At 71.4% G+C, this 115,343-nt stretch carries 85 protein-coding genes and 3 pseudogenes (1 of these 88 cut by a window edge); 43 read left to right on the top strand and 45 right to left on the bottom strand.

The window, feature by feature from the left end:
* Positions 1–159 carry the 3' portion of a GH32 C-terminal domain-containing protein gene (locus ACIQHQ_RS10775; protein WP_402611503.1) on the top strand. The gene continues 2,403 nt to the left of window position 1, outside the view, so only the last 159 of its 2,562 coding nucleotides appear in the window; its start codon lies beyond the left edge, outside the window; the stop codon is at positions 157–159.
* A 15-nt stretch (positions 160–174) separates the two neighbouring features.
* On the top strand, positions 175–468 hold the full coding sequence (locus ACIQHQ_RS10770) for a putative quinol monooxygenase (RefSeq protein WP_402611501.1): 294 nt from the start codon (positions 175–177) through the stop codon (positions 466–468).
* Between the two features lie 32 nt (positions 469–500).
* On the opposite strand, the gene ACIQHQ_RS10765 is transcribed toward ACIQHQ_RS10770, so the two are convergent.
* Positions 501–3,758 (bottom strand): BTAD domain-containing putative transcriptional regulator, encoded by a 3,258-nt coding sequence (locus ACIQHQ_RS10765; protein ID WP_402611500.1) that lies wholly within the window; start codon positions 3,756–3,758, stop codon positions 501–503.
* A 265-nt stretch (positions 3,759–4,023) separates the two neighbouring features.
* Positions 4,024–4,173 carry a hypothetical protein gene (locus tag ACIQHQ_RS10760; protein WP_402611499.1) on the bottom strand — a complete coding sequence of 50 codons (150 nt, stop codon included), beginning with the start codon at positions 4,171–4,173 and terminating at the stop codon, positions 4,024–4,026.
* A 212-nt stretch (positions 4,174–4,385) separates the two neighbouring features.
* Between ACIQHQ_RS10760 and ACIQHQ_RS10755 the strand changes: the two genes are divergently transcribed.
* The 5 genes from ACIQHQ_RS10755 to ACIQHQ_RS10735 all read left to right on the top strand — a co-directional run bounded on the left by ACIQHQ_RS10755 (position 4,386) and on the right by ACIQHQ_RS10735 (position 8,117).
* Entirely contained in the window at positions 4,386–5,273 is an 888-nt protein-coding gene (locus tag ACIQHQ_RS10755) for an NAD(P)-dependent oxidoreductase (RefSeq protein ID WP_402611498.1), read from the top strand.
* Positions 5,274–5,351: 78 nt separating this feature from the next.
* Positions 5,352–5,522, top strand: coding sequence for a hypothetical protein (locus ACIQHQ_RS10750; protein WP_402611497.1), 171 nt, complete (start codon positions 5,352–5,354; stop codon positions 5,520–5,522).
* A gap of 356 nt (positions 5,523–5,878) precedes the next feature.
* Positions 5,879–6,940: an N-acetylmuramoyl-L-alanine amidase gene (locus tag ACIQHQ_RS10745; RefSeq protein WP_402611496.1), complete on the top strand. Its 1,062-nt coding sequence runs from the start codon at positions 5,879–5,881 to the stop codon at positions 6,938–6,940.
* 601 nt (positions 6,941–7,541) lie between these two features.
* Positions 7,542–7,775, top strand: coding sequence for a DUF2945 domain-containing protein (locus ACIQHQ_RS10740; protein ID WP_402611495.1), 234 nt, complete (start codon positions 7,542–7,544; stop codon positions 7,773–7,775).
* A 6-nt stretch (positions 7,776–7,781) separates the two neighbouring features.
* Positions 7,782–8,117 carry a DUF3140 domain-containing protein gene (locus ACIQHQ_RS10735; RefSeq protein ID WP_402611494.1) on the top strand — a complete coding sequence of 112 codons (336 nt, stop codon included), beginning with the start codon at positions 7,782–7,784 and terminating at the stop codon, positions 8,115–8,117.
* Positions 8,118–8,174: 57 nt separating this feature from the next.
* Here the strand turns inward: ACIQHQ_RS10735 and ACIQHQ_RS10730 are convergent, their stop codons facing one another.
* The 6 genes and pseudogenes from ACIQHQ_RS10730 to ACIQHQ_RS10705 all read right to left on the bottom strand — a co-directional run bounded on the left by ACIQHQ_RS10730 (position 8,175) and on the right by ACIQHQ_RS10705 (position 16,152).
* Positions 8,175–8,342 carry a hypothetical protein gene (locus ACIQHQ_RS10730; RefSeq protein WP_402611493.1) on the bottom strand — a complete coding sequence of 56 codons (168 nt, stop codon included), beginning with the start codon at positions 8,340–8,342 and terminating at the stop codon, positions 8,175–8,177.
* 212 nt (positions 8,343–8,554) lie between these two features.
* The gene (locus ACIQHQ_RS10725; protein ID WP_402611491.1) at positions 8,555–8,785 is read right to left on the bottom strand and encodes a hypothetical protein; all 231 of its coding nucleotides are present in this window, start codon (positions 8,783–8,785) and stop codon (positions 8,555–8,557) included.
* Between the two features lie 388 nt (positions 8,786–9,173).
* Positions 9,174–10,202, bottom strand: a complete 1,029-nt coding sequence (locus ACIQHQ_RS10720; RefSeq protein WP_402611489.1) for a CNNM domain-containing protein — start codon at positions 10,200–10,202, stop codon at positions 9,174–9,176.
* Positions 10,199–11,542, bottom strand: a complete 1,344-nt coding sequence (locus ACIQHQ_RS10715; protein WP_402611487.1) for a hemolysin family protein — start codon at positions 11,540–11,542, stop codon at positions 10,199–10,201. Before ACIQHQ_RS10715 ends, ACIQHQ_RS10720 begins: the two co-directional genes overlap by 4 nt.
* Before the next feature lie 229 nt (positions 11,543–11,771).
* Positions 11,772–12,016: pseudogene (locus ACIQHQ_RS10710) on the bottom strand (hypothetical protein); the annotation flags it as partial.
* A 113-nt stretch (positions 12,017–12,129) separates the two neighbouring features.
* Positions 12,130–16,152, bottom strand: a complete 4,023-nt coding sequence (locus tag ACIQHQ_RS10705; protein WP_402611485.1) for a molybdopterin-dependent oxidoreductase — start codon at positions 16,150–16,152, stop codon at positions 12,130–12,132.
* 193 nt (positions 16,153–16,345) lie between these two features.
* On the opposite strand from ACIQHQ_RS10705, the gene ACIQHQ_RS10700 reads away from it, so the two are divergent.
* The 10 genes from ACIQHQ_RS10700 to ACIQHQ_RS10655 all read left to right on the top strand — a co-directional run bounded on the left by ACIQHQ_RS10700 (position 16,346) and on the right by ACIQHQ_RS10655 (position 28,418).
* Positions 16,346–16,741, top strand: coding sequence for a cell division protein SepF (locus tag ACIQHQ_RS10700; protein WP_402611483.1), 396 nt, complete (start codon positions 16,346–16,348; stop codon positions 16,739–16,741).
* Positions 16,742–16,813: 72 nt separating this feature from the next.
* Complete coding sequence (locus ACIQHQ_RS10695) at positions 16,814–17,947, top strand: ATP-binding protein (RefSeq protein ID WP_402611482.1); 1,134 nt, start codon at positions 16,814–16,816, stop codon at positions 17,945–17,947.
* Entirely contained in the window at positions 17,940–18,299 is a 360-nt protein-coding gene (locus tag ACIQHQ_RS10690) for a nucleotide pyrophosphohydrolase (RefSeq protein ID WP_402611480.1), read from the top strand. Before ACIQHQ_RS10695 ends, ACIQHQ_RS10690 begins: the two co-directional genes overlap by 8 nt.
* Before the next feature lie 198 nt (positions 18,300–18,497).
* Positions 18,498–18,968, top strand: a complete 471-nt coding sequence (locus ACIQHQ_RS10685) for a DUF6099 family protein (RefSeq protein ID WP_402611478.1) — start codon at positions 18,498–18,500, stop codon at positions 18,966–18,968.
* Positions 18,969–19,227: 259 nt separating this feature from the next.
* Positions 19,228–20,151, top strand: coding sequence for an LLM class F420-dependent oxidoreductase (locus tag ACIQHQ_RS10680; protein ID WP_402611476.1), 924 nt, complete (start codon positions 19,228–19,230; stop codon positions 20,149–20,151).
* 154 nt (positions 20,152–20,305) lie between these two features.
* Positions 20,306–21,769, top strand: a complete 1,464-nt coding sequence (locus ACIQHQ_RS10675; protein WP_402611474.1) for a 3' terminal RNA ribose 2'-O-methyltransferase Hen1 — start codon at positions 20,306–20,308, stop codon at positions 21,767–21,769.
* Complete coding sequence (locus tag ACIQHQ_RS10670) at positions 21,766–24,342, top strand: polynucleotide kinase-phosphatase (protein ID WP_402611473.1); 2,577 nt, start codon at positions 21,766–21,768, stop codon at positions 24,340–24,342. The genes ACIQHQ_RS10675 and ACIQHQ_RS10670 overlap by 4 nt, the downstream gene beginning before the upstream one ends.
* Positions 24,343–24,560: 218 nt before the next feature.
* A complete protein-coding gene (locus tag ACIQHQ_RS10665; protein WP_402611472.1) occupies positions 24,561–25,784 on the top strand; it encodes an arginine deiminase in 1,224 nt (407 codons plus the stop codon).
* An 87-nt stretch (positions 25,785–25,871) separates the two neighbouring features.
* Positions 25,872–26,879 carry an ornithine carbamoyltransferase gene (gene argF, locus ACIQHQ_RS10660; RefSeq protein WP_402611471.1) on the top strand — a complete coding sequence of 336 codons (1,008 nt, stop codon included), beginning with the start codon at positions 25,872–25,874 and terminating at the stop codon, positions 26,877–26,879.
* A gap of 102 nt (positions 26,880–26,981) precedes the next feature.
* The gene (locus tag ACIQHQ_RS10655) at positions 26,982–28,418 is read left to right on the top strand and encodes an amino acid permease (RefSeq protein ID WP_402611469.1); all 1,437 of its coding nucleotides are present in this window, start codon (positions 26,982–26,984) and stop codon (positions 28,416–28,418) included.
* On the opposite strand, the gene ACIQHQ_RS10650 is transcribed toward ACIQHQ_RS10655, so the two are convergent.
* Positions 28,375–28,830, bottom strand: a complete 456-nt coding sequence (locus ACIQHQ_RS10650) for an ATP-binding protein (protein ID WP_402611467.1) — start codon at positions 28,828–28,830, stop codon at positions 28,375–28,377. The genes ACIQHQ_RS10655 and ACIQHQ_RS10650 overlap by 44 nt on opposite strands.
* Before the next feature lie 319 nt (positions 28,831–29,149).
* On the opposite strand from ACIQHQ_RS10650, the gene ACIQHQ_RS10645 reads away from it, so the two are divergent.
* From ACIQHQ_RS10645 to ACIQHQ_RS10630, 4 genes are all read left to right on the top strand, one after another.
* Positions 29,150–29,977: an enoyl-CoA hydratase family protein gene (locus tag ACIQHQ_RS10645; RefSeq protein WP_402611466.1), complete on the top strand. Its 828-nt coding sequence runs from the start codon at positions 29,150–29,152 to the stop codon at positions 29,975–29,977.
* On the top strand, positions 29,974–32,364 hold the full coding sequence (locus tag ACIQHQ_RS10640; protein ID WP_402611464.1) for a bifunctional salicylyl-CoA 5-hydroxylase/oxidoreductase: 2,391 nt from the start codon (positions 29,974–29,976) through the stop codon (positions 32,362–32,364). The genes ACIQHQ_RS10645 and ACIQHQ_RS10640 overlap by 4 nt, the downstream gene beginning before the upstream one ends.
* Positions 32,365–32,374: 10 nt before the next feature.
* Positions 32,375–33,325: an RNA polymerase sigma-70 factor gene (locus ACIQHQ_RS10635; RefSeq protein ID WP_402611462.1), complete on the top strand. Its 951-nt coding sequence runs from the start codon at positions 32,375–32,377 to the stop codon at positions 33,323–33,325.
* Between the two features lie 114 nt (positions 33,326–33,439).
* Positions 33,440–34,648: an NAD(P)/FAD-dependent oxidoreductase gene (locus tag ACIQHQ_RS10630; RefSeq protein WP_402611461.1), complete on the top strand. Its 1,209-nt coding sequence runs from the start codon at positions 33,440–33,442 to the stop codon at positions 34,646–34,648.
* 21 nt (positions 34,649–34,669) lie between these two features.
* Here ACIQHQ_RS10630 and ACIQHQ_RS10625 read toward each other — a convergent pair whose 3' ends face one another.
* From ACIQHQ_RS10625 to ACIQHQ_RS10600, 6 genes are all read right to left on the bottom strand, one after another.
* Complete coding sequence (locus tag ACIQHQ_RS10625; protein ID WP_402611460.1) at positions 34,670–35,752, bottom strand: ABC transporter ATP-binding protein; 1,083 nt, start codon at positions 35,750–35,752, stop codon at positions 34,670–34,672.
* Entirely contained in the window at positions 35,749–36,600 is an 852-nt protein-coding gene (gene modB / locus ACIQHQ_RS10620; RefSeq protein WP_402611458.1) for a molybdate ABC transporter permease subunit, read from the bottom strand. The genes ACIQHQ_RS10625 and modB overlap by 4 nt, the downstream gene beginning before the upstream one ends.
* Positions 36,597–37,403, bottom strand: a complete 807-nt coding sequence (gene modA / locus ACIQHQ_RS10615) for a molybdate ABC transporter substrate-binding protein (RefSeq protein ID WP_402611457.1) — start codon at positions 37,401–37,403, stop codon at positions 36,597–36,599. The genes modB and modA overlap by 4 nt, the downstream gene beginning before the upstream one ends.
* Positions 37,404–37,564: 161 nt before the next feature.
* Entirely contained in the window at positions 37,565–38,356 is a 792-nt protein-coding gene (locus tag ACIQHQ_RS10610; RefSeq protein ID WP_402611456.1) for a ribonuclease BN, read from the bottom strand.
* Between the two features lie 153 nt (positions 38,357–38,509).
* Positions 38,510–39,322 (bottom strand): PaaX family transcriptional regulator C-terminal domain-containing protein, encoded by an 813-nt coding sequence (locus tag ACIQHQ_RS10605; RefSeq protein WP_402611455.1) that lies wholly within the window; start codon positions 39,320–39,322, stop codon positions 38,510–38,512.
* 15 nt (positions 39,323–39,337) lie between these two features.
* Positions 39,338–40,948: an AMP-binding protein gene (locus ACIQHQ_RS10600; RefSeq protein WP_402611454.1), complete on the bottom strand. Its 1,611-nt coding sequence runs from the start codon at positions 40,946–40,948 to the stop codon at positions 39,338–39,340.
* 127 nt (positions 40,949–41,075) lie between these two features.
* Here ACIQHQ_RS10600 and ACIQHQ_RS10595 point away from each other — a divergent pair, with 127 nt between their 5' ends.
* Together ACIQHQ_RS10595 and ACIQHQ_RS10590 are read left to right on the top strand one after the other, a co-directional pair.
* Positions 41,076–42,257 (top strand): acyl-CoA dehydrogenase family protein, encoded by a 1,182-nt coding sequence (locus tag ACIQHQ_RS10595; RefSeq protein ID WP_402611453.1) that lies wholly within the window; start codon positions 41,076–41,078, stop codon positions 42,255–42,257.
* Positions 42,254–42,652, top strand: a complete 399-nt coding sequence (locus tag ACIQHQ_RS10590) for a RidA family protein (protein ID WP_402611452.1) — start codon at positions 42,254–42,256, stop codon at positions 42,650–42,652. The genes ACIQHQ_RS10595 and ACIQHQ_RS10590 overlap by 4 nt, the downstream gene beginning before the upstream one ends.
* Positions 42,653–42,685: 33 nt before the next feature.
* Here the strand turns inward: ACIQHQ_RS10590 and ACIQHQ_RS10585 are convergent, their stop codons facing one another.
* Entirely contained in the window at positions 42,686–42,880 is a 195-nt protein-coding gene (locus ACIQHQ_RS10585; protein ID WP_402611451.1) for a DUF5999 family protein, read from the bottom strand.
* Between the two features lie 102 nt (positions 42,881–42,982).
* On the opposite strand from ACIQHQ_RS10585, the gene ACIQHQ_RS10580 reads away from it, so the two are divergent.
* The 6 genes from ACIQHQ_RS10580 to ACIQHQ_RS10555 all read left to right on the top strand — a co-directional run bounded on the left by ACIQHQ_RS10580 (position 42,983) and on the right by ACIQHQ_RS10555 (position 48,778).
* Positions 42,983–43,564: a DUF6299 family protein gene (locus ACIQHQ_RS10580; RefSeq protein ID WP_402611450.1), complete on the top strand. Its 582-nt coding sequence runs from the start codon at positions 42,983–42,985 to the stop codon at positions 43,562–43,564.
* Positions 43,565–43,675: 111 nt separating this feature from the next.
* Positions 43,676–45,265 (top strand): ABC transporter substrate-binding protein, encoded by a 1,590-nt coding sequence (locus tag ACIQHQ_RS10575; RefSeq protein ID WP_402611449.1) that lies wholly within the window; start codon positions 43,676–43,678, stop codon positions 45,263–45,265.
* 20 nt (positions 45,266–45,285) lie between these two features.
* The gene (locus ACIQHQ_RS10570; protein ID WP_402611448.1) at positions 45,286–46,254 is read left to right on the top strand and encodes an ABC transporter permease; all 969 of its coding nucleotides are present in this window, start codon (positions 45,286–45,288) and stop codon (positions 46,252–46,254) included.
* Positions 46,244–47,143 carry an ABC transporter permease gene (locus ACIQHQ_RS10565; RefSeq protein WP_402611446.1) on the top strand — a complete coding sequence of 300 codons (900 nt, stop codon included), beginning with the start codon at positions 46,244–46,246 and terminating at the stop codon, positions 47,141–47,143. The genes ACIQHQ_RS10570 and ACIQHQ_RS10565 overlap by 11 nt, the downstream gene beginning before the upstream one ends.
* Before the next feature lie 14 nt (positions 47,144–47,157).
* Entirely contained in the window at positions 47,158–48,132 is a 975-nt protein-coding gene (locus ACIQHQ_RS10560; protein WP_402611646.1) for an ABC transporter ATP-binding protein, read from the top strand.
* On the top strand, positions 48,125–48,778 hold the full coding sequence (locus ACIQHQ_RS10555; protein ID WP_402611445.1) for an ABC transporter ATP-binding protein: 654 nt from the start codon (positions 48,125–48,127) through the stop codon (positions 48,776–48,778). The genes ACIQHQ_RS10560 and ACIQHQ_RS10555 overlap by 8 nt, the downstream gene beginning before the upstream one ends.
* A 6-nt stretch (positions 48,779–48,784) precedes the next feature.
* Here ACIQHQ_RS10555 and ACIQHQ_RS10550 read toward each other — a convergent pair whose 3' ends face one another.
* From ACIQHQ_RS10550 to ACIQHQ_RS10515, 8 genes are all read right to left on the bottom strand, one after another.
* On the bottom strand, positions 48,785–49,096 hold the full coding sequence (locus tag ACIQHQ_RS10550; RefSeq protein WP_402611444.1) for an ArsR/SmtB family transcription factor: 312 nt from the start codon (positions 49,094–49,096) through the stop codon (positions 48,785–48,787).
* 64 nt (positions 49,097–49,160) lie between these two features.
* Entirely contained in the window at positions 49,161–49,460 is a 300-nt protein-coding gene (locus ACIQHQ_RS10545; RefSeq protein WP_402611443.1) for a hypothetical protein, read from the bottom strand.
* Between the two features lie 148 nt (positions 49,461–49,608).
* Positions 49,609–50,373: a class I SAM-dependent methyltransferase gene (locus ACIQHQ_RS10540; RefSeq protein WP_402611441.1), complete on the bottom strand. Its 765-nt coding sequence runs from the start codon at positions 50,371–50,373 to the stop codon at positions 49,609–49,611.
* 91 nt (positions 50,374–50,464) lie between these two features.
* Positions 50,465–51,661, bottom strand: coding sequence for an aminotransferase class V-fold PLP-dependent enzyme (locus tag ACIQHQ_RS10535; protein ID WP_402611439.1), 1,197 nt, complete (start codon positions 51,659–51,661; stop codon positions 50,465–50,467).
* A gap of 5 nt (positions 51,662–51,666) precedes the next feature.
* Positions 51,667–52,986: a pyridoxal-phosphate dependent enzyme gene (locus tag ACIQHQ_RS10530; RefSeq protein ID WP_402611438.1), complete on the bottom strand. Its 1,320-nt coding sequence runs from the start codon at positions 52,984–52,986 to the stop codon at positions 51,667–51,669.
* Positions 52,983–54,449, bottom strand: coding sequence for a Y4yA family PLP-dependent enzyme (locus ACIQHQ_RS10525; RefSeq protein ID WP_402611437.1), 1,467 nt, complete (start codon positions 54,447–54,449; stop codon positions 52,983–52,985). Before ACIQHQ_RS10525 ends, ACIQHQ_RS10530 begins: the two co-directional genes overlap by 4 nt.
* 254 nt (positions 54,450–54,703) lie before the next feature.
* On the bottom strand, positions 54,704–55,249 hold the full coding sequence (locus ACIQHQ_RS10520) for a DUF488 family protein (protein ID WP_402611435.1): 546 nt from the start codon (positions 55,247–55,249) through the stop codon (positions 54,704–54,706).
* A 146-nt stretch (positions 55,250–55,395) separates the two neighbouring features.
* Positions 55,396–57,102, bottom strand: a complete 1,707-nt coding sequence (locus ACIQHQ_RS10515) for a TIGR04141 family sporadically distributed protein (protein WP_402611433.1) — start codon at positions 57,100–57,102, stop codon at positions 55,396–55,398.
* 128 nt (positions 57,103–57,230) lie between these two features.
* Between ACIQHQ_RS10515 and ACIQHQ_RS10510 the strand changes: the two genes are divergently transcribed.
* Complete coding sequence (locus ACIQHQ_RS10510) at positions 57,231–58,886, top strand: N-6 DNA methylase (protein ID WP_402611431.1); 1,656 nt, start codon at positions 57,231–57,233, stop codon at positions 58,884–58,886.
* Between the two features lie 15 nt (positions 58,887–58,901).
* Here ACIQHQ_RS10510 and ACIQHQ_RS10505 read toward each other — a convergent pair whose 3' ends face one another.
* The 8 genes from ACIQHQ_RS10505 to ACIQHQ_RS10470 all read right to left on the bottom strand — a co-directional run bounded on the left by ACIQHQ_RS10505 (position 58,902) and on the right by ACIQHQ_RS10470 (position 70,039).
* The gene (locus tag ACIQHQ_RS10505; protein ID WP_402611429.1) at positions 58,902–61,037 is read right to left on the bottom strand and encodes a UvrD-helicase domain-containing protein; all 2,136 of its coding nucleotides are present in this window, start codon (positions 61,035–61,037) and stop codon (positions 58,902–58,904) included.
* Positions 61,037–62,293 (bottom strand): McrC family protein, encoded by a 1,257-nt coding sequence (locus ACIQHQ_RS10500; RefSeq protein WP_402611427.1) that lies wholly within the window; start codon positions 62,291–62,293, stop codon positions 61,037–61,039. The genes ACIQHQ_RS10505 and ACIQHQ_RS10500 overlap by 1 nt, the downstream gene beginning before the upstream one ends.
* Complete coding sequence (locus tag ACIQHQ_RS10495; protein ID WP_402611425.1) at positions 62,290–64,050, bottom strand: DUF4357 domain-containing protein; 1,761 nt, start codon at positions 64,048–64,050, stop codon at positions 62,290–62,292. The genes ACIQHQ_RS10500 and ACIQHQ_RS10495 overlap by 4 nt, the downstream gene beginning before the upstream one ends.
* Positions 64,051–64,163: 113 nt before the next feature.
* Positions 64,164–66,662, bottom strand: coding sequence for an Hsp70 family protein (locus ACIQHQ_RS10490; RefSeq protein WP_402611423.1), 2,499 nt, complete (start codon positions 66,660–66,662; stop codon positions 64,164–64,166).
* A gap of 62 nt (positions 66,663–66,724) precedes the next feature.
* Positions 66,725–67,324, bottom strand: a complete 600-nt coding sequence (locus ACIQHQ_RS10485; protein ID WP_402611421.1) for a nucleotide exchange factor GrpE — start codon at positions 67,322–67,324, stop codon at positions 66,725–66,727.
* Entirely contained in the window at positions 67,321–67,605 is a 285-nt protein-coding gene (locus ACIQHQ_RS10480; RefSeq protein WP_402611419.1) for a hypothetical protein, read from the bottom strand. Before ACIQHQ_RS10480 ends, ACIQHQ_RS10485 begins: the two co-directional genes overlap by 4 nt.
* Positions 67,602–69,266: a hypothetical protein gene (locus ACIQHQ_RS10475; protein WP_402611417.1), complete on the bottom strand. Its 1,665-nt coding sequence runs from the start codon at positions 69,264–69,266 to the stop codon at positions 67,602–67,604. Before ACIQHQ_RS10475 ends, ACIQHQ_RS10480 begins: the two co-directional genes overlap by 4 nt.
* A 338-nt stretch (positions 69,267–69,604) precedes the next feature.
* Positions 69,605–70,039, bottom strand: coding sequence for an ATP-binding protein (locus ACIQHQ_RS10470; RefSeq protein ID WP_402611415.1), 435 nt, complete (start codon positions 70,037–70,039; stop codon positions 69,605–69,607).
* A 166-nt stretch (positions 70,040–70,205) separates the two neighbouring features.
* Between ACIQHQ_RS10470 and ACIQHQ_RS10465 the strand changes: the two genes are divergently transcribed.
* Together ACIQHQ_RS10465 and ACIQHQ_RS10460 are read left to right on the top strand one after the other, a co-directional pair.
* The gene (locus ACIQHQ_RS10465; RefSeq protein ID WP_402611414.1) at positions 70,206–71,087 is read left to right on the top strand and encodes a Scr1 family TA system antitoxin-like transcriptional regulator; all 882 of its coding nucleotides are present in this window, start codon (positions 70,206–70,208) and stop codon (positions 71,085–71,087) included.
* The gene (locus tag ACIQHQ_RS10460) at positions 71,084–71,275 is read left to right on the top strand and encodes a DUF397 domain-containing protein (RefSeq protein ID WP_402611412.1); all 192 of its coding nucleotides are present in this window, start codon (positions 71,084–71,086) and stop codon (positions 71,273–71,275) included. The genes ACIQHQ_RS10465 and ACIQHQ_RS10460 overlap by 4 nt, the downstream gene beginning before the upstream one ends.
* Positions 71,276–71,326: 51 nt before the next feature.
* Here the strand turns inward: ACIQHQ_RS10460 and ACIQHQ_RS10455 are convergent, their stop codons facing one another.
* The 6 genes from ACIQHQ_RS10455 to ACIQHQ_RS10430 form a co-directional block, all read right to left on the bottom strand.
* Positions 71,327–72,343, bottom strand: a complete 1,017-nt coding sequence (locus tag ACIQHQ_RS10455) for an EcsC family protein (protein ID WP_402611410.1) — start codon at positions 72,341–72,343, stop codon at positions 71,327–71,329.
* Positions 72,344–72,490: 147 nt separating this feature from the next.
* The gene (locus ACIQHQ_RS10450) at positions 72,491–76,666 is read right to left on the bottom strand and encodes an Eco57I restriction-modification methylase domain-containing protein (RefSeq protein ID WP_402611409.1); all 4,176 of its coding nucleotides are present in this window, start codon (positions 76,664–76,666) and stop codon (positions 72,491–72,493) included.
* Positions 76,666–79,608, bottom strand: coding sequence for a DEAD/DEAH box helicase (locus ACIQHQ_RS10445; RefSeq protein ID WP_402611408.1), 2,943 nt, complete (start codon positions 79,606–79,608; stop codon positions 76,666–76,668). Before ACIQHQ_RS10445 ends, ACIQHQ_RS10450 begins: the two co-directional genes overlap by 1 nt.
* A gap of 21 nt (positions 79,609–79,629) precedes the next feature.
* A complete protein-coding gene (locus ACIQHQ_RS10440) occupies positions 79,630–85,956 on the bottom strand; it encodes a protein kinase (RefSeq protein ID WP_402611644.1) in 6,327 nt (2,108 codons plus the stop codon).
* Between the two features lie 466 nt (positions 85,957–86,422).
* Complete coding sequence (locus ACIQHQ_RS10435) at positions 86,423–87,952, bottom strand: helix-turn-helix domain-containing protein (RefSeq protein WP_402611407.1); 1,530 nt, start codon at positions 87,950–87,952, stop codon at positions 86,423–86,425.
* A gap of 88 nt (positions 87,953–88,040) precedes the next feature.
* Complete coding sequence (locus ACIQHQ_RS10430) at positions 88,041–88,235, bottom strand: DUF4236 domain-containing protein (protein WP_402611406.1); 195 nt, start codon at positions 88,233–88,235, stop codon at positions 88,041–88,043.
* A 263-nt stretch (positions 88,236–88,498) separates the two neighbouring features.
* Between ACIQHQ_RS10430 and ACIQHQ_RS10425 the strand changes: the two genes are divergently transcribed.
* On the top strand, positions 88,499–91,297 hold the full coding sequence (locus ACIQHQ_RS10425; protein ID WP_402611405.1) for an aconitate hydratase: 2,799 nt from the start codon (positions 88,499–88,501) through the stop codon (positions 91,295–91,297).
* Between the two features lie 577 nt (positions 91,298–91,874).
* Here ACIQHQ_RS10425 and ACIQHQ_RS10420 read toward each other — a convergent pair.
* The 5 genes and pseudogenes from ACIQHQ_RS10420 to ACIQHQ_RS10400 all read right to left on the bottom strand — a co-directional run.
* Entirely contained in the window at positions 91,875–93,230 is a 1,356-nt protein-coding gene (locus tag ACIQHQ_RS10420) for an ABC transporter substrate-binding protein (RefSeq protein WP_402611404.1), read from the bottom strand.
* A gap of 86 nt (positions 93,231–93,316) precedes the next feature.
* Entirely contained in the window at positions 93,317–94,597 is a 1,281-nt protein-coding gene (locus ACIQHQ_RS10415) for a sugar ABC transporter permease (protein WP_402611403.1), read from the bottom strand.
* Positions 94,594–95,373: an ATP-binding cassette domain-containing protein gene (locus tag ACIQHQ_RS10410; protein WP_402611402.1), complete on the bottom strand. Its 780-nt coding sequence runs from the start codon at positions 95,371–95,373 to the stop codon at positions 94,594–94,596. Before ACIQHQ_RS10410 ends, ACIQHQ_RS10415 begins: the two co-directional genes overlap by 4 nt.
* A gap of 15 nt (positions 95,374–95,388) precedes the next feature.
* Positions 95,389–96,471 (bottom strand): sugar ABC transporter substrate-binding protein, encoded by a 1,083-nt coding sequence (locus tag ACIQHQ_RS10405; protein WP_402611401.1) that lies wholly within the window; start codon positions 96,469–96,471, stop codon positions 95,389–95,391.
* A gap of 488 nt (positions 96,472–96,959) precedes the next feature.
* Positions 96,960–99,146 (bottom strand): annotated as a pseudogene (locus ACIQHQ_RS10400) (SpoIIE family protein phosphatase); the annotation flags it as partial.
* A gap of 1,462 nt (positions 99,147–100,608) precedes the next feature.
* Between ACIQHQ_RS10400 and ACIQHQ_RS10395 the strand changes: the two are divergent.
* From ACIQHQ_RS10395 to ACIQHQ_RS10365, 7 genes and pseudogenes are all read left to right on the top strand, one after another.
* Complete coding sequence (locus tag ACIQHQ_RS10395; protein WP_402611399.1) at positions 100,609–101,601, top strand: ABC transporter permease; 993 nt, start codon at positions 100,609–100,611, stop codon at positions 101,599–101,601.
* Positions 101,595–102,467, top strand: a complete 873-nt coding sequence (locus ACIQHQ_RS10390; protein WP_402611398.1) for a carbohydrate ABC transporter permease — start codon at positions 101,595–101,597, stop codon at positions 102,465–102,467. Before ACIQHQ_RS10395 ends, ACIQHQ_RS10390 begins: the two co-directional genes overlap by 7 nt.
* Positions 102,468–102,511: 44 nt before the next feature.
* Entirely contained in the window at positions 102,512–104,167 is a 1,656-nt protein-coding gene (locus ACIQHQ_RS10385) for an extracellular solute-binding protein (RefSeq protein ID WP_402611396.1), read from the top strand.
* Positions 104,168–104,243: 76 nt separating this feature from the next.
* Positions 104,244–104,927: a hypothetical protein gene (locus ACIQHQ_RS10380; protein ID WP_402611395.1), complete on the top strand. Its 684-nt coding sequence runs from the start codon at positions 104,244–104,246 to the stop codon at positions 104,925–104,927.
* Complete coding sequence (locus ACIQHQ_RS10375; RefSeq protein WP_402611394.1) at positions 104,924–105,175, top strand: beta-galactosidase; 252 nt, start codon at positions 104,924–104,926, stop codon at positions 105,173–105,175. The genes ACIQHQ_RS10380 and ACIQHQ_RS10375 overlap by 4 nt, the downstream gene beginning before the upstream one ends.
* An 81-nt stretch (positions 105,176–105,256) precedes the next feature.
* Positions 105,257–105,343: pseudogene (locus ACIQHQ_RS10370) on the top strand (beta-galactosidase trimerization domain-containing protein); the annotation flags it as partial.
* A 93-nt stretch (positions 105,344–105,436) separates the two neighbouring features.
* Entirely contained in the window at positions 105,437–105,619 is a 183-nt protein-coding gene (locus tag ACIQHQ_RS10365; RefSeq protein ID WP_402611393.1) for a Beta-galactosidase C-terminal domain, read from the top strand.
* Here ACIQHQ_RS10365 and ACIQHQ_RS10360 read toward each other — a convergent pair.
* Together ACIQHQ_RS10360 and ACIQHQ_RS10355 are read right to left on the bottom strand one after the other, a co-directional pair.
* On the bottom strand, positions 105,613–107,592 hold the full coding sequence (locus tag ACIQHQ_RS10360) for an alpha-glucuronidase (RefSeq protein ID WP_402611392.1): 1,980 nt from the start codon (positions 107,590–107,592) through the stop codon (positions 105,613–105,615). The two genes, ACIQHQ_RS10365 and ACIQHQ_RS10360, sit on opposite strands and share 7 nt — an antisense overlap.
* Positions 107,593–107,612: 20 nt before the next feature.
* The gene (locus tag ACIQHQ_RS10355; RefSeq protein WP_402611391.1) at positions 107,613–111,410 is read right to left on the bottom strand and encodes a GH92 family glycosyl hydrolase; all 3,798 of its coding nucleotides are present in this window, start codon (positions 111,408–111,410) and stop codon (positions 107,613–107,615) included.
* 366 nt (positions 111,411–111,776) lie between these two features.
* On the opposite strand from ACIQHQ_RS10355, the gene ngcE reads away from it, so the two are divergent.
* From ngcE to ACIQHQ_RS10340, 3 genes are read left to right on the top strand one after another with little or no spacing between them, the layout of a single operon-like run.
* Complete coding sequence (gene ngcE, locus ACIQHQ_RS10350) at positions 111,777–113,231, top strand: N-acetylglucosamine/diacetylchitobiose ABC transporter substrate-binding protein (RefSeq protein WP_402611390.1); 1,455 nt, start codon at positions 111,777–111,779, stop codon at positions 113,229–113,231.
* Positions 113,232–113,272: 41 nt separating this feature from the next.
* Positions 113,273–114,199 carry a carbohydrate ABC transporter permease gene (locus ACIQHQ_RS10345; protein ID WP_402611389.1) on the top strand — a complete coding sequence of 309 codons (927 nt, stop codon included), beginning with the start codon at positions 113,273–113,275 and terminating at the stop codon, positions 114,197–114,199.
* Between the two features lie 4 nt (positions 114,200–114,203).
* On the top strand, positions 114,204–115,127 hold the full coding sequence (locus tag ACIQHQ_RS10340; protein WP_402611388.1) for a carbohydrate ABC transporter permease: 924 nt from the start codon (positions 114,204–114,206) through the stop codon (positions 115,125–115,127).
* Positions 115,128–115,343 lie beyond the last annotated feature (216 nt).

Here is a 115,343-nt window from a genome sequence, read left to right as displayed (position 1 = left end):
TGGTCGTCCGTCGAGGTCTTCGGCGGCAGCGGCGAGGCAGTGATCACCGACCAGATCTTCCCCGCCCCCGCCGCCCAGGGAGTGCAGGTCTTCGCCGAGAACGGCTCGGTGCGGCTGGACCGCGCCCGCGTCTGGCACCTCGACTCCGCACACGACTGACAAGGACACCGGACCATGAAGAAGACCCTGCTCGCCGAGTTCACCGCCCGTGAGGGAGCGCAGGACGAGGTCGCCCGCATGATCGGGGACTACGCCCTGAAGGTGCGCGAGGAGGAAGGCAACCTCGCCTTCGACGTCTACACCAAGACAGCCCACCCGCGCGCCTTCTGGATCTACGAGGTGTACCGGGACGAGGACGCCTTCCAGGCGCACCTGAACGCCCCGTACGGTGGCCCGTTCAACGCCGCCCTCATCCCGCTGATCGAGGAGGACGCCTCCGTACTGACCTTCCTGGATCCGCTCGTCTGACCGGGCCGGGCGGCGGGAGGAGCTGCCGGCGGCTACACGTCCGCGACGCCCGTCCGCGGCTGCGGGGGCGTCGACTCCGCCAGGGCTTCGGCCTCGTGGTGGCGCCGGGTGCCGGCCGTGAACTCGCGCGTGTACGCGGCCTCGTCCATCGTGGCGCGCAGGCGGGCCGCGATGCGCTCCACGTCCCCCCGCTCCGCCGGGGGGTGCGGGGCGCCGGCCCGCTCCCGGGTCGCTGCCGCCGTGCCGAGGAGGCGGGCCGCGCGCGCCGGGGCGCCTGCCAGGGAGTAGGCGCCTGCCAGGCCCTCGAGGGCCAGGGCGACCGAGCGGGGGTCCTTGATCGTGGCGGCGGCCGCGAGGCCGTCCCGGTGGCAGGCCATGGCCCGGCCGGCGTCGGCGCGCTGTTCGGCGATGAAGCCCAGCTCGGCCAGGACCAGCGCGAGGCCCGGGCCGTCACCGCGGCGCCGGTTCCAGGCGAGCCAGGGGCGAAGCCACTCCTCGGCGGCGTCGAGGCGGCCCTGGCGGCGGGCGCTCAGCGCGAGGCCCAGCGCGGCGAACTGCTCGGCCGGCTGGTTGCCCTGCCCGACCGCGATCCGCAGCGCGCGCGCGTGCAGGTCGTCGGCCTCGTCGTAGCGCCGGCCGAGCAGGGCGATCCTGCCGAGGCCCGACAGCTTCGTCGACATCTCCGGCCATGTCTCCAGGGCCTGCGCGATCCGCAGGTTCTCCCGGTGCAGTCGGGCTGCCAGGTCGTAGTCACCGTTGATCTCGGCGAGCCTGCCGAGCACATCGGTCGTCTTCGAACGGCCCCACAGATCACCCAGTTCCGCGAAGTGGGCGCGGGCCTCCTCGGCGTTTGCGCGCAGCGACTCCAGATCCCCCCGGGCCAGGGCGAAGCACGCGCGCGTGGTCAGCGCGGCGGCGGTGCCCCACGCGTCGCGCAGAGTGCGGAAGCGGACCAGGACGCGCTCGACCCGCTGCTCGCCCTCGACCAGGGCCCCCACCGTCCACTGCGCGTGCGCCAGGAACCACTGTGCCCTGGTCGATTCCAGGGTCGACTCGGGCGGGTACTCCTCCACGGCGTCGCACTCCCGGTCGTGCTCGCCGAGCAGCAGACGGATGCCCGTGTACCAGAACACCGTCTCCGCGCGCTCCTCCGGCGCGGTCTCGCCCGGCGTGTCCAGGGCCATCGCCAGCGCCCTGCGGGCCTCGCCCAGACGGCCACGGACATACCAGTACCAGGTGAGCGAGCTGACCAGGCGCAGCGCCTCCTGTGCGGCCCCGGCCCGGTCGGCCTCCGCCAGCGCGCGCTGCACGTTGGCCGCCTCCAGGTCCAGGTACTGGAACCAGCGGGACTGCTCCCGTTCGTGCAGATGCGGCCGGGCCCGCTCGGCGAGCCGGACGCAGTGACGCAGGTGCCGGGCGGCGGTCTCGGCGTGCTCACCGGACTCGGCCAGCTTGTCACGCGCGTAGACCGCGACCGACTCCAGCAGCCGGTAGCGCGGGCCCTGCGGGCCCTCGCTGCGGACGGCCAGGGAGCGTTCCACGAGCAGACCCAGCGCGTCGAGGACGTCGGCGGGGGACACGCCGCCGCCGGAGCACACGTCCTCGGCGGCCCGCAGACCGCACCCCTCGGCGAACACCGACAGCCTGCGCAGCACGGTTCGTTCGCGGTCGTCGAGCAGGCTCCAGCTCCAGTCGAGGGTGGCCTGCAGCGTCCGGTGGCGCGAAGGAGCGTCACGATAGCCGCTGTTGAGCACCTTGAGGCGGTCGTCGAGCCGGTCGTGCAGTTCCCTGATGCCCAGAGACCGCACACGCGTGGCGGCCAGTTCCAGCGCGAGCGGGATGCCGTCGAGGCGTCGGCACACATCGGCGACCAGGGGGGCGGTGGTGGGGTCGAGCACGAACTCCGGGTCCGTCGCCCTGGTCCGGTCCAGGAAGAGGCGTACGGCCCCCGCGCTCGTCAGCGCGTCGAGGTCCGGGGGGTCCTCCGGGGGCAGCGACAGGGGTGCCACCGGGTACACCGTCTCGTCCCGGGTGCGCAGGGGTTCCTGACTGGTCGTCAGAACGCGCAGGTGTGCGGCCCGGCTCAGCAGCAGGCAGGCCAGGTGCGCGACGGCCTCCACGACGTGTTCGCAGCTGTCCAGCACGAGCAGCAGCCGCCGGCCGGCCAGCGCGTTCGCCAGGCGGTCGGCCGGACCCCTGGCGTCGTCGTCCGAGGTGCCCTCCCGGATACCCAGCGTCGCCATCACCTGCTCGGCCAGCGCCTCCGCGCCGGCGAAGCGTTCCAGGCCCCCGGCGTCCGCGAGCTCCACCAGCCAGGTGCCCTCGCCGAACGCGCCCGCCAGACTCTCCGCTGTGGCCTGGGCGAGACGGGTCTTGCCGACCCCGCCCGGGCCGGTGAGTGTCACCAGGCGCCGTTGTAAGAGCAGCGTCCGGATCGCCCGTACGTCCTGCTCGCGGCCCACCAGCGGCGAGACCGAACCGGTCGGGCCCGGCCCCGCCAGCGGCCCCGCGGCAGAGGCCGCGGGCGGCTCGGGCCGGGCCAGAACCGGGTCGTGGCGCAGGATGGACCGCTGCAGGGCCTCCAGGGACGGCCCGGGGGTCAGCCCCAACTCCTCGTCGAGCCGGCGCCGCAGATCGTTGAAGCAGTCGAGCGCGTCAAAGGAGCGGCCCGCCTGATACAGCGCCCACATCAGCGCGCCCCGCAGCCCCTCGCGCAGTGGATGCTGCTCCACCAGCTCCGTCAGCTCGCCCACCAGCAGGCTGTGCTCGCCCAACTCCAGCCGCGCCGAGGCGTGTTCCTCCACCGCGGTCAGGCGCTCCTCCTCCAGGCCGGCCGCTGTCGGCCGCACGGACGGCTGGTCGGCGAACTCGGCGAAGGCGGGGCCGCGCCACAGCGCCAGGGCCTCGGTGTACAGCGCCGCCCGCGTCATCGGATCCGCACCGGAGCGGGCCCGGGCGACCAGGTCGCGGAACCGCCCGGCGTCGAGCGCTCCGGCCGGGATCTCCAGGACGTATCCGGGCGGCCGGTACGCGACCAGTTCGCGGCCGCCCGCCTCCGCGTCCTCCAACGCACGCCGCAACTGGGAGACTTTGGCCTGGAGCGAGGCCGTCGGCCGTGCCGTGAACGTCGAGCCGCTCCACAGGTCCTCGATGAGCCGCGCCGCCGGGACGACCTGCCCGTGGTGGGCGAGCAGATCGGCGAGGAGCATGCGCACCTTGACTTCGGGGACCCGCACGACCCGTCTTGCGTCCGTGCGCACCTCCAGCGGCCCCAGCACCCCGAATTCCATGATCTCAGCGTAACCGGCCGACGACAGGCGTGACGTGCGACGAAAGGGGCTCGGCCACCCTCCCGAGGGCGCTCCCACAGCGCTTTTTTGAAGCCGTCCGAAGCGAATCCGAAGGGGCATACGCCAGGGTTCCCCGAGGAATGCGGTTCGGCGCTGGTGCGGAAGGCGGGGGCAGGTTGCCGAGAACGAACGACTGCGGCCGGCGATCGTCATCGGCAGCATCAGGAAGGGCCGGTTCGGGCACGACGCGGCGGAATGGCCGGCCTCACGGGCCCGGTCGCGGACCGACTTCGACGTGGACGTCGAGCACCTGGACGGCGACGCTCTCCCCCGGCCGGGCCCAGGAGGAGGTCTTCGCGTCCGGCTCCGTCGAGATCACCAGCGCGGTCGCGCCGACCGGCGTCGCGGTCCCCACCGAGGGCGGCTGCTCCTCAACGGCACCGGGAAGTTCGACACCGGCGGCAAGGGCGCCGACTGGGACTTCACCGCGGCGATGGTGCGCGACCCGGACGGCAGCGACGGCGAGATCACGGCCCTCGCCCCCCCTGTCCGACCTCACGATCGTCGATGACTGGGACCCGTGCAGGACCGTACAGCACACCACTTTCGTACTGGAGGAACACATTCATGGGTGACAACCACACCTCGGTGTCGGTGCTCGGCCTCGGCCTGATGGGGCAGGCCCTGGCCGCCGCCTTCCTGAAGGCGGGTCACGCCACGACCGTGTGGAACCGCTCGGCGGACAAGGCCGACGTCCTCGTCGCGGACGGCGCGGTCCTCGCCGCGACCCCCGCCGACGCCGTCACCGCGAGCGACCTCGTGGTCGTGTGCGTGTCGACGTACGACGTCGTGCACGACGTCATCGGATCGCTCGGCGACGCCCTGCGCGGCAAGACCGTCGTCAACCTGACCACCGGCTCCTCCGAGCAGGCCCGGCAGGCCGCCGAGTGGGCGGAGAAGAACGGCGCGCAGTACCTCGACGGCGCCATCATGATCACCCCGCCCGGTATCGGCGCCGCGACCTCCGTCCTCTTCTACGCCGGTGACCAGGCCGTCTTCGACGCCCACGAGCCGGTGCTGAAGCTCCTCGGCGGCGGCACCACTTACCTCGGCACCGACCACGGCAAGCCCGCCCTGTTCGACGTGTCGCTGCTCGGCCTGATGTGGGGTGCCCTCAACAGCTTCCTGCACGGCGTGGCCATCGTGGAGACCGGTGGCGTCAAGGCCCAGGAGTTCCTGCCGTGGGCCCACATGTGGCTCGACGCCATCAAGATGTTCACGGCCGACTACGCCGCCCAGATCGACGCCGGCGACGAGAAGTTCCCGGCCAACGACGCCACCCTGGAAACGCACCTGGGCGCGCTCAAGCACCTCGTCGAGGAGAGCGAGGCGCTCGGCGTCGACACCGCACTGCCCAAGTACTCCGAGGCGCTGATGGAGGGCGTCATCGCCCAGGGCCACGCCAAGAACAGCTACGCCAGCGTCGTGGAGGCGTACCGCCGCCCGAACCGGTGAGCACCGGGCCCGGTATCCGCTTCACCCCCTGACGAAGGGGCCGGTTCCCAATCCCCCGTCGGAACCGGCCCCTTCCCCATGCCCCGAAACACCGACGTCCCGCAATCCGCTGCCGTGTTCCACTGGAGCGCCGGCCCCGACAGCCCCGACTACCACCTGCTGCGCATCGACCCCTGGCGGGTCCAGGTCCTGCGCGGTCCGGACCTGAGCAGCCGCATCTGGACGGTCGGGTCTCCGCCGAACCCTTGACACCCCTCCGCATCACCGGCGCCCTGTCCTTCGCCGAGTACCGGCCGACGCCACCCTCCCCGGTGCCACAGCGTCGTAATCGCGCCGATTTCACGGACGTGGCGTACGGCGAGGTGAGCGACGGGGCGAGCGGCGCGAGAATGGTGGGAGCCTGACGCACGTTCCCCCGTCAGGCTCGCTCCGAGATCAGCACGCTCCGAGATCAGCACGCTCCGAGCTCAGCACGCTCCGAGCTCAGCTCGCTCCGAGATCTGCACCACTCCCGGATCGGGCACGCCGCGCGAACAGGCGCGCTCCCCAGATGTGATCGGACCGTCTTCGACCGGCCCCCACGCGCCGGAACGGAGGACTGACTCATGGCCACCCCACTCACCGCCGCCCGGCTCGTCGCCGCGTTGAAGGCCGAGGGCTGCGCCGTTCACGAGGTCGCCGGCTGGCGCACCAACAACCGTAACCACAAGGGCCCTTGGGGCCCCGTGCACGGTGTGGTGATCCACCACACCGTCACCGGCCCCGGCACGGACGTCGTCAGGCTGATCTTCCACGGCCACAGCGCCCTGCCCGGCCCGCTCGCCACCGGGTGCATCACCAAGGACGGCGTCGTCCACCTCGTCGGCAACGGCCGGGCCAATCACGCCGGCGGCGGCGACGGCGACGTGCTCAACGCCGTCATCGGCGAGTCGTACGGCACGTATCCGCCCCCGACGCACGAACACGACGGCTCGGCAGGCGCGGTCGACGGCAATGCCCGCTTCTACGGCTGGGAGTGCGAGAACAAGGGCGACGGCACAGACCCGTGGCCGCCCGCCCAGTACCTCGCGATGGTCAAGGCCACCGCCGCGATCTGCCGCGCACACGGCTGGGGCCCCAAAAGCGCCATCGGCCACCTGGAATGGAGCGACTGGAAGGTCGACCCGCGCGGATTCGACATGGCCGGCTTCCGCCGTGACGTCGCCGACGCCCTGGCCCGTCCGGCGGGCCGGTGGGAAGGAGAGGACCCCATGCCCCAGTACGTCAACCTCGGTGTCGCCGCGCAGTACCGGCTCGCGCCCGGCGCCTGGGACTCGGTCGAGTTCACCGCGGAGTGGACCGACGAGACCGGCGACCACGCCACCGGCGGAAGCGTCTTCGCCCGCGGCCCGGCCCGCTTCAGCGGAACCCTCAGCCTTCACATCGACGGTCTGCCGGCGGGCGCGGTCGTCCAGGCGCGCATGTCGGAGTACCAGGGAGACCAGCTCCGCGCGGACCACCCGATCCACGAGATCGTCGGGACGGACGGCGGCACCTACGCCGTCCTGCCGGTGACGAAGCGGATCGCGTCGGGCCGGGGTATGCGGGTGCGGCTGCTCAACCAGGCCGCCGTGCCGGTCACCGTCGCGAGCGCCGTACTGACCGTGCTGGTGTGGAAGGAACCGTGAGGCGCCGGCGCCACCTCGGCGCGGGCAGGCCGGGGCCCGGGCAGCGCACGTGCGCGGCGGGCACCGTGCCGTGCAGCGGGTGGGCGGCCACGGTGCCGTCCACGCGCGCGTTGCCGCGGCGGGCGAAGCCCCCGCGGGAGTAGTCGTCGTCGAGGGTGAGCAGGCCTGAGCCGGGAAGCAGCCGCAACAACGAGCGGGGCCCTCGACCGGCGTCACCGGGGGCCCGCCTCGCTGTCCGGGCCGCTGGACCGGCCTCGACGGGCATCTGCCTGCTCGCCCGCGACCCGTGGGCCGGGATCGGCGGCACCGACGGCGTCGTGCGCGCGAGTGACCCGTCATCTTCTTCCCGGCCCTCTCGCAGGACCGCGAAGAAGATGACGGGGGACCGCAGCGCGTCACGCTGGCCCGCCCCCTCCTCGCCCGGCCCAGGTCCTCATCTGCGACGAGATCACCTCGGGCCGGACGACGGAGCCGTCGATGGCGTGGGCCTTTTGTCACACGGCCACGGCCACGGCCCGGGCCGGTGCGTGCCGAGCTGCGCCCTGACCGCCGAGCCCGCACGCTGGAGGGACAGCACACGTCCGCGCGAGGGAGCACCGGCATGACGGAGGGCCGCAGCGACAGCGGGAAACCGAAGAAGGGCGACAAGGTCACCTGGAGCAGTCACGGCAGCCGCACCGAGGGCGAGGTGGAGAGGGAGATCACGGAGCGGACCGAGGCATCCGGCCGCACGGTCGACGCCTCGCCGGACGACCCGCAGTACGAAGTGCGCAGCCACAAGTCCGGCAGGACCGCGGTGCACAAACCGTCCGCGCTCAAGAAGAAGAAGAAGTGAGGCGGCGTGGACGACGAGGAACGCGAGAAGACCTGGAACGACTTCCGTGAGCTGGTCAACATGACACCGGCCGGTCTGGAGGAGTGGCTGGCGTCCGACGCATCACTGGGCGCCGGGCAGCATCAGGACGGGGGCGAGTCCACCGGGCACGCCTCCGGCCGGCGGATCGTGGCGATCCTGCGGGCCGACAAGGGCGACCTCACGGACGACGACTACCGGCACATGCGCAAGGTCGTCGGCTATGTCCGCCGGCACCTGGCCCAGCGGCCCTCCGGGGACGTACGGGACACGCGGTGGCGGCACTCCCTCATGAACTGGGGCCACGACCCGCTCAGCGGGTGAGCACCCGGCTCCGGGGAACGTCTCCTCGGGGGGAGGTCCGTCTGCCTCCGGGGATCACTACGCGCCGGTCTCCTGGGGGGCCGGGGCGACGCCGTTCAGGGCCTGGCTCATCTGGTGCTGCGTCTCCTCGGCCACCACACGGGCCTCCTCGACGACATCACCTCGTTCGCGTATGAGGCTCTCGTAGATCGGCAGTTCTTCGGTCCGGGGCGAGTCGGGTATCACAGCGGTGTTCCTATCGCTTTGCAGTCGGGATCTGAAGGGTCCGAGTAAGTCTGCGTCACGGCCTCCCACCGCGTTACTCACCCCCGTGGTGTCCCGATTTCCTTCACTTGCTTCGCGAATCCCCCACGTCCGCGGCCCAGGCCGCCGCCCGCCGCACGCACCCGAAAGGGCCCCGGGAATCGCTTCCCGGGGCCCTTTCGGTGCGGATGTCGTCAGAGCGACGTCGTGTGGACGCCCGCGTTCGCGCCCGCGGCGGCGCCCTCCGGCGAGAGGGTCGCCTGCAGGGTGGCGCAGGCCTCGCCGGTCAGGGGGCCGACCACGCCGGCGGAGAGGCCGCCCACGAGGCCCGCGGAGACACCGACGCCGCCCGCGTTGCCGCCGGCGACAGTGTCCAGGTCGGCGTCGGAGAGCTCGGCGGTGTCGACCCGAGAGGTGAGGTTCATGGGGGTGTTTCCCTTCGCGTGAATGTCTCGCAGTGGCGGTGAGCACGGGTGACGCCGGAATCCGGGTACCTGGATTCCGTCCCGGCCGCTCCCGCCGTGCGGAGGATCAAAGCACTCCCCGGGGAGGAGGGCCAACCGCCCACCGGCGCTGCGCGGCCGGGTTCCGCGACCGCCTTCACCACTGTGACCACGAGGTCACCGGATGCGCCCACTCCTTCACACAGCCCGTCGCCCGGACGGGCGCGGGAGGATTGCGCCCCGATTCCCGAAACGGGCACTTCCCCGCCAAGTTCCCATGCCGGAACACGGATTCGGCGGTGCGCCGGGCACCCCGCCGCCTCCCGGCGCGCGGTGTGCAGATGTGTTGGATGTTCAGGCCCGGTCCGCGTCAGGCCGCCGCGGCCGGCTGCATCAGACGGGCCAGCAGGTCGTCCAGGGTGACCAGGCCGGTGAGCCGGCCCGAGCCGTCGCGGACCACGGCCAGGGACGACCGGCGGCGTCGCAGCACCTCGATCGCGTCGGCGACCGTGGCGGTCTCCGCCAGTTCGGGCACCGGCCGCGCGAGGTCCCGCGCGGTCGTGGCCCGGCCTCGGGCCCGCGCCCGGGCCACCAGGGCGTCCCGGGCGTGGACCGAGCCGAGGACGACGCCGTTCTCCCGGACCAGCAGCCGGGTGCGGTCGTGTTCGGCGGCGAAGCGCAGCAGTGCGTCAAGGTCCGCGCCGCCCTCGGCCCAGGTGATCTCGGCGGCCGGGATCCGCAGCGCGGCGACCGGTGTCTCCGGCTCCGTCAGCGAGCGGGTCAGCAGCTCCGAATCGGTCGCGCTGATCAGCCCCAGCCGCTCCGACTCCTCCACCAGGTGCGTCAGCTGCTCCCGGTTGTGCACCGGGGCCAGCTCGTCACGCGGGGCCACCCGGCACAGTCGTACCAGGGCGTTGCTGACCCAGTTGAGCAGCCGGATCACGGGACGCACCGCCCGCACCACGGCCCGGAAGGTGGGCGACAGCAGCATCGCCGACCGCTCAGGGTGGGCGATGGCCCAGGACTTGGGGGCCATCTCGCCGACCACCATGTGCAGGAACACCACCACGACCATGGCCACGGCGAAGGCGACGCCGTAGCTCACGGCACCGGGCAGGCCCAGTGTGTGCAGCAGCGGGTCGAGTTCGTGCGAGATCGCCGGCTTGGACACCGAGCCCAGGCCCAGCGTGCACACGGTGATGCCCAGCTGGGCGCCGGCCAGCATCAGCGACAGCTCGCGCATCCCGGCCAGCGCGGCCCCGGCGCCGCGCCGCCCCTCGGCCGCCGCCTTCTCCATGCGGTGCCGCTTGGCGGCGACCAGCGCGAACTCGGCCGCCACGAAGAAGCCGCTGCCGGTCAGCAGCAGCACGGTCACGAAGACCGCCATCGGGAAACTCACGCCATCTCCTCGGCTTCCACGGCCTGCACGAGCGGGCCGATCCGGACGCGGTCGGCCACGTGCCGGTCCAGCGTGCGGACGTCGATCACGACCCGGCCGCCCCCGGGCAGTTCGACCGGGACGCGGTCGCCGACCGTCGGGAAGCGGCCGAGCAGGTCCACGACCAGGCCGGCCACGGTGTCGTAGTCGTCGTCCTCCGGCAGCCGGACACCGGTCGCCTCGGCCACCTCGTCGATCCGGCGGCCGGCGTCCACCAGCCAGCCATCGCCGTCCGCGACGGCGAGCACGGTGACCTGGTCGGACTCGTCGGCGATGTCGCCGACCAGCTCCTCGGCGATGTCCTCGTACGTGACGATGCCCGCCACACCGCCGTGCTCGTCGAGGACGACCGCGAACTCGTCGTCCTGCTCCCGCATCCGCGTCACCGCGTCCGGCAGCGCGAGCGTGTCCGGCAGCAGCAGCGGCCGCCGGGCCACGTCACCGGCCCGTGCACCGGCCAGGCGGGCGGCGGGCAGCGCCATCAGCTCGCGCACCCCCAGCACCCCCACGATGTCGTCCGGGTGGTCGCCGAGCACCGGGTAGTTGGAGTGGCCGTGCCGGGCGATCAGGCCGACCGCCTCCTCGGCGCCGGCGTCCTTGCGGATGAAAACGGCGTCGGCGCGCGGCACCATCACCTCGTCGAGGGCGCGCTCGGAGAACTCCAGCGCGTGGTCCAGCAGCGCGGCGGTGTCCTCGGGCAGTTCACCCCGCTCGTGGGACTCGCCGATGAGGTGGCCCAGCTCCTCCAGCGTGGCGCCGTGGTGCAGCTCCTCGACGGGCTCGATGCCGGCCCTGCGCAGCAACCGGTCGGCCGCGCTGTCGAAGATCCTCACGACAGGACCGACGACTCTCAGATACGCCAGTGTGGACGGCGCCAGCGCCTTCGCCAGCCGCTCGGGCACGGCGATCGCGAGGTTCTTCGGGGCGAGTTCGCCCAGCACCATCTGCACGACCGTGGCCAGCACGAAGGCGAGTACGACGGCGATGCCGCCGACGGCCGCGCCGGGCAGGCCGAGCCCCGACAGGGCCGGCCTGAGCAGCGCCGACACGGACGGTTCGGCGACGAAGCCGACCACCAGCCCGGTGACGGTGATGCCGAGCTGCGCGCCGGACAGCATGAACGACAGCCGCTCCAGCACCGTGAGGGCGCGGGCGGCCCCGCGGTCCCCGGCTTCGGCCTCGCGCGCGAGGGTGAGCCGGTCGGCGGAGACGTAGGCGAATTCCTGGGCGACGAAGTAGCCGGTGCCGGCGGTCAGCACGAACACGGCGAGCAGGCCCAGCAAGGCCTCGGCGGCACTCATCGAACACCACCCCGCCGGGTGCCGCGGTCACGCATGTCGTGGCGGGATGGTCGGGGACTGTGCCCCGGAGGGTCCGTCGATCTGGCGGACAAGGACGTGCTCCTTATGTGTGGTGTGTCTCCGGAACAACGATCGTCGTCACGCCGGTGTTCCCGGATTCTACGGCCGTGTAGATGAAGTCGCCCGGGAGCGCGAGGCGCCGCGAGGGACGCGGTGGCCCTTCACGGCGGTCCACCCGGGCCGGCGACCGGGCCCGGCGGACGGCCGGGGCCGGCACCCCGCACGCCAGGATCGAGGCGTAACACAGCGAGATCACCGCGGCCACGGCCGACGGTGACCCGCCGCCGACGTCCACACGGCACATGTACCGATCAGCAGGCCGATGCCGGCGAGCAGGGTCAGGACGCGGTGCCACTGGGCCGGGGGAGCCGGGGGCGCGGGCGCCGCCGACTGCGTGCGCGGGCCGGGCACCACCAGCGTCGTTCCTGCCGAGTACACGCCGAAGGACGCTCATCACCGCCGGTGAGCGGGGTCCGGACGAGGTGCGGAATCCGGTGATCCGGGGAGGTGCCCGTTCAGGACACGCCTCAGTACACGTCCCGCACGTACCGCTTGTCCGAAGCGAGCTGCTTCACGTACGCGGCGGCCTCCGCCTCGCCCAGCCCCCCGTGCGCCATCGCGATGTCCCGCAGCGCCCGGTCCACGTCCTTCGCCATCCGGGAGGCGTCGCCGCAGACGTAGAAGCGGGCTCCCTCGCACAGCCAGTGCCACAGCTCCGGCCCGTGCTCGCGCATCCGGTCCTGCACGTACACCTTGTTGCGCTGGTCCCGGGAGAAGGCGGTGTCCAGCCGCGTGAGGACGCCCTCCTCGCGCAGCGCCGTCAGCTCGTCCTCGTAGTAGAAGTCCGTCGCCCGGTGCTGCTCCCCGAAGAACAGCCAGTTGGGGGCCCGGTGGCCGAGCTCCCGCCGCTCCTCCAGGAAGCCCACGAAGGGCGCCACGCCGGTGCCCGGGCCGACCATGACCATCGGCACCGAGGCGTCGGCCGGGGGCCGGAAGTGCGGCGAACGCTGCACGAACACCGGCACCTCCGTGTCCGGTTCGGCGTCCGCGAGGAACGGCGAGCACACCCCGCCGCGCGCCCGGCCGTGCAGGTTCTCGTACCGCACCACGGACACCGTCAGGGCCACCCGGTGCGGATCGGCCAGCGGGCTGGACGAGATGGAGTACAGCCGTGGCTGGAGCCTGCGCAGCACCCCGGCCCACTCCTCGGCGCTCGCCCGCACCGCGTACTCGGCGAGCACGTCCACGGCCTGCCGCCCCCAGCTCCACTGCGCCAGCCCGTCCTTGTTGTCGGGCCGCAGCAGCCTGCGCAACTCGTGCTTGTCCCGGGCGCGTTCGGAGACGAAGCGCAGCAGGTCGGGGGTGATCCGGGTGATGTCGAGATGCCGGTGCAGCGCCTGGCCGAACGGCACCTGGCCGACACCGTCGACCGTCACGACCGCCTCCGGGTCCACCCCGGTCACCGCCAGCCACTCCTCGACGAGGGCGGACGCGTTGACCGGCCGCACGCCGAGCGCGTCCCCGGCCTCGTAGGCCAGGTCCGACCCGCTCGTGTCGAAGGTGAACCGCCGCACTTCCTTGCCCGCCCCGACCCCGCTGAGCAGCCGGTTGCCGATGAGGCGGGCGGTGGTGACGGGCTTGGGCCGTGCCCCCGTGGGCTTCTCGGCCGGGGCGGCGGCCTTCTCGCCCAGCGCCGACAGCACCTGGTCGAGCCACTTTCCCGCGGACGGCTCGAAGTCCGGCTCGCAGTCCGTGCGCGGGGCCAGCCGCACCCCGCCCAGCTCGTCGAGGCGCGCGTCCAGCCGTCGCCCGTGCCCGCAGAAGTCGTCGTACGAGGAGTCACCGAAGGCCAGCACCGCGTACCGCACCCCGTCCAGCCGCGGCGCCTGCTCGGCGGCGAGCGCGTCCCAGAAGCCGGAGCCGTTGTCGGGCGCGTCACCGTCCCCGAAGGTGCTGGTGATGAAGAGCAGGTCCGCCGTGCGGGCGAGCGCGCCGACGTCGGCGTCGTCCATGCCGACGAGCCTCGCGCGGTGCCCGGTCGAGGTCAGCCGCTCGGCGGTGGCGGTGGCGAACTCCTCCGCGTTCCCGGTCTGCGAGGCCCACAGCACGACGACCTCCCGTCCGGTCCGGTCCTGCGGCACGGCCGCGCCGGTCCGCGAGTACATGCCGGCCAGGACCCCGTTCACCCACAGCGCGTGCTCGGGGGAGAAGGGCGCGTCGGGCGGCAGCACCGGCACGCCGGGGGCACCCGAGCCGAGCCCGGCGAGGAAGCCGGTCAAGTACCGGCGCTCCTGGGCGGACAGCACCGGGGGAGGGGAGGGTTCCAGACCGAAGGGGTTCGCGATGCCCGGCGTCACGGCCGTGGGCGTGAGGGCCGGCGCCTCCGGGGCGGGCGCCGCCACCTTCGCCAGCGACACCGCGCACACCTTGAACTCCGGCTGGAACGACAGCGGGTCCACCGCGTCGCTCGTCACCGCGTTGATGCTCAGATACTCGCCGAACAGGTCGTTCCAGTGGAACGGCGCGAAGCAGCACCCGGGCCGTACCCGGTCCGTCACCACCGCGGGCAACACGGCCCGCCCGCGCCGCGAGGCCACCTCGACGAGGTCACCGTCGGCGATGCCGAGCGCCGGGGCGTCCTCCGGGTGGAGCTCCAGGAACGGCCCGGGATCCAGCTTGGTGAGCTTGGCGACCTTCCCGGTCTTGGTGAGCGTGTGCCACTGGTGCTGCACCCGCCCGGTGTTGAGCGTGAACGGATAGTCCTCGTCCGGCATCTCGGCGGCGGGCAGATGCGGCCGCGCGAAGAAGACCGCCCGCCCCGAGGCCGTCGGAAAGCGCAGCCCCTCGGCCCCCACGTACCGGATCGGATTGCGCTCCGGCCCGTCCTCCCGCGCGGCCGGCCACTGCACGGGCGTCCGACGCAGCCGCCCGTACGTGACCCCGCTCAGATCCCACCCCGTCCGCGGGTTCCGGAACCGCCGGATCTCCTCGAAGACCTGCTCGGCACTGTCGTACGAGAACCCCTTCTCGTAGCCCATCGCGCACGCCACCCGCGCGATGATCCGCCAGTCGGCCATCGCCTCCCCGGGCGGGTCCGCGGCGGCCCGGGTCAGGGTGAGGCTGCGCTCGCTGTTGACGAAGACGCCCTCCGCCTCGGTCCACATCGCGCCCGGCAGGACGACATCGGCGTACGCGTTCGTCTCGGTGTCCGCGAACACGTCCTGCGTGACGACGAACTCGGCGGCCTCCAGGCCCTCGATGACCGTGCGGCGGTTGGCGACCGAGGCGACCGGGTTGGTGCAGATGATCCAGCAGGCCTTGATCTCCCGGTCGGCCATGCGCCGGAACATCTCGACGGTGCCCTGCCCGGCCCCGTCGGCCCGCAGCGTCCCCGGCGGCAGTTCCCAGATGTCCTCGGTGAACGCCCGCTCCTCCTCGACGAGCACCGACCGCTGCCCCGGCAGTCCCGGCCCCATGTACCCCATCTCGCGCCCGCCCATGGCGTTGGGCTGCCCGGTCAGGGAGAACGGCCCGGCGCCCGGCCGGCAGATCGCTCCCGTCGCCAGATGCAGATTGACCAGGGCGTTGGTGTTCCAGGTGCCGTGGGTGGACTGGTTCAGGCCCATGGTCCAGCAGCTCATCCACCGCCGGCCCGCCGCGCCGATGATCCGGGCCGCCTCGCGCAGGTCGTCCTCGGCGAGGCCGGTGGTCTCGGCGACGGCCGCCGGGTGGTAGTCGGCGAGGAAGCCGGGCAGGGCCTCCCAGCCCTCGGTGTGCGCGGTGACGAACTCCTCGTCCACCCGGCCGCTGTCGTGCAGCAGACGCAGCAGGCCGTTCAGCAACGCGAGATCGGTCCCCGGCCTGATCTGAAGGAACAGGTCGGCCTTGGCGGCGGTGGCGGTCCGCCGGGGATCGACGACGATCAGCTTGGCGCCCGCCTTGACCCGCTCCATCATCCGCAGGAAGAGGATCGGATGACAGTCCGCCATGTTCGACCCGATGACGAGAAAGGCGTCCGCCCGGTCGAAGTCCTCGTACGAGCCGGGCGGGCCGTCCGCGCCCAGCGACAGCTTGTAGCCGGTGCCCGCGCTCGCCATGCACAGCCGTGAGTTCGACTCGATCCGGTTCGTCCCCACGAACCCCTTGGCCAGCTTGTTCGCCAGGTACTGCGCCTCCAGGCTCATCTGCCCGGAGACGTAGAAGGCGACGGCGTCCGGCCCGTGCTCGTCGACGATCGCCCGCAGCCGCGCGGCCGTCTCGGCGATCGCGTCGGCCACCGGCGCGGGGACCGCCTCCTCGCCCCGGTCGCGCCGCACCAGCGCGGTGGTCAGCCGCCCGGGCGCGGCCAGCATGTCGGCCGTGGTGGCGCCCTTGGTGCACAGCCGCCCCGCGTTCGCCGGATGCGCCTTGTCGCCTGAGGCCTTCAGCACCGTGCGCCGCCCGTCCGGGCCCGTCCCCACGTCGAGGACGAGACCGCAGCCCACACCGCAGTACGAGCAGACGGTGCGCACCTGCCGCGTGTCCGGCCGGCTTCCGGGGGTCGTGGTCATACCCCGACGGTACGAATCGCCCGTTACGCCTCTGTCACACGGCTTGATCATCAGGGGTTACGCCCGTCACACAGCCGCCTTCAGGCCGTTGTGAGGTGCAATGAGGTCGCGGAGCGTGTCGCTGTTGGGCCGAACGGGTGACTCTGCGCAAGAATTGCCCGATGCAGACAGCGAGCGCGACCCAGGACGGAGCATGCCGGTGAACAGCCACGATGTCACCGACGAACAGTGGGAGGGGCTCGCCCAGGTCGTACCGCTGCGGGGCCGGGACGCCTGGCCGTCCTCCGTCGGCCACCGGTCCATACCCGAGGCCGAGACGCAGACCCGCCGCCGTTTCGTCGTCCTGCGTGTGAACGTCTTCGCCGACGCCCGCGACGTCGCCGAGCGGTTGATGGCGGGCGTCCCCGTCCTCCTCGACCTCACCGGCGCGGAGACGGAGGTCGCCAAGCGGGTCCTCGACTTCAGCACGGGCGTCGTCTTCGGCCTGGCGAGCGGAATGCACCGGGTGGACCGCAACGTCTTCCTGCTGACGCCGGCGGGGATGGAGGTGACCGGGCTGATGGAGGGAGCGGGGCTCCCCGGGACGTGACCGTAGCCCGATCGTAGGAAGCCCCCGGAGACGGAACGGTTCGTCCCGCCGAAGGGGCCCTACCGTCCGGGTATGACCCAGCCCACCCTCCCCGACCGCCCCCGCATCACCGAACTGCGCCTGGCCGCCTTCACCACCCACCGCCGCGCCGCGTTCCCGCTCGGGCCCCTCACCCTCCTCGCCGGTCCCAGCGGCTGCGGCAAGACCAGCGCGCTGCGGGCGTACGAGGCCCTCGCCCGGCTGGGGGGCGGCGCCGAGCTCGGCGAGGTGTTCCCCGACCCCGTCGCCTGCGTACCCGAACGCGCCCAGCCCGACGCGCAGCGCCGCCGCGGCTTCCGGATCGGCTGCACGGCCGACGGTCCCGCCGGGCCGGTCCGGCTCGACGTGGCCGTGCAGGCCGAGCCCGAACTGCGTGTCGTGGGAGAGCGGTTGACGGCCGACGGACTGGTCCTGCTGGAGACCGCCCTGCGCGACCCCGGCAAGCGCGCCGTGCAGGCCGCCTGGCACACCGCCGGGCCGACGCCGGTGACCCGCGGGCCGCTCCCGGACGACCGGCTCGGCACCCCCCTGCTGCCGCTGCGCGTGGCCGGCCGGACATCCGGGCAGCGCAGGGTGCTGGCCGCCGCGGAGCAGATGGTCGTCGCCCTGCGCTCCGCCTTCGCCTGCGACCCCGAACCCTCCCGCATGCGCGGCCCCGTGGCGGCCGGCTCCGGGCGTCTGCTGGGCGGCTGCGGCAACCTCGCGGACGTACTGTGGCGCACCCGCGCCGAGTGCGGGCGGCGGCACGCGCAGTTCGTGGCGGCGGTGCGGGCGGGATGCGCGGGACCGGTCGCGGACGTGCTGGCCCGGCTGGACGGCACCGGATCGGTCACCGCCGCCGTCGACCGGGGCGACGGCTCCCGCACGGACCTGGGGCGGCTCGGCCACGGTGAACTGCGCTACCTCGCCCTCGCGCTGGTGCTCTTCACCGGGCCCGGCGTGCTGGAGGTCGACCCGGCCGGTGAGGTGCCGGCCGCACTCCAGACGCTCACCGTCCTCGCCGACGGCTTCGACCGGGGCCTGGACCCACGGCAGCGGCAGGAACTGCTGGGCATCGCGGCCCGGATGTGCGAACGGGGGCACATCCGGCTCGTCGGCTCGGTCAGCGACGGCTCCTGGGCCGCCGGAACGGACGGGGCCACGGTGGTACACCTGGACCGTGACTGATCCACTGGACGCACCGCAGCCCGGTCCCCGCCGCGCGCCCCTGGACGTGGCGGCACTGCAACGCCGGCTGGCCGAATTCGCCGCCGCGCGGAACTGGCAGCCGTACCACACCCCCAAGAACCTGGCCTCCGCCCTCAGCGTGGAGGCCTCCGAACTGGTTGAGATCTTCCAGTGGTTGACGCCCGAGGAGTCGGCCCGGGTCATGGCCGACCCGGACACCGCGCACCGCGTGACCGACGAGGTCGCCGACGTGCTCGCGTACCTGCTCCAGCTGTGCGAGGTGCTCGGCATCGACCCGCTGGCGGCGCTGGCCGCGAAGATCGACCGGAACGAACGGCGGTTCCCGATCTAGCGGCACGCCCCCACCCCTGGGAATCGAACAGTCCACTTGTACGCTGCGTAGTCGAAATGCGGCCCGATTCCGAATTGTTGTCCGCAGATTTCCGTCTTCCTCTGGCTTTTCGTCTCACTGCCCCTCACTCTGGGTAGTGAACAAGGGAGTTCGGGCAGGCGGACGCGCACAGCGCGTCGGACAAGACGGGGGCAGCGCATGGATGCGGTGCGGCTCATCGTGACGAGCAGGCGGTTCCTGGCGGCGGGCGGCGACGTGCGGGAGACCCTGGCCGAGGTGTGGCAGGCGCAGGCCCTCGCGCAGGCCATAGGAAGCCGTCTCGCGGTCGCCGGGCCGCCCGAACTGCGCGGGGAGGCACTGGGGTTGACGGAACTGGCGGGTCGCGGCTGCGGTGTCCTCGATCCGCCCGAGCTGGCCCCCGGCGAGCTGCGGGCGGGCCAGCTCACCGAGCTGGGCGAGGCCCGCCACACCCTGATGTACCTCGGCGGCCTCCTCGGCGAGGTCGGCATCGCCCTCGTCGCCCTGGCCAGCGCCGCCGACGACGAGCGCACCTACTGGCAGTGCATGGAGGCCATCGACGCGGCCGACGAGTCCCGCGATCGCGTCCTGGAGATGCTCCGCAGACTCGCCGACCGGGAAGAGACCCTGCCGGAGAGGGAGGCGGGCTAGGCAGAGCCCGGAGGACGGACACGACGGCCTCCTCGGCCCCGGGACCCGGGGGAGGCCGGCGCGGGTGACGCCCCGGCGGTCCACCCCGGTGCGGAGGCCGGGAGCTCCGGCTCCGCCCGAGCCGACGATCACCACCGGGGCCGCCCACCGGCCCGGTCACCCGGCCTCCGCGCCATGTAGTGATCTCACCCGACCGGGGACCGACGTGGACGAGGACCGATCTCGTGACCGCCCGTTCCCAAGGTGCAGGATGGAGGGCATGGATCTCCGCATCTTCACCGAGCCCCAGCAGGGGGCCACCTACGACACTCTGCTCACCGTCGCCAAGGCCACCGAGGACCTCGGCTTCGACGCCTTCTTCCGCTCCGACCACTACCTCCGCATGGGTAACGTGGACGGCCTGCCCGGCCCGACCGACGCCTGGATCACCCTGGCCGGGCTCGCCCGCGAGACCAAGCGCATCCGGCTCGGCACCCTGATGACCGCCGGCACCTTCCGGCTGCCCGGCGTGCTCGCCATCCAGGTCGCCCAGGTCGACCAGATGTCCGGCGGCCGCGTCGAACTGGGCCTCGGTGCCGGCTGGTTCGAGGAGGAGCACAAGGCCTACGGCATCCCCTTCCCCAAGGAGAAGTTCGCCCGCCTCGAGGAGCAGCTGGAGATCGTCACCGGCCTGTGGGCGACGGACCCCGGCAAGACCTTCGACTTCCACGGCACCTACTACGACCTCACGGACTCTCCCGCGCTGCCCAAGCCCGCGCAGCGGAAGATCCCCGTGCTCGTCGGCGGCCACGGTCCGTCCCGCACCCCGCGGCTGGCCGCCAAGTACGCCGACGAGTTCAACATGCCCTTCGCCTCCGTCGAGGACAGCGAGCGCCAGTTCGGCCGGGTGCGCGCCGCAGCCGAGGAGGCGGGCCGCGGCGGCGACGAGCTGACGTACTCCAACGCCCTCGTGGTCTGCGTCGGCCGGGACGAGGCGGAGGTGGCACGCCGGGCCGCCGCGATCGGCCGCGAGGTGGACGAGCTGAAGCTCAACGGCCTGGCCGGCTCCCCGGCGGAGGTCGTCGACAAGATCGGCCGCTACGCCGAGGTCGGCTCCCGCCGCATCTACCTCCAGGTCCTCGACCTCGAGGACCTGGACCACCTGGAACTGATCTCCGCTCAGGTGCTCTCGCAGCTGCCGTAGGGGCCCGCAGAGCCGCCTCGATAAACGAAGGCGCTGGTGGGCACGGGTGTGCGAAGCTGTGGGCGTCGTCCTGCCGGGCCCCCAGGATCACCCTCCTGGGGGCTCTCGCACGTACCACACCCACACCGTCCACCCGGCCGGAGAGGCCCTCCGCATGTTCCTGACGATCAGTACCACCGGCACCCCAGAGCGCCCCGCCACCGACCTCGGCCACCTGCTGCACAAGCATCCCGACAAGGCGCAGGCGTTCTCCACCTCCTACGGCACGGCTCACGTCCTCTACCCCGAGGCGGAAGCCCGGCGCTGTACGGCGGCGCTGCTGCTGGAGGTCGACACGGTGGCACTGGTCAGGCGCGGCAAGGGCAAGGGCCGCGGTGGTGCCCCGGACGCGGCCCTCGCGCAGTACGTCAACGACCGCCCCTACGCGGCCTCTTCCCTGCTCGCCGTGGCATTGAGCAGCGTCTTCTCCAGCGCGATGAAGGGCGTCTGCAACGCCCGGCCGGAGCTCCCCGGCCAGGCCAGGCCGCTGCGCGTCGAGGTGCCCGCGCTGCCCGCCCGCGGCGGCCCCGACCTTGTACGGAAGCTCTTCGAGCCGCTCGGCTGGGCCGTCACCGTCGAGCCCGTGGCGCTGGACACCGAGTTCCCCGAGTGGGGCGACTCGCGTTACGTGAGCCTCGTCCTGGAATCGGACGCGCTCACCCTCGCCGAGGCCCTGCGCCACCTCTACGTTCTGCTCCCCGTCCTCGACGACGCCAAGCACTACTGGGTCGCCCCCGACGAGGTCGACAAGCTGCTGCGCGTCGGGGAGGGCTGGCTGCCCGGCCACCCGGAACAGCGGCTGATCACCAGCCGCTACCTCTCGCGCCGCTGGGCGCTGACCCGGCAGGCCACCGAGCGCCTGGAGCTGGTGCGGCTCGCCGAGGCCGACGACAGCGAGGTCGAGGAGATCGACAACGCCGTCGAGGCGGATACCGAGACCGAGGAGAAGCCGGCCCCGCTGGCCGTGCAGCGCCGCGAGGCGATCGTCACGGCGCTGCGGCAGTCCGAAGCCGCCCGGGTCCTCGATCTCGGCTGTGGACAGGGCCAGTTGGTGCAGACACTGCTCAAGGACCCGGCATTCACCGAGATCGTGGGCGTGGACGTGTCGATGCGCGCGCTCACCATCGCCTCCCGCCGGCTGAAGCTGGACCGCATGGGCGAGCGGCAGGCCTCCCGCGTCCAGCTCTTCCAGGGTTCCCTCGCCTACACCGACGTCCGGCTCAAGGGCTACGACGCCGCCGTGCTCAGCGAGGTCATCGAGCACCTCGACCTGCCCCGGCTGCCCGCCCTGGAGTACGCGGTGTTCGGCTCCGCGCGTCCGAGGACGGTCCTCGTGACCACTCCGAACGTCGAGTACAACGTGCGCTGGGAATCCCTCCCGGCCGGCCACGTCCGGCACGGCGACCACCGCTTCGAGTGGACCCGAGCGGAGTTCCGCGCCTGGGCCGAGGCGGTGGCCGAACGGCACGGCTACACCGTCGCGTTCGAACCAGTGGGGCCCGACGACCCGGAGGTGGGGCCGCCCACCCAGATGGCCGTGTTCACCCAGACCGCGCCGAAGGAGGCGAAGGCGGCATGACCGACACACAGCAGGGGCGCGTGCTGCCCGTCACCGACCTGTCCCTGGTGGTGCTGGTCGGGGCCACCGGCTCCGGCAAGTCCACCTTCGCCCGCAGGCACTTCAAGCCCACCGAGGTCATCTCGTCCGACTTCTGCCGCGGCCTGGTCTCGGACGACGAGAACGACCAGAGCGCCACCAAGGACGCCTTCGACGTCCTGCACTACATCGCGGGCAAGCGCCTGGCGGCCGGCCGCCGCACCGTCGTGGACGCGACCAGCGTGCAGTCCGACGCCCGCCGCCCGCTGATCGACCTGGCCAGGCAGTACGACGTGCTGCCGATCGCGATCGTGCTCGACGTGCCCGAGGAGGTCTGCGCCGAGCGCAACGCGGCCCGCACCGACCGCGCCGACATGCCCCGCCGGGTCATCACCCGCCACACCCGCGAACTCCGCCGCTCCCTGCGGCAGCTGGAGCGTGAGGGATTCCGCAAGGTGCACGTCCTGCGCGGAGCCGACGAGGTCGAGCACGCCACGGTCGTCACGGAGAAGCGCTTCAACGACCTGACCCACCTCACCGGCCCGTTCGACATCATCGGCGACATCCACGGCTGCTCCGCCGAACTGGAGGCGCTGCTGGCCAAGCTGGGCTACGTCGACGGGGTCCACCCGGAGGGCCGTACGGCCGTCTTCGTCGGCGACCTGGTCGACCGCGGCCCCGACAGCCCGGGCGTGCTGCGCCGCGTGATGGCGATGGTGAAGTCCGGCGACGCCCTGTGCGTGCCCGGCAACCACGAGAACAAGTACGGCCGCTACCTGCGCGGCCGCAAGGTCCAGCACACCCACGGCCTCGCCGAGACCATCGAGCAGATGGCGGGCGAGAGCGAGGAGTTCATCGCCGAGGTGCGGGAATTCCTCGACGGCCTGGTCAGCCACTACGTCCTCGACGGCGGCCGGCTGGTCGTCTGCCACGCCGGTCTGCCCGAGAAGTACCACGGCCGCACCTCCGGCCGGGTCCGCAGTCACGCGCTGTACGGCGACACGACCGGGGAGACCGACGAGTTCGGCCTGCCGGTGCGCTACCCGTGGGCCGAGGACTACCGGGGCCGGGCGGCGGTCGTCTACGGCCACACCCCGGTGCCGGAGGCGACCTGGCTCAACAACACCATCTGCCTGGACACCGGCGCGGTCTTCGGCGGCAAGCTCACCGCGCTGCGCTGGCCGGAGCGCGAGCTGGCCGACGTCCCGGCGGAGCAGGTCTGGTACGAGCCGACGAAGCCGCTGCGCAGCGAGGCGCCCGGCGGGCAGGACGGCCGTCCGCTGGACCTGGCGGACGTGCGCGGCCGCAGGGTCGTGGAGACCAGGCACCAGGGCCGCGTCTCGATCCGTGAGGAGAACGCGGCCGCCGCCCTGGAGGTCATGAGCCGCTTCGCGGTGGACCCGCGGCTGCTGCCGTACCTCCCGCCGACCATGGCCCCGACGGCCACGAGTCACGTCGAGGGCTACCTGGAGCACCCGGCCGAGGCCTTCGCCCAGTACGCGGCGGACGGTGTCGCGCGGGTCGTGTGCGAGGAGAAGCACATGGGCTCGCGAGCGGTGGCCCTGGTGTGCCGCGACGCGGAGGCGGCCCGCGAGCGCTTCGGCGTCGGGGGCACCTCCCGTTCGGGCGCGGCCGAGAGCGGGGGAGGCCCCACCGGGTCCCTCTACACCCGCACCGGTCGCCCCTTCCTCGACGACGAGGCCCTCACCGAGGAGATCCTCGGCCGGGTGCGCACGGCGGTCGGCGAGGCCGGTCTCTGGGACGAGCTGGAGACGGACTGGCTGTTGCTGGACGGCGAGCTGATGCCCTGGTCGCTGAAGGCGTCCGGGCTGCTGCGCTCGCAGTACGCCGCCGTGGGCGCCGCGTCCGGCGCGGTGCTCCCGCAGGCGCTGGCCGCGCTGCGGGGCGCCGCGGCACGCGGGGTGGACGTGGCCGGCCTGCTGTCGCGTACCGGTGAACGCGCCGCGGACGCCTCCGCGTTCACCGAGGCGTACCGCCGCTACTGCTGGACCACAAACGGCCTGGAGGGGGTGCGCCTGGCACCGTTCCAGATCCTCGCGGTCCAGGGCCGCAGCCTCGCCGGTCTGCCGCACGACGAGCAGCTCGCCCTGCTCGACCGGCTCGTCGAGCACGACGGCAGCGGCCTGCTCCAGACCACCCGGCGCCTCTACGTCGACACCGCCGACCCGGAGTCGGTGCGGGCCGGCGTCGACTGGTGGCTGGAGATGACCGGCCGCGGGGGCGAGGGCATGGTCGTCAAGCCCGTGGGCGCGGTGGTCCGCGACGGCCAGGGCCGCCTGGTGCAGCCCGGCATCAAGTGCCGCGGCCGCGAGTACCTGCGGATCATCTACGGCCCGGAGTACACGCGCCCGGAGAACCTCGCCCGCCTGCGCTCGCGGTTCCTCAACCACAAGCGGTCCCTGGCGATCCGCGAGTACGCCCTGGGTCTGGAGGCACTGGACCGGCTGGCCGAGGGCGAGCCGCTGTGGCGGGTGCACGAGGCGGTGTTCGGGGTGCTGGCGCTGGAGTCGGAGCCGGTCGACCCGAGGCTGTGAACGGGTGGGCGGCGGCCGTGCCGTCGCCCACCCGCGTGGTGTGGCCCAGGCCGGAGGCGTTTCGAGCTCCTGCCCGGTGGATGTCTCTCGGAGGCGGGAGGTCCGTTCCGTGCGTGCTCTTTCACGGAGGGGGCACCGGCGACCGGTGAGGCAAACAACAGTGCACGGAAACGGCCGCAGAGCGCGTCAATACGCCCTCCGGTGGTCAGGATGGAGGCATGGCATACCACGTCCACTCCGAGGCCGGGCGGCTGCGCCGCGTGATCCTGCACCGGCCCGATCTCGAGCTCAAGAGGCTCACCCCCAGCAATAAGACCTCGCTGCTCTTCGACGACGTGCTGTGGGTGCGCAGGGCCCGCGCCGAGCACGACGGGTTCGCCGACGTGCTGCGCGACCGGGGCGTCGCCGTCCACCTCTTCGGTGACCTGCTCGCCGAGACGCTCGAGGTTCCGGCGGCCAGATCCCTCGTCCTGGAGCGGGTCTTCGACGAGAAGGAGTACGGCCCGCTGGCCACCGACCCGCTCAGAGCCGCCTTCGAGAACCTGCCCGCACGGGACCTGGCCGAGGTCCTGATCGGCGGCATGACCAAGCGCGAGTTCCTCGACGTGCACCCGGAGCCGACCTCCGTGCGCTTCCACGTCATGGAACTGGACGACTTCCTGCTGGGCCCGCTGCCCAACCACCTCTTCACCCGCGACACCTCCGCCTGGATCTACGACGGCGTGTCCATCAACGCCATGCGCTGGCCCGCCCGGCAACGCGAGACCGTGCACTTCGAGGCGATCTACCGGCACCACCCGCTCTTCCGGGACGAGCCGTTCCAGGTGTGGTCGGAGGGGCAGGCCGACTATCCGTCCACCATCGAGGGCGGTGACGTGCTGGTCATCGGCAACGGGGCGGTGCTCATCGGCATGAGCGAGCGCACCACCCCGCAGGCCGTGGAGATGCTCGCGCACAAGCTGTTCGCCGCCGGGTCCGCCGAGACGATCGTGGCCCTCGACATGCCCAAACGGCGTGCCTTCATGCACCTCGACACCGTGATGACGATGGTCGACGGCGACACCTTCACCCAGTACGCGGGCCTCGGCATGCTCCGCTCGTACACCATCGAACCGGGCGTCGGCGAGAAGGAACTGAAGGTCACCGACCATCCGCCGGAGCACATGCACCGTGCGATCGCCGCCGCGCTCGGCCTGAACGAGATCCGTGTGCTGACCGCCACCCAGGACGTGCACGCGGCCGAACGCGAGCAGTGGGACGACGGCTGCAACGTCCTGGCCGTCGAACCCGGCGTCGTGGTCGCCTACGAGCGGAACGCCACCACCAACACCCACCTGCGCAAACAGGGCATCGAGGTGATAGAGATCCCGGGCAGCGAGCTGGGCCGGGGCAGGGGCGGGCCGCGGTGCATGAGCTGCCCGGTCGAACGGGAGCCCGTGTAGGGGGGTCCGCGAGAGGCGTCCGTATAGACATGCTGGTCTTCGTATAGTATTCCAGCAGTCTGTGTCCCCGTATCCCTGGAGCGCCCCATGGCGACTGTCCCGACCGGCCTCGCCGGCCGCCATCTCCTCAAAGAGCTGGACTTCACCGCGGAGGAGTTCCGTGCCCTGGTCGAGCTGGCCGCCGAGCTGAAGGCCGCCAAGAAGGCCGGGACCGAGACCCAGTACCTCCGGGGCCGCAACATCGCGCTGATCTTCGAGAAGACGTCCACCCGCACCCGCTGCGCGTTCGAGGTCGCGGCCGCCGACCAGGGCGCCTCGACCACGTACCTCGACCCCTCCGGCTCCCAGATCGGGCACAAGGAGTCGGTCAAGGACACCGCGCGGGTGCTGGGCCGGATGTACGACGCGATCGAGTACCGGGGCGACAGTCAGCGCAAGGTGGAGGAGCTGGCCGCGCACGCCGGTGTCCCCGTCTACAACGGGCTCACCGACGACTGGCACCCCACCCAGATGCTCGCCGACGTGCTGACCATGACCGAGCACTGTGCCAAGCCGCTGACCGGGGTCGCCTTCGCCTACCTGGGCGACGCCCGGTTCAACATGGGCAACTCCTACCTGGTCACCGGCGCCCTGCTCGGCATGGACGTACGGCTCGTCGCGCCGAAGGAGTACTGGCCGGCCGAGGAGGTCGTCGAACGGGCCCGTGCGCTCGCCGGGGCCAGCGGTGCCCGCATCACGCTCACCGAGACCGTGGACGAGGGCGTCCGGGGCGCCGACTTCGTCGCCACGGACGTCTGGGTCTCCATGGGTGAACCGAAGGAGGTCTGGGCCGAGCGCATCACCGCCCTCGCCCCCTACGCCGTGACCATGGACGTGCTGCGCGCCACCGGCAACCCGGACGTGAAGTTCCTGCACTGCCTGCCCGCGTTCCACGACCTCGGCACCACGGTCGGCCAGGAGATCCACGCGGCGCACGGCCTGGAGTACCTGGAGGTCTCCGACGAGGTCTTCGAGTCGGCCCACTCGGTCGTCTTCGACGAGGCGGAGAACCGGATGCACACCATCAAGGCGGTCTTGGTGGCAACCCTCGCCTGAACAGGCCTTATGCTGACCGGCGGCCCGGAACCACCCTCCTCCGCGGCCGCCGCGCGACGAACCCGTCGCACTGCCGCACCACCAGAAACGAGCACCACCCGCATGCCCGATCCCCGGATCAAGCCCCCCGCCCTTCTCGTGGCGGAATCCGGCGCCGACCGTGAAGGCCACGGTCTCAAGCGCACGATGGGCCTCTTCCAGCTCATCTGCTTCGGCGTCGGCGCGATCGTCGGCACCGGCATCTTCGTCGGCCTGTCCGACTCGGTCGCCCAGGCCGGCCCGGCCGTCGTCGTCTCCTTCCTGCTCGCCGCGATCACCTGCGTCCTGACCGCGTTCGCCTTCGCCGAGCTGGGCGGCGCGATCCCCGTCTCCGGCTCCTCGTACTCCTTCGCCTACGCCGGTCTCGGCGAGGGCACGGCCTTCCTCGTCGGCTGGTGCCTGCTGCTGGAGTACGGCGTGTCGGTGTCCGCCGTGGCGGTCGGCTGGAGCCAGTACGTCAACGAGCTCCTCGACAGCGTCATCGGGCTGCACCTGCCCGCGGCCCTGTCGGCCGGACCGGGCGAGGGCGGGGTGGTGAACCTCCCTGCCGTGATCGTCATCGCGATGGCCGCCGTCCTGCTGGTCCGCGGGGTGCGCGACAGCGCCCGGGCCACGGCGGCGATGGCCGTGCTGAAGCTCGCCGTCCTGGTCGCCTTCATCGCGATCGGCTTCACCGCCTTCGAGGACGGCAACCTCACCCCGTTCTCGCCGACGGGCCTCGCCGGCATCGGCGCGGGCACCACCGCCGCCTTCTTCTCGTACATCGGCTTCGACGCGATCACCACCGCCGGGGAGGAGGCGAAGAACCCGCGCCGGGACATCCCCGTGGCGATCCTCGTCTGCATCGGCCTGGTGACGCTGCTCTACTGCGCGGTCGCGCTCGCGGCGATCGGCGCCATCGGCGGTGACGCGGTCGGCGGCCGTCCGGCGGCACTCTCCTACGTCGTCAACCAGGTCACCGGCTCCACCGTCGGCGGCGCGGTGATCGCCTTCGGCGCGGTCGTCGCCATCGCCTCGGTCGTGCTCGCGGTGATGTACGGCCAGACCCGGATCCTGATGTCCATGTCCCGTGACGGTCTCATCCCGAGCGTCTTCGAGAAGGTGTCGCCGAGGACCTCCACGCCGGTCGCCGGCACGCTGATCGTGGCCGTCGTCTTCGCGCTCCCGGCGGCCTTCGCCCCGCTGGACGCCGTGGTCAACCTGTGCACCATCGGCACCCTCGCCATCATGGCCGTCGTGAACATCGCGGTCATCGCGCTGCGCCGCCGCGAGCCCGGCCTCGCCCGCAGCTTCCGGGTGCCGCTGTACCCCGTGACGCCGCTGCTCGGCGTCGGCTTCTGCCTGTACCTGATGTACGAGACGGGCGCGACGACCTGGATCCAGTTCGCCGCGTTCCTCGTGGCCGGGACCGTCCTGTACCTGCTCTACGGCCGGCGGAACTCCCGGCTCGTCCGGGTCACGCCGGCGGACGCCGCTGAGCCGGCAGTGCGGACAGCCTGAACCAGACCGCCTTGCCGGACTCGGTCGGCCGGTGTCCGCAGGAGGAGCTCAGGGCGCGGATCAGCAGCAGTCCGCGCCCGTGCTCCTGCCAGGGGTCGGGCGGGCCGCCGGCCGGACGGGTGAGGTCGCCGGGCGGGGCCGGGTCGGTGTCGTGCACCTCGACCTGGCAGCCCGACGGCATCAGCTCCACGACCAGCTCTATCGGTGTATCGCCGGTGGTGTGCTCCACGGCGTTGGCCACCAGCTCCGCCGTGAGCAGCTCCGCGGTGTCGCAGTCGGCCGCGTGCTCCAGCTCGGCCAGCGCCGTACGGACCAGGGCGCGCGCCACGGGTACCGCCGCTGCGGTGTGCGGCAGCGCGATGCGCCAGGAGGCGGGAGCTGAGGGGAGTTCGTGCACGGCGGGTCCGTTCATGGAGCAGGACGTCCTGCTTTCAACCTTAGGAATGGTACGGCGCCGCTCTTCCGAGGAGTCCGAGGGGCACCCGCGGAGGCGCCGTCGCCTCCTTGCCGACGGCTTACCCAGGTGAACGCGGTGCCGCGCACAGCTGCTCCTGCCGTTACGCCGGTGTGGACGATCTGTGACGGATGTGACCGGCCCGGGTCGCATCGGGCCCCCACCGAACTCCTACCCGGACGGTCTATCGCGCACTCATGACGACAGTCACGGATGAGTGATAGCTTCGTGGGGTAGAGCTCAGTGAGGCAGTGCCCGCCCGAGGAGGCCGCACGTCATGAGTCCCTTCACCGGCTCCGCCGCCCGCACCGCCGGCTGGCGGCATCTGCGCGTCGACGTCGCCGACGGCGTCGCGACCGTCACCCTGGCGCGTCCCGAGAAGCTCAACGCGCTCACCTTCGGCGCCTACGCCGACCTGCGCGACCTGCTCGCGGAGCTGTCCCGGGAGCGGTCCGTGCGGGCCCTGGTGCTGGCCGGAGACGGCCGCGGCTTCTGCTCCGGCGGCGACGTCGACGAGATCATCGGCGCGACCCTCGGCATGGACACCGCCCAGCTGCTCGACTTCAACCGGATGACCGGCCAGGTGGTCCGCGCGATCCGCGAGTGCCCGTTCCCGGTGATCGCGTCGCTGCACGGCGTGGCCGCGGGGGCCGGAGCGGTCCTCGCCCTGGCCGCGGACTTCCGCGTCGCCGACCCCACCGCCCGCTTCGCCTTCCTCTTCACCCGCGTCGGGCTCTCCGGCGGCGACATGGGCGCGGCCTACCTCCTGCCCCGGGTCGTCGGCCTGGGCCACGCGACCCGCCTGCTGATGCTGGGCGACCCGGTCCGGGCCCTGGAGGCCGAGCGCATCGGCCTGATCAGCGAACTGACGGAGGAGGGCCTGGCGGACGAGACGTCCCACCGGCTGGCCCACCGCCTGGCATCGGGTCCGGCCCTGGCCCACGCCCAGACGAAGGCGCTGCTCACGTCCGAACTGGACATGCCCCTGGCGGCCTCGATCGAACTGGACGCCTCGACCCAGGCCCTGCTGATGACAGCAGAGGACTACGCGGAATTCCACGCGGCCTTCACCGAGAAGCGCCCTCCCAAGTGGAGCGGACGGTGAGCGCGGTGTCTCCGGGGGCACGGGACTGTGGTGAACGTGGGGCCGCCGCCACGCGGGCGCGACCGGCCACAGGCCGCCCGCACCCGCCCACCCCGCCCGGCGGCCCCCTGCGCGTGGCGGTCATCGGCGGCGGTCCCGGCGGCCTCTACGCCGCCGCCCTCCTCAAACGCCTGGACCCGCGACGGCAGATCTCCGTCTGGGAACGCAACGCCCCGGACGACACCTTCGGCTTCGGCGTGGTCCTCTCCGACGAAACCCTCGGCGGCATAGAGCACGCCGACCCCCGGGTCTACGACGCCCTCCAGCGGCACTTCACCCGCTGGGACGACATCGACATCGTCCACCGCGGCGCACGCCACACCTCGGGCGGCCACGGATTCGCCGCCCTGGGCCGTAAACGACTGCTCGACATCCTCCACACCCGCTGCCGCGAACTCGGCGTCGACCTCCGCTTTCGCACCGAGGCACCGGCAGGCCTCCCGCACACCCACGACCTGGTCATCGCCGCCGACGGCGTCCACAGCGCCACCCGCGAGACCTACGCCGACACCTTCCGGCCCCGGGTGACGGCCCACCGCTGCCGCTACATCTGGCTCGCCGCCGACTTCCCCTTCGACTCCTTCCGCTTCGAGATCGCCGAGACCGAACACGGCGTGATGCAGCTCCACGGCTATCCCTACGCGCCCGACGCCTCCACGGTGATCATCGAGATGCGCGAAGAGGTCTGGCACGCGGCCGGGTTCGACGAACTCGACGAAGCCGAATCGATCGGACGCTGCGCCAAGATCTTCGCGGAAGCCCTCCGCGGCCGCCCCCTGACCTCGAACAACTCCACGTGGACGACGTTCCGCACGGTCGTCAACGACCGCTGGTCGCACGGGAATGTCGTCCTCCTCGGGGACGCCGCGCACACCGCCCACTTCTCCATCGGCTCCGGCACCAAGCTCGCCGTCGAGGACGCGCTGGCCCTGGCCGCCTGCCTGGAGGAGCGGGACTCGCTGCCCGAGGCCCTGACCGCGTACGAGGCCGAGCGACGACCCGTCGTCGCCTCCACGCAGCGCGCGGCCCGGGCCAGCCTGGAGTGGTTCGAGAACCTCGGCCTGTACCTGGACCAGCCGCCCCGCCAGTTCGCCTTCAACCTGCTCACCCGCAGCCGCCGCGTCACGCACGACAATCTGCGGCTGCGCGACGCGCGCTTCACGCAGACGGTGGAGCGCGAGTTCGGCTGCCCGCCCGGCACGCCCCCGATGTTCACACCGTTCCGGCTGCGCGGCCTGACCCTGCGCAACCGGGTCGTCGTCTCGCCGATGGACATGTACTCGGCCGTCGACGGCGTCCCCGGCGACTTCCACCTCGTCCACCTGGGCGCGCGGGCACTGGGCGGGGCAGGACTGGTGATGACCGAGATGGTGTGCGTCAGCGAGGAAGGCCGGATCACGCCCGGCTGCACCGGTCTCTACACCGGCCGGCAGGCCGAGGCCTGGAAGCGGATCACGACCTTCGTCCACCACCGGGCCCCCGGCACCGCGATCGGCGTGCAGCTCGGCCACAGCGGCCGCAAAGGCTCAACCAAGCTGATGTGGGAGGGCATGGACGAGCCATTGGAAGAGGGAAACTGGCCGCTGGTGGCCCCCTCGGCACTCCCCTACAAGGAGGGCGGCCAGACGCCGCGCGAGCTCTCCCGCGCCCAACTCACCGACATCCGCGAACAGTTCGCGGCAGCGGCCGTCCGCGCCGCCCGGGCCGGCTTCGACCTGCTCGAACTGCACTGCGCGCACGGCTACCTCCTGTCCGGCTTCCTCTCCCCGCTGACCAACCGGCGCACCGACGCCTACGGCGGCTCCCTGGACAAGCGGCTCCGCTTCCCGCTGGAGGTCTTCGACGCCGTACGCACCGTGTGGCCGGGGGAGCGGCCCATGACCGTCCGCATCTCCGCCACCGACTGGGCCGAGGGCGGGACGACCGCCGAGGACGCCGTCGAGATCGCCCGGGCCTTCGCCGCGCACGGCGCCGACGCGATCGACGTGTCGACGGGCCAGGTCGTCGCGGACGAGCGGCCGCAGTTCGGGCGGTCGTACCAGACGCCGTTCGCGGACCGGATCCGCCACACCGCGGGCATCCCGGTGATCGCCGTCGGCGCCATCTCCTCCTGGGACGACGTCAACTCCCTGATCCTCGCGGGCCGCACCGACCTCTGCGCGCTCGCCCGCCCTCACCTCTACGACCCCCACTGGACCCTGCACGCGGCGGCCGAGCAGGGGTACACGGGCCCGGGTGCCGTCTGGCCGGCCCCCTACCGTGCGGGCAGCCGCCGCCCCCGGACGGGCCGTCTGGACGCCCCCAAGCCGCGACTGAGTCTGGGAGGCGGTGACACCCGGGCGCGTTAGGATCCGGGGCATGGCCCTGACCATGGACGACGTGGACCGGTTCGAAGCCTTCAGGCCGCGCCTGGAGGCGGTGGCCTATCGGCTGCTCGGCTCGGCGAGCGAGGCCGAGGACGCCGTGCAGGAGACGTTCCTGCGCTGGCAGGGCGCCGACACCGACCGCATCGACGTCCCCGAGGCGTGGCTGACGAAGGTCCTCACCAACCTGTGCCTCAACCAGCTCACCTCGGCCCGGGCGCGGCGCGAGACCTACGTGGGCCAGTGGCTGCCCGAGCCGCTCCTCGCCGGGGACCCCATGCTCGGGCCCGCCGACACCGCCGAGCAGCGTGAGTCGGTCTCGTACGCGATGCTCGTCCTGCTGGAGCGGCTCTCCCCGAACGAGCGGGCGGTGTACGTGCTGCGGGAGGCCTTCGACTATCCGCACCGGGAGATCGCCGACATCCTCGACATCACCGAGGCCGCCAGCCAGCAGATCCTCCACCGCGCGAAGAAGCGCGTCGCGCAGGGCAGGGCCCGCACCCGCACCGAGATCGACGACGCCGCCGCGCGCCGCATCATCGACGAGTTCCTCGCGGCCGCCGCGAGCGGGCGGACCGAACCGCTGGTGCGGCTGCTCACCCAGGACGCCGTCGCGATCGGCGACGGAGGCGGGAAGGTCCCGGCCCGCGCCAGGGCGTTCGAGGGCGCGCTCGCGGTCGCGAAGTTCATGCGGGGCCTGTTCAAGCCGAGCAAGGCCAAGCGCGACCTCGTCGGCGGCTCTCCCTCGGTCTACCCGTCGACCGCCAACGGCGACCCGGCCCTGGTGGTGGTCCTCGACGGACGGGTCATCGGCGTCATGTGCCTGGAGATCGCCGACGACGGCATCGCCGCGTTCCGCAACCAGGTCAACCCCGACAAGCTCGAACGCGCCACCCGGCTGTGGGCCGCCGGCGACCACGGCGACCCCTTGCTCACGGTCTTCTGACGCGGTCGACCATGATGTGACGTGCTTCACACCGACTTCCTGTCAGGGAACGGCGGGCCATCCGGTTCAAGGGGTGAATCCGCGAGAGACAGCCGTCATGACAGGAGCCACGCCATGCAGCACCGCATCGTCGTCCTCGGAGCCGGCTACACCGGAGCCAGCGCCGCCGGGCGCCTCGCCAAGCGACTGCACCGCGAAGACGTCGCCATCACCCTCGTCAACGCCGAGCCCGACTTCGTCGAGCGCGTCCGGATGCACCAGCTCGCCGTCGGCCAGGACCTCGCACCCCGGCCCTTCGACGAGATGTTCGAGGGCACCGGCGTCGCACTGAAGCAGGGCAAGGTCACCGCCGTCGACGTGGACGGCAGGACCGTCACCGTCGCCGCCCGGGAAGGCGCGGGGGAGCGGGAGGGCGAGGTCCTGCCGTACGACACCCTCGTGTACGCCCTCGGCAGCGGCTGGAACGACCAGGGGGTGCCCGGTACCGCCGAGTACGCCCACGAGGTCGCCGGCCGCCCCGGGGCGCTCCGGCTGCGCGAGCGTCTGGCCGGCCTGGCCGCGGGAGAGTCCGTGGTCGTGGTCGGTGGCGGCCTCACCGGCCTGGAGGCCGTGACCGAGATCGCCGAGACCCGCCCGGACCTCGACGTCGCCCTCGCCGCCCGCGGCGGCCTCGGCGACTGGCTCTCGGCCAAGGGCAGCGGGCACCTGCGGAAGGTTCTCGACCGGCTCGGCATCACCGTCCACGAGCACACCGCCGTCACCGCCGTCGAGTCCGACCGTGTCACCACCGCCGACGGCACCAGCATCCCCGCCGCGGTCACCGTGTGGACCACGGGCTTCGCCGTCCACCCGATCGCCCAGGCCACCACCCTGGAGGTTTCCGGCACCGGCCAGATCGTCGTCGACCGGACCATGCGCTCGGTGTCGCACCCGGACGTGTACGCCGTCGGCGACGCGGCGCTGGCGATGGGCCCCGGCGACAAGCCCCTGCGGATGTCGTGCGCCTCGGGTGTCTTCACCGCCTGGCAGGCCGTCGACGCCATCGCGGCCCGTCTGACCGGCGGGAAGGTCCCGACCGTGCCGGTGCGCTACTTCAACCAGTGCATCTCGCTGGGCCGCAAGGACGGCCTGATCCAGTTCGTCACCGCCGACGACCGTGCCGTCCGGTGGGCCCTGACCGGCCGGCTCGCCGCCTTCTACAAGGAGCTCGTCTGCAAGGGCGCGGCCTGGATGGTCGCCCACCCGATGGTGATGGGGGTCCGCCGCCGCGTCGTGCGGGCGGCCGTCGCCCCGGAGGGCGCGCCGGTCGGGACGGCGGCCTGAGCCGTGCGGATGCCGGACGCCTCACACCGGGTATGCATGGGTCTGCGTTGCCTTCACCGTGGCCCAGACCCGCGCGCCCGGATGCAGGTCGAGTTCGGCGGCGGCGACCGTCGTGAGGTCGGCGGCGAGGGGGAGTTCACCGGTGAGGTCGGCCCGGATCTGGTCGCCGTGGGTCTCCAGACCGGCCACCTCGCAGCGCCAGAGGTTGCGGGCGCTGGAGCCGGTCGGCCTCTCGCGGTGGAGGGTCACCGCGCCGGGCGGGAACGCCACGAAGACCGGGCCCGACAGGACCTCCGTGGTGGTGACGGGCGGGCCGTCGGCGAGACGGACGGTGTGGCCGTCTGCCTCGCCCCGGTAGAGGTTCAGGCCGACCAGCCGCGCGATGTAGTCCGTGCGGGGGTGGCGGGCGATGTCGGCCGGGGTGCCCTCCTGGACGACCCGGCCGTGCTCCACGACCACCAGACGGTCGGCCAGCACCATGGCGTCGAGCGGATCGTGGGTGACGAGCACGGCCACCGCCTCGAAGTCGGCCAGGTGGTGCCGGAGCTGGGCGCGGACCTCCAGACGGGTGCGGGCGTCCAGGGCCGCCAGGGGCTCGTCGAGGAGCAGCAGCCGGGGCCGGGTCGCCAGGGCGCGGGCGAGGGCGACGCGCTGGGCCTGGCCGCCCGAGAGCCCGCGCGGCTTGGCGCCGGTGTGCGCCGCGAGGCCCATGCGGTCGAGCCACTCGGCGGCCTGCGCACGGGCCTCCGCCTTGGTGGCGCCCTGGCAGCGGGGACCGAAGGCCACGTTGTCGAGGGCCGTGAGGTGGGGGAAGAGCAGGTAATCCTGGAAGACGACGCCGACGGGGCGGGCCTCCGGCGGCGTGCGGACCAGCTCCGTGCCCTCCAGCCGCAGATGCCCGCCGGTCAGCGGGGTCAGGCCGGCCAGGGCGCGCAGCGCGGTGGTCTTGCCCGCGCCGTTCGGGCCGAGCAGGGCGACGACCTCACCCGGCGCGACGGTCAGCGTCACGTCGAGACGGAAGCCGCCGCGGTCCACGACGAGGCGGGCGTCCAGCCCTTCCGTCGCGGTGCCGGCGTGCGCGTCCTGCGCGGGGGGCCGCGTCATCCCGCACGCATCCAGCGGTCGCGCAATCCGGCAAGGACCGCGACGGAAACCGCCAGCAGCACCAGGCTGAGGGCGATCGCGGCCTCCGGGTCGCTCTGCAGGGCCAGGTACACGGCCAGCGGCATGGTCTGGGTGCGGCCGGGGAAGTTGCCGGCGAAGGTGATCGTCGCGCCGAACTCGCCGAGCGCCCGCGCCCAGGCCAGGACCGCGCCCGCCGCGATGCCCGGCGCGATGAGCGGCAGCGTGACCCGGCGGAACGCGGTGAAGCGGGACGCGCCCAGGGTGGCTGCCGCCTCCTCGTAGCGGGAATCGGCGGCCCGCAGGGTGCCCTCGACACTGATGACGAGGAACGGCATGGCCACGAACGCCTCCGCGATCACGACCCCGGCGGTGGTGAAGGGCAGCGTGATCCCGAACCACGAGTCGAGCCACCGCCCGACGACGCCGTTGCGGCCGAGCGCCATCAGCAGTGCCACACCGCCGACGACCGGAGGCAGGACCAGGGGGAGGGTGACGAGGGCGCGTACGAGGCCGCGGCCGGGGAAGTCGACGCGGGCCAGCAGCCAGGCCAGCGGCACGCCGACGACCAGGCTCACCGCGGTGGCCGCCGAGGCGCACAGCAGGGACAGCCTGAGGGCCTGCCACACCTCCGCGCTGGTCAGTTGCTGGGGCAGGCCGTGCCACGGGGTGCGTACGACCAGCGCGATCAGCGGCACGGTCAGGAACGCCAGGCCGGCCAGTGCGGGGAGCAGCAGGGGCAGCGGGACGCCCGTGCGGACACGACGGCGCCGGGGGTGGCCCCGGAGGCTGTCGGCCGCGAACCGCGGCGTGCCGGCCGGGCGCGTCACGGCGTGAGGAACCCGGCCGCGCCCAGGACCTTCCGGCCCTCGGCGGAGCGCACCAGCGCGATGAACGCCTTGCCGGCCTCGGCGTTGGGCGCGTCCTTGAGCAGGGCGATCGGGTAGTCGTTGACGGCGTCGGCGGACTCGGGGAACTCCACGCCCTCCACCTTGTCACCCGCCGCGCGCACATCCGTCCTGTAGACGACGGCCGCGTCGGCCTCCTTCAGCTCGACCTTGGTCAGCGCGGCCTTGACGTCCTGTTCGTAGGACACGGGCGTGAGCGTGAGCTTGCGGGCGTCGAGGGCCTTCCGCGCGGCGGCGCCGCACGGCACCGCCCGGTCGCAGAGCACGACCTTCAGGTCCGGCGCGGTGAGGTCCTCGAGGGAGGCGACCTTGTGCGGGTTGCCGGGCAGGGTGGCGATCTCCAGCTCGTTGCGGACGAAGGTCGCGGGCGGGCCCGAGGCGTCGTCGGCATCCGTGACGACCTTCATCGTCGTGGGGCTGGCCGAGGCGAAGACGTCCGCCGGAGCCCCGCCGGTGATGCTCGCGGCGAGGGAGTCGCTGCCGCCGAAGCCGAAGGTGACCTTCGTGCCGGGGTGCTCCTTCTCGAACCGCTCGCCCAGCGTCGTGAAGCTCTCCTTCAGCGAGGCCGCGGCGAAGACGGTCACCTCACCGGAGACACCGCCCGGCCCGGACGGCCCCGCCGAGGAATCCGAGCCGGCCGAACAGGCGCTCAGCATCAGCAGTGCTGCGGCTCCCCCCGCGGCCCCCTGGAGCGGGCGGCGGGTCCGGTGCGCGGTACGGGTCATCACGGGTCTGCTCCCTCTGCTGGGCCTGCGCCGATGATAATGCCGCAGATGCGAGGGCGAACCCTCCTGTGGATTCGCATGAGCCGGGATGGGGATGTCTGGGGGTGGCATGTGCGTTCACACGGACGAGGTCGGGGGAGTCGGGCCTGCTTTGAGGCCTGCTACTCGTCGCGGTGCCGGTGCCCGTGGTGCTCCAGCGCCCAGCGGCCGAGGAGTGCCCCGCCGTAGACGACGTAGCCCACGCCGATGAGCCAGGACTCCACGACGAGGACGACGCCGACCGCTCCGTAGTTGATGGCGTTGGTGACGATGAGGGGGGTGAAGACGAAGTAGGAGAACATGCGCAGGCCGACCAGCCCCGCCATGGTGGCCACCGCCCCGGGGAGCAGAGCGCTCCAGCGGACCTGCCCGCCCAGCAGGAAGCGCTGGCCCCACCAGAAGAACAGCACACCGGACGCCGAGTTCAGCGCGATCCGCTCCGGACCCGAGGTGAGGTCGCGCGTCTGCACCTCCTGGTACAGGTACGCGGTCATCGCGATCATCCACACCGCCTGGCGCCAGACGCGATGCCAGGGGCCCGAGGGTAGTCCCCAGATCCGCTCGTAGCCGTTCTGCACGCTCCCGCCGAACGCGACGCCGAAGACGGCGAGCGCGACCCCGCCGAGCACGCTCGTGGTGCCGATGACCTTGCGTGGCGGACTGATGATCTCCGTGAGCACCCGCGCGGACCGCCCGGACAGCCCCATGCCGTCGGCCAGCCACGAGGCGAATCCGCCCCGGCCCAGGGGGTCGGCGGCGGCGACCACGATCAGCAGCGGCGCCAGGGTGACCAGCGCGAGCGTGGCGAAGCCCATGGCCCGGTGCAGCAACTCCACCTCGCGGCCCAGCCGGACCAGGGTGTGCGCACCGGCGCGCTCCCACCCGCCGTGCACCGAGCGACCCCACCGCCTCACGGGAGCCGGTCCGCGCGGACGCCTGTCGTCCTCGGTGGTGTGGTGACGGTCATGCCTGGCCCGCCTCCCGGTGCGCGCTCCGTCCAGTCGCGGACATCGATTGACCGTTCCACAGCGGAGCAAACGCGGCAAACCGGGCGGTGCCTGTGGGGGTCAGAGCCCCACGAAACCCGCCCCCGCGTCCCGCAGGCGCTCGTGCAGCCCCCGGAACACCGCCGACGAGCGGACCCCCGGCCAGTTGGCGGGAAGCAGCTCGGACGGCAGGCCCGGGTCGGTGTAGGGGAGGTGGCGCCAGGAGTCCAGGGCGAGGAGGTAATCCCGGTAGGCCTCCTCGGGAGGGGTGTCCTCGCGCTTCTCCCAGTCGTGCAGCACGCGCGCGTGGCGGTCGAGGAACGCCTCGTGCTCCTTGGCGATGGCCGCCAGGTCCCACCATCGGGCGACGGCCTCCGCGGTCGGTGTGAAGCCGAGGTGGTCGCCGCGGAAGAAGTCGACGTACGCGTCGAGCCGCAGCCGCTGGAGCGTGTGCCGGGTCTCCTCGTACAGCCGCGCGGGTGCGATCCACACGCCCGGAGCGGCCGTGCCGAAGCCGAGCCCGGCCAGCCGGGAGCGCAGCACATGACGCTTCTGCCGTTCCGACTCCGGCACGGAGAACACCGCGAGCACCCAGCCCTCGTCCTCGGGCGGAGCCGAGGCGTAGATGCGCCGGTCGCCGTCGTCGAGCAACTGACGGGCCTCCGGGGACAGTTCGTACCCGGCCGCGCCCTGTGCGGTGCGGGCGGGCACGAGCAGTCCCCGTCTTTTGAGCCGCGACACCGAGGAGCGTACGGACGGAGCGTCCACGCCGGCCGCGGCCAGCAGCCGGATGAGTTCGGCCACCGGCACGGGGCCCGGCACGAAGCGGCCGTACGCGCCGTAGAGCGTGACGATGAGAGACCGTGGTGCATGCTGGTCGGACACGTTGATCATCTTAGGTCGTACGGATCAGTCCCGGTCGCCTTCCGGTACCCCCGGGGCCCGCAGTCTGAACCGCTGGAGCTTGCCGGTGGCCGTGCGCGGCAGCGCGTCCAGGAAGACGATCTCGCGCGGGCACTTGTACGGCGCCAGCTCGCTCTTGACGAACGCGCGCAGTGCCTCGGCGTCCCGCCGCGCGCCCTCCCTGAGGACGGCGAAGGCCTGTACGACCTGTCCGCGGGCCTCGTCGGGCCGGCCCACGACCGCCGCCTCCACCACGTCAGGATGCCGCAGCAGCGCCTCCTCCACCTCGGGGCCGGCGATGTTGTACCCGGCCGAGATGATCATGTCGTCGGCGCGGGCGACGTAGCGGAAGTAGCCGTCGGGGTCGCGGACGTAGGTGTCACCGGTGATGTTCCAGCCGTCACGCACGTAGTCCCGCTGCCGCGGGTCGGCGAGGTACCGGCAGCCGACCGGTCCGCGCACGGCGAGCAGCCCCGGCTGCCCGTCGGGTACGGGCTCGCCGTCCGCGTCCTGCACGCGCGCGTGCCAGCCCGGCACGGGAACACCCGTGGTCCCGGGCCGGATCCGGTCGTCGGCCGCGGAGATGAAGATGTGCAGCAACTCGGTGGCGCCGATGCCGTTGATGACGCGCAGACCGGTGCGTTCGTGCCAGGCCCGCCAGGTGGCCGCCGGCAGGTTCTCACCGGCCGAGACGCAGCGGCGCAGCGAGGAGACGTCGTGGCCGTCGAGCGCGTCGAGCATCGCGCGGTACGCCGTCGGCGCCGTGAACAGCACCGAGACCCGGTGCCGGGCGATGGCGGGCAGCAGTTGCCGGGGCCCCGCCTGTTCGAGCAGCAGCGCGCTCGCGCCGGCCCGCAGCGGGAAGACCACCAGCCCGCCGAGACCGAAGGTGAAGCCCAACGGGGGGCTGCCGGTGAACACGTCGTCCGGGCCGGGCCTCAGTACGTGCCGGGAGAACGTGTCGGCGATCGCCAGGACGTCCCGGTGGAGGTGCATACAGCCTTTGGGGCGGCCGGTGGTGCCGGAGGTGAAGGCGATGAGCGCGACGTCGTCGGCCGCCGTCGCGACGGCCTCGTACGAGGCCGCGGGCGCCGGGCGGTTGAGGAGGTCGTCCGGGGCGTCACCGCCGTAGGCCGTGATGCGCAGGCCGGGGACCTCGGCCTTGACGAGGTCGTCGACGGCCCGGATGTCGCACAGAGCGTGCCGCACCCGCGCGATCTCGCACATCGTGCTCAGTTCGTGCGGGCGCTGCTGGGCGAGCACCGTGACCGCCACGGCCCCCGCCTTCAGCACCGCCAGCCAGCAGGCCGCGAGCCAGGGGGTGGTGGGGCCGCGCAGCAGCACCCGGTTGCCGGGGACGACGCCGAGTTCACCGGTGAGCAGGTGTGCGACGCGGTCCACGCGGGCGCGCAGATCACCGTACGTCCACCGCTCGCCGGTGGCGACGAGGAACGCCGGGCGGTCGCCGGGCGGGCCGTTCAGCAGCTCGGCGGCGCAGTTGAGCCGTTCGGGGTAATGCAGCTCCGGCAGGTCGAAACGGAGCTCGGGCCATTGGTCCGGGGGTGGCAGATGGTCCCGGGCGAAGGTGTCGACATGGGCCGTGCCCCGTGGATTCATACGGTTCGCCCCCTTGGCGTGGTGGGCTCGCCCCTGGAGCGTATCGTGTTGGTGACGGCAGTCAACGGTTCGCGATAACCTCGGAGTGGCCCAGCGGGAACGCAGGGTGGCGGAGAAGGGACCGGTGATGACCGCATTCTCGCTCGAACCGGCACAACTCGCCTGGTGTGCCGAACTGCGCGTCCTGGCCGCGGAACGGCTTCGCCCGCTGGCCGACAAGGGCGAACCGGGGCACGTGAACCGGCCCTTGGTCACCGAACTCGGCAGTGCCGGCCTGCTCGGGCGCCTGTTCACCTCGGGCGCGCTCGATCTGTGCCTGATGCGCGAGTCCCTGGCCTACGCCTGCACGGAGGCCGAGACGGCCCTGGCCCTCCAGGGCCTCGGCGCCCATCCGGTGCACGCGTACGGCACGCAGGCGCAACGTGCCCGCTGGCTCCCCCGGGTCGCCGACGGCACGGCGGTCGCGGCCTTCGCGCTGAGCGAGCCGGAAGCCGGATCGGACGCGGCGGGGCTGGGGATGCGGGCGGAGCCGGACACCCCGCCGGGCGGCGGGCCGCCCCCCGGCACGGCACTCACCGCCGCCCCCGACGGCTCCGCCCGCTGGCGCCTCACCGGTGAGAAGTGCTGGATCTCCAACGCCCCCGAGGCCGACTTCTACACCGTCTTCGCCCGGACCACCCCGGGCGCCGGGGCCCGGGGCGTCACGGCGTTCCTCGTGCCCGCCGACCGCCCGGGCCTGACCGGCCGCGCTCTCGACATGCTCTCGCCGCACCCGATCGGCGCGCTCGACTTCGACGCCGTGCCCGTGACGGCCGACGACGTGCTCGGCGAGGCCGACCGCGGCTTCCGGGTCGCCATGGGGACCCTCAACCTGTTCCGGCCCAGCGTCGGCGCCTTCGCGGTCGGCATGGCGCAGGCGGCCCTCGACGCGACCCTCGCCCACACCGCCGGGCGGGACGCCTTCGGGGGCAAGCTGCGGGACCTTCAGGCCGTCTCGCATCAGGTCGCCGAGATGGCCCTGCGCACCGAGGCCGCCCGGCTGATGGTCCACGCGGCGGCGTCGGCGTACGACGCGGGCTCCCCGGACGTACCCCGGCGCTCCGCCATGGCGAAATTGCTCGCCACCGAGACCGCCCAGTACGTCGTCGACACGGCCGTCCAACTGCATGGCGCCCGGGCCCTGCAACGCGGCCACCTGCTCGAACACCTCTACCGCGAGGTGCGCGCGCCGCGCATCTACGAGGGGGCCAGCGAGGTGCAACGCGGCATCATCGCCAAGGAGCTGTACGCCCGTCAGGAGGCCCGGTGAGCACCGAGCGCGTCAACCCGCCCGACCTGTCCCCGCCGGCCGGCTTCTCCCACGCCGTCGTGGCCCGCGGTTCGCGGGTGGTGTTCCTGGCGGGCCAGACGGCCCTCGACTCCGACGGCAAGGTGGCCGGACGGACCCTGCCCGAGCAGTTCGGCAAGGCCCTCGCCAACCTGCTGGCCGCCCTCGCCGCGGCCGGCGGCACACCGTCCGACCTGGCTCGCGTCACCGTCTACGCCACGGATGTCGAGGCGTACCGCACGCACGCCCCCGAACTCGGCCGGCTGTGGCGCGAGTCGGCCGGACGCGACTACCCCGCCATGGCGGTCGTCCAGGTCGTCCGGCTGTGGGACGCGGAGGCGCTGGTCGAACTGGACGGCTTCGCGGTCCTGCCGTAGAGCCGCCCCGTGCCGCGTGGGGTGACGCTCCGGTCAGGCCGCGACGGCCAGTTCCCACGCCGTCACCCGGCGCGGCTGCACCACGCGGCCGTCCGGCAGCAGTTCTCCGGTGTCGTCGAACACGACCGTCCCGTCGCACAGCAGGCTCCAGCCCTGCTCGGGGCGGGCCGCCACGACGTGCGCGGCGGGGGAGTCGGTCGCGGGGCAGTGGGGCTGGTGGGCACACATGGCGCACCTCCACGTCGGTAGGGCCGTCCGAAGGGTTCGGATGACGCGTACGGACAGACCATCCTCCCGTCGCGGGCTCATCGGAACGGCCCGGCGGGAAGCGTGACCCGCCCAGGACATTCCCGGGACGGTTCCACGACGGCCGAGGCGGACTCGCCACCGAAGGGACCGGGGTCACCGGCGCCTGCCCGCAGGGCCGGCACGAGTGGAAGCCGCCATTCCCTTCTTTCCCGCGAGTTTCCCCCACGCGTGTACGCCCCCTGCCGGCGCGGCGGCCGCTGCCGCGCTGCTCCTGCTCACCGGCGCCGGCGCGGCGCCCGCCACCGCGTCCGTCCTCGCCCCGGCCGGTTCCGTGACGGTCGACGCCGTGGGCCGGATCGCGCCGACGGCACCGTCGCCCTGCCCGGCACCTACCCCCTGCGCGAACTCCAGCGGCCCGGTGTTCGCCGGCTCGTCCTCGAGCCGGGACGTCTCCACGACCCGTCACGGCATCGCCGGGACCGGGCCGTGTGCGACGCTGCCGCGCACCGCCGGGTGAACACGGGCCGGGCCCCGCTCGGCGCGTTCGTGGCCGGGGCGGCCCACGTCGAGGCCACCGTGAGGGAGCTGCGCACCTTCAGCGGCCTGCCGTTGCCCACCTTCCGCGCGGTCCGCGGGCAGGACCTCACGCCGACCCGGACCTGAGCACGACGGTGAGCACATCTGCGGGCGTCCCGGACCGGGACACCCGCCGATCCTGTTTAATTGCGTCATCTTTGCAATAGCCTGTTCGAAGCAACAAGGGTGTGAGGTCACATGACGACCCGTCGGATACGAGGGTCCGCCGTCACGGCGGCGCTGGCCGCGGCGGTCACCGCCTGCTCGGCTCCCAGCGGCGGCGGCTCGGGCGACGGCAGGTCCGCCGGGTCGGTCGTGCTCGGGGTGGCCTCCGAACCCGCCACCCTCAGCCCGCTGCTCGGCTACGGCAAGGACGGCAACTCCAAGATCTTCGACGGGCTCCTCGCCCGCGACGCCGACCTGAAGCTGAAGCCGGCGCTGGCGGCCGAACTGCCGAAGATCACCGACGGCGGCCGCACGTACACCTACACCCTGCGCGAGGGGGTCGAGTTCAGCGACGGCGAACCCCTGACGGCCGCCGACGTCGTCTACACCTACCGGACCGTCCTCGACGCGAAGACCAACAACACCTTCAAGAGCGAGCTGGACGCCGTCAAGGAGGTCAGGGCGAGCGGGGACGACCAGGTCGTCTTCACGCTCGCTTACCCCTACGCCCCCTTCGCCGCCCGCACCGTGCTGCCCATCGTCCCCGAGCACATAGCCGGCGAGCAGGACCCCAACACCGGCTCCTTCAACACCGAGCCGGTCGGTACCGGTCCTTACGTCCTCAGCAACTGGAGCAAGGGCGAGAAGCTCACCTTCAAGGCCAACCCCCGCTACTGGGGCGGCGAGCCAGCGGTGAAGACCTTCACCATGGCGGTCATCGGCGACGACGACGTACGCGCCACCCGGCTGCGCTCCGGCGACCTCGACGGCGCGGTCCTCCCGCCCAACCTCGCCGCCACGTTCGAGGACGACGACGCCAAGCGCACCTACGAGGCCCGCTCCTACGACTTCCGGGCCGTCACCCTCCCGACCTCCGGCAAGGTCACAGGCGACCGCGCGATCCGACGGGCTCTCGACGCCGCCGTCGACCGCGAGGCCATGGTCGGCAAGATCCTCGACGGCGCGGGTCGCCCGGCGTACGGGCCGCTGCCCGTCGACGACCCCGCCTTCACCGAGGACGTCGAACGCACCAAGGACCTCGCCGGGGCCGGGAAGATCCTGGACGAGGCCGGCTGGAAACCCGGCAAGGACGGCATCCGCGCCAAGGACGGACAGCGGGCCGCCTTCGACCTGCTCTATCCCTCCGGCGACAAGGTCCGCCAGGACCACGCCCTCGCCTATGCCTCCGACGCCAAGAAGGCAGGCATCGACGTGAAGGTGGAGAGCGCCACCTGGGAGGTCATCGAGCCGCGCATGAAGGACACGGCCGTCCTCGCGGGCTTCGGCAGCACCGGCGACCCCGACTTCGGCCTCTACACCCTGCTGCACTCCTCCCTCGCCGGCGACGGCTTCAACAACATGGCCCGCTACGACAACCCGGCCGTGGACCGGGCCCTCGACGACGGCCGTCGCAGCCAGGACCCGAAGGCCCGCCGGGCCGCCTACGACAAGATCCAGCGCGCTCTGGTGCGGGACCCCGGCTACACCTTCCTCACCCACATCGACCACCTCTACGTCCTGGCCGACCGCTGGGACGGCCTGAGCACCCAACTGGAGCCGCACGAGCACGGCTTCGCCAGCGGCCCCTGGTGGAACATCGAGGACTGGCAGCCGAAGAAGTGACCCGCCCGCCCTGGGGAGCCATGGCGCGGCTGGCGGGGCGGCGGGCGCTGGTCGCCGTGCCCGTCCTGCTCGTCGTCACCTTCGGCGTGTTCGCGATCGCCGCCGCCTCCCCCTTCGACCCCGTCAAGGCCTACGCCGGCACCGCCGCGCTCGGCGCCGACCAGCAGACCCTGGACCGGCTGCGCGAGAACCTCGGTGTGGACCAGCCCTTCGCCGCCCGCTGGTGGCACTGGCTGACCTCCGCCCTCACCGGCGACCTCGGCCACTCCAGCGTCATGCGGCAGCCCGTCGCCCAGGTCATCGGCGAACGGCTGGTGTGGTCCGCGCTGCTCTGCGCGGTCGCCTTCGCCGCCGCCGTCCTTCTGGGCACGCTCCTCGGCGTGCTCGCCGCCCGCCGTCCCGGCTCGCTCCTGGACCGGACCGTCACCTCCCTCGCCTACACCCTGGAGGCGGCACCGGTCTTCTGGATCGCGCTGCTCGCCGTCTGGCTGTTCGCCCTCCAGTGGGACGTCCTCCCGGCGGGCGGCCTGACCGACACCGGCAGCGAGCAGGTCACGCCCGGACAGGTCACGAGCCATCTGGTCCTGCCCGCCGGGGTCCTCGCCGTGTCCCAACTGCCGTGGTTCACCCTGTACGTGCGCCAGGGCGTCGGCGACGCCCTGGCGGAAGACCCCGTACGCGGCGCCCGGGCCCGCGGCCTGAGCGAACGCACCGTCCTGCTCGGACACGCCCTGCGCTCCGGGCTGCTGCCGGTGCTCACACTCATCGGCTCCCGCGTGCCCGAACTCATCACCGGGGCCCTGCTGGTGGAGAGCGTCTTCAGCTGGCCGGGGATCGCCGCCGCCACCGTCCAGGCGGCCACCGCCGTCGACTTCCCGCTGCTCGCCGCCCTGACGACCCTGGCCACCGCCGCCGTGCTCGCCGGCAACCTGCTCGCCGACCTGCTCTACGGACTGTTCGACCCGAGGGTGAAGCTCAGTGACATGTGACGCACCGGCGCCCGCCGCCGCCCCGGAGCACACCGAATGGCGGTCGCACGGACCGCAGCGCCGCTCCACCCGCGCCCTGCGCGTGCGCACCTCCGCCGCACTGGTGGCCGCGACCGTCCTGGCCGTGCTGCTCGTGCCGCCGCTGGCGCAACTGGACCAGCAGGCCGTCGATCTCGCCGCCAAGCTGCGACCGCCGTCCCCGGCGCACCCGTTCGGCACCGACGACGTAGGCCGTGACCTGCTGCTGCGCTGCGTCTACGGCCTGCGCGTCTCGCTGCTCGTCGGTGTGGCGGCGGCGTTGACCGCGACCGTCGTCGGCACCGCCGTGGGCGCGGCGGCCGGGGCGCTGGGCGGCTGGGCCGACCGGGCCCTGATGCGGGTGGTCGACACGTTCTCGTCCGTGCCGCATCTGCTGCTCGGCATCTTCATCGTCGCCATGTTCCGGCCCGGGGTGTGGCCGGTGGTGATCTCGGTCGCGCTGACCCACTGGCTGTCCACGGCCCGGATCGTGCGCGCCGAGGTGCTGTCGCTGCGGACGCGTCCGTACATCGACGCCGCCGTCTGCGGCGGGGCGTCCCGGTGGCGGGTGACCGTACGGCACCTCCTGCCCGCCGTCCTTCCCCAGGCCGCGCTCGCCGCCGTGCTGATGGTGCCGCACGCCATGTGGCACGAGTCGGCGCTGTCCTTCCTCGGCCTCGGGCTGCCCACGCACACGGCCAGCCTCGGCACCCTGATCCAGGGCGCCCGGGGCTCGCTCCTGGCCGGCCAGTGGTGGCCGACCCTCTTCCCGGGCCTCTTCCTCATCGTCCCGACCCTCGCCGTCGCCGGACTCGCCGGGGCCTGGCGGGAGCGGATCCATCCCCGTCACCGATCGGAGCTGATGCTGTGAGCGCCGACCTGGATATCGCACATCCCGTGCTGTCCGTCCGGGGCCTGTCGGTGCGGTTCCTCCTGCCCGGCGGGCGCCGTGTCGCAGCGGTCACCGACGCCCGGTTCGACGTGGGGCCCGGCGAGTGCCTGGCCCTGATCGGGGAGAGCGGCTGCGGCAAGTCCGTACTGGCCTCAGCCCTGCTCGGACTGCTCCCCGGCAACGCCCAGACGGCCGGCTCGGCCGTCCTCGGCGACCTGAACCTGCTCACGGCCGGTGAGCGGACCCTCGCCCGCGCCGTCCGGGGGCGGCTCATCGGCCTCGTACCGCAGAGCCCGGCCGCCCACCTCACCCCGGTGCGTACCGTCCGCTCCCAACTGGAGGAGACGGTCGCCGCCTTGACCGCGACCCGGGGCCGTGCCGCCCTGCGCGCCGCCGCCGAGGCCGCCGCCGCACGGGCCGCGTTCCCGGCGGACCACCTCGACCGCCACCCCCACCAACTGTCCGGCGGCCTCGCCCAGCGCGCCGCCACCGCCCTCGCCCTGGTCGGCGACGCGCCCCTGCTGCTCGCCGACGAACCGACCACCGGACTCGACCGTGACCTGGTGGACCGCACGGTCGACGAACTGCGGCGGCACGTCGACGGTCCGAGCGCAGCGAACGGCGGCGGGCGGGCCCTGCTGATGATCACCCACGACCTGGTGGCCGCCGAGCGCATCGCCGACCGGGTCGCGGTCATGTACGCCGGCCGCATCGTCGAACTCTCCGACGCCGCCGCCTTCTTCGGCTCGCCCGGGCCCCGTCACCCCTACAGCCGCGGCCTGCTCCAGGCCCTGCCCGACCGCGCCTTCGTCCCCGTCCCGGGCATGCCGCCCGAACTCGGCGACCTCCCGGCCGGCTGTGCCTTCGCCGCCCGCTGCGACCGGGCCACCGACACCTGCGCCACCGAGCCGCCCGCCGGCACGGTCGCCTGCCACCACCCGCACGTGCCGGAGGACGTCCGTGCTTGAACTGCGCTCCATCACCGCCGGATACGTCAGGAACGCGCCGGTGGTCCGGGACGTCTCCCTGACCGTCGCGCCGGGAGAGTCCGTCGGCCTGCTCGGCCCGAGCGGCTGCGGCAAGTCCACCCTGGCCCGCGTCGCGGCCCTGCTGCACCGCCCCGACTCCGGCACCCTGCTCCTCGACGGCGAGCCCGTACGGCACTGGCGCCATCGCGCCCCCCGCGCCCTGCGCACCGCCTTCGGGGTCGTCTTCCAGCAGGCCAGGCTCTCCGCGGACCCCCGGCTGCCGCTCACGGACCTGATCGCCGAGCCCCTGCGCGCCACCGGCCGTGGTAAGGAAATCCCCGGCCGCATGGCCGAGTTGGCCCCCGTCGTCGGCCTCACCCCCGACCTGCTGACCCGCCGGCCGCACGAGGTCAGCGACGGCCAGCTGCAACGGGCCTGCCTCGCCCGGGCCCTGGTGCTGCGCCCGCGCCTGCTGGTGTGCGACGAGATGACCGCGATGCTCGACGCCTCCACCGCCGCCGCCCTGGTCGCGGCCGTGGAGGACTACCGGGCCGCGACGGGCGCCGCCCTGCTGGCCGTCGGCCACGACCGCACCCTGCTGGAACGCTGGTGCGACCGCACCGTCCGCTGGGACGGCCTGACCTGAGACGCGCTACTCCTGAACGTGCCGGATGGCGTCGAGCACAATGTGCGCCACATGGTCGTCGGTGAGGGTGTACCGCGTCTCGCGGGCCTGACGCCGGGCGGTGACGATGCGGGAGGTGCGCAGCACCCTCAGGTGCTGGGAGACCAGCGGCTGGCTCACGCCCAGGGCGGTCACCAGCTCATGGACGTACTTCCCGCCGACGGACAGTTCCCGCACGATGCCCAGCCGTACGGGCGAGGCCAGGGCGCGCAGCAGCTCGCCGGCCGCCTGCAGCGTCGGGTCCGGCTCGTCCGTCGGGGGAGAGGGCGTCGTTGTCATATGCACACATTAGCATATGACAACGATTCCCATTCGTTCTCCGGCTCGCCGGAGACGGCTCCCGTCAGTGGTCGTCCCAGTGTCCCTCGTGGGCGGCGTGGCGGTGGCCGTCGTGCACGTAGTCCGTGTGGTCGCCGTGCCGCACGGCCAAGTGGCCGCAGTCGTCGCCGTGCTGGTGGTCGTGGTTCTTGTGCACCGCGTGGCCGCTGTTCGCGCACTCGTCGGTGTGGCCCTCGTGCGTCCGGTGGATGTGGCCGTCGTGGGCGTAGTCGATGTGGTCGCCGTGAGGGAAGGACAGGTGGCCGCAGTCGTCGCCGTGGGCGTGCGCGTGGTCCTCGTGGGTGATGTGCTCGGCGGTGGTCATGGTGGTGCTCCTCGCATGTGCTGGTGGCCGCCCGTGGTGCCGGGGCCCGGCCGACATGGCGACATTAACATATAGCGATTGCTGCATGTATTCTCGGGGCGCCCACCACCCGACGCCACCGGACGCGGGCGTACGGGTGAACCGCCCCCTAGCGCACCGCCACGATCACGCAGCTGTCGCCGTACTGCCACACCGGCCCGGCCTTGGCGAAGCCGGCCTGCCGAAGCAGCTCCAGGTGGGCGGGGAGGGGGAGTTCGGCGGGGCGGCCGGTGCCGGGGGGGTCCGCGCGGCGGCGGCGCTCGGCGAGGAGGTCGCGCAGCTCCGGGTCGTCGGCGACGGCGGCCCACCAGGAGCTCCAGTCCTCATGGGTGAACACCCGCTGCCGGTCCGCCCGGCACCGCCCGACATGGGTGGCGATCCCGGCCGGGCCCGCCTCGCCCTGGGGGAGGTGGTCGCCGTTGACCAGGACGCCCCCGGGTCGCAGCAGTCCGGCGAGCTGGCGGTAGGTGCCGAGCAGGGTGTCGCGGTCGAGGTAGTGCAGGGCCGTCGTGGAGACCGCCGCGTCCAGGGGCCGGTCCAGATCCAGGGTCCACACCCAGCCGGGCGCACCGATCTCCGCGTCGACGTAGCGGGCCGCGTCCGGATGGTGGGTGCGGCCCAGCTCCAGCAGGAGGGGATCCCGGTCCACGGCCACGATCTCGGCGTCGGGCAGCCGCCGGATCAGCCGCGCCGCCAGCGAGCCGGGCCCGCAGCCCAGGTCGACGACGAGGGGCGGGGCCGTGCACCCCGCCGTGACGTGCTCGACGACATCGGCGATCACCGTGAACCGCTCCTCGCGGTCCACCGCGTACCGCTGCTGCTGGAGCTCCCAGCGCTCCACCCAACGCTCCGCCGTCGCCAGACTCAGCCCCATCCGGTCGCGCCACCTTGCCGTCTCGCACCTGACCCGTTGCCGGTCCGAGCCTACAGGTGGAAACGGTTCCCATTACGCATAGCCGGTCGTGTCACGGGAGTGAAGTGAGAACGGACAGCAGCCGGTCGATCTCCTCAACCGTGTTGTACACATGCAGACTCACCCGCACCGAACCGGTCTTCTCGCCCGCGTCGCCCTGGCAGTGATGGTCGGAGCGGACCATGAACCCGTGGCTGAACAGGATGAACCCCAGGTCGCCCGAGTCGATGGCACGGTGCCGCAGCGTCACGATGCCCTGGCGGCGCTGCACGGCCGTGTCGGCGGCCAGGCTGAGCGGGCAGCCGAGGATCTCGTAGGCGTCCAGCCGGCGCAGCCCGTCGGTGAGCCGGGTCGCCAGGTCGGCCGTCCAGCGCTCGATGCGATCGACGCCGGCCGCGTCCAGCCAGTCCAGGGCCGCTTCGAGCGAGGCGATGCCCACGGTGTTCGGCGTGCCGCTCCACCCGCCGGGCACGAACGCCGGGCCGCGCGCCTGCCGGGCCCACACGGCCCCGGAACCGGGCAGGGCCAGCGCCTTGTGCCCGGAGAAGACGACGAAGTCCACGTCCAGCTCATCCACGGAGACCGGCAGATGCCCGACACTCTGCGCGGCGTCCAGGCAGATGACCGCGTCCGGGCCGACGGCCTGCCGGATGCGCTGCACGTTCATGTCGCCGCCGTAGACGTGGTGCACATGGGTGGTGGCGACGAACCGGGTGCGCGGCCCGGCCCGTTCCGCCAGCGCCCGGTGGTCGTAGTCCCCGGAGCCGCTCTGGTACGGCATCGGCACCACCCGGACGTGCACGCCCTCCCGGGCGAGCAGCCGCCGGGTCTCCAGCCAGGGCGTGATGTTGGCCTGGTGGTCGGCGTCCGGCACCACGATCTCGTCGCCGTCGCGCAGGAAGCCCGGCAGCCAGTCGCGGGCGACGGTCCGCAGCCCCTCGGTGGTGCCGCTGGTGAAGTGCACGGCGGAGCGCTCCGGCCGGGGGTCTCCGAGGAACCGGGCGACCCGCTCGCGGGTCCGCTCCACCAGCTCCGTGGTCCGGTTGGCCCAGGTGTAGGTGCCGCGCGCGGAGTTGGCGTTGGACGTGGTCAGATACCTCTGGACGGCGTCCAGCACGGCCTGCGGCTTCTGCGCCGTGGCCGCGCTGTCCAGGTACGCCAGCTCGGGGTGCCCGGTGACGATGGGGAACTCGGCGCGCAGCGCCCGCTGCCACGGGCCCAGCTCCTCGCGGGTGATCGGCGCGGTCATGCCGGTCAGTCCCGCACCAGGGGCGCGCCCGCGTCCCGCCAGGCGATGATGCCGCCGGCCAGACTGCGCACGTCCGGGTGGCCCATCCGGGTCAGCAACGCCGCGTACCGCGCGGACTGCTCACCCACCGGGCAGGCCAGCAGCACCGGCCGGCGCCGGCTGAACGGCACCCCGCCCTGGAGGAGTTCGGCGAACAGCTCGTCGACGATGTTCACCGACCCGTCGATGTGCAGTGCCGCGTACGCGAACGGGCTGCGCAGGTCGACCACCAGCGGCCCGTCGGTGTCGATCCAGCGCCGGGCCTCGGCCACGCCGATCGACGGCGCGTTGCCGACCTCGGCGTCCGACAGATCGGCAGGCGAGTTCTTCCGGGGCGGCCGGCCCAGCAGATCGGGGCGCCGCTGCCGGACGTAGCTCAGATAACTCTCCACCCGGTCACAGACGATGAACACCGCCGTCCGGCGCTCGGTCAGTTCCTCGTCCACCGCGCGCAGATGCCGGACGGCGCCGAAGTAGGCCGCACCTCCGGTCGGCCCACCGAGGATGCCGCAGCGGCGGTTCAGGGTCAGCATGCCCTCGATCGCCTCGTCGGCGCTCACCGACTCCATCGTGTCGTACGTCTCCGGGTCGAACAGGCCGACCTCCTGCACCTCGTCGATGGTGCGGATCCCCGGAATGAAGTCGGACTTGGCCGCGACCAGCCCCACCACCCGCACCGACGGGTCCTCCTCCCGCAGGGCGCGGGCCACACCCGTGGAGGAACCCGCGGTGCCCACACAGGCGACGAACCAGTCCGGGACACGGCCGTCCAGGTCCTTGACGATCTCCGGCCCGGTGCCGGTGAGATGGGCATCGGTGTTGCGCGGATTGAAGTACTGGTCGGTGTGCAGATAGGCGCTGCCGGACGCGGACAGCGTGCGGTGAAACAGGGTCAGCGGGTCGTCCGTGGCGGTCGGGTCGAGACACTCGCTCTGCCCCGGCAGCTCCTCGATCTCCGCGCCGAGCAGCAGCAGGAGGTCCTTGATCTCCGGGACCCGCATGCGGTTGGTGACGCTCTTGAAGCCCAGGCCGTGCATGCCCGCGATGACCGCCAGGGCCTTGGCCGTGTTGCCGCTGGACAACTCGACCACCTGGCTGCCGTGTTCGACCGCCTCGGCCAGCAGGGGCCCCGCCATGCTCCAGGCGGCCCGGTCCTTGACCGAGCCGAACGGATTGAGCATCTCCAGCTTGGCGTACAGGTCGATGTGGCGCAGACCGTGCACGGCCGGGTCGATCCGCACCAGCGGGGTGTTGCCGATCGCCTCGGTGATGCTGTCGTACCTCACTGGACTCCCCCCGAGGGCGTGATCGGCCAGAACTGGTCGTCGAGGCACCAGCGCCAGGCGTCGCCGTCCTGCCAGGCGGCGACCTTGCGGGCGGCGGGCTGGTGCTGGGCGCGTGTGGCGTGGAAGTCCATGGCGTAGCCCGCGGTGTTGGCGAAGGCCAGCAGATCACCGGGTTCCGGGCGGCGCGGCAGGAACACCGTGCGCCGGGTGATCAGGTCGCTCTCCAGGCAGAGGCTGCCGAAGAGGTGCACCGCGACGGGTCCCTCACCCGGTCCGGCTCCGTTTCTGGGGACGACGACCGGGTCCATCAGCACTCCGTGGTCCTCCAGGGCGATGTCGTCCGCCTTGGCGGCCAGCCGAACGAGCAGTTCCCCACCGGCCTGCTGGGTGCGGACCTCCAGGACCCGCGCCAGCGAGATCCCGCACTGGTCCAGCAGCGCCCGGCCGGGTTCGACGTGCAGGTCGTACAGGTGCTCCAGCAGCAGCGCGGCCAGCGGGCGGCCGCCCAGCGAGGCGGCGGGCTGGGCCAGCAGCTCGTCCAGGTAGGCCGCGCCCGCGACGGACCGGTGGGCCGGGTAGAGACCGAGCGCGCCGCGCAGGGTGCCCGACTCGTTGCGCAGCCCGTAGCCGTGCCCGCCCCACGTCAGGGGCGGGCGCCGGCCGAGGACGGCGGTGGTGAGCTCGCTGGTGTACGCCTCCCACTGCTCCCGCTCGGCGAGATAGCTGATGCCGAACCCGCCGCCGACGTCCACGGCCCGGGGCCGCAACCCCCGGCTCCGGCACAACTCCAGGGCGGCCAGGCTCCCTTCGAGGGCGGTCGCCTTCTCCGCGACACTCGTGGTGTCCAGATGGAAGGCCACCCCCGTCGCCTCGACGGCGTCACCATGCCGCTCGACCGCCTCCAGCAGCGGCTCCAACTCCCGTACGGGCGTGCCGAAGCGGCTGCGCCGGCTCAGCACCTTCACGCCCGACGTCTGAAAGCCCGACAGCCGCAGCAGCACCGGCACCGGGGCGAGCGCGTGCTTGCGCACCAGGGCGGCGAGCTGGTCCAGCTCGGGGGCGGCGTCGACGCTCACCGTGACGCCCGTACGCGCCGCCAGCCACAGGAACTCGGGGTTCTTCGGCCCCGTGGCCGTGATCCGGTCGGCACCGAACCCGGCACCCAGGGCGTGCTGCAACTCGCCCAGCGACGCGACGTCCACGCCCGCGTCCGTCGCGGCGAGCCGCCGCAGCAGCGCACTGGACCGGTTGGCCTTGTGGGCGTAGAAGACCTGCCCTGACAGGTGATGCGCCCGGTACACCGACCGGAACCGCTCCAGGTTCTCGGCGATCTGGTCCGGCACCACGACGTGCAGAGGTGAGCCGAGGGCGTCGGTGAGGGAGTGCAGTGTGCCGTGCGCCGCCACGAGCGACCTCAGCCGTGATTCCAGTCGCGGTTCGAGATACATGGGCCGGCCGTCCATGCGCGCTCCCCCTCCTGAGGCCGCCGCACCCGGCATCCGGGCACGTCGGACACTCCCCGCGTTTCGCCGTATAGCCCCTATCCATTCTTCGGTCGCTTTACGCCCTGTACGACCCGGACCTGTTCTCTCGCCGGTGTGAAGCGGATCACGGGCCGGGGGGGGCGCGCGCCGGGCAGGCGTGTTCCAGCACGCCCAGGTGGCCGACTTCGGGGCCACGACCGTCACGGCGGTGAACAAGCCGCCGTGCTGACGGCTCAGCCCCGGGCCGGCCCAGTGGGGGCGTCGTACACGAGGAGTCCGTCGTCACGCAGACGGGCTCCCGGTGTCGGCGTGTGGGCGCTCAGACGCCCGTCGTGCATGAGGTGCAGGGCGGGTACACCGCGGGCGAGCACCGCGAAGTCGGCGATCAGACGGCGGTGGCAGCGCCACCAGACCGCCTCGCTGCACATCACGGCGGTGCGCACGTGCCCCGCCTGCCGCAGCACCCGGTCCATGGCGGCGAGGAACTCGGGGGAGCGGGTGTGGGCGGCGTACCCGCGGAAGGACGCGTTGCGCCAGACGACGTCCGGGCTGTCTGCGGGCAGCGGGCGGAACCCGCCGAGGCCGGGTTCCCACCGGTAGGCGATGCCGGCACCCGGCAGCCACTCGGCGAGCCGCTCCCGCAGCAGATCGGGATCACGGCGGCTGCCGGGAGCGGTCCGCACGTCCACGACCGCCACAACGCCGGCGGCACGCAGCAGCTCGGTGATCCGGTCCCGCCCGGCGGTGCTGTGGCCGAAGGTCAGCACAGGCGCGTCCACAGAAACGGACTTTCCCGTTTCCGTGAGCCCACACCCGAGGGCGCGCTCACTCTCAGATGTTGAGGAAGAGGCCACTTGGCCCTGCGACGTCCCATGCGGCTTTCCCGACGTGGACGGAAACGAGAGCGAATCGGTGTCGCAGACTCTCAGCCGAGGAGTGCCACCCGGACCCCCACGTTATGCGCCGACAGCGAGAGCGCAGTTGCCCCGCTCGCCGGAATTCCGATGACCTCGACAGTCACCCCTCGTGCTGCCAGGGCCTTCGCGGTCTGAGCGATGGTGATCTGGGAAAAACCAAAGACGGAGTCCGGAGTCAGGTTCTCGCGGTTCTTGAGCAGCATGGCAAGGACGATCCTTTTGGGCGTGAAGTCGTCCGGGAGTACGAGTTCACCCCGGCTGAGCCGGGCGACCTTCGCGGTGAACTCCGCACGGACCTGGGCGGACTCCTGGAGCAGTTCCACCGCCACCCTGGCCTGGTTGAACAGGTGACTCAGCGGCCCGGAACCGCCCGCGCGCTTGACGAGGACGAGCGTGCCGTCGGGCATGAGCAGGTCGCAGATCTCGACCTGGTCCCGCGGCCGGAGAGGATTGGTGACGTTCTTGGTGTCGAGGCAGAGCCAGTCGGGCCGTTCCTCGTCGGCCACCCTGTTGTTGTAGGCGTTCTCGGACTCACCGTCGATCCAGGCGGGGAGGCAGACGGAGGGCGACGGCGAGAACAGCGCCGCCACGGCCGCCCGGCACTCGTCCACGTAGGCGGACCCGGCCTCGTACCACTCACCGTCCATGAGGAAGTAGCGTCCGGAGCCCACGGAGACAGCGGCCTCCAGCCACGTCAGCGCACTGGTGACGGCGAGCGTGTCGGCCACCCCGGCCCGGCGGTCCCGGGCGAGGGTCACGGTTCCCTCGCGCAACGCCCTGAGACGCTCGCCGGGCGGTGTGAGCCGCGCCCGGGTGAGGACGTAGTCGGGGTCGAAGTCGTCCGAGCGCAGGGCGCCGGGGCTGTTGATCCGCGTCACGTAAGTGGTCGCCTCCGTGTACGCGGCATGGTGTTCGGACGGCACAGAGACGGAGATCCGTCCGTCGGCGGGACGGCCGAGGAGGTCGTCCAAAGCCTGATCGAGAACGTCGAGAGTAGCCGTGTCCTCGACCGGCGCGATGTGGTCGACGAATTCCAGTTCCTGGTGCGGGATGTCCTCGCGGCAGATTCTGGCGATGGCCCGCAGGTCGGAGAGCAGGGCCTCGGGTTCGATCCCGAGGGCGATCCTCAGTCCGCACCCGCCCTGGGCGCTGACGGCCCTTCCGCGCGTGTACCGCGACCGGGTGAGCGGCAGTTCGTCGAGGTAGCCGCCAAGGCTGCGCACAATGCGCGAGTGGTCGCGGATGCCGAGCAGCGGGACCGGGGCGCCGCCCGGCACCAGGGAGATGTCGGTGCGTGTCTGCCCGAGAGACCGGGAGACCGCGCCACGGATCAGGTTCGGATCCATCTGCCGGACGGCGAAGGAGAGACCGAAGCGCTTGTCCTTGAGGTGGTCGGGAATCAGCCGGTATCCCTGGTCACAGCCGATGGCGTACACCGTGCCGTCGACGGCGAGCAGGAGTACGGCGGCGGTGCGCCGGACGCCTTCGGTGACGTTGATGCCGGTGGTGCGGGCCATGGGTGCGCACCAGGGGGCCTCGGTGCGCTCCATTGCACAGGTGACGTACACGGCAGGGACCCCGAGCGCCTCGGGTGCGTGGGGCTCGGCGCCGAGCCTGTCCAGAAGTTCGGCGTCGAGGGCGTCCAGCATGGCGTCCTGGGTGGGGGCGACGTCGGACAGCCGGTAGACGGTGCGTACGGCGGTGTGCGACGCCATGGGGTGCCTCCTGGGCGCTGTGGTTCACGAGAGCTTCGAGTACACGAGAGAGATTCCCACCATCCCGTGTACGTTGTCAACGGACTTCGCTCTGGAAGGTCTGTGGTGTTCCGTGTACGCTGGGGGTCATGACGGACAACGCCGCTTCATCGGTCGGCCCGCTTGTCACCGGGGCGGAGATCGCTCGGCTGGCCGGGGTCACCCGGGCCGCTGTCTCCAACTGGCGCCGCCGCTACGACGACTTCCCCACACCGGCGGGGGGTGGCGTCAACAGTCCGCTCTACGCGCTCACCGAAGTCCAGGACTGGCTGGACAGGCAACGCAAAGGCCAGGAGGTCTCGCCCGAGGTCGAGTTGTGGCAGGCCCTACGGACCGCTTACGGGGATCAGATGGTCGCGGGCCTGGCCGCGGTCGCCGCCGCGCTGGCCGGGGAGTCCGAACCGACTCTGCCGGACGACGTCGCTGCCCGCCTACGGCAGCTCGCCGAGACCGAGGCACCCGTCGATCTCGTAAACGGACTTACTGACCGGTTCATGGACTCCGCCCGACGTGCGGGATCCGACCAGGTGACGTCCGAGCGTGTGGTGCGGGCTGTGTGTCACTTCGCCCCCGCGCTGCCGGCTGGTGGCACAGTCTTCGATCCCGCCTGCGGTATCGGGGTGCTGCTTCTGTCGGTCGCCTCCGAGACGGGAACGCGTTGCCGTGGCCAGGAGATGGATGCCGACAGCGCCCGTTTCGCCCAGCTGCGTGCCAGCCTCATGGGCCGCTCCGAGGTTCGCGTCGTGGCGGGGGACTCGCTGCGCGCGGACGCATGGCCGGACCTCAAGGCGGATCTGATCGTCTGTGACCCTCCGGCCGGTGTGACGGAGTGGGGGAGGGAGCAACTGCTGCTCGACTCCCGCTGGGAACTCGGCACCCCGTCCAAGGCCGAAGGCGAACTCGCCTGGCTCCAGCACGCGTACGCGCACACCGCGCCGGGCGGCCAGGTCCTCATGGTCATGCCGGCTTCGGTCGCCTACCGAAAGGCGGGCCGCCGCATACGGTCGGAACTCGTACGCCGGGGCATCGTGCACCAGGTGGTCGCCCTGCCGCCGGGGACGGCGACCTCGCACTCCCTGCCCGTCCATCTGTGGTGTCTACGGCGTCCCGAGAACATCTCGGGTGCGGACACCCACCACACCGTGCGTATGGTCGACCTGACCGACAACAGCCCCGACGATGACTTGGATCCCAGGCCCGACCAGACCGTGGACGTGCCGCTGATCGAGCTCCTCGACGACACCGTCGACCTGACCCCCGGCAGTCACCTGCGGTCCCGGCACCGCGACTACCCCGGTGAGTACGAGGCCCTGCGCAAGCAGTTGCAGGAGCAGGTGCGCCGACTGGCCGCCTACCTGCCCGAGCTCGCTCCCGGCGGCGGACCGGGCTCGCTGGACGGTGCCACCACGAGCGTCGCGGATCTCGCCCGCGCGGGACTCGTGGAGTACGACGGCCCGGAACCGGTCTCGGCCAGCGAGCAGCTCGACACGGACTATCTGCAGGGTTTCCTGCGCAGTTCCGGCAACACACGCCGCTCCACCAGCGCGAGTGGGACCTACCGTTTCGACGCCCGGGGCTCGCGCATCCCCCGCATGGACATCGAGGAGCAGCGCCGGTACGGCTCCGCGTTCCGGGCGCTGTCCGCGTTCGAGGAAGGGCTGCGCAAGGTTGACGAGCTGAGCCGGCAGCTCGCCGAGGTCGCCCGGGACGGCCTCGCCACGGGGGCCCTGGCTCCTCAGGAGTGAGGACCGGGCAGCCGGTCAGGCGGCGTGCGGCAGAAACGGACTCGCTGCTCCACTCCACGTCACGCTGAGCGCCTCGCGAGCCCGGGTGCAGGCGACGAAGAGCAGGCAGCGCTCCCGTAACAGATCGGCGTCGTGCTGCAGCGGGTCCGCCTCACGTGGTGTGATCTCCCGGGCGAACGGAACGGTGCCCTCGCTGACACCGAGGACGGACACCGCCCGAAACTCCAGCCCCTTCATCGCGTGCATCGTCGCCAGCCGTACCCCTTCGACCCCCTGCGTGACCTGCCCTCGGACCCGTAGCACGGGGATGCCGGCGGCCCTCAGTTTCTCCTCGGCGGTGTCCAGCGAGAGGTTGAACCGTGCGCACACGCCGACCTCGTGCGGTGCCAGGCCTTCGGTGAGCAACGCCCGGACCCGGTCCACCAGCGCCTCGGTCTCCTCCTGCCGGGTCGCGTATCCCTGCACCTGGGGATGGCGTCCGTGCAGCAGTGAGCGGTACCCGGCCAGCGAGTCCGTCCCCTCGCCTTCGAGGGCGTCGACGGTGACGGGTGCCAGCAGCCGCGCAGACCAGGCGAGGATCTCCTCGGTGGAGCGGTAGTTGAGGCGCAACCGGAAGCTGCGGCCGGCCGTCACGATGCCCAGGGAGCCGAGCGAGACCCGGGAGTCGTAGATCCGCTGGTGTGGGTCTCCGGTGGCGAACAGGTCGTCGGGGCCGGGGGCGACGGCGGCGCGCAGCACCCGCCACTGGGCGGGGTGCAGGTCCTGTGCCTCGTCGACGACCACGTGGGCGTACGGAGCCGGCTCGTCGCCGAGGAGTTCCGCCGCGCGGGCGCATACGCGCAGGTGTGTGGTCTCGCCGCGGTCACGCAGGAGCTGTTCGAACCGCTGCACGCCACTCCACACCACGCGCCGGCGCGTGGGGCCGAGACCGGTGCCGCGGCCGCGGCGGCTCGCACCGAGGTAGGCGTCCAGGTCGCGGAGGTTCTGGCCGAGTACGACGTGCCGGTACTCCTGAGCCATGAACTGGGCGGTGAACGGCAGATCGAGCTGCTTGACCGTCTTCTCCCACAGCTGCCGCTGCTCCCGGTCCCCGATCGGCTTGGGCACGGCAGCCGACCTCATGCGCACGATGCCATGGGCACACGCGTCGACCGTCGTTACGTCGACCCGAGCCAGCAGCTTCTCGTCCTCCTCGAGGAGCAGCCCGAGCATGTCGCGCAGTCCGGCGGCGAGCGCGTTCGTGTAGGTGGTGAGCAGGATGCGGCCGTCCTCGGAACGACCGAGCAGGTGCTTGACCCGGTGCAGGGCGACCACCGTCTTGCCCGTCCCGGGGCCGCCGGTGACCTGGACGGGACCGCCGTACGAGGTGCGGTAGGCGACGCGCCGCTGGGAGGGGTGGAGGAAGACCCGCCAGGCCTCGAACGGCTTCTCCAGGATCTCCTCCAACTCCCGCGGCCCGGTGACCAGGCGGATGCGTGCGGGAGTGTTGGCGATGACCGTGGCCAGGTCCTCGACCGGTTCGGCGGGCGCGTCGGCGGGCCGGCGGACGGCGACGACATCCCGGTAGACGTCCTCCGGGCTGAAGCCTTCGGCGAGGTACTGGAGAACCTCCAGCTGGTCCTCCGGCAAGAGGGTGGAAAACGCCTCCAGCTGGGCCTTGTCCACCAACGACCGTGCGGCGCGCAGTACCTGGTCGTCGATGCCGAGTTCCCGCAGGGTGCTGTCGGAGACGTGCGCGAACAGCAGCCGGGGTGCCGTGCGCGCGGCGGTCTCGTACAGCGGTGTCAGCTCGTCCAGGGCGACGGCGTCGCGTACTTCCAGGGCGCGTGTCGCGGAGTTCGCGCTGTACAGGCGCTTCGCCGCCCAGGTGTAGGCGTCGTCGTGCGGCAGGACGTTGACCAGCAGGAACATGTCGCTGCCGTCGTCGGGCGCGAGGACGACGCCGCGCCAGAAGTCGGTGATGCGGATGGTGCGTATCCGCCGGTCGCGGGCGTTCTCCACACACTCCAGGTGCAGTCCCTTGTCCGCGTTGAGCTCGGCGGCGCTCATGGCCTGGAACTTCGCCATGGCCTTGCGCACTCCCGCTCGGACGGGCTTCTCCAACGTGTCGTAGCCGTCCCAGAAACTCTGGGCGAAGGCGAGCCGGGGCATCAGGCCGCTTCCTTTCTTCCGGACGCCAGTTGTCCGGCGATCTCCCGGAGAGCTGTCAGGAGTTGTTCTGGTTCACGGGAGAGATCGAGGCTGTGCTGGTACAGCCGCATCGCCCGGCCGTCCGGTCCCGCAGCTGTTCCCCGCACCTCGTGTAAGCGCTCGGGCTGCCGTCCGGCCGCGTACACAAGATGCGCCTCGCGCAGACCGAGCACGGTGGCGTACGCGAGCGCCTGGTACAGGTCGGCGTTGAGGAGTCCGTCGGCCTTCTCGACCTTGTACTTGGCGTCGACGACGGCAAGCGGAGTACGTCCGTCGCCGGTGCGGACGACCAGGTCGGGGCGCATCCGTACCAGACCCGCGAGGTCGAGGTGGTGAGAGTCCTGGAGGCGCGCGGTCAGGCCGTGTTCCCGGAGGGCCTCGCGCAGGGCGACCGTGACGAAGTCCTCGAACAGCTTGTTCATGTCGAGCAGGAAGCCGTCCACAGCCAGTGGGGAGGCCCCGGCCGGCCGGTGTTCCGGCGAGGTGCCGCGCAGGACGGCCTCGGCGAGCCGCAGGGCCGGCTGGTAGCGGGCGTTGAGGCGGGACGGCTGCCAGAGCGGCGGTTCCTGCCCGCGTATCAGCGGCAGCGCATCGGCGAGCCGTGCCCGCTGGTGGGCGAGGCGCCGCCGGACCGGACCCGGGACACACGGCAGCCGCAGCAGCCGCTCGGCTGCGGCCCGCAGGATGCGGTTCTCGGCGGTGTCGGCGGTGTACGCGTCGTAGACGATCTCCGCCGGCGGCGTACGGCCGAAGTGCCGCCGGATCTGCTCGGTCTCACGCAGCCTCCCGCGCACGACCAGCGATGACTCCTCGACCTCCCGGTAGCCCTGGAGGACGCCCTGCCGCAGCGCCGCGTCGATTCGCCGTTCCACGGCGTGCGCGAGAGCGGGGACGACGTCGTCGTGAGCGCCGGTGTCGACGGTGCCCTCCCGGCTGTCGCGCCAGGCGCGCGCCGGGTCGAGGCTGAACCCGAGGAGGAAGAACAACCGCCGAACCGGGGTCTTGGGCATGATCCGCACGACCGCACCACCGGGGGCGCGCACGGCGCCGACCCGGCTGCCTGCCCGCAATAGCCAGTGCCCGTCGCGGCCGGGATCGGGGGTCGCGCTCTCCAGGATTCCCGCGGCGGCGAGGGCCCGCCCGTCCGCGGCGCCCAACGGGATGGAAACTGCGGGCCCGTACTCGCGCAGTGTCACGTCGGCCACGGACACGGTCACGGGCGCTGCTCGCGCAGCGAGTCGAGGCCGTAACGGGCGGCGACGTCGAGGCCCTCGCCGTAGTGGTGCTCCTCCAGGAGCGGCAGGATCTTCGTGCGCCAGGTCCGTTCGAGGCCGCCGTCGCGGTACACGCCCGGCTTCATCAGGTACGACGGTCCGATGGCGAAGTCGGCGTCTCCGACACGGGTGTTGAGGGCGTCGAGCAGGCGTGCGGGTTCCGGGTCCCGGCCCTCCCGCTTCAGCCAGCGCGCGAGCAGCCCGGCGGTCGGCTCGGTGCGCGGGGACAGTTCCACGAACGCGAAGCGGCGCCGCATCGCCGCGTCCACCAACGCGATCGAACGGTCGGCGGTGTTCATCGTGCCGATCACGAAGAGGTTGGGTGGCAGCGCGAAGTCGTCCCCGGAGTAGGTGAGTCGGACGGACCTCTTCCGGTACTCCAGGAGGAAGTACAGTTCACCGAAGACCTTCGCCAGGTTGGCCCGGTTGATCTCGTCGATGATCAGGAAGTGCGGGACGTGCCGGTTGCCCTCGCGGGAGGCGAGATCGGCGAGCTCCCGCAGAGGGCCCGCCGTCAGCCGGAAGGCCACCTCCCGCGTCTCGGGGTCCTCCACGGGCCGGAACCCCTCGAAGAAGTCCTCGTAGGCGTACGAGGGGTGGAACTGCACAATCTTGACTTGTTCCGGACCGCCGCCGAAGTACTCGGCCAACTTCATCGCCAGATAGGTCTTGCCGGTGCCCGGTGGCCCGTAGAGAACCAACTGCCGCTCATCGATAAGGAGTTCCCGTATCTCGTCCAGCCAGGAACGGTCGTGGACGAGGAGGTCGGCGGAGAGTGCGCCGGTGATGTCCGGCAAAGTCAGTTCCCCGCTCGGCGCGGGGACCGTGAGATCCGTCAGCCCGGTGAGCTCGTCCAATGCGTCAAGAACGACGGTCAGATCGACCACATCATGCTGGACGGACAGCTTCTGCTGCACTTCCTCCGGCACTTCCTCGTAGGCATGGCTGTTTTTGAACCAGGCGACGGCCCTGCGCAGATTGGACAGCCTGCCCGGCGACGAGGTCTGCACGGCATCGCCGGTGATCCGGCCGATGTGCAGCCGGCCATCGCTGATGGTGGCCACGGTGTCGCCGATGCGCATCTGCGTCAGGAAGGCGTGCAGTTCGTCGACGAGACCTCGTTTCTGGTTGTACGAGGCCGCCCCCTCGTACCCGTCTTCCACGAAGCGGCGCAGCGTGCTTTTGGTCGGGTCGTTCTCCTCCAGGGGTGGCAGGTGCGCGCCCGCGAGCGAGACGAAGCCCTCCCGCAGCCACGACTGCCGCACCAGATTGTGTCCCGACACATTGGATCCCCGCACCAGCCACGCCTTGCGCGGGGCACGCCAGCCGGTGGACAGGTAGTCGGCGAGGGGATGGCCCTCGGCGGTGCGCCAGGACTCCGGGCCGGAGGCGTCGTAGCCGTACACGAGTGCGGCGGCGGCCGAGGAGGAGTTGCACTCGATGTCCCGGGCCACCCTCCACCGGTCGGCGGAGGCATCGACGAGCCCGCCGCTCGCGCGAAGCTCCGCGCGGGTCCGGCGGGCGTGGTCGCCGAGCCCCGGCCATGCCTCGGCGGCCACCGTCGAGCCCTCGCGCAGAAGGAACTTGTGTGTGCCGTTGCCCCCGAACTCGGTGAGCAGGTGCCCGCGCGCCTCACCGCCGCCCTTGGGGAGCTTGATGCGGAACTCGGGCGTGCCGGGGAGGAGTTCGGGCTGGGGCATGGGTGACCTTCCGGGAGGGCGAGGTCTGCGCGGACACCCCGAGCTTACCTGTTGACGCTGTCAAGAGACTAATGATGGGCAAGAGTGTATTCACATACCTGCTCGGTGGCGCCTCACCGCCTGGACGGCAGCACGCTCGCGGCGGCGGACGGAGTCCTCACCTCCGCGTACTCGCGACGGCCTTGTTCGGCGAGACGTCCGAGGCGTACGTGCTGGGTGTCCTGGGCGGCCTGGTCGCCGCGTGCCACGGCGCTGCGCAGGGCGTCGCGGGCGGCCAGGACCTCCTTGCGGAGGGTCGTCGGGTAGGCGTCCTGTTCCGCGAGCCGGATGGTCCGGATCGAGGCGCGGACCGCCGGGTCGAGACCGGTCCACAGTTCCTCGGCCCGCTCCGTGGTGGCCCGCATCGCGTCGGTGTTCATGGTCCCGCGCGCGTCCTTGACCGCCTCCGCCGCTCGCCGCAGTTCCTCCAGCAGCGGCGACGGCAGCAGTCCACGCCCGTCCCGTGCCGCGATCGCCGCCCGGGCCGAGGCTTCGCGGGCCCGCTCGCACAACTCCAGGGTGGCCCGGGCCGAGTCCAGCAGCCCGTCGAGGGAACGCCCCACGGTCTCGCCCTTGCCGAGGGCCGCCAGGTCCGCCATGACCTCGGTGAGGGCGTCGCGCTCGGCGGGAGTGACCTCCCCGCCGAAGTCGTTCAGGAAGTTCTCGCAGCGGCCGTGGAGTTCGGTCGCCCTCCGCCCGATGTCGGCGGAGACCAGGCTGCGCCGCAGCCCGGCTCCGTCCCAGTCCCCCGAGCCGATGCGGTGCCTCAGAACAATGGTCCGGTCGGCGTCGAGCCGCGCCTGAAGGACGAGCGGCACGTCTCCCCGGAGACCGTCGGTGCGCTCGTGGACGTAGCCGCCGCAGAACTCGTTGCGCTGGGCCGAGCGCAGGTGCGGCCCCTCCCACACCTGGAACCGCACCGATCCTCCGCCACGCACCACGAGGTCGTCCACCGGGAGCCATTCGGTCGGGTAGGGCGTGCCGCCGGGGAAGAGGATCTCCACGGTGCCGTCGTCGAGCTCCAGCGCGATGTTCTGTGCCGTGACCTGTTCGGCGGGGGCGGTGCCGAAGTCGCCGCCGCAGAGTGAGCAGGCGGTGAGACCGGCCGCGTTGACCATCCCGCAGCCGGGGCACTTCAGGCCGCCCGCGTCCAGCGGCGCGTCGCAGTCCAGGCACACCGTCGCGGTGACGGGGTTGTCTTCCCGGCCGCATTCCGGGCACTCCGTGTGGGCGGCAACCGGGGCCTTCGCGCGCAGTGCGGACAGGTCCGTGGTGCAGACGGGGCAGGCTGCGGTGAGTTCGGGCGCGGGGACATGGCAGACCGGGCAGTCCACCGTGGCCGCGCCGAGCAGCGGGGCGGCACAGCTCGGGCAGGCGTCGGCGGTGACGGGAATGCCTTCGACGGCGCAGCTTTCGGCAGGGCAGTCGAGGGTGGTGAGGAGCCCGGCCTCCACGGCGGCGCCGTGGGCGACGGCCATCATGGGATCCACCATGTGCGACACCTTGCCCGCGCCGAACAGGTCCTCGAGGTCGCGCCGGACGGCCGGGATGCGGGTGGAGCCGCCGACCAGGAGGACACGCCGGACGTCCTCGGGAAGCGAGTCGCCCTTCTTCAGCACTGACTCGGCCTTCTCCCGCATCCGCCGCAGGTGCCCGGTGAGCAGCTCTTCGAAGACCGTGCGCCGCACAGCTCCGGACCACGATCCGCCCTGGCGGCCGAGGGGAGCGAGGGTCACTTCGGAGACGTCCCGCGAGGACAGTTCGACCTTCACGCGTTCGGCGGCGGTCCGGATCCGGGAGGCGTCACCGTCGCCGCCGTGGTCCCGCTCGGCCAGCTGCTCACGCAGGTGGCCGTCGAGCAGCGCGTCGAAGTCGGCGCCGCCGAGGAGGTTGTCCCCGCCCAGTTCCCCCACCACGCAGTAGCCCGGACCGATCGCCAGCAGCGACACGTCGAAGGTTCCGCCGCCCAGGTCGAAGACGAGCAGGTTGGCGTAGTCGTCGGCGCCGTCCCCGCCCGCTCCGACACCGAAGGCGTGCGCGGCGGCGGTCGGTTCCGACACGATCCGCGCCACGTGGAAACCGGCCAGCCGCCCGGCCTCCCGCACCGCGCTGCGCTGCGGTTCGGCGAAGTACGCCGGCACCGTGATCACCGCCCGCCGGAACGGCATCCCCGCGGCGCTCTCGGCGTCCTTTTTGAGCCGCCGCAGCAGGATGGCGGAGACCTGCACCGGGGACAGGTAGTGCGTACCGAGCCGGATCTCCACCGAGCCGTCGGCACCGTCCCGGACCGGCGGCGCGTCGCCCGGCCGCGTCTTCAGCACCTGCTGCACGAGCTCGTCGTCCCAGCGCCGCCCGATCAGTCGCTTCACCTCTGTGATCACGGACCCGGGAGCCCCACCACGCCACTGGAGGGCTTCATGGCCGACCAGCAGGCCGCCGAGGTGGTCGATGCCGACGGCCGAGGGGGTGGCCTGATCGCCGTCCCGGTTGGGCAGTACGACGGGGACGCCGTCGGACAGCCAGGCCGTGACGGAGTTGGTGGTGCCGAGGTCGATGCCGAGAGTCCGGTGCATGGAAGGCTGCTTCCTGATCGTCATGGGGCGTCGGGCGCGGGAGGTGCGGGAACGGCGCCGGGTCAGGTCCGTCGGGAGCGACGTCGACGCCCGGCCGAGGGCTTGCGCGGGAGGTGCCGCTGGGAGCGGGTGGTGCGTCGTGGCTGCGCCCGTCCGCCGCCTGCAGAGGCTGCCAGAACCGGCTCCGGCTCCGGCGCGGGGCCCGGCACCGCGATGACCACCTTCGCGGACCGCAAGACGGACGCGCCCAGCCGGAAGCCGGTTTCTTGCTCCTTCAGCACTGTGCCCTCCGGGAGGGAGGGATGGCCTTCGGTCCCCACGACGTGCATCTCCGCGGGGTCGACCGCCCTGCCCACTACATCCATCGCGGTGACGTCGAGCCGGGCGAGCTCGCCGCGCAGCATCCGCTGAGCCGCGTCGATCTGCTCGCTCAGCGCGACGGCGGCCGAGGTCGCCTCGCGCGCGGACCGCGCCACGTGCAGGGCACCGGTCCGGCGGCGCGTGTCGCCGAGCAGGTCGTCCAGCGGCAGCAGGGCGTTCAGCAGGCCGTGCAGCCGGGCCTCGGCCTCCTCGCGTTTGCGGGACAGCGCCTCGACCCGGCGCCGTAGTTTGTCGAGTTCCGACGGCGGGCCGGTGGGGGCGGTCGGGGCGGGACCGGTCACGGAAGTTCCTCCGTATCGGGGCGGGGCAGGGGCGGGGTGAGCATCTCGGCGACGAGGGCGGTGACGGAACTGCGGGAGTTCCGGTCGGCCCGGCCGATCCGCTCCAGCCGGTCCGGATCCTGCCGGGCCGCGGCGCGCGCCCGCCCTGCCTGCGCCCGGAGAGCCGGGAGCCGGGCACCCGGCACGCAGCCGGGGACGAGTTCGTGGAGCGTGGGGCCGAACCAGGGAATCGGGGGTACCTCGGCACCCCTGGCATCCGGGACGGGCTGGTCGACGGTCAAAAGAGGGCTCCCTGTCCGGAATCGTCGTGGCCGTCGCCGCCGGGAGCGGGCCCGAACAGCAGCCCCTGGTCCGGCAGTCCGGCACCGATCCGTACCGCGCACGCGCGGTCGTGCCGTGCCCCGCCGAAGTCGCCCTCCTCCTCGCGGATCTCGGCGCGGCGCAGGTACGCGGTCTCCACGGTCCGGTCGAAGCGTGCGCTGACACCGATCCGCAGCAGGTCCCGCAGGAACAGCCTGATGACGTCCGACGGGGACGCCGTGGCCTCCAGGGACTCGGCGAGGTCGAGCACCGCCCTGTCGAGCGCCTCCCTGACGGGGCCGTGGGCCGGGCCGGCGACGCCGACAGCCGTACTCAGCAGGTCGACGCGGCGTTCCAACCCGGTGCGAGGGTTCTCGGCCTCCGCGAACAGTGCCGCGTGGAACAGGAGGGCGACGAGCTCTTCATCGATGTCTTCTTCGTCGTATTCGTTGTACGGGTCACCGTCGCCGCCGTAACGGAGCATGTCGCGTACGGCGGAGCGTGCCGCCGCCGTACGCCCGTCGGACGCGTTGGCCACGGCCTGCTCGGCGTAGTGGTCTCCCAGCCACCGTCGGGCCGGTGCGTAGTCGGGGTCGCGCAGCAGCAGCTCCCGTACCCGGCCCTCGTGGATCCTCTCCCGGGGCTGTTCCCCGTCCACCGTCCGGCGCAGGTCCGCTCGCAGATGGTCGTCGAGGCCGGTCCTGGCGTCGTGGTCGCCGGGCGACACGAGCAGGGCGCGCGTGAAGCGGTCCCTGCTCTGTCTGGGGTCGCTGTCGAAGACCTTACGGCCCTGCCGCACCAGCTCGGCGGCCAGTTCGGCGGCCAGCGCGTCGTCGTCCGGCAGCAGGGCGTGGGCCTGCTCCAGCCCTTGGATCCGAGTGATGGGGGAGTAGCCCCGCCCGGTACGGCTCCGTCCGACGTTCTTCCCGGCGCGGACCACGGCGGTCCGCTCAGCTGCGCCGAGGGTGAGCCCGAGCCGCGCCGCCGTGGTGAAGTCCGTGAGAGCCTCGCTCCACTCCTGGGCCCGCACCCGGTCCTGAGCTTGTTCCGCGAGGGCCTGGGCGATGAGGTCGGCGCACGCGCGGTGGTCGGGCGAGTCCGCGCTCCAGGTGGCGGTGTCGGGATGGCGTGCCGTGTAGGCGTCGAGGAGGGCTTGTCGGTGGCCGTGGGCCAGGAGCTGCCGGGCGGCTCTGCTGACCGGGATCAGACCGTCGGGCCCGACGGCCGAGAGACCGACCGCGAGAGTGGCGCGTTCGGCCTCCCAGGCCGTCTTCCACGCGGCGAGGACGTCCCGGCCGGCCCGGACGTCCAGAGCGTCCAGCAGGTCGGTGATACGCCCGAGCAGATGGCGGCGGGCGTCCTCCCAGAGCTCGTCGGGTACGGGAGCACCGCGCCGCTCGGTCAGCAGCGCGCGGAAGTCGCCGGGGTCGTCCTCGTCCAGGAGATGCGCCCACAGGACGATCGCGAGCGCCGCGGTGCCGAATTCGGTGTGCCGCCCGTCCTCTTCCCCCAGCCGACGAAGGGCACCCACCGCGAGGGCATGCACAACCCCCGTCTCAGCCAGGTCCAGGTCACTGTCGGGACACCGCCGCACCGCCTCCGGCCAGTTCCCGGCCCGCGCGGCCAGCGCGGCGCGGAGCACGGCGTGCGGTATGGCGTCAGGGCCGTCGATGTCGTCGGGGTCCGGGGTACCGAACGTGGCTTGAAAGCGTTGAAGAAGCGGTCTTACGACGCTGAACTCGGCTCGCACGTAGGCACGTTCGGCGGCTTTCAGCAAGTGGTGGGCCGTGACCGGCCGGTCCGATTCACCGGTGTTGCCCCCCTGCACGGCTTGTTGCCCCCTGAGCCCCTTGCGTATCAGCAGCCACCGTAGATAAGCGTGTTGGCGACGTCAACGCACTGACGGGTGGGATGGCTGGTTTCTGCATGCCCAGGACTCGACCCCGGTGTTCTCGACTATCTCACTGCGAGCAGTCGTTCCTACGGCGTCGAGAGCAGCGCGCGAACGGTCTTGCCGCTGGGCGGGTAGGGGACGCAGTCCCAGTGGTCGGCAACGGCGGCGACGAGGGACAGGCCGTGCCCGCAGGTGTGGAGCGCGTCGGCGTCCGTCGGGGGGATGTGCGGGAGCAGGTCCCCGCGGGCGTCGGTGACCTCGACGCGCAGCCGCCCGGCCGAGGGGTCGAGGGCGAGCGTGAGCCGGAAGCTGCGGCCCGGTGAGCGGCCGTGGAGAACGGCGTTCGCGGCAAGCTCCGCCACCACGGTCTCGGCACGCTCCGTGAGGTCCTCCCCGGCATCCCAGGATCGCAGTTGGGCCACCGCGAGCAGCCGTGCGAGCCGGGCACCGCGTCGGGTGGACGACAGTAGCTGGGTGAAGGTACGGGTGGGTGTGGCAAGTTGGGAAGCGGGTTGGTTCATGACGCCAGCGTGGCGGTCGCGCACGGGTGGGAGCGAGTACGGCGCCCCGTACGCGGAGTCAGCGTACGGGCACACGGAGTGGACAGTACGCTCCCCGTTCCGTCACGCTGAGTGGCGAGTGCGGGTGGCGTGAGAAGCCGCCTCGGTACGGAGATAGGGGCGGCGGATGGGCATCGTCGAAGGGGACGTGGCCGAGGGCGTCGAGGCGCGGGCGGTTCCGGCGGGGGAGTGGGAGCGCGAACCCCATCCGTCCGACAGTCTGCGCACGTTCGGCGCGGTCGTGCAGGCGCTGCGCGAGCACGCGGGGCTCAGCAGGGCCGAACTCGCCACGAGGGTGCGGTACTCCAAACACACCGTGGAATCGGTGGAGTTGGGGCGTCGGATGCCGGACACCCCCTTCGTGGACCGGGCGGAGGAGGCCCTCGGGAACACCGGTGCGCTGCGGAAGGCCGCCCAGTATCTCACCCGGGGCGAGGCGGGGCTGGCGGCCTGGTTCCGGAGGTGGGCCCGGCTGGAGCGGGAGGCGGTGAGCCTGTGTACGTACGAGTGCAGGCTGGTGCCGGGGCTGTTGCAGTCGGAGGCGTATGCGCGGGCGGTGTTCGAGGGCACGATCCCGTTGCGGACGGACGGGGAACTGGAGGCGCAGCTCGCGGCCCGGATGGAACGCCAAGCGATGATGCGGGAGCGGCCGACCGTGCCGTTCAGCTTCATCGTCGAGGAGCATGTGTCCCGGCGGAGGTTCGGGCACGCGGAGGCGATGCGGGAGCTGTTCGATCACGTGCTGGAGCGGAGCGCTCCGCGGAATGTGACGCTTCAGGTGGTGCCGCTGGAGGCGGGGTTGCATGCGTGCCTGGACGGGCCTTTGCAGCTTCTGGAGACTCCTGCGGGGCAGAGGCTCGGCTACTCCGAGGGGCAGAAGAACGGGCGGCTCATCTCTGACCCGAAAGAGGTGAGTGTGCTCTGCCAGCGCTATGACACACTGCGCTCGCAGGCCCTGAACCCGAAGGAATCCAGGGACCTGCTGGAGCGACTGCGAGGAGAGCTATGAGCAGCGGTACGAGGGAACTCGCCTGGTTCAAGTCCAGCTACAGCGGCAGCGAGGGCGACAGCTGCGTGGAGATCGCGATCGCCGAACAGGCCGTCCACGTACGGGACTCCAAGGATGTGAGCCGCCCGGCCTTCGTGGTCGGGCGTGAGGGCTGGCGGTCGTTCGTGCGGTTCGTGGACAACGCCTGAGCGGGGCGGCGAAGGCCACGGTGGCGCTCTGGTCGGGCGCCACCGCAGCGCTCACGTGGTGTTGGCCTGGGTGTCGTCGTCCTCGTCGTCGGTCGCCAGTGCGGCTGGGAGCGGCAGTCCGTACTTCTCGCACAGGAAGCGGGTCTGGCAGTACCGCTGGGCGTCCTTGGCCACCCTGCCGAGGACCGCGGAGTTCATGCCGACGCCGATGAGGATGCCCACGAACGGTACGACCTTGGCGACGTTCTGCACCGGCACCCTGGAGCCGGCCGGGCCGAGCTGCTTCATCAACTTCTCCAGGGCGGCCACAAGACGGTGGTCGTTGCGGAGCTTCTCCGACCACTTGACGCGTCCCTTGAGGGCGTGCGCCGCCCGGGCGGTGTCACGCAACGGTTCGGCCTTGGCCGCCTGGGTCATGAAGGAACGCCGTACCAGGCGCTGGATGAAGACCTGCTCGTCGGGGTCCTTGGCGTCATAGCCGTAGGAGTACGCGACGCGCGAGGCGATCGAGGTGCTCAGGACCTGGATGACGAGGATGTCCGCCGTCATCGCGGCGGGGATACCGGCGACGGGGACCAGCGCCAGCAGGCCCATGGCTCCGCCTTCGAACGCGCCGGCCGTGCGCCATTTGAGGGTGTTGCGCGTCAGTAGCCGGTCGCAGAACTTGAGGTCCTGCTTCCGTAGTTCGGTGAAAGTGTCGAGTTCGAGACCCTGCTTGCGGGCCAGCTTCTCGACGTTCTTCGGGTCGTTGAGCTCCATGGCCCATTCGTTGACCAGGTCCAGCAGTGCCGCCGCGCCGGCGAGCGCCGGTCGCATGGCCTTGTCGGCGACCGCGTCGCCCGCGCGCCGCACGGGTCCCGAGACTGCGTCGGGGACGGCGTCCGCGACCCGTCTGGTGGCCTTCCCGGCGGCCTCGCCGGTGCGACTCAGCGCTGTGCTCGCCCAGTTCGGCAGGCCTCGGCGATTGTTGCGGCGCTGCCAGTGGTCGTTGAGCGTGGCCCAAACCTGCTCGTCGTACTTGCTCATCGCGGGTATACCGTCGAGGAGGTGGTCGGCGTCAGTGCTCACTGAGGTTCTCCGTTTCGACGGTGGTTGCCGGGTGGCGTGGTGTGGGGCTGGGGCATGGTGCGGGTCGGTATGACCTCGTTGCTGAAGTTCAAGTCGGACAGGGTGGTCGGGCCCGCTCGCGTTCTCGAACGGGCCAGGGAGGGACTGTCAGGCCGGGTGCCTGGGGCCATGGCCCGGGGGGCGGGTGAGGGGGGAGCGGTAGGTGCCGGACTCGCCCTCGGTGAGTGGGCTTTCCAGGGTCAGGCCGGCGATGGCCATGCGGTCGTATTCGGTGAGGACGAGGCGTTTGGTTCGGTACTCGCCGAACGCGGAAATCTCGTTGTTCTTCAGGCCGCCCGACTCGGACTGGAAGGACTCCAGGATGTAGTCGGTGTCCTCACGGGAGATTCCGTAGAGGTGGAAGAAGTAGGCGTCCAACTCGGCGCGCAGCTGAGCGCGGCGGTCGTCGTCCCACTCGAAGGGCTCGCCCTCATCATCCAGGTCGCGGGCGAGCGGGGTCATGTCGTAGGCCGTGTAGACGAGTTCCAGGACGCGGGGGAGGAGGAAGGGGAGGTGGGGTTCGAGGGTCGTGGGAGTGGGGACGGGGAGCTGCTTCCAGATGAACAGCTTCATGTGGGCGTCGCTGATCTTCTGACGGCTCACGAAGTCGAAGACCAGGGACGACTGGGTCGCGATCAGGGCAGCGACCAGTGAGGGTGCGACACGGGGGAGCATCAGGGGGTAGGTGTGCAGGGTGGCTACGCGCGGGATGAAAGCCGGGATCGACGTGCGTTCGTTGGTCGAGGCGGTCACATCGCACCAACCGCAGAGCCAGTCACGGTCCCAGTGGGCGTCGGCGAGGCGCACATCGACGCCGGGCACCTCAACCGTCCGACCGTTGCGCTCTGTTGGGATCGTCCCATCCTGCTGGACCCAGTTCAGAGGCAGGGCCTGACGCGTCGGGTCACGCAGCTCCTTCTCAGGCAGATAGCTCGGTTGGTTCTGCCGATTCACCGCAGTCAGACTCTTGACGACATCGGCGGCACGGTGGTTGAAGAAGTCGACCATCTTGGCTTCGTACAAAGGCAGCATGCGTTCATCCCCGCGCACAAAGACATGGCCCTGCAGCTGCCAACCGTCTTCTTCCAACTCGGCGCGGGTGCGGAAGATGTCCCCGTCGTTGGCGCTGCGGAAGATGTACTTGAAAGCGATCTTCCACGGGTCGCCATCTCGCGCTTTCTCGTTCTGCAGTACTGGAAAGCGACGGTAGACCCCTACCGTGAGGTCCGCGTCTCGTCGGTTGCGGAAGATCGGCAAGGTCCCCGTGTTCGGGTTAATGAGTGCCAGTTCCTCCGGCGACATTGTGAAGACACTGTTCTCGTCGTCAAGATCGGTGATGTCGGAGAGGAAGAAGCCGAAGCGCGCGGCGGGCAGCCGGACGGATCTGCCCGTGAGGGCGAGCAAGCAAAACTTGTATCCGGGGTGGACGCTCTCGAACCACCTGCCTGCCTTCGGCAGTGCGGGGGACGTGGGTCGTCGATTCTCGAAGTCCAGTAGCGACGCAAGCGCGCCCCTGCGTACGAAGTCGCCGAACAGGAACTGCCCACCGGCGTTCGTGGCAATCGCGGTTGGGATGATCGAGCCAAAGCGGCCGGTTGGGCTGCACACGAAAGAGAAGAGCTCGGTGAACAGCTGATCTGTCTGGAGCTTGGTGACGCCCCCAGCCGTGAGCCCTTGCGCACACAGAGGGAAAACGCCCGAGTTCGCCGTGAACATGAAGGTTGACTTCAATGTTCGGCGCGCGATCTGATAGCGCTCCGCCTCCTCGGGATTTTCTTGCAGCCATTCGGTGATTCGCTTGCGCATGGCGGTGCCTGCCAGTTCCGCAATAGATGGTTGCACCACGCTGAAGTACTTCTTGTCCTCGAACTCGGAACGGTCCCACGGCGGATTCCCCACCACACAAGAGAACCCCCCGGCCCACCCCGTCCCCGAATCAACGGAACCCGCTCCCGCCGACACGTCCCCGTCCTCCGGAACCGCGAAGACCTCCGGGAACTCCAAGTGCCAGTGGAAAAAGGCGTACTGGTCCCGCAGCCTTACGATCTCGTCGTGGGTCGACTGCGGCGCCGCGTCCCCCTCGGGGTCCTCCAGCCCTCGGAACACCTTGTGCGTGATGGCCGGCGGCGCCTCCTCGCTCTTCACCCAGACGAACGCCGCACACCACGCGTCCGCCAGATGCAGAGCCCGCAGATACTCCGCGGAATTCGCCCAGTCCCGGTAGTCGGCCTCCTTGCGGCGGATGTCCTTGAGGTCACCGGCCGGGGCCGCCGTGATCCGGCGCAGCCCGCGCGCGAACGAACCGTTGGCGACCTTCGTCTCCGTCTCGACCTCGAACAGCCCACCCTGGCCCTCACGTTCGAGGGCGTTACGGGAGAGAAGCTGCCGTGCCCACCCCTCGTCGTCACCCTCGGCCTTCTTGAACGCCTTGTTGGGGATCCCGTCCCGCATCAGCGCCGGCGTCGCCCCGATCAGGCCATTGCCGTGCTTGATGTGGGCGTCGAGGAAGCCGAGCGGTCGTCCGGGCTCCATCGCTTCCAGCCACAGGGACACCTTGGCCAGTTCGACGGCCATGGGGTTGAGGTCCACGCCGTACACACAGCGCGCGACGACCTGGTGCAGGGCGTGGCGCACGGCCCGGTCCGTGGGCTCCGGGTTGCGCTCACGCACCGCGGCGACACGCTTCGCGATACGCCGGGCCGCCGCCACCAGGAAGTGCCCCGACCCGCACGCGGGGTCGCACACCGTGAGGGACAGAAGCTCCTCGACGATCGTGTCGGCAGGGTCGGGCTGCCCCTCGGCGCTCGCGCGTTGCTCCCCGCGCTTGACGGCGTCGTCGATCACCGGGTTCAGCGTGGAGTCCAGCAAGGTTTCGGTGAGCGGGGCAGGGGTGTAGTAGCTGCCGGTCTTCTTGCGGTCGTTGCCGATCCGGTCGACCAGTTCGAAGGTGCGGTCGGCGGCGCTGTGCTTCGGCACCAGCTCCAGCAACGCCTCGTACACGGACCCCAGTTCCTCGGCACCCATGCGCAGGTAGTCCACCGGACGCCAGCGCGCGGAACCGGCGTCCCGTACGCGGGCCAGGTGCTTGACGGCCTCGAAGAGATGGCGGTTGGCGAGCCGCACTCCACGCAGGGGCTTGTCGGCCGGGGTGTCGTTGAAGAGGCCGCCGAGTCCTTTCAGACCCAGCTCGGGGCGGCCCCGCTCGGAGCCCAGCGCCTCGATCAGCAGCTCCAAGGCGCGGTACTGGTCGTCGTGCGCGGTGCCGAGGCGTCGTAGCGCATGACGGCGGAGGCGGGCCGTGGAGAAGTAGCGAGTGAAGCGGTCGACGGTCCGTTCGTCCGCGTCGGGGTCCAGCAGGGCGCCCCGGTCCTCGGCCACGAAGAGGAAGATCATGCGGTAGACGAGCCGCAGCAGGGCCGTCTGGAAGGCGTGAACGTCCAGGTTGGCGCGGAGGGCGGTGTTGTCCGGGTGGCTCAGGAAGCCGGTGCCGAGGACGGTGAGGGCCGCCTGGACGCCGTCGCGGAAGTGGTCGAGGGCACGGCTGCCGGACTCTATGGCGACCGTCCGCCACTTCTCCAGCCAGCACCCCGAAGCCGCCGTCCCCTCCGCCACCGTGAACCGGGACGCGTGCAGTACGCAGTACAGCAGCACGAACTCGCTGAACAGCTCGCCGTCGAAGATGGCTTCCAGGTCGAAGTCGACGTAGGCGGCTGTAGCGAAGGACGAGGAGTCGCGCAGCAGACGTACGCGACGGCCGTTGGTGAGGACCGCCCACAGGTGGGCCTCGGTGCGGTTGAGGCAGTCCTGGAGCATGGACTGCGGGGGCACCTGGCCCGCCGCGCGCTTGTCCAGGTCCTGGTTCCAGGGGATGAGGTGGACGAGGGCCGGGCCGTGACGGTGGGAGACCGGGAAGTGCTTGTCGGGGTCGGTGTCGGCCGGGATGCCATGCGGCCCCACCTCCGTCAGCGCGCCGAAGTCCAGCTTGCGGAAGAGCTGGGCGAGCCAGTCGGTGCCGGCGCGGCCGGTCGGGTCGGCGGCGGGGGCACCGGTCTCGGGGTCGGCGGGCAGGGCGGCGCGCAGATCGCGCCAGAGCGGCTTGAGGTACTCCCAGGCACGCTCGGCCTCGTCACGCACGGGCACCGAGGAGGGCAGGCCGTAGTCGGCGGGCTTGGTGCCCGGCAGGTTCCGCCCCTCGGGGATACGCAGCAGCATGTCGGCGGGGAAGAGTCCGCCGACCGTGGTGACGGCGGTGAAGGCCAGGGCGGTGCGGGTGGCGGCGGACATCAGGCTTCGGCTCCGGACGCGGTAGAGGCGGGCTGCGGCAGGTAGACGTATACGCCAAGGACGTCGGCCGGCTCCTGGGGGACGACTTTCAGGCCGCGGACGATCTCCTCGTTGGCCTTGCGGACCCGGCGGTGCGAGGCGTCGAGTTCGGCGGCCAGGCGGGTGCCGTACTCGGAGAGGTATCCGGCGAGGTCCGGCAGACCGTCCAGATCGCGGCTGATCTGGTTGCGGGCCCGCTGCTCGTGGGTGTTGGCGATGGCGCGGGCCCCGAGGAGCGCGGCGGCCGCGTCGTCGTCCAGCCAGCGGGCGCGGGAAGGCAGTCCCTCGTAGGCGAGCAGACGGGCGTCCTCGGCGACCAGTTGCCGCTCGCCGGTACGGGACGGGAGCGTGAGGTGGAAGCGGTAGCGGACCAGGAGGAGTGTGGTGCGGATCGTCACCGCGTCCGTGGTGACCACACCGCAGCGGCGGGCCGGTCGCGGGCCGGGGGTGTTCGCGTCGAGCGCCGAGTCCAGGACGTACGAGGCCACGGCTCCGATCGCCGGGTCGGTGCGGACCAGGGCGGCCTCGCCGCGGGCGACCGCTGGGGTCGTACGGAACGGGATCTCACGGTCCTCCTCGACGAGCCGGCCGCCGAGGGTGGCGGCGAGCGCGTCCCGCAGGCCCGCGGGGGTGCCGCCGACCTGCGCGGTGAAGTCACCGCCGCCGTCGCGTGGTTCGCGGACCAAGGCGTCCAGCTCGCGCAGCGCCTCTAGGGCGAAGTCGCGGACCTCGTCGGCGCCGCCGAGCGCAGCCCGCACGGCGGCGACCTCCCGGGCCACCTCCTCCGGGTGGATGGTGCGCTGGGCGTACTTGGACTGCGAGGTCTTCTCCCGCTCGGCGGCGGAAGTCCACTCGCGCTCGATACGCTCGAAGGACTCCTGGTGGCTGTCCAGCTCGAACAGGCTCTCCTGGCTGCCCTGCCGCCCGTGCAGCAGCAGCCACTCCACCACGGCGTCGGTGACACCGGAGGCGGTCTCGTCGGGCACGGAGACGGAGATGCCCAGGTCCTTCTTGATCTGCCGGTGCTTCGCGAACAGCACCTCCAGGACCTTGCCGTCGATCCCGTTGTCCTCGCCGAACATGGTGATGACCCGGACCTCGTCGCGCTTCTGGCCGTACCGGTCGACGCGGCCCTCGCGCTGGTCGTGACGGGTCGGGTTCCAGGCCAGGTCGTAGTGGACGACGGCGTCGAAGTGGTGCTGGAGGTTGACGCCCTCCGATAGGCAGTCGGTGGCGATCAGCACGCGGCGAACGGCCGGGTCGCCCACCTCCTCGGCGGAGTCGGCGCCGAGCTCCTCGATGCGCTCAAGGCGCTGCTGCGGGGAGAGCGTGCCGGTCACGGCGGCGATCTTCGTTTTCTTGCCGAGCTTGCCGTCGAGCTGCTGGGCGAGGTACTCCGCGGTGGGGATGTAGCGGCAGAAGACGATCGGGTGGTAGCCGTCGGCGATCAGCTTCTTGAGGTGGCCGGTGAGCGCCTTCAGCTTCGCGTCCTCGGCCGGGCCGACCAACCGCGCCGCCCGCTGCGAGAGTTCGAGCAGCCGGGCGCCCGCCTCCTCCGACTCGGCAGCACCGGGAGCGACATCCACGCCCTCCAGCCGGTCGTTGTCAGCGGAGTCGGCCGCCACCTTGGCACCCAGCGCATCCGCCTCCTGCGCGGTGCGGGCCGCGGCGGACTCGGAGCGGGTCTTGAGGGTCTGAGCGGCGGCCGCCGGCGAGGACACCATCGAGCGCAGCAGCGCGATCACCGACCACCAGGCGATACGGGCTTCCCGCTTGCCCTGCTCCCCGGCCGCTTCGACGCGGTCCCGGGCGTAGGCGATGGCATCGTCGAGCAGCGCCCGGTAGGCGGGGGTCAGCCGGTACGGCTCGTCCTTCGTCCAGCGGTCGGAGGGGAAGGCGGTCCGCTCGGCCAGGGAGTCGTCGGCGAGGCCGTCCTCCTTGGTGAGATAGGTACGGACGTCGGCGCGCTTGCGGGCGACGAAGTACTCGGCGAGCTTCGCCCGCCCCGCCGGGGTCTCCAGGTTCACCGTCGCCAGCTCGGGCCGGACCAGGCCGAGCAGGTTGCGGAACGCGGACTCCTTGCCGGAGTGCGGGGTCGCGGTCAGCAGCAGCAGATGCCGGTCCGGGTCTGCGGAGATCCTGCGCAGCAGCTCGTAGCGGAGCTGGTTCGTGGAGGACGTGCCGCCCTGTGTGGCGTCGTCGGCGGCCACGCAGGAGTGGGCCTCGTCGACGATCACCAGGTCCGGGCAGTGCCGGACGAAGTCCTCGCGGTGGCGGGTCGACTTGATGAAGTCCGTCGAGATGATCGTGAACGGGTGCCTGTCGAACAGGGACTGGCCCAGCTCCAGACCGCGCTCCAGGCGCGACACCGTGGAGGCCAGGACAAGTTCGGCGTCGATCCCGAACTTCTCCCGTAGCTCGGACTGCCACTGCTCAGCGAGCGAAGGGGAGCAGAGCACGGCCAGCCTCGTCGCCTCGCCCTGCGCGAGCAGCTCCTTGACGATGAGGCCCGCCTCGACCGTCTTGCCGATACCGACGTCGTCCGAGATCAGCAGCCGTACGGTGCGCTGCCGCAGCGCCATCAGCAGCGGGACCAGTTGGTAGGCGCGGGGCTCCACGGCGATCGACGCCAGCGAGCGGAACGGGCCCGCGCCGGACCGGAAACCGACGCGCAGTGCCGTGCGCAGCAGACCGGCGGCACGCTGGTCACCCAGGTCGGCGGCGCTCGGCTTTGCGAACTCCGCGTGGCGCACGTCCTCGAACGCGGGGAAGACGGCCGCGATGTCGTCCTCGCTCCCGCCCAGCGGGCGCAGCACCAGCATGTCGGCGGCGCTCTCGGGCAGCACCACCCATTCCCGGCCACGGGCGGCGACCAGCGAACCGGCTGTGTACGTGAGGCTCATGAGATCTTCGGTTCCTAGCGGTCAACGGAGGTGGAAATAGGTGGCGTTGTGGTCGGCGATGGCGTCCCAGTCCGCGTCTGTGGGGAATCGCAGCACGTCCCAGCCGGCCTCCTCCAGGCGGTAACCGGCTTCGAGGTCACGGTCGGCGCCGGGCGCGTGGCCGGGGACGTCGACGAACACGGCGAGGTCGGCGCCGTCCAGATGGAACACGAGGTCGGGGCAGGCGTCCGCCTCCGGGACGGGCACACGGACCTCGTCGGGGAGTCGGTGGCCCTTCGCCTTCAGCCACCCGAGCAGGTCGCCGTCCGCGACGAGCGCCGCGAGATCGGCCTCCACAGGGGTCGGTGATGTGCTCGTGGGGGCGGCGGCCTGCGGCCCGGCGGGCGCCGGGGCCAGCCTGCGGAACCGTTCGCTGCGGGACTCGCCGCGGTCCTCGCGCTCGGTGCGGGCCTCGGCCAGTCGCAGCAGCAGCGGCTGGGCCGCGTGCCGGCTCAGCTGACGGTGGTGTGTCTGGTTGCCGTAGGTCAGCAGACAGGCGTAGCAACCGCGGGCGCACTTCTCGCCGTCCGCCGGCCCGCCCTCGTCCTCGCCGGTGTCCCGGTCGAAGTGGCAGATCTCCAGGGCGGTTTTCGCGGCCTCGGCGAGGGCGCCCCTCTCGTGCTGGATCCGGCGCAGTACACCGGCGCCGCCCTCGGCGGCTTCCGTGAACAGCATGCGGCGGCGCGGCCCGTCGTCCGGCGGCAGCAGCTCCGCGGTCAGTTCGGAATCCTCCAACTCGAACGCCGCCTCGATGCCTCGCTCCATTGCGTAGAGGAACGACAGCGCCGCCGGCTCGGGCAGCGGCTCGTCCAACGTGACGACGAGGATGTTGCGCCGGTCCTCCACGAACGGCAGGACCCGCTTCTTGCGCCGCTTCTCGTTGCCGTCCTCGTCGACCACCGGCATGCCGGTGCCCTCGATGGCGTCCGCGGCGGCCCGGTCGTTGAGCCAGCGACCGTCGCCCAGGTCCAGCCAGTAGCCGTCCGGCTCCCCCTCCTTGTCGCGGACCCGGCCGAGATTGGTGATCCGGACCGTAGCCGAGTCGCCGTAGTCCAGGTCGAGGACGGGCGCGCCGCCGCTGTCGGCGACATGTGAGGTGAGACGGCCCTTGCGGGCGCCGTGGTCCTGGAAGGCGTACGAGGTCTCCAGGCGGAAACCGGCCCGCCGGCGCTCCTCTTCGTCGGAGGAGATCCGCTCGCGCGGAGTGGTGTACACGGTGTGCAGATGGAGCAGACCGGTGCGCTTGCCGCGCAGCTCCTCCCCGCACATGTCGCACCGGTCGAGGCCGGGCCTGACGGCGTAGTGATAGCCGCAGCCCTCGCATCGCCGGGCCTCCGCCGTCGCCAGCTCGCCCGTGGCGTCCGGCGGCAGCTGTACCCGTGTGACCTGGTAGCGGGCACCCTCGTGGTAGATGAGCGCACCAGGACCGAACTCGCGGATGGCGAGGAACCGGGGCCGCTGGAGATAGTCCCCGTCGGCGTTGCGGCGGTTGCCGGACCGCGGGATGTACGCGGCCAGCGGCAGCCGCGGGAAGCTGTAACCGGGCAGGAACCCCTCGGACGCCAGATAACGGTAGGGATTGAAGTCGCTCATCACCGACTTGTTGTCGGTGGAGCGGTTCAGCAGCAGGTTCGTCTGTGTCTCGGCCTCCCTGCGGCGGCTGCGCGCCCGGCTCTGCTCGCCCTGCGTCAGGGTGTGGTCGACGACGCGCTTGTTCTGCTCGTACTGGTCGATGACGGCCGCCCGGAACAGGTCGCGCCACCGGTCGAAGGCGGCGTCGAACTCCGCCGGGGCCCGCTCGATGCGGTCCTCGATCCACTCGTCGTACCACCACGTGGTCGCCTCGAAGTCCGTGATCAGCGGGGCGAGAACGGTACGGGCGGTGGCGGCCGCGCGGCTGCGGGCGGTCTCGTCCAGGGACCGGTCGCGGATCTCCGAACGCAGCGGCAGCGGCATCAGCGGATCGGGGCGGTCACCGCCCTCGGGGTCGTAGGCGACGTCGACGACCTCCGGGATCGCGGTGCCGAGCTTCATGTCGGCCTCCGCCAGCCAGATGCCCTGGAGGTGGGAGCGGACCAGATCTTCGTTGGCCAGATCCAGCCGCGGCGGGGCCACCTGTCCGGACACCATGTCCTGGGAGCGGCGGAAGTAGTACTGGTCGTGGCTGTTGCCCGTCGCGCAGTACGTGGTCACCAGCGCGGGCTGACCGGAACGGCCCGCCCGGCCCGAGCGCTGCGCGTAGTTCGCCGGGGTCGGCGGTACGTTGCGCATCAGCACGGCGTTGAGCGAGGAGATGTCCACGCCCAGTTCCATCGTCGGGGAGCAGTACAGCAGAGGCAGCTTGGCCTCCCGGAACAGCTCCTCACGCTCCAGCCGGTCCTCCGGAAGGACCTGGGCGGTGTGCTCCCGCGCGTACAGGCCGGCCAGCTCGGCGGCCGCGGTGCGGTAGAGGTCCCGGAAGAACGGGTTGACGCGCGGGCCCTCGCCGCCCCGGTAGGTGCGAGCCAGCGGGTCGACCACGCCCCGCTCACCGGTTCCGGCCCGCCAGATCAGGTGGGCGGCCGACACCCGGTAACCGGTGCGCTTCTGCGCCGCGCGGCGCCGGTAGGCCGGGCCGGAGAGCTCCGGGGTAGCATCCACCTCGCGCACCAGATCCGCATCCCTCAGTACCTTCAGCAGATCCTCGATGACGGTCTGTACGTCGTCCAGCGAGAAGGACGGATCGCGCAACTCGGGCATGTTCCGCTGCAGGTACTTGCCGAACTTGCCACGGGCCGACAGGAACAGCGCGGAGCGCTCCATACCCGGCCGGGACCCGTAGGGGTAGGCGGTTCCGACGGCCGGCCGGTCACTCTCGCTCAGCACCCACGCCCCGGCCAGCCGCTCCTCGCTCGCCCGCTGAAGGACGTCGAAGTCCTCGCGGAAGTACTGCACGTCGATGGCCAGTGCTCGCCGCATGAAGTCGAGCAGTGTACGGGTGACCTCCTCGCGCAGGGCCGGGTCGGCGCCCCGCAGCACCGTGTGAGCAGACTGCCAGCGCGCGTCGTTGGCGGCGAGCCAGTCCAGATCCTCGTAGTCGATCCGCAGCAACCCCGTCTGCTCCAGGTTCGGCATCGTGATGCGCCAACCACGTTCCAGGTCGCGGTAGAGGCGGTATCCCACGACCTCCCGGAAGGTCTTCACGGCCCGGCGCTCCATGGCGGGCGTCAGGTCCGCGCCTGTCGTGTATTCGCGTGGCGTCAGGCCCATCACCTCGGTGACGGCTTCGGCGAGGTCGTCGTGGCTCAGCCCTTCCTCACCGGCCCGCACCGCGGCCTGGTACAGGGCGCCGCGCAACTGCGTCACCTGGGCGAAGTCGTTGAAGTGCCCGGCCTGGAGCGAGGCGTCCTGCCGGTTGTCGACGAAGGTGAGCAGCTTGCGGGCCTCCTTGCCCAGGCTGTCCTCCGGCACCGCGCGCAGTGACTTCACGATCGACGCGGAGATCAGTGAGGTCGCCGAGGAACGCCCCTCCTGGTCCAGGGTGGCCAGCTTGGCGAAGTCCCGGCCGCGGGTCTGTTCGTAGGAGACCTGGCAGTGCACACAGAACAGGAACGGCGCCGGGACGAACGCCGCGGTCAGCCCCTCGCCCGACTCGTTCCCGTGGGCATCCACGACGACCCGTCGGGGCACCCGGGGCCGGTAGGACTTCTTGACGACCGTCACACCCTGGGCGTCCGGCTCCAGCCACGACTCCGGCAAGCGCCGGTCGTCCACGGCCTTCTGCGGTTCGGCCGGCCACTCGTAGTCCTCACCGGGCATGCCCAGGTACAGATAGCCCTCACCCTGGCGGCCCCCCGACGCGGAGGTGTCCCGACGCGGCTCGTACCGGAAGGTGCCGCCGTCCTCGGTCCGCCATACGGTCAAGTACTCCTGGCCGCACTCCCGGCAGAACGCCAGCGGGAACAGCGGCTTGCCGTCGCTGTCCGGCTGCTCCAGCTGGTAGGTGCGGGTGAGCGGCCGGGTGAGTGGATCCTCCAGCGTCGTGTAGACGGTGTCGCCTTTGGACAGGAACTGGTGCAGCCGGAACGCGAACAACGGCCGCTCCGTCACAGGGTGCTTGGCCTGCGCCCCCGCCTCCAGCGTCGTACGGATCGCCTCGCGCACACTCTGCTCGGGGACTCCGGAGGCGGCGGCGAGTTCCGCCGCCGCGGCCTCGACGGTGTCCGGAGCGCAGCGACGCAGCCGCCCTGTACTCTCTTCGGCCTCCAGCCCGAACCGCGACTCCACCCAGCGGGCCAGCGGATCCTTCGTCAGCGCGTCGTACGAGCGGGGCGCCGCCGGTACCCGCAGCCGCTCGGCGGGTACGGTCCCGGGTGCCTCGTCGGTCGCCCGGACCAGGGTCTCGCCGATGACCCGCTTCGGCAGCACCGTCGTCCCGAACAACCGGCCGGCCACCCTGGCCACCTCGCGCCGCTGGTCCTCCCAGGAGCCTTCGGTGGACATGGTCGCCGAGGTGCCGATGCACTGAAGGGTCTTCGAGGCGCGGCAGGCCTCACGCACGCGGCGGATCAGGAGCGCCACGTCCGCGCCCTGCCGGCCCCGGTAGGTGTGCAGCTCGTCGAAGACCAGGAACTGCAGCCCCTGGGCCATGCGGATCAGGCTGGTCCGGTCGTCCGGCCGGGTCAGCATCAGCTCCAGCATCACGTAGTTGGTCAGCAGGATGTCCGGAGGGTCCTTGCGCAGCTTGCGACGGTCCTCGTCGGACTCCTGGCCCGTGTAGCGGGCGAAGGTGACCGGCTCACGGCCCTTACCGAAACCGTATTGCAGGTACTTCTCCAGCTCGCCCAGCTGCGAGTTGGCCAGAGCGTTCATCGGGTAGACGACGATCGCGCGCACCCGGCCGCCCGCGTTCGGGCCCACCGCCTGACGCTCCTTCAGCACCCGGTCCACGATGGGGACGATGTAGGACAGCGACTTGCCGGAGCCGGTACCGGTGGTGAGCACATAGGAGTCGCCCGCCTGCGCGGCCTCGATCGCCTGCCGCTGGTGGAGGTGGAAGTTCAGCGGCCGGCCGTCGGGGCGCGGCGAGGTCTTCTTCTTGCCGGCCTGGAAGATCTCCGCGCACCGCGGGTGCAGTACACCGTCCCGGACGAGATCGGTGACCTGGCCGCCGTCGGCGAAGAACGGGTTGAGCGACAGCCACGGGTCTGGCCACTGGGACTTCGCCGCCAGGTCGTCCGCGACGAAGCCCTCGATCCGGGCGTCCCGGATCACCGTCGCGCTCCTGGTGAAACTCTCGTACTCGCCGATCAGGTCGGCATGGATACCGAAAACGTCCATGGCCTCGGGAAGGCGCGGATCCCTACGCGGCACGGGTGCCGGCGCGGCCGGAGCGGGTTCGGGGAGCAGGGCGCGCAGGCGGGCCACCGGGTCCATCGCCTGCCAGTGCGGAGCGAGCAGGGCGGCCGTGTCGTCCGGCGCGAACGCGAGCGGGATCAGGGCCTCACGGACCAGGGCGGCGTTGTCGGGCCGCAGTTCGGCGTCCTTCTCCAAGAGCCGGTCCACCAGCCGGACCAGTTCGGCGGGCAGATCCGGGCGCACCAGGGTGAGCCGGGGCGGACGCTCGTACTGGTGCTGCTCGGAGAGTTCGTAGGGGGTCCTGGCGGAGAACGGCGGCCGTCCTATCAGCAGCTCGTAGAGGACGCAGCCGAACGCGTAGAGGTCTGCGGACGCGGTGACCTGTTCGGCACGGAACTGCTCCGGCGCCATGTAGCGAGCCGTGCCGACGCTCACGCCCGTGCTGGTCAGGCGGGTCTGGTCGGGATCGTCGACGACCGAGCCCATGCCGAAGTCGAGAACCTTGACGGTGCCGTCACGGGTCAGCATCGCGTTGGCCGGCTTCAGATCGCGGTGGACGACCCCGGCGGTGTGCGCGGCGGTGAGACCGGAGGCGATCTGCGCCCCGATGGCGGCGGCCCAGGAGACCGGGAGCTGGGGCTCCTCGTCGATGAGATCGGCGAGCGGATGACCGTCGAGCAGTTCCATGGCCAGGTAGGGCAGGCCGGTACCGCCCGGTGCCCCGTCCGCACCGCCGTCCACTCCGCCATCGACGAGCAGGGTGAGGTTCGGGTGGCCCTGGGAGAGCATGCGCATGATCCGCACTTCGCGGCGGAACCGGTCGATCTCCTTACCGGACCCCGAAGAGTCGACGGCGACCCCGGTCCGGGCCCGCAACACGGTCTTGAGCGCGACCTCCCGGTGCGGGGAGTCCAGGGCGGCCTCAAGGTCCTCGGCCCGGTGCACCTCGCCCATGTTCCCGCGCCCCAGCATCCCCGTGATCCGGAAGCGTCCGTCGACCGTTCCCCCCAGGCTCACTGGCCCTCCCCGTCTCACCCGGCGTATACAAGGTGGGTACATCCCGTAGGGAGCGTATACCTTCACCTGTTGACGAGCATCACACCTTCACGTTGACACTGTCAACAAGCGATCGTTTCATCATCGCGCTCCCTTCCGCCTTGGCCACAAATCCTCGCCAGTGGGACAGTCGGCGGCGCACCGGCAGCGGGGAAGACGCATGCGGGCAGCGGTGACGGGAAGCCGAGTCCGTTCCGTCCACGGTGTGTTGATGCTGGACTTGCAGCCTCGGATCGGTCCGCTGCGGACGCCACCCCCTTGTTTCGGCCCGCTGGGGAGCGAGGTCAGAAGTCCCTGGGGAGTCGCAGAGGCGCCGCCGCATCCGTCCCGAGCGGTGTTCGTGCTGGCGGGGAAGGGTGCGGCGGCGTTGGATCGGTGAGTGTCAGATGTCCCGGAACGTCTCGATCTGCGCCCCGATCGAGTTCAGCCGCTCCGCCAGGTCCTCGTAACCCCGGTTGATGACGTACACGTTGCGCAGCACCGAGGTGCCCTCGGCCGCCATCATCGCCAGCAGGACGACCACCGCGGGGCGCAGCGCCGGCGGGCACATCATCTCGGCGGCGCGCCAGCGGGTCGGGCCCTCGACCAGGACGCGGTGCGGGTCCAGGAGCTGGAGTCGGCCGCCGAGGCGGTTCAGGTCGGTCAGGTAGATCGCGCGGTTGTCGTAGACCCAGTCGTGGATGAGGGTCTTGCCCTGCGCGACGGCCGCGATGGCCGCGAAGAACGGGACGTTGTCGATGTTCAGGCCGGGGAACGGCATGGGGTGGATCTTGTCGATCGGCGCCTCCAGTTTGGAGGGCCGGACGGTGAGGTCCACCAGCCGGGTGCGGCCGTTGTCGGCGAAGTACTCGGGCGTGCGGTCGTGGTCGAGGCCCATCTCCTCCAGGACCGCCAGCTCGATCTCCAGGAACTCGATCGGGACGCGGCGCACCGTCAGCTCCGACTCGGTGACGACGGCCGCCGCGACCAGGCTCATCGCCTCGACCGGGTCCTCGGAGGGGGAGTAGTCGACGTCGACGTCGATGGTCGGCACGCCGTGCACGGTGAGCGTGGTCGTGCCGATGCCGTCGACCTTGACGCCGAGGGCCTCCAGGAAGAAGCAGAGGTCCTGGACCATGTAGTTGGACGAGGCGTTGCGGATGACGGTGATGCCGTCGTGCCGGGCGGCGGCGAGCAGCGCGTTCTCGGTGACCGTGTCGCCGCGTTCGGTCAGGACGATCGGGCGGTCGGGGCTGACGGAACGGTCCACCTGGGCGTGGTACTGGCCCTCGGTGGCGGCGATGTCCAGGCCGAAGCGGCGCAGCGCGATCATGTGCGGCTCGATGGTGCGCGTACCGAGGTCGCAGCCGCCTGCGTAGGGCAGCTTGAACGAATCCAGGCGGTGCAGCAGCGGCCCGAGGAACATGATGATGGAGCGGGTGCGGCGGGCCGCGGTCGCGTCGATCGAGGCCAGGTCCAGCTCGGCGGACGGCACGATCTCCAGGTCGACGCCGTCGTTGATCCAGCGGGTGCGCACCCCGATGGAGCCCAGCACCTCGAGGAGGCGGTACACCTCCTCGATGCGGGCGACGCGGCGCAGCACCGTGCGCCCCTCGTTGAGCAGTGAGGCGCACAGCAGCGCCACGCACGCGTTCTTGCTCGTCTTCACGTCGATGGCACCGGACAGCCGGCGTCCGCCGACCACCCGCAGATGCATCGGGCCGGCGTAGCCGAGCGACACGATCTCGCTGTCGAGGGCCTCCCCGATACGCGCGATCATCTCAAGGCTGATGTTCTGGTTGCCGCGCTCGATCCGGTTGACGGCGCTCTGGCTGGTTCCGAGCGCCTCGGCCAGCTGCGACTGTGTCCAGCCCCGGTGCTGCCGGGCGTCACGGATGAGCTTGCCGATGCGTACGAGGTAGTCGTCTGCCATGTGGCTGAGGTTATCTCAGATATGAGATGGCGCCCGATCGGGGGTCCGAACGGGTGACGGGACGTCAATCCCGCCCGGGGGCTCAGTGTCAACGCTCCCTCGTGGTGCGCCGCCACCCGAAAGGTCCGGGCAGATCCATCGATGTCGTACGACGTCCGGTGCTGCTGCGGGTGTAACGCGGGCCGTTCTTTCCGCCGCCGGTGGTGATGGACCAGGAGCGCTTGTTGATGTTCAGCCGCACCCCCGGAAGGATCCGGAAACTCTTGCGGAACGTGAGCGGCATGCCTGTCCCTCCTCCGTCTCGGGTGGATTACCCGGTTCGGATACCCGGGAAAAGGGCGCACATGACCGCAGGGCGGGCGCCGGGGCATGACCTTCCGGCACTCGTGTACTAGAGTTATCTCGACATCGAGATATCTGCCGAGAGAGCACCGCAGCCGCCACCCGGGTAAGGGTTACCTAACTTAGCCTTACCTTAGCGGATAGGCCAAGATGCCGTGGCGGCAGGATCGTGGCGGTACGCGCACATCAATGAAGGAGACTGTCGTGTCGGCGAACAGCTTCGACGCCCGCAGCACGCTGCAGGTGGGCGACGAGTCGTACGAGATCTTCCGGCTGGACAAGGTGGAGGGCTCGGCCCGCCTTCCGTACAGCCTCAAGGTCCTGCTGGAGAACCTGCTCCGCACCGAGGACGGCGCGAACATCACCGCCGACCACATCCGTGCCCTCGGTGGATGGGACTCGCAGGCCCAGCCCAGCCAGGAGATCCAGTTCACGCCGGCCCGCGTGATCATGCAGGACTTCACCGGCGTTCCCTGCGTGGTGGACCTCGCGACCATGCGTGAGGCCGTGAAGGAGCTGGGCGGCGACCCGGCGAAGATCAACCCGCTGGCGCCGGCCGAGCTGGTCATCGACCACTCCGTCATCGCCGACAAGTTCGGCACCAACGACGCCTTCAAGCAGAACGTCGACCTGGAGTACGGCCGCAACAAGGAGCGCTACCAGTTCCTGCGCTGGGGCCAGACCGCCTTCGACGAGTTCAAGGTCGTCCCGCCCGGCACCGGCATCGTCCACCAGGTGAACATCGAGCACCTGGCCCGTGTCGTCATGGTCCGCGAGGGCAAGGCCTACCCGGACACCCTGGTCGGCACCGACTCGCACACCACCATGGTCAACGGCCTCGGCGTGCTCGGCTGGGGCGTCGGCGGCATCGAGGCCGAGGCCGCCATGCTCGGCCAGCCGGTCTCCATGCTGATCCCGCGCGTAGTCGGCTTCAAGCTCACCGGCGAGCTCACCCCCGGCACCACCGCCACCGACCTCGTCCTCACGATCACCGAGATGCTGCGCAAGCACGGCGTCGTCGGCAAGTTCGTCGAGTTCTACGGCGAGGGGGTCGCCGCCACCTCGCTGGCCAACCGCGCCACCATCGGCAACATGTCGCCGGAGTTCGGCTCCACCGCCGCGATCTTCCCGATCGACGACGAGACCATCAACTACATGCGGCTCACCGGCCGCAGCGAGCAGCAGCTCGCACTGGTCGAGGCGTACGCCAAGGAGCAGGGCCTCTGGCTGGACCCGAAGGCCGAGCCGGACTTCTCCGAGAAGCTGGAGCTCGACCTGTCGACGGTCGTGCCGTCCATCGCCGGCCCGAAGCGCCCGCAGGACCGCATCGTCCTCGCCGAGGCCGCCCAGCAGTTCGCCAAGGACGTCCTCAACTACGTCGAGGCCCCGGTCGCGCAGCAGCCCGGCGCCTCCGCATCCCCGGTCGACGAGGCGAGCGCCGAGTCCTTCCCGGCCTCCGACGCCCCGGCCTACGGCAGCCAGGAGAACGGTGCCGGCGCGCCGCAGCACGCCGACGGCACCGGTGCGGCCGTTCCGTCGAACCCGGTCACCGTCACCGCCCCCGACGGCTCGACCTACGAGATCGACCACGGTGCGGTGACGGTCGCGGCCATCACCTCCTGCACCAACACCTCCAACCCGTACGTCATGGTCGCCGCCGCCCTGGTGGCCAAGAAGGCGGTGGAGAAGGGCCTGACCCGCAAGCCGTGGGTCAAGACCACCCTCGCCCCGGGCTCCAAGGTTGTCACCGACTACTTCGAGAAGGCGGGCCTGACCCCGTACCTCGACAAGGTCGGCTTCAACCTCGTCGGCTACGGCTGCACCACCTGCATCGGCAACTCCGGCCCGCTGCCGGAGGAGGTCTCCAAGGCCGTCAACGACCACGACCTCGCGGTCACGTCGGTTCTCTCCGGCAACCGGAACTTCGAGGGCCGCATCAACCCCGACGTCAAGATGAACTACCTGGCGTCGCCGCCGCTGGTCGTCGCGTACGCCCTCGCCGGCTCCATGAAGGTGGACATCACCAAGGACGCCCTGGGCACCGACCAGGACGGCAACCCGGTCTTCCTCAAGGACATCTGGCCGACCGAGGCCGAGGTCAACGAGGTCGTCGCCAGCGCCATCGGCGAGGACATGTTCGCCAAGTCCTACGCGGACGTCTTCGCGGGTGACGCCCAGTGGCAGGCGCTGCCGATCCCCACCGGCAACACCTTCGAGTGGGACGCCGAGTCGACCTACGTGCGCAAGCCCCCGTACTTCGAGGGCATGACGATGGAGACCACCCCGGTCTCGGACATCTCCGGCGCCCGGGTGCTCGCCAAGCTCGGCGACTCGGTCACCACCGACCACATCTCCCCGGCCGGCGCCATCAAGGCCGACACCCCGGCCGGCAAGTACCTCACCGAGCACGGTGTGGAGCGTCGCGACTTCAACAGCTACGGCTCCCGCCGCGGCAACCACGAGGTCATGATCCGCGGCACGTTCGCCAACATCCGCCTGCGCAACCAGATCGCGCCGGGCACCGAGGGCGGCTACACCCGCGACTTCACCCAGGCGGACGCGCCGGTGTCGTTCATCTACGACGCCTCGCAGAACTACCAGGCCGCCGGCATCCCGCTGGTCGTCCTGGCCGGCAAGGAGTACGGCTCCGGCTCGTCCCGCGACTGGGCCGCCAAGGGCACCGCGCTCCTCGGCGTCAAGGCCGTGATCGCCGAGTCGTACGAGCGCATCCACCGCTCGAACCTCATCGGCATGGGCGTCCTGCCGCTGCAGTTCCCCGAGGGCCAGTCCGCCGAGTCCCTCGGCCTCACCGGTGAGGAGACCTTCGACTTCACCGGCGTCGAGGAGCTCAACAACGGCACCACCCCGCGCACGGTGAAGGTCACCACCGACACCGGCGTCGAGTTCGACGCGGTCGTCCGCATCGACACTCCCGGCGAGGCGGACTACTACCGCAACGGCGGCATCATGCAGTACGTGCTGCGCAGCCTGATCCGCAAGTAAGCGGACGCCGACGGCAGTTCGAGGGCCGCGTTCCCGGGTGACCGGGGGCGCGGCCCGCGCCGTTCACGGCCGGACATCGCCGGTGCTCCGGCCGGCTCACCATCGCCGGGGCGGCCGTCGGAGCCGCCGGGCCGGCGGTCGCCGGGTGTGCCTGTGCGTGGTGGTAGGGCGTCAGCTGCGTCCCCTCGGCCCCGTCGCTGTCACCGTCGCCGAGGTGGACCCGGTGGCGCTGGCCGTCGAGGCGGTGTGGGAGGCCCGGACCACGGGGCCCGGTGTGCCGTGGTGGGCGTCAGCTGCGTCAGCTGCGTCCCCTCGGCCTCGTCGCTGTCACCGTCGCCGAGGTGGACCCGGTGGCGCTGGCCGTCGAGGCGGTGTGGGAGGCCCGGACACGGACCGGGACCGCACCTGGCGGCTGGCGCTCCCCGTCACCGCCCCCGGCGCGTCCGCACTGGTCACCGGCGGCGCACCGGGCCTGTGCAAGTCCGTGACGAACTTCCTCGTGACCTGCCGCGGAACGGGACCGTCCTCGCCCAGCGGGGCGCCGGGGCTCTCCGAGCGGTGCCGCGGGACGGCCGGGTCACTCGCCGCGGTACTTCGCCGCCGCGGCTTGGGCGAGGTCCTGCGACTTCTCGAGGGCCGCGTCTACCGACTGCTGCCCGGCGATGGCCGCGGCGATCTGCTCGGAGACCGCCGTACCCAGCACGGCGAACTCGGGGATGCCCAGGAAGCCGATGCCGTCGTAGGGCCGGGGGGCGACGCCGGGGTCCTTCGGGTCGGCGGAGTCCGTCGCGGCGCTGTACTCCTGCCGGTACCAGGCGCCGGCCGCCTGCCGGTACTCGGGCTTCTCGTAGAGCGACTTGCGGTTCCCGGCGGGCGCCGAGGTCCAGCCGACCTCCTCGCCGACCAGCTCCTGGAACTCCTTGGAGGAGGCCCAGGAGATGAACTCCCAGGCGGCGTCCTTGTTCTCGGCCGCCTGCTGGATGCCCCAGGCCCAGGTCCACAGCCAGCCCGCCTTGTCGGTCCGTTCGTGCGGGGCCTGGACGTAGCCCACCTTGCCCTTGACCGAGGAGTTGTCGGCCTCGACCGACGAGGCCAGCGAAGTGGCGTCGTACATCATGGCGCACTTGCCCTCGACGAAACGGTCCAGGATCTCCAGCACGCCCATCCGTTCGGCGCCGGGCTGGCCGTGGGTGCGGAGCAGGTCGACGTAGAACCTGACGGCCTGCCTGAACTCCGGTGCGGTCAGGCGGGCGTTCCAGTCCATGTCGTACCAGGTGCCGCCGAAGGTGTTGACGACCGTGTTGATCGGAGCGAGGTTCTGGCCCCAGCCGGGCAGGCCGCGCAGGCAGATGCCGCTCGCGCCCTCGGCCCCGTCGACCCGGGCGGCGAGGTCCGCGACCTGCCTCCAGGTCGGGTTCGGCGGCATGGTCAGCCCGTCCTTGCGGAACAGGTCCTTGCGGTACATCAGGAAGGAGCCCTCGCCGTAGAAGGGCTCGGCGTAGAGCCTGCCGTCCTCCCCGGTCAGCGAGGACGCCAGGTTCGGGAAGATGTCGCCCTGGTCGAAGTCCTCGTCCGCCCTCACATAGGAGTCCAGCGGGGCGAGCCAGCCGTTGTCCGCATAGATCGGTACCTCGTACGCGCTGACGCTCGCCACGTCGTAGTGTCCGGCCTGGGTCGCGAACTCGCGGTTCATCTTCTCCCGCGCCTCGTTCTCCGGCAGGACCGTGTAGTCGACGGTGATGCCGGTCTCCGCCGTGAAGTGCTTCCTGGTGAGCTTCTTGAGGGTCTGCACCTGCGGCACGTCCGTCGCGAGCACCCTGAGTTCGGCCTGCCCCCCGCCACCGGGCAGGTCGGCGTCACCGCACCCGGCGAGGGCCAGGCCGGCGGCGGCCGTGGCGGCCACGGCCGCCATCGTGAGGCGGCTGCGTTTCATGGCACTCCCGCCCCTACCCACCTTTTTCGTTTGTTAGGCATTTCGTAAGAAACATGACAATGGGAGCATGTCCGGCAGGCCGTGCCTCACGGTCGGCCGCGTCCGGCCTCGGCCCGCCGCGACAGCGCGTCGGCCGCCACGGCGGCCAGCAGCACCCCACCCGTGATCATGAACTGCACGGCGTCCTGGACCCCCAGCAGCCCCATGCCCGAGGCGATCGACTGGATGACCACTACACCGAGCAGCACCGACCAGGGCGAACCCCGCCCGCCGAACAGACTGGTCCCGCCGATGACGGCCGCCGCGATCGCGTTGATCAGCAACATCCCGGAGCCGGCGGCCCGCGCCGTCGTGGGGCTGGCCGAGGTCAGCCCCGACGCCACGAACAGCCCGCCGACCGCGGCCAGCGTCCCCGACACCATGAACATCGCGACCCGCACCCGCTCCACCCCGATGCCGGCCCGGCGCGCCGCCTCGACCCCGCCGCCGAGCGCGTAGACCCGCCGCCCGTGGCGGGTGCGGCGCAGCACGTAGTCCGAGACGACCAGGACCACCAGGAAGATCAGCAGCGCCAGCGGCAGTCCCTGGAACCGGTTGAGGGTGTGGGCCGCGGCGAAGGCGATCACGGCGAGCAGACCGGTGCGCAGCCCGACCTCCCCCGCGGGCCGGTAGGGCATCCCGGCCGCCCGGTAGCGGCTCCGCCGGCGGCGGGCGGCCAGGAAGTACCCGGCCGTGCCGAGTGCCGCGACCGCGTACGCCGCCAGGTCGTCGCCGAAGTGCCGGCTGGTCAAGGAGGCGACCAGGCCCTCCTCGTCGATGTTGATCGTGCCGCTCGCCCCCAGCAGGTAGAGCGTCAGGCCGTTCCAGATCAGCAGCCCGGCCAGCGTCACCACGAACGCGGGCACGCCGAGCCAGGCGAAGAAGAACCCGTGGAAGGCGCCCACGGCCGTCCCCGCGGCCACCGCCACGATCACCGCGAGCCACTCCGGCACCCCGTGGTTGACGTTCAGCACGGCGAAGGCGGCCCCCGCGAGCCCGCTGACGGAACCCACCGACAGATCGATCTCGCGGATCAGCAGGACGAACACGATGCCGACGGCGACCAGGCCGGTCCCGACGATGTCCACGCTGAGGTTGGACAGGTTGCGCGGTGAGAGGAACTTGTCGTCCAGGCTCTGGAAGACGATCCAGATCACGAGCAGCCCCGCGATGACCAGGAGCGGTCCCCGCTCGCCGTCCCGCACCATGCCGAGGATCTCCCGGACACGCTCCCGCAGGCTCGCCCGCCGGCCGCGGGCGCGCTGCTCGCCGCCGGTGGTGACCGGCCCGGCACTGCCCGGCCGGGCCGGTCCGCCGTCGCCGCTCACGGCCAGGCCTCCTCGTCCCCCTTCGTGCGATGGGCCACCGCGTTGTCCGCCGCCCCCGTGACGGAGGAGATGATCTGCTCCTGGGTCACCGTGCTCACGTCGAACAGGCCGTTGTTACGGCCCAGCCGCAGTACGGCCACCCGGTCCGCGACGGCCTTGATGTCACCCATGTTGTGACTGATGAGGATGATCGCCATACCCCGGTCGCGCACCTCCTCGATCAGGTCGAGCAGATGGCTGGTCTGCTCCACGCCCAGGGCGGCGGTGGGTTCGTCGAGCAGCAGCACCTTGGGGGCGCCCATGAGCGAGCGGGAGATCGCGACGGCCTGCCGCTGCCCGGCCGACAGCGCGGCGACCGGCATCCGCACGTCGGGGATGCGGATCGACAGGGCGCGCATCAGGTCACGGGCACGGCGCTCCATCTCGACCTCGTCGAGGATGCCCACCCGGTCGATCTCGCGGCCGAGGAACAGGTTGCCCACGACGTCCAGGTTGTCGCACATGGCGAGGTCCTGGTAAACGGTCGCGATGCCCAGGGCGTGGGCGTCGTGCGGGCGTTTGATCTGCACCGGCCGGCCCTCCCACTCGATGACGCCCCGGTCGGCGGGGCTGACCCCGGAGATGACCTTGACCAGGGTGGACTTGCCGGCCCCGTTGTCGCCCGCCAGGGCCACCACCTCACCGGCGCGGACCTTCAGGTCGACGTCCACGAGGGCCTGGACGCCCCCGAACCGCTTGGTGATGCCGCGCAACACCAGTACGGGTGGATGGACCACGCGGAACCACCTCGCTCACCGGGTGAGCCCGGCCCGGTCGCAGGCCGGGCGGAGCTTCGGGGTGCAGATCTGACCCAGCGTGTAGACACCGTCCCGGACGAGCGTGGGGACGATCGTCTCGCGCGTCACGGCCGTCGGGGTGAGCAGGAGCGCCGGGACGTCCTCGTTCGTGGGGCTGTCCACCGTCGTCGTGACCAGGGCGTCGAGGTCGCCGTCACGCGCCAGGGCGACGGCCATCGCGGACGCCGCCTCGGTCTCCCGCCGGAACGGTTTGTAGACGGTCATGTACTGCTCGCCCTTGACGATGCGCTGCACGGCGTCGAGGTCGGCGTCCTGCCCGGTGACCGGGGGCAGTGGCGAGACCCGGGCGCTCTTGAGCGCCGAGACGACACCGGCGGCGATGGAGTCGTTGGCCGCGAGCACCCCGTCGATCCGGCCCGGGCCGAGGGAGCTGATCGCGGCGGACATGTGATCGTGCGCGTTCTCCGTGCGCCACCCGAGGGTGCTGTACGACTTCAGGAGCCGCACCTCGCCCCGGAGGACGGACCGGGCTCCGCCCTCGTACCAGGCGGCGTTGGGGCTGGACGGATCCCCGTTCATCATGACGACACCGCCACCGTCGGCCTTGGCGCCCATGCCCTCGAGGAGTGAGCGGCCCTGGAGCCGGCCGACCTGGGCGCCGTCGAAACTGACGAACCCCGAGACCGGGCCCTCGGCGAGCCGGTCGTAGGCGAGGACCGGGATGCCCTCGCGCCGGGCCGCCCGGACCGAGGAGCGCAGTGCCTTGGGGTCGACGACGTCCAGGATCAGGGCCGCGACGCCCCGGGTGATCATGGATTTCATCTGCTGCCGCTGGCTCGCCGCGTCGTTCTCGGCGTTGGCGTACACGACCGTGCAGTCCGGGCACAGCTCCTTGATCCGCTTCTCGATCAAGGGCCTGTCGGACTTCTCCCAGCGGGGCACGGCCCGGCTCGGCAGCAGCAGTCCGATGGTCAGGCCACCCCCGCTCTCACCGCCGCCGTCGGAACAACCGGCCAAGGACACGGCGAGGACGACCGCCAGCAGCCACGCGGCACCACGTCGGCTGAAACCACGCATCAGGGACCTCCTCGGTCGGGCCGAGCCTGGCGTGGGGGTGGCTCTCCGGCCGGAGTTCCACGCCGGCCGGGGTCCGGGTGCGGGTTGCGTTCCCCCCGGTCGGGGTCGTGATCTGTCCCGGGTGTGGCGGGGGCGCCGTCGCGGTCTGTGGTCGGGTTGCTGTCGCGTTCGGTGGGGGCGGCGTCGGCCTTGCGGTTCGTGGCGGGGTCGGCCTTGCGGTTCGTGGCGGGGTCGGCCTTGTGGTTCGTGGCGGGGTCGGCCTTGTGGTTCGTGGCAGGGTCGGCCTTGTGGTTCGTGGCAGGGTCGCTCTCGCGGTCCGCGGTCCGGTCGTCGCGGTCCGGGCCCTGCTCGCGCCCTCTGCGCCGGTCGCGGTTGCGGCCCAGGCCCCAGGTGCGGTCACGGCCCAGGCCCCACACGCGGCCCGGCCTTCGATCCTCCTCCGGCGCGGTCTCCGGTTCCGGCTCCGGCTCCTCGCCGGGTTCCGCATCCGGGTCCGGGCGGGTGACGACGATCTCGCTCCATACCTGCTTGCCGCCGCCCACCGGCACCGAGCCCCAGGCCGCCGACACGGCCTCGACCAGGAAGAGCCCCCGGCCGCCCGTCGACTCCCAGTCCACGACCACAGGCTTGGCCGGCGCCCGGGGCGAGGAGTCGCTCACGGTCACCCGCAGCCGGTCCGCCGCCAGGGTCAGTTCCACCCGGACCGCGCCCTGTGTGTGCACCAGCGCGTTGGTGACCAGCTCCGACACGACCAGGAGCACGGTGTCGGCCTCGGTCGTGATGCCCCACGAACGCAGCGTGCGCGCACTGAACCGGCGTGCGTGCATCACCGCGTCCGGCAGCCGCCACACCACCCAGCCCGCCCGCACCGGCCGTACCCGCATCCCGTCGTAGCGCAGCAGCAGCACCGCCACGTCGTCCTCACGGCGCCCGGCCTCGCCGAGCAGCGCGTCGGCCATCCGCCCCGGGTCCACGGGATCGGCCGCGGCGAGCGCCTGACGTACGAGCCGCATCCCCTCGTCCACATGCAGATCCGCCGATTCGACCAGGCCGTCCGTCACCAGCGTGAGCACCGAGCCCGGGGCCAGCGCCAGCGCCGTCAGCGGGAACTCCGCGTCCGCGAGGACGCCCAGCGGGAGTCCGCCCTCGACCGCGATCTCCGCGGTGCCGCCGTCGGGGTGCCGCACCAGCGGGGCCAGATGCCCGGCCCGCACGAACAGCGCGTTGCCCTCCTCCATGTCCAGCTCGACATAACAGCAGGTGGCGAAGAGGTCGGTCTCCATGCCGACGAGCAGCCGGTTGGCGTGCGCGACGACCACGTCCGGCGGATGCCCCTCCACGGCGTAGGCCCGGACCGCCGTACGCATCTGGCCCATGATCGTCGCGGCCCCGGCGCTGTGCCCCTGCACATCCCCGATGACCAGGGCCACCTTGTTCTCCGACAACGCGATCACGTCGTACCAGTCGCCGCCCACCTGGAGCCCGCGGCGGGCGGGCAGATAGCGGGCCACGGCGATGCCCCCGGGCAGTCGGGGGAGCCGGCGCGGCAGCAGGCTGCGCTGGAGCATCGTCGCGAGCTCCTGCTCGGCGTCGTAGGCGTGCGCGCGTTTGAGGGCCTGCCCGACCAGCCCGGCCGTCGCGGTCAGCAGAGCACGTTCCTCGGGGGCGAACTCGTGCGGGGTGTCCCAGCCGACCAGGCACACCCCGGCCACCCTTCGCTTGGCCGGCAGCGGCAGCACGGCCAGCCCCCCGGGGCCGATCCCCGCGAGCCCGGGTTCCAGCACGGAACCCGCCGGCCACAGGCTCATCCGCCCGTCCCGCAGCGCCGCCTGGAGCGTGGGCAAGGCGGTGACCGGCGCGTCGGGCCACTCCGACCGCCACTCGCGCCGCCACAGCTCCGGCCACGCACCGGCACCCGGCGGATCGAGCACGGTGACCGCCAGCCGGTCCTCCAGCAGCTCGGCGAGCGCCACCCGGTCGGCACCGAGCGGCTCGCGCAGCGCGGCGACCACCACACGGCTGACGTCCCGGACGGTCGTGGCGTCGTCCAACGCCGCCGTCAGCCACTGGATCCGGGCCACGTCGCTGGCGCTGCGGCGCAGCACCGGCGCCGCCGTCACCACGCCCAGCACTCGCTCCGGGGCACCCTCGGGCCCCTTCAGCACCCGACAGCTCAGGCGCAGCCAGCACAGCTCACCGGTGGGACGGCGGATACGGAACTCCAGCTCACGGCGGCCCGGCGTCTGCGCGGACGGTTCGATGACCGACATCAGGGCGGGGACGTCCTCCGGGACGCTGCAGGAGAGCAGGGTGTCGGTCTTGCAGTCGAAGCCGCCCTCGGGGATGCCGACGAGTTCGAGCAGGGCGGAGTCCGTCTCCACCAGTCCGGTGCCGGGCGACAGGGCGAAGGAACCGACCCCCATGGCGCGCAGGGCCGGATCCAGCACGGGTGAGGGGGCCGACCGGTCGGCCTCGCCCCGCAGCCGCTCGGCGACGGCCTCGGCATACCGCTCGAGGAACTCCCGCTGCTCGGTCCCGAATCCCTCCCCGGCCTCTCCCACGACGAGGAGACAGCCCAGCCACCCGCCGCCGGCCCCCAGCGGCAGCGCCCCGAGCGGGACGGAGGCGGCCGTGCCTTCCTCCCGGCCGACGGGCAGCGCAGCGGCGCGCCACACCGGCCGCCCCCGCAGATAGGCCTCGGCGACGGGCGGGCCACCGTCGCCCGGGCCCGGCGGGCCCGGGGGCGCCGGGACGGGGGCATCGCGGGGGGCGGAGGAGCGCGTACGGTCCGGAGCGAGCTTCGAGCCCGGCCCGGGAGAAGGGCCCGGCCCTGAGCCGGGAGACCCCTTCGCAGGAATGGTGACCACCCGCCCCGGCACCTGGTAAGGCTGCTCGGACCCGGCCCCCGCCACCTCCGCCAGCCGGAGTTCCGTGCCGTCCTCGCACCGCACGTACACCGCTGCCCGGGCCACCCCGGCGAATGCCAGCACGCGCGTCCGCGCGGCGAGCTCCGGCGTGGGACGGGACGGACCGGTGTCCCCGTTTCCCGGCCCCCGAAGGCCCGGGACCGCGGCCCGGGCATCGCCGTAATGGGGCATGTTCCGCATCCACCTCCCGTCCATGCCGCAGCCACCGGCAGGTGGGAGTCCCCGGAACTCAGGTGACGACGACGCGGGCACGGGACCGGCGGCGCGACGTCGCGCCTCCCATGGCGGTTCCACGCCGCACATGAGCGGCAGGGCACCCTCCAACAGAATCGCATACCTGGATAATCGCGACATATGGGGCGAAGTGCCGGTTTCGATCGACGGTGCCCGGTGGGTTCCGGTGACGCGCGGCGCCTGCGGCCCACGTGGTGCCCCATGTCGTCCGGAACCCGCTGCGATCTCGATCGACGGTGCCCGGTGGGTTCCGGTGACGCGCGGCGCCTGCGGCCCACGTGGTGCCCCATGTCGTCCGGAACCCGCTGCGATCGGCGTCCCGATTCGGCCGATCGCCACGGGCGGCTCGGCACGCCCGCGGGGTCCACCGCCTGCGACGGCCCGGGCGTGGTGCCCCGTGTCGTCCGGAATCCGCTGCGATCTCACGATCATGACAGCACCACCCGTTCGTGGGGGTGCGGGCCTGCGGATGTGTGGGCATGGATGCGCGGGGTGGGAGCGCTCGAGGGTGGGTTCCGGTCCACCGATATGGGAGCGCTCCCACCTCGCCTGTTGCGGAAGGTAGCGCCAGTCGGCCCGGTTGTCTACGGCCGGCGCATCGGGTCCTGGTCCGCACGTCGCGACGAGGGCCGGTGCCCCCGGCGTTCTCGCCGTCCGAACGCCCGGGCCGGCGTGCCGGTGATGCCGCCGTCGTGCGAGCGGCGCGCCGCCGCCGGCTCCGTCGGAGGTGGTGGCGCGCGGGCGCGGCGGCGCCTCGCAGGAATCGGCCGCACAACAGAAACTTGCGGCGGTTCAAACGCGGTTGGCTCCTGGTGATTACCGGCTTCGACGTGGATCCAACCCGGCACAGGCGCCCCGTCCGACTCTCGCCCTCCCCATTGACAGCGCTTTCTGCTGCCCCTAAGTTGCCGCGAAGTTACCGGTAAAGAGCTCGAAAGTTTCGGTTCCGCGTCCCTGCTCACGGGAGGCCCGAGCAATGAGCACGTCCACCACCCCGGCCCCGCCGGGCACGCAGGATCCGCCTCCGGCCAGAGCCGCCCCCGGACTCGTCGGGCGGACACCCGCCCGGACCGGCTGGCGGCGGGCGCTGCGCCGCGACTGGCAGTTGTACTCGCTGGCGATCGCGCCGCTGCTGTTCTTCCTGGTGTTCCGCTATCTGCCGATGATCGGCAACGTGATCGCGTTCCGGCGCTTCGAGCCCGGCGGTTCGCTCTTCGGCGAGGAGTGGGTGGGCCTGCGCTATGTGCGGATGTTCCTCGGCGACCCCACCTTCTGGCAGGTGTTCCGCAACACCCTGTGGCTGGGCGGGCTCACGCTCGTCTTCTGCTTCCCGATCCCGATCGTGCTCGCGCTGCTGCTCAACGAGGTGCGCCGGCGTTCCCTGAAGCGGTTCGTGCAATCGGTGTCGTACCTCCCGCACTTTCTGTCGATCGTGATCGTCGCGGGCATCACGATGCAGATTCTGGCGAGCGACGGTCCCGTCAACCACGTCCTCGGCATGCTCGGCCACGAACCGGTCCGCTTCATCCAGGAACCGGAGTGGTTCCGCACGATCTACGTCGGATCGGAGATCTGGCAGACCGCCGGCTGGGGCACGATCCTCTACCTCGCCGCTCTCACCACGATCGACGAGGACCTGTACGAGGCCGCCCGGATCGACGGCGCGGGCCGCTGGCGGCAGATCTGGCACGTCACCCTGCCCGGCATCCGCCCCACCATGATCACGCTGCTGATCCTCAACGTCGGCACCTTCATGGCGGTCGGCTTCGAGAAGGTGCTGCTGCTGTACAACCCGCTGACCTATCCGACCGCCGACGTGATCTCCACCTACGTCTACCGGGCCGGTGTCGAGTCCAGCAGCTTCAGCTACGCCGCCGCCATCGGCCTGTTCGAGGCGATCATCGGCCTGGTCCTGATCACCTCCGCCAACACGCTCTCGCGCCGCACAGTGGGGACCAGCCTGTGGTGAAGCCGAGCCGTTCCTACCGGGTCTTCCAGGGCGTCAACGGCGTGGTCCTCACGCTCGTCGTGCTGGTGACCCTGTACCCCTTCGTCAACATCATCGCGAGATCCTTCAGCGGGGAGCGCCAGATCCGGGCCGGTGAGGTGAGCCTGTGGCCCAAGGGGTTCAACCTCACCACGTACAAGATCGTGTTCCAGGACTCGATGTTCTGGCGCACCTACGGCAACACCGTCTTCTACACGGTCGTGGCGACGGCCATCGCCATGGTCCTGACGACCTGTTACGCCTACGTCCTGTCCAAGCGGCACCTCAAGGGCCGCGGCGTACTCGTCGGCATCGCCGTGTTCACCATGTTCTTCACCGGCGGCCTCATCCCGAACTACATCCTGGTCTCGAGCCTCGGCCTGAAGAACAGCGTGTGGGCGATCGCCCTGCCGAACGCGATCAGCGTCTTCAACCTGCTGGTGATGAAGGCCTTCTTCGAGAACCTGCCGACGGAGCTGGAGGAGGCCGCGCAGATCGACGGTCTGAGCACCTACGGCATCCTGCTCAGGATCGTGCTGCCGCTGTCCAAGGCGGTCGTGGCGACGATGCTCCTCTTCTACTCGGTGTCCTTCTGGAACTCCTGGTTCAGCGCGTTCCTGTACATGGACCACTCCGACCTGATGCCGGTCACCGTCTATCTGCGCAACCTCATCGCCGGTTCCACCGGAGGCGGCAACGCGGGCGCGGGCACCGCGGAGCTCAGCCAGGTCGGCGCGAGCATCCAGGCGGTCACCATCGTCCTCACCGCCCTGCCGATCCTCCTCGTGTACCCCTTCGTCCAGCGCTTCTTCGTCTCGGGCGTGATGCTCGGCGCGGTCAAGGGCTGACGCCGCACCACTCCTCAACCGGTCTACGCAACAAGGGAGTTCCCGTGAAGAACACAGGGCAGCTGTCGCGGCGCCAGATCCTCGCCGTCGCCGGGTCCATCGGCCTCGCCACGGTCACCGGCTGCGGCGGCGGGGACGACGGCGGCGACGGGAAGGACCTGTCGAAGAAGCAGGACGGGGCCATGAAGAACTACCGGGCAGGGCAGCGGTTCAAGGCGGCACGGCCGCTGTCCTTCTCGGTGCTGCACAACAACAACCCGGTCTACCCGATGAAGAACGGCTGGCTGTTCTGGAAGGAGCTGACCAAGCGCACCGGTGTGACCCTCAAACCGGTCGACGTCCCGCTGGCCGACTACGAGAAGAAGCGCAGTGTCCTCATCGGCGCGGGCGACGCCCCCTTCCTGATCCCCAAGACGTACCACCCCTCCGAGGTGGCCTTCGTCTCCTCGGGCGCGATCCTCCCGGTCAGCGACTACGTGAAGCTGATGCCCAACTTCCGCGACAAGGTGCGCAAGTGGAAGCTGGAGCCCGAACTCGACTCGATCCGCCAGTCCGACGGCAGGTACTACCTGCTGCCCGGCCTGCACGAGAAGCCCAAGTCCGGCTACTCGTTGTCCTTCCGCACGGACGTCCTCGCCCGGCACGGCCTCAGCCTGCCCACCACCTGGGACGAGGTGTACGACGTCCTCAAGGCCCTCAAGGAGGAGCACCCCGGCACGTACCCCTGGACCGACCGCTGGAGCACCAACACCCCCTTCCCGTGCGGCGCCTTGTTCATGTACCTCGGCCAGGCCCACGGGGTCAAGGCGGGCTGGACGTACGACAACATCACCTTCGACGCCAAGGCGCGCAGGTTCGTCTTCAACGGGGCGACGGACGGCTACCGTCACATGATCGAGTATCTGAGGAAGGTCGTCGCCGAGAAGCTGCTGGACCCGGAGAGCTTCGCGCAACAGGACGAGCAGGCGGTGCAGAAGCTGCTGGCCGAGAAGTCCTTCGTGATCAGCGCCAATCCGCAGGAGCTGGTGCAGAACTACCGCTACAACCTGGGAAAGCAGGTCAAGGGCGCCACGATCGAGATGGTGCCGGTGCCGCTCGGCCCGGCGGGTCCCGTGGTGCTCGGCGGCACCCGGCTGGAGAACGGCGTCATGGTCTCCAGCAAGGCCCTCGAGAGCGACAACTTCGTCGCGATGATGCAGTTCCTCGACTGGCTCTGGTATTCGGACGAGGGCCAGAAGTTCTGCAAATGGGGCGTCGAGGGCGTCACCTACACCCGGTCCGGCGGCCGGTTCGAGCCGAAGCCCGGCATCTCCCTCATGGGCTCGGACCCGGATGCGCCGAAGGACCTCCAGAAGGACTACGGCTTCTTCAACGGCGTCTTCACCTACGGCGGCAGCTGGGACCTGGTCTCCTCCTCGTTCGGCCCGGACGAGAAAAAGTTCCAGGACGCCATGGCCCAGCGCGAGCAACTGCCCGTCGAACCGGCCCATCCCCTCCAGTCCTTCGAACAGGAGCAGGCGACCCTCTGGGACACCCCGCTCAAGGACCACGTCATCCAGAACACCCTCCGGTTCGTCCTCGGCAAGCGTCCGCTGTCCCAGTGGGACGACTACCTCGCCGAGCTGAAGTCGAAGAACATGCAGCAGCTCGTCGACCTGCACAACAAGGCGTACGAGCGGTACAGGAAGGAGAACGGGTGAGCCGGGCCCTCGACGCGCCCCGCGACCGGCCCGCCGTCGCCCGGCGCCACCCGGAGCCCGGCAGGGAGGTCACGGCGTGAGCACCGTACGGACCTCCGACTTCGGGACCGGCGCCCTCTCCCGGGCCTCCGCCCTCATCCACACCGTCCTCACCGTCGAGGCACTGCTGCTCCTCGCCGCCTCCCCGGGTCTGGCCGGGCTGCTCCTGCTCGGCCCCGACCCGGCGAACCTTCCCCTCGCGGCCCTGTGCCTGCTGCCCCTCGGTCCGGCCCTGTCCGCCGGGCTCTACGCCCTGCACCACCGCAGCCGCGACCTCACCGAGCTGCACCCGGCCCGGGCCTACCTGCGCGGATGGCGGCTCAACGCCGTACCGGCACTGAAACTGTGGGCACCCCTACTGGCCTGGCTGACGGTCATCGCCTTCACCCTCACGCACTTCTCCGCCACCGGCCTGCCCCGCTGGTGGGCGCTGCTGCTCGCCGTGATCGGCGCCGGCTCCCTCCTCTGGGGCGCACACGCCCTCGTCCTCACCTCGCTCTTCACCTTCCGCGCCCGCGACACCGCCCGCCTCGCCGCGTACTTCCTGTTCCGGCACGGCCACGCCACCCTCGCCGCCGCCTCCCTGCTGATTCTCACGGCCGCGTCGACGGCCCTGCTGACCGAGGCCCTGCCCGCCCTGCTGGCCGCCCCGCTGCTGCTGTCCCTGCTGCACGGCAGCCGGACCGTGATCGCCGAGACGCGGAAGGACTTCACCGCATGACGCCCAAGATCCGCTACGGCGGCGACCACAACCCCGAGCAGTGGCCGCAGGAGATCCGGGACGAGGACCACCGCCCGTTCACCCGGGCCGGCATCGACACCCTCACCGTCGGCGTCTTCACCTGGTCGCTCACCCAACCGGGCCCGGGCACCTCCGACTTCACGGCCTTGGACCGCATCCTCGACCGGGCCGCCGCCGAGGGACGCCAGGTCTGCCCGGCCACCGGCACCGCCGCCCTCCCGCCCTGACTCGCCACACGCCACCCCGAGGTCAACGGCACCGACTTCGAGGCCGCCGCCACCGCTACGGCCAGCGTCCCGCGTGGAGCCGAACCGGTCACCACCTACGGCACCGACTTCTCCGCGGGCACCCCGGCCGTGACCCGCAACCGATTCGGCTCGGGCGAGGCCTGGTAGGTCGCCACCGCCCTGGACCAGCCCGGCGTCGACCAGGTCGTACGCAGGGTCCTGGCCCGCCACGACCTGCTCGGCCCCTACGCCGGCCATCCGGTGGCGGAGACCACCACCCGGGTGGCCCCCGACGGCACCCGCCTGCTCTTCCTCCTCAACCACGCCCCGCGACCGGCCCGGCTGACCGCCCACGCCCCGGTTACCGACCTTCTGACCGGCAAGCGGGTGGACCGGGGCCGCCCCCTGGTCCTCGACCCCCTGGGCGTGGCGGTCCTTCAGTAGATCCTCCGCCCCCGCGCGTCCGGCACCCCGGACTTGCGGAGGAAGTAGCTGTTGATCTGGTCGCGCCACTCGCGGGCGCTGCGGAGCTGCTCCTCGTAGCGCTCGGCCACCCGCGCGTGGCGCCCCGGGTCGACGAGGTCCGCGAGGCCCGTCCACACCCGGTGGGCCTCCTCGACCTCCTCGACACCCTCGAAGTGCGTGTCGTAGATGTGCTGGACGACGGTCTTCCCGCTCGTGAGCACATGGCCGTAGGGCACATGGTGGAAGAACAGCAGCAGCTCGTCGGGGCAGGTCTTGGGCGACTCGTACAGCTCCGACAACGGCTTGCCGTACTGCCCGGCGAAACCCGTGCCCGTCGCACTGCGGTCGACGCCGATCCCGTCCCGGTCGGCGAAGTGGTAGGTCCCCCACGGGCTGTACTCGTACCCGTCCACGCTCGGCCCGTAGTGGTGCCCCGGCTGCACCATGAAGCCCACACCCAGGGGGGCGGTGTACTTCTCGTACGTCCGCCACGAGCCGTCGAGCACGGCGTGCAGCCCGTCGGCCAGCCGGGCGGGGGCGTCCGGGAAGCTGAGCGCGATCCACTCGTCCAGCACCGCGCGCGGCTCGGCGTCCGGCTGCCAGGCCAGCCGCCCGAAGGTGTACAGGTTGGCCTGCGCCAGCGGATGCCCCGTCCAGAACGGGTCGTCACCGGCGTTCGACACGGCGACGAGCCCGCCCCGCGCCGACGAGCCGACCGCGGACCCGGATGCGTGCCGGAATCGCAGCACCTGGCTCCACATCGGCCCCAGCCAGCACACGTGCCGCTGCTGCCCGGTGTACTCCTGGGTGGCCTGCAGCTCCACCGCCAGCCGGGTGCGCGGCATCGCCCCGATCAACGGCGAGACCGGCTCGCGCACCTGGAAGTCCATCGGCCCGTGCTTCACCTGGAGCACGGCGTTCGCCGCGAACTCGCCGTCCAGGGGCACGAAATGGTCGTACGCGGCCCGGGCCCGGTCGGTCGTCCGGTCCCGCCAGTCCTGGCGGTGGTCGTAGACGAAGGCCCGCCAGTGCACGGTGCCGCCGAACGGCTCCAGCGCCGCGGCCAGCAGGTTCGCGCCCTCGGCGTGGCTGCGGCCGTACGCGAACGGGCCCGGCTGCCCCTCCGAGTCGGCCTTCACGACGTACCCGCCGAAGTCGGGTATCGCCTCGTACACCCGCCGGGTCGCCCCGGCCCACCAGGAGCGCACGGCCTCGTCCAGCGGGTCGGCCGTGGGCAGGCCGCCGAGCGTGACCGGGGCGGCGAAGGAGACCGACAGGTGGGTGCGGATGCCGTAGGGCCGCAACGCCTCGGCGACAGCGGCCACTTCACCGATCCGGTCGGTCAGCAGACGCGCCTCGGCGGCGTGCACGTTGACGTTGTTCACGGAGAGCGCGTTGATCCCGCACGCAGCGAGCAGCCTGCCGTAGGACCGCACCCGGCCCAGTTCGCCTCGTGCCCTGCCGTCCTCCCAGAACAGGGAGCCGCCCGCGTACCCGCGCTCCACCTGGCCCATGACCGGGTGCACGGCCACGTTGTCCCAGTGGTCGAGCATGCGCAGCGCGAGGGCCGGACGACGGATCTCCCGCGCCCACGTGCCGGTGAAGGCCGCCTCACCGAGGCGCAGGACATGGAACAGCCCGTACAGCAGCCCCCGACCGCCGGAGGCGGTGACGGTCGTCGTGCCGCCCTCGCGCGCGGTGGCGAAGCCCTCGTCGCCGAGGTCGTCGGTGACGAGGCCGAGGACCAGGTCGTACGGGCCGTCGTCCGACGCGTCCCGCACGACCCGGCCCCCGAACCTCCGGCAGGCCTGAGCCACCTCCCCGTGCACCGTCTCCACCAGCTGACCCGACCCCCGGATCAGCGTCCGGCGGCCACCGATCGCCCGGAAGGCCGCCGGCGGCAGCCAGGCCGGGTCGACACCCTCGGGCAGGACAGGCACGGGAAGCGGCATGAGACCCCCAACTCACTTTGTCAGCGCAGCAGTTCGACCTCCGCCAGCGTCGCCTCGCCGTCGAGGACCAGGCGGTACTTCCCGTACGTACCCGGTGACTTCACCGAGAACGCGCGGGTCTGCCGGTCCCAGGCGAAGGATTCCCCTAAGCGCCGGTCCAGCGTCTGCCAGGTCTCGCCGTCCGAGGAGCCCTGGAGCGTCCAGCCGGCCGGTGCCTTCGTCCGGTCCGTCGACGACGTCAGCGTGTACTGGACGGCCTCGGCGCCCTCGCCGACCGGCAGGTCCACGGAGGTCACCGCCGCGTCGGTCGCCGACGTGTCGTCGAACAGGGCACCGTCGCCCTTCAGCAGGTCCGCCCGGGGCGTGGGCACCTCGTCGTCCTGGGTGATCGACACGGGCGTCGCGTCCTTGCCGGTGCCCCAGGGCGACGGCCTCGGACCCATGTCGAACTCCAGGACACCGCCCCGGGCGAGCAGCGAGTGCGGCAGCGACGTCTTCGCCCAGGTCCGGCCGTTGACCTTCAGCCCCTGCACGTAGACGTTCCTCGCGCTGTTCCGGGGCGCCTTCACCACCAGCTCGCGCCCGTTCTCCAGATGCACGGTCGCCTTCTCGAACAGCGGCGAGCCGATCGCGTACTCGCCGCTGCCCATCACCAGCGGGTAGAACCCGAGCGCGGAGAACAGGAACCAGGCCGACTGCTCGCCGTTGTCCTCGTCACCGTGGTAGCCCTGGCCGATCTCGCTGCCCGTGTACAGCCGGGACAGCACCTCGCGGACGTTCTTCTGCGTCTTCCAGGGCTGCCCGGCCGCGTCGTACATGTACAGGGCGTGGTGGGCGACCTGGTTGGAGTGCCCGTACATGCCCATCCGCACGTCCCGCGCCTCGGTCATCTCGTGGATGACACCGCCGTAGGAGCCGACGAACTCGGGGGAGGCGGTCTCGTGGGTGGACAGGTACTCGTCCAGCTTGTCGGCGAGGCCCTCGCGCCCGCCGTACAGGTTGGCCAGGCCCCGGCTGTCCTGCGGGGCGGTGAAGGCGTACCCCCACCCGTTGGTCTCGGTGTAGTCGTGGCCCCACACCCGCGGGTCGTAGGCCGAGGACTCGACCCGCCAGTCGCCCCTCGCGTTCCGGCCCTGGAAGAACCCGGCCTTCTTGTCGAAGAGGTTCACATAGTCCCGGGCGCGGTCCAGGAAGTACTCCGACTCCTCCTTGTAGCGCCGCTCGCCGGTCTCCTCGTACAGCTTCCGGCCCATGCGGGAGATGCCGTAGTCGTTGAGACAGCCCTCCAGCGCCCAGGACAGGCCTTCGTGGGTCTCGGTGCTCGTGTAGCCGAGGAAGGGTGAGGTGGCCATGCCCTTGCGGCCGACGCCCGAGTTCGGCGGGACGACCGTCGCGTTCTTCACGGCCGCCTCGTACGCCGCCTTCGCGTCGAAGCCGACTCCCTTGACGTACGCGTCCGCGAACGCCACGTCCGACGAGGTGCCGGTCATGAGGTCCGCGTAGCCGGGGGAGGACCAGCGGGAGGTCCAGCCGCCGTCCTTGTACTGCTGCACGAACCCGTCGACCAGCTCGCCCGCCTTGCCCGGCGTGAGGAGCGAGTACGCCGGCCAGGTCGTCCGGTAGGTGTCCCAGAAGCCGTTGTTGACGTACACCTTGCCGTCGACGATCTTCGCGCCGGTGTGCGTCGGGGTGTCCGGGTTCGGCATGGGGGAGAAGGGCGAGGCGTACCGGTACGTCCCGTCGACCTTCTCGAACCCGGAGTTCGGGTACAGGTAGAGCCGGTACAGGCTGGAGTAGAGCGTCGTGAGCTGGTCGGGGGTCGCGCCCTCCACCTCGACCTTGCCGAGCAGCCGGTCCCACTGCCGCTGGGCGCTCTTCTTCACCGCTTCGAAGGACCTGCCCTCGGGGATCTCCTGGCGGAGGTTCTCCTCGGCCTGGTCGATGCTGATGAGCGAGGTCGCCAGGCGCAGCGTGACGGTCCGGTCGTCGGCCTTGAAGCGCAGGTAGCCCTTGACGCCGCTGGAGTCGCCCTCGGTCACCGGCTGGTCGAACTCGCCGTAGACGAAAAGCCGGGTCGCGCCCGTCGACAGCCCGGACTTCACGTCCGAGTAGCCGGTGACGACCCCGTTCTCCTTGTCGAGCGTGAGCCCCGCCTGGTCGGTGACGTTGTCGAACAGGACGCTCGCGTCGTCGCCCGGGTAGGTGAAGCGCAGGGCCGCCGCGTGGTCCGTCGGCGCCATCTCGGCCTTCAGCCCGTTCTCGAACCGCACCCCGTAGTAGTACGGCCGCGCGGTCTCGTTCTCGTGCCGGAAGGGCAGCTCCCGCGCCTCCCGCCCGTACTCCGGGGTCCCGCCGGCGATGGACGGCATCACCTGGAAGGTCTGCCGGTCGCCCATCCAGGGACTCGGCTCATGGCTCGCGCTGAACGCCTGGATCGTCGGCAGGTTGTCCGCGTTGTTCGCCCGCGCGTAGTCGTACAGCCAGCTGAGCGAACCGGCGTTGGTCACCGGCGTCCAGAAGTTGAAGCCGTGCGGCACCGCCGTCGCCGGGAAGTTGTTGCCCCGCGAGAAGCCGCCGCTGGAGTTGGTGCCGCGGGTGGTCACCGCGTAGTCCGACAGATGCGCCTTGGGCCGCTCGGGAGCGACGGGGGCGATGCTCACGTCGTCCAGCCAGCCGCGGAACTTCGCAGGGCCCTTGGGGGAGTCGTAGGCCACCAGGATCCGGTCCACGGTCTTCCCGGCCGCGACCGATCCGATCCGCGAGGCCACGTTGTTCCACTGGTTGACGTAGAGGATCTTTGAGGCGCCCTGACCCTGCGGGGTCAGCGGGAAGCCGTGCTGGTCGGTGGCGCGCAGGCCGCTCAGGTGGGTGCCGTCGGTGAAGGCCAGGTCGACGGAGACGTTCGTCGCGTCGTAGTCGAGGTCGCCGTCGGCCATCGACGGGAAGATCCGGTACGACAGCCGCGTGTTCCGGCCGACGGCCACGTTCACGTCGAAGACCTTGTTGTACGAGTACGCCCGTCCCTCGGCGGTGTGCCGGCCGGCGTAGCGCAGCGCACGCTTGCCCGTGAACCCGGCGCCCGCCTTGGCGGTGGGGGAGCCGCTCGGTCCCCGGTCGACCAGCGAGAGCATGTCCTGCGGGACCGGCCCGTCACCGCCGCCCGTGGACAGCTGGACGTCGGCGAGCTGCAGGATGCCGCCGCCGTTGTTCCGGGTGACCTCCAGCCGGAAGTGCCGGTACTCGGCGGGCTCGGCCAGGTCGTAGGTCTTCGTCTGGAACCGCTCGGTGAAGGACTCGCCGGAGCGGGTGTCGAGCGTCGTCCACTCCTCGCCGTCGGCCGAGCCCTTCAGGGTCCAGTCCTCGGGGTCGCGTTCATCGGCGTCATTGGCCGACGTCAGTGCGTAGCGCACCAGTTTGACCGGCTTGTCCAGGTCGAACTCCACCCAGCCGGTGGGCTCGAAGGCGAGCCACTTGGTGCTCGGTTCGAGGTCGACGAGGTTCTCCTTCACCTCGCCACCGCCGGTGTTCTCGGCACTGGCCCGGACGTCGGTGACCCGGTCGGTCACCTGGCCCGGTATGCCGCTGCTGTAACCGCCGTCCACTCCCGAGGCGCGCTTGCCGCCGTCCGGGCCGGTGTCGACCGTGCTCGTCCAGTCCGGAAGCGGGTCGTCCGCCTCGAAGGAGGACGTGAACCCCTGATCGGGTCTCTCGAGGGCCGGGGGCAGTGCGACCGCAACGCCCTGTAAACTCAGGGCCAAAGCGAAGGCGGTCGCCGACACGACCGCCGAACCCCATCTGTGCCGAGCTTTCCGCTGCATCAACGGGTACCCTCCCTGCGCAGTGGACAACGTTGTCACCTTCGATGCGCAAGGACCAGTAGTTGCCCAAGCGGCGAGGAGTGTCAAGGGTGTTGCCTGTGGCGTCAGGGCGGGGTGGCCGGGATATTTCCGGCGGAGCACCCGCAGGCCGCTCATACTTCCGCGAGGTCTCAACTCGGATAAGACCCACGGCCAACCTTGCGTTCGATCTTGATCCGCTGACGGAAAGTGGACTATACCTGTCGGGCGATTCACACGATCCGCACGTCATCACCCGCACTTCCCTGCACGACCCAGCGTGACCCGATCGCGGTGCCGGAGGATCCGGTTCACCGCCTGAGTCCTGGAGAAGGCGAGGACTTGAGCATGGGATCCACTTCCGCCGAGAATCACGACACCGAAGGTGTCGGCCGCCGCGATCTGATCAAAAGGTCCGCCGCGCTCGGTCTGATCTCCGTCCCCACCATGAGCTTCCTGTCGGCCTGCGCCAGCAGCGGCGGCGACGACAGCGGGGACAAGGCCAAGGCCGGAAAGAAGACCGCGAAGAACCCGCTCGCCGTCAATGACACGGCCGGTATGGAATTCGTCCTGTTCGACGGCGGCTTCGGCAAGGAGTACGCCGAGGACGCCGTGAAGATCTACGAAAAGAACTTCCCCGAGGCCCAGGTGAAGTTCTCCGCCACCCAGAAGATCCAGTCCACCCTCCAGCCCCGCTTCAACCAGGGCACCCCGCCGGACCTCATCGACAACTCCGGCGCCGAGCAGATGGACATGGGCGTCCTGGTCGGCAAGAACCAGCTCACCGACCTCACCCCGCTGCTGGACGCACCCTCCTACGACGACCCGAACAAGAAGGTCCGCGACACGCTGCGCCCCGGCATCGTGGAGATGGGCCAGTTCGACGGCGAGAAGGTCTGGATCCTCTACTACGCCTACACGGTGTACGGCGTCTGGTACTCGCGGAAGGCCCTGGACTCGCTCGACGAGCAGTACCCCGAGACCTGGGACCAGATGCTCGCGGTCTGCGCGAAGGCCAAGAAGAAGGGCATGGCGGGCTGGACGTACGCGGGCAAATACCCGTATTACCTCCCCTTCTCGCTCTACCCGATGATCGGCAAGGTCGGCGGCCGTGAAGTCCTCGACGCGATCGACAACCTGGAGCCGAACGCCTGGAAGCACCCGGCCGTCAAGGCCTGCTTCGAGGCGTACTACGAGCTCTACAAGAAGGGCTACGTCCTCAAGGGCACCCCGGGCCTGGACCACATCCAGTCGCAGACCGCCTGGGCCGAGGGCAAGGCGCTGTTCATCCCGAACGGCTCCTGGGTGGAGAACGAGTCGGCCAACGTCATCCCGAAGGACTTCGACCTGGCCGTCTCCGCGCCCACCGGCCTCGACTCCTCCGACAAGATGCCCTTCGGCACCATCTGGGCCTCCGGCGGCGAACCCTTCATCGTCCCGGCCAAGGCGAAGAACGCCGCCGGCGGTATGGAGCAGCTGCGCATCATGCTCAGCGAGGCCTCCTCGAAGAACTTCACCGGCAAGGTGAAGTCGCTGACCGCGTACAACGGCGGCACCGACGGCGTCGCCCTCACTCCTGGTCTGAAGTCGGGTGTCGCGGCGCTGGACAAGGCCGGCGAGAACGTGGTGAATCCCCGTCTCCAGGACTGGTATGTGCAGTTGCAGAAGGAGAAGATCGGTGTGTCCGGTCTGGGCGAGATGATGGCCGGCCGCCTCACCCCGGCCGAGGCGATCAAGAAGATCCAGGCCTTCGCCGACGAGGCCGCCAAGGACGACTCCATCAAGCACTACAAGCACCAGTAACGGCACCGGAAATCGATTTCCGCAACGGCACCGGAGTGGCGATGCAGCACGGCAAGTACCGGTTCATCGTGGGCTTCCTCGCGTTGCCCCTGGGACTGTACGCGCTCTTCGTGGTCTGGCCGTTCATCCAGTCCATCTATTACTCGTTCACGGACTGGACCGGCCTGAGCCCCGAATTCAAGATGGTCGGTTTCGACAACTACCGCCGCATGCTCGATGACGACATCTTCTGGAAGTCGTTGCAGCACAGCCTGCTGTTCGCCCTCCTGCTGCCGGTGGTGACGATCGGCCTCGCGCTGTTCTTCGCCTTCATGATCAACGTGGGCGGCAGAAAGCGGAAGAACGGCCCGGTGATCACCGGTGTCCGAGGCTCCTCGTTCTACAAGATCGTCTACTTCTTCCCGCAGGTCCTCTCGATCGCCATCGTCGCGCTGCTGTTCGCGTTCGCGTACAACCCGGACAGCGGCGCGATCAACTCGCTCCTGCGCGGCCTCGGGCTCGACGACCTCCAGCCCCTGTGGCTGGGCGATCCCGACCTCGCGCTGTGGGCCGTGATGGCGGTCCTCGTCTGGTCCACGGTCGGTTTCTTCGTCGTCCTCTTCTCCGCCGGCATGGCCTCCATCCCGACGGAGATGTACGAGGCGGCGCTGCTGGACGGCGCCAACCGGGTCACCACGTTCTTCCGCGTCACCCTGCCCCTGCTGTGGGACACCGTGCAGTCGGGCTGGGTCTACATGGGCATCCTCGCCCTGGGCGCCGAGTCGTTCGCGGTCGTGCAGATCATGACGACCGGACCGGGCGGTCCCGACTACTCGACCACCGTCATGGTCCTGTACGTGTACCAGAAGGCGTTCCGTGACGGGCAGGCCGCCTACGCCACCACCATCGGTGTCGCCCTGCTCGTCGTCACGCTGGCCTTCGCCGCCGTGGTGATGCGGCTGGGCCGTCGCGAGCGGCTGGAGTACTGATCAGATGAAGACGACCGAAACCCCCGCTCCCCTCCCGGCCGAATCCGGCGCCCCCATCGCCAAGACGGACGTCCCGCCGCCCGGACCTGTGAAGGAGAAGAAAGAGGGCACGGTCCTCAACGTCTTCTCCCACGGCGTCCTGGTCGTCTGGGCGTTCATGGTGGTCATGCCGCTGCTCTGGGCGGTCATGACGTCCTTCAAGGACGACCGTTCCATCTTCAGCTCCCCGTGGTCGCTCCCGGACTCCCTGCACTTCGACAACTGGTCACGGGCGTGGACCCAGGCCAACATGAGCGACTACTTCCTCAACACCGTTCTGGTGGTGGGCGGTTCGCTCATCGGCACGCTGGTCCTCGGCTCGATGGCGGCCTACGTCCTGGCCCGTTTCGAGTTCCCGGGCAACCGCTTCGTCTACTACCTGTTCATCGGCGGCATGAGCTTCCCGATCATGCTCGCGCTGGTCCCGCTGTTCTACGTGGTGAACAACATGGGCCTGCTGAACACCATCCACGGCCTGATCCTGGTCTACATCGCCTACTCGCTGCCGTTCACGGTGTTCTTCCTGACGGCGTTCTTCCGCACGCTGCCGACGTCGATCGCCGAAGCGGCCTTCGTCGACGGCGCGTCCCACAGCCGCACGTTCTTCCAGATCATGCTGCCCATGGCCAAGCCCGGCCTGATCAGCGTCGGCATCTTCAACTTCCTGGGCCAGTGGAACCAGTACATGCTCCCCACGGTCCTCAACACCGACCCGGACAAGCGTGTCCTCACCCAGGGCCTGGTCCAGCTGGCGGTCAGCCAGGGCTACAAGGGCGACTGGTCGGGCCTCTTCGCGGGTCTGGTGATGGCGATGCTGCCGGTCCTCGCCGCGTACGTCGTCTTCCAGCGGCAGGTGGTGCAGGGGTTGACCGCGGGCGCGCTGAAGTAGCCCGGGCCCGAGCCCCAATGCCGGGTGGGTGCAGCCGGGCCGACGAGGTGCCTCCCCCAAGCTCTCGGCTCCGCTCGAGCGGGGGGACTCCCACGCCCACCCGTGCCGCCCCCAGCTGAGCGGGTGACGACCCGCAGCCGACGTCGTACGCGAGGGGACGCGTCGGGGGGGGGGGGGGGGGGGCCCCCGCGCCGGGGGGGGGGGGGGGGGGCGGGG

Source organism: Streptomyces sp. NPDC092370 (assembly GCF_044755265.1).
In the GTDB taxonomy this organism is placed as follows: domain Bacteria; phylum Actinomycetota; class Actinomycetes; order Streptomycetales; family Streptomycetaceae; genus Streptomyces.
The sequence above is the reverse complement of the archived record's forward strand: the minus strand, read 5'-3'. Positions and strand labels throughout refer to the sequence as shown.

Coding starts and splice junctions, on each gene's coding strand:
- ACIQHQ_RS10770 (WP_402611501.1), top strand. CDS start 175: ATGAAGAAGACCCTGCTCGCCGAGTTCACCGCCCGTGAGGGAGCGCAG.
- ACIQHQ_RS10765 (WP_402611500.1), bottom strand. CDS start 3,758: ATGGAATTCGGGGTGCTGGGGCCGCTGGAGGTGCGCACGGACGCAAGA.
- ACIQHQ_RS10755 (WP_402611498.1), top strand. CDS start 4,386: ATGGGTGACAACCACACCTCGGTGTCGGTGCTCGGCCTCGGCCTGATG.
- ACIQHQ_RS10750 (WP_402611497.1), top strand. CDS start 5,352: ATGCCCCGAAACACCGACGTCCCGCAATCCGCTGCCGTGTTCCACTGG.
- ACIQHQ_RS10745 (WP_402611496.1), top strand. CDS start 5,879: ATGGCCACCCCACTCACCGCCGCCCGGCTCGTCGCCGCGTTGAAGGCC.
- ACIQHQ_RS10740 (WP_402611495.1), top strand. CDS start 7,542: ATGACGGAGGGCCGCAGCGACAGCGGGAAACCGAAGAAGGGCGACAAG.
- ACIQHQ_RS10725 (WP_402611491.1), bottom strand. CDS start 8,785: ATGAACCTCACCTCTCGGGTCGACACCGCCGAGCTCTCCGACGCCGAC.
- ACIQHQ_RS10715 (WP_402611487.1), bottom strand. CDS start 11,542: ATGAGTGCCGCCGAGGCCTTGCTGGGCCTGCTCGCCGTGTTCGTGCTG.
- ACIQHQ_RS10705 (WP_402611485.1), bottom strand. CDS start 16,152: ATGACCACGACCCCCGGAAGCCGGCCGGACACGCGGCAGGTGCGCACC.
- ACIQHQ_RS10700 (WP_402611483.1), top strand. CDS start 16,346: ATGCCGGTGAACAGCCACGATGTCACCGACGAACAGTGGGAGGGGCTC.
- ACIQHQ_RS10695 (WP_402611482.1), top strand. CDS start 16,814: ATGACCCAGCCCACCCTCCCCGACCGCCCCCGCATCACCGAACTGCGC.
- ACIQHQ_RS10685 (WP_402611478.1), top strand. CDS start 18,498: ATGGATGCGGTGCGGCTCATCGTGACGAGCAGGCGGTTCCTGGCGGCG.
- ACIQHQ_RS10680 (WP_402611476.1), top strand. CDS start 19,228: ATGGATCTCCGCATCTTCACCGAGCCCCAGCAGGGGGCCACCTACGAC.
- ACIQHQ_RS10675 (WP_402611474.1), top strand. CDS start 20,306: ATGTTCCTGACGATCAGTACCACCGGCACCCCAGAGCGCCCCGCCACC.
- ACIQHQ_RS10670 (WP_402611473.1), top strand. CDS start 21,766: ATGACCGACACACAGCAGGGGCGCGTGCTGCCCGTCACCGACCTGTCC.
- ACIQHQ_RS10665 (WP_402611472.1), top strand. CDS start 24,561: ATGGCATACCACGTCCACTCCGAGGCCGGGCGGCTGCGCCGCGTGATC.
- argF (WP_402611471.1), top strand. CDS start 25,872: ATGGCGACTGTCCCGACCGGCCTCGCCGGCCGCCATCTCCTCAAAGAG.
- ACIQHQ_RS10655 (WP_402611469.1), top strand. CDS start 26,982: ATGCCCGATCCCCGGATCAAGCCCCCCGCCCTTCTCGTGGCGGAATCC.
- ACIQHQ_RS10650 (WP_402611467.1), bottom strand. CDS start 28,830: ATGAACGGACCCGCCGTGCACGAACTCCCCTCAGCTCCCGCCTCCTGG.
- ACIQHQ_RS10645 (WP_402611466.1), top strand. CDS start 29,150: ATGAGTCCCTTCACCGGCTCCGCCGCCCGCACCGCCGGCTGGCGGCAT.
- ACIQHQ_RS10635 (WP_402611462.1), top strand. CDS start 32,375: ATGGCCCTGACCATGGACGACGTGGACCGGTTCGAAGCCTTCAGGCCG.
- ACIQHQ_RS10630 (WP_402611461.1), top strand. CDS start 33,440: ATGCAGCACCGCATCGTCGTCCTCGGAGCCGGCTACACCGGAGCCAGC.
- ACIQHQ_RS10625 (WP_402611460.1), bottom strand. CDS start 35,752: ATGACGCGGCCCCCCGCGCAGGACGCGCACGCCGGCACCGCGACGGAA.
- modA (WP_402611457.1), bottom strand. CDS start 37,403: ATGACCCGTACCGCGCACCGGACCCGCCGCCCGCTCCAGGGGGCCGCG.
- ACIQHQ_RS10605 (WP_402611455.1), bottom strand. CDS start 39,322: ATGATCAACGTGTCCGACCAGCATGCACCACGGTCTCTCATCGTCACG.
- ACIQHQ_RS10600 (WP_402611454.1), bottom strand. CDS start 40,948: ATGAATCCACGGGGCACGGCCCATGTCGACACCTTCGCCCGGGACCAT.
- ACIQHQ_RS10595 (WP_402611453.1), top strand. CDS start 41,076: ATGACCGCATTCTCGCTCGAACCGGCACAACTCGCCTGGTGTGCCGAA.
- ACIQHQ_RS10585 (WP_402611451.1), bottom strand. CDS start 42,880: ATGTGTGCCCACCAGCCCCACTGCCCCGCGACCGACTCCCCCGCCGCG.
- ACIQHQ_RS10575 (WP_402611449.1), top strand. CDS start 43,676: ATGACGACCCGTCGGATACGAGGGTCCGCCGTCACGGCGGCGCTGGCC.
- ACIQHQ_RS10570 (WP_402611448.1), top strand. CDS start 45,286: ATGGCGCGGCTGGCGGGGCGGCGGGCGCTGGTCGCCGTGCCCGTCCTG.
- ACIQHQ_RS10550 (WP_402611444.1), bottom strand. CDS start 49,096: ATGACAACGACGCCCTCTCCCCCGACGGACGAGCCGGACCCGACGCTG.
- ACIQHQ_RS10545 (WP_402611443.1), bottom strand. CDS start 49,460: ATGACCACCGCCGAGCACATCACCCACGAGGACCACGCGCACGCCCAC.
- ACIQHQ_RS10540 (WP_402611441.1), bottom strand. CDS start 50,373: ATGGGGCTGAGTCTGGCGACGGCGGAGCGTTGGGTGGAGCGCTGGGAG.
- ACIQHQ_RS10535 (WP_402611439.1), bottom strand. CDS start 51,661: ATGACCGCGCCGATCACCCGCGAGGAGCTGGGCCCGTGGCAGCGGGCG.
- ACIQHQ_RS10525 (WP_402611437.1), bottom strand. CDS start 54,449: ATGGACGGCCGGCCCATGTATCTCGAACCGCGACTGGAATCACGGCTG.
- ACIQHQ_RS10515 (WP_402611433.1), bottom strand. CDS start 57,102: ATGGCGTCGCACACCGCCGTACGCACCGTCTACCGGCTGTCCGACGTC.
- ACIQHQ_RS10510 (WP_402611431.1), top strand. CDS start 57,231: ATGACGGACAACGCCGCTTCATCGGTCGGCCCGCTTGTCACCGGGGCG.
- ACIQHQ_RS10505 (WP_402611429.1), bottom strand. CDS start 61,037: ATGCCCCGGCTCGCCTTCGCCCAGAGTTTCTGGGACGGCTACGACACG.
- ACIQHQ_RS10495 (WP_402611425.1), bottom strand. CDS start 64,050: ATGCCCCAGCCCGAACTCCTCCCCGGCACGCCCGAGTTCCGCATCAAG.
- ACIQHQ_RS10490 (WP_402611423.1), bottom strand. CDS start 66,662: ATGCACCGGACTCTCGGCATCGACCTCGGCACCACCAACTCCGTCACG.
- ACIQHQ_RS10470 (WP_402611415.1), bottom strand. CDS start 70,039: ATGAACCAACCCGCTTCCCAACTTGCCACACCCACCCGTACCTTCACC.
- ACIQHQ_RS10465 (WP_402611414.1), top strand. CDS start 70,206: ATGGGCATCGTCGAAGGGGACGTGGCCGAGGGCGTCGAGGCGCGGGCG.
- ACIQHQ_RS10460 (WP_402611412.1), top strand. CDS start 71,084: ATGAGCAGCGGTACGAGGGAACTCGCCTGGTTCAAGTCCAGCTACAGC.
- ACIQHQ_RS10450 (WP_402611409.1), bottom strand. CDS start 76,666: ATGTCCGCCGCCACCCGCACCGCCCTGGCCTTCACCGCCGTCACCACG.
- ACIQHQ_RS10445 (WP_402611408.1), bottom strand. CDS start 79,608: ATGAGCCTCACGTACACAGCCGGTTCGCTGGTCGCCGCCCGTGGCCGG.
- ACIQHQ_RS10440 (WP_402611644.1), bottom strand. CDS start 85,956: ATGCTGGGGCGCGGGAACATGGGCGAGGTGCACCGGGCCGAGGACCTT.
- ACIQHQ_RS10435 (WP_402611407.1), bottom strand. CDS start 87,952: ATGGCAGACGACTACCTCGTACGCATCGGCAAGCTCATCCGTGACGCC.
- ACIQHQ_RS10430 (WP_402611406.1), bottom strand. CDS start 88,235: ATGCCGCTCACGTTCCGCAAGAGTTTCCGGATCCTTCCGGGGGTGCGG.
- ACIQHQ_RS10420 (WP_402611404.1), bottom strand. CDS start 93,230: ATGAAACGCAGCCGCCTCACGATGGCGGCCGTGGCCGCCACGGCCGCC.
- ACIQHQ_RS10405 (WP_402611401.1), bottom strand. CDS start 96,471: ATGCGTGGTTTCAGCCGACGTGGTGCCGCGTGGCTGCTGGCGGTCGTC.
- ACIQHQ_RS10395 (WP_402611399.1), top strand. CDS start 100,609: ATGAGCACGTCCACCACCCCGGCCCCGCCGGGCACGCAGGATCCGCCT.
- ACIQHQ_RS10375 (WP_402611394.1), top strand. CDS start 104,924: ATGACGCCCAAGATCCGCTACGGCGGCGACCACAACCCCGAGCAGTGG.
- ACIQHQ_RS10360 (WP_402611392.1), bottom strand. CDS start 107,592: ATGCCGCTTCCCGTGCCTGTCCTGCCCGAGGGTGTCGACCCGGCCTGG.
- ACIQHQ_RS10355 (WP_402611391.1), bottom strand. CDS start 111,410: ATGCAGCGGAAAGCTCGGCACAGATGGGGTTCGGCGGTCGTGTCGGCG.
- ngcE (WP_402611390.1), top strand. CDS start 111,777: ATGGGATCCACTTCCGCCGAGAATCACGACACCGAAGGTGTCGGCCGC.
- ACIQHQ_RS10345 (WP_402611389.1), top strand. CDS start 113,273: ATGCAGCACGGCAAGTACCGGTTCATCGTGGGCTTCCTCGCGTTGCCC.
- ACIQHQ_RS10340 (WP_402611388.1), top strand. CDS start 114,204: ATGAAGACGACCGAAACCCCCGCTCCCCTCCCGGCCGAATCCGGCGCC.